At 50.6% G+C, this 112970-nt stretch carries 72 protein-coding genes; 42 read left to right on the plus strand and 30 right to left on the minus strand.

The window, feature by feature from the left end; all coding sequences use genetic code 11:
- From cpeY to AC2215_RS16140, 7 genes are all read right to left on the minus strand, one after another.
- A partial coding sequence (gene cpeY, locus AC2215_RS16110; protein WP_486811011.1) for a C-phycoerythrin alpha-cysteine-82 phycoerythrobilin lyase CpeY occupies positions 1 to 1230 on the minus strand: 1230 nt, incomplete at its 3' end.
- Between the two features lie 568 nt (positions 1231 to 1798).
- A complete protein-coding gene (gene cpeA / locus AC2215_RS16115) occupies positions 1799 to 2293 on the minus strand; it encodes a C-phycoerythrin subunit alpha (protein ID WP_486811012.1) in 495 nt (164 codons plus the stop codon).
- A 165-nt stretch (positions 2294 to 2458) separates the two neighbouring features.
- Positions 2459 to 3007 carry a phycoerythrin subunit beta gene (gene cpeB / locus AC2215_RS16120; RefSeq protein ID WP_486811013.1) on the minus strand — a complete coding sequence of 183 codons (549 nt, stop codon included), beginning with the start codon at positions 3005 to 3007 and terminating at the stop codon, positions 2459 to 2461.
- A 200-nt stretch (positions 3008 to 3207) separates the two neighbouring features.
- A complete protein-coding gene (locus AC2215_RS16125; RefSeq protein WP_486811014.1) occupies positions 3208 to 4269 on the minus strand; it encodes a DUF1822 family protein in 1062 nt (353 codons plus the stop codon).
- A gap of 2 nt (positions 4270 to 4271) precedes the next feature.
- Complete coding sequence (locus AC2215_RS16130) at positions 4272 to 5810, minus strand: hypothetical protein (protein ID WP_486811015.1); 1539 nt, start codon at positions 5808 to 5810, stop codon at positions 4272 to 4274.
- Between the two features lie 383 nt (positions 5811 to 6193).
- Positions 6194 to 6727, minus strand: coding sequence for a DUF4330 domain-containing protein (locus AC2215_RS16135; RefSeq protein WP_486811016.1), 534 nt, complete (start codon positions 6725 to 6727; stop codon positions 6194 to 6196).
- 60 nt (positions 6728 to 6787) lie between these two features.
- Positions 6788 to 8731: a hypothetical protein gene (locus AC2215_RS16140; protein WP_486811017.1), complete on the minus strand. Its 1944-nt coding sequence runs from the start codon at positions 8729 to 8731 to the stop codon at positions 6788 to 6790.
- A 221-nt stretch (positions 8732 to 8952) separates the two neighbouring features.
- On the opposite strand from AC2215_RS16140, the gene AC2215_RS16145 reads away from it, so the two are divergent.
- Positions 8953 to 9576: a class I SAM-dependent methyltransferase gene (locus AC2215_RS16145; RefSeq protein WP_486811018.1), complete on the plus strand. Its 624-nt coding sequence runs from the start codon at positions 8953 to 8955 to the stop codon at positions 9574 to 9576.
- Between the two features lie 141 nt (positions 9577 to 9717).
- Here AC2215_RS16145 and ovoA read toward each other — a convergent pair whose 3' ends face one another.
- From ovoA to AC2215_RS16160, 3 genes are all read right to left on the minus strand, one after another.
- Entirely contained in the window at positions 9718 to 11052 is a 1335-nt protein-coding gene (ovoA, locus tag AC2215_RS16150; protein ID WP_486811019.1) for a 5-histidylcysteine sulfoxide synthase, read from the minus strand.
- Positions 11053 to 11133: 81 nt separating this feature from the next.
- The gene (gene egtD / locus AC2215_RS16155; RefSeq protein WP_486811020.1) at positions 11134 to 12156 is read right to left on the minus strand and encodes an L-histidine N(alpha)-methyltransferase; all 1023 of its coding nucleotides are present in this window, start codon (positions 12154 to 12156) and stop codon (positions 11134 to 11136) included.
- Positions 12157 to 12291: 135 nt separating this feature from the next.
- On the minus strand, positions 12292 to 12981 hold the full coding sequence (locus AC2215_RS16160) for a glycosyltransferase family 2 protein (protein WP_486811021.1): 690 nt from the start codon (positions 12979 to 12981) through the stop codon (positions 12292 to 12294).
- A gap of 499 nt (positions 12982 to 13480) precedes the next feature.
- Between AC2215_RS16160 and AC2215_RS16165 the strand changes: the two genes are divergently transcribed.
- The 4 genes from AC2215_RS16165 (at position 13481) to AC2215_RS16180 (ending at position 20351) form a co-directional block, all read left to right on the plus strand.
- The gene (locus AC2215_RS16165; RefSeq protein ID WP_486811022.1) at positions 13481 to 14710 is read left to right on the plus strand and encodes a glycosyltransferase family 4 protein; all 1230 of its coding nucleotides are present in this window, start codon (positions 13481 to 13483) and stop codon (positions 14708 to 14710) included.
- A 128-nt stretch (positions 14711 to 14838) separates the two neighbouring features.
- Positions 14839 to 16686, plus strand: coding sequence for an asparagine synthase-related protein (locus AC2215_RS16170; protein WP_486811023.1), 1848 nt, complete (start codon positions 14839 to 14841; stop codon positions 16684 to 16686).
- Between the two features lie 60 nt (positions 16687 to 16746).
- The gene (locus AC2215_RS16175) at positions 16747 to 18789 is read left to right on the plus strand and encodes an ABC transporter ATP-binding protein (protein ID WP_486811024.1); all 2043 of its coding nucleotides are present in this window, start codon (positions 16747 to 16749) and stop codon (positions 18787 to 18789) included.
- A 326-nt stretch (positions 18790 to 19115) separates the two neighbouring features.
- Entirely contained in the window at positions 19116 to 20351 is a 1236-nt protein-coding gene (locus tag AC2215_RS16180; protein WP_486811025.1) for a glycosyltransferase family 4 protein, read from the plus strand.
- A gap of 47 nt (positions 20352 to 20398) precedes the next feature.
- Here AC2215_RS16180 and ribBA read toward each other — a convergent pair whose 3' ends face one another.
- A complete protein-coding gene (gene ribBA, locus AC2215_RS16185; RefSeq protein WP_486811026.1) occupies positions 20399 to 22081 on the minus strand; it encodes a bifunctional 3,4-dihydroxy-2-butanone-4-phosphate synthase/GTP cyclohydrolase II in 1683 nt (560 codons plus the stop codon).
- Positions 22082 to 22525: 444 nt separating this feature from the next.
- Here ribBA and AC2215_RS16190 point away from each other — a divergent pair, with 444 nt between their 5' ends.
- Positions 22526 to 23722 carry an HhoA/HhoB/HtrA family serine endopeptidase gene (locus AC2215_RS16190; RefSeq protein ID WP_486811027.1) on the plus strand — a complete coding sequence of 399 codons (1197 nt, stop codon included), beginning with the start codon at positions 22526 to 22528 and terminating at the stop codon, positions 23720 to 23722.
- Between the two features lie 108 nt (positions 23723 to 23830).
- On the opposite strand, the gene crtR is transcribed toward AC2215_RS16190, so the two are convergent.
- Entirely contained in the window at positions 23831 to 24718 is an 888-nt protein-coding gene (crtR, locus tag AC2215_RS16195) for a beta-carotene hydroxylase (RefSeq protein ID WP_486811080.1), read from the minus strand.
- 471 nt (positions 24719 to 25189) lie between these two features.
- Between crtR and AC2215_RS16200 the strand changes: the two genes are divergently transcribed.
- The 6 genes from AC2215_RS16200 (at position 25190) to AC2215_RS16225 (ending at position 32133) form a co-directional block, all read left to right on the plus strand.
- Complete coding sequence (locus tag AC2215_RS16200) at positions 25190 to 26014, plus strand: COP23 domain-containing protein (RefSeq protein WP_486811028.1); 825 nt, start codon at positions 25190 to 25192, stop codon at positions 26012 to 26014.
- A gap of 270 nt (positions 26015 to 26284) precedes the next feature.
- Positions 26285 to 26743, plus strand: coding sequence for a ribosome maturation factor RimP (gene rimP / locus AC2215_RS16205; protein WP_486811029.1), 459 nt, complete (start codon positions 26285 to 26287; stop codon positions 26741 to 26743).
- Positions 26744 to 26852: 109 nt separating this feature from the next.
- Positions 26853 to 28199 carry a transcription termination factor NusA gene (gene nusA / locus AC2215_RS16210; RefSeq protein WP_486811030.1) on the plus strand — a complete coding sequence of 449 codons (1347 nt, stop codon included), beginning with the start codon at positions 26853 to 26855 and terminating at the stop codon, positions 28197 to 28199.
- Positions 28189 to 28470 (plus strand): YlxR family protein, encoded by a 282-nt coding sequence (locus AC2215_RS16215; RefSeq protein WP_486811031.1) that lies wholly within the window; start codon positions 28189 to 28191, stop codon positions 28468 to 28470. Before nusA ends, AC2215_RS16215 begins: the two co-directional genes overlap by 11 nt.
- A gap of 144 nt (positions 28471 to 28614) precedes the next feature.
- The gene (gene infB / locus AC2215_RS16220; protein WP_486811032.1) at positions 28615 to 31608 is read left to right on the plus strand and encodes a translation initiation factor IF-2; all 2994 of its coding nucleotides are present in this window, start codon (positions 28615 to 28617) and stop codon (positions 31606 to 31608) included.
- 252 nt (positions 31609 to 31860) lie between these two features.
- A complete protein-coding gene (locus AC2215_RS16225) occupies positions 31861 to 32133 on the plus strand; it encodes a hypothetical protein (protein ID WP_486811033.1) in 273 nt (90 codons plus the stop codon).
- Positions 32134 to 32335: 202 nt separating this feature from the next.
- Here AC2215_RS16225 and AC2215_RS16230 read toward each other — a convergent pair whose 3' ends face one another.
- Positions 32336 to 34039: an NAD(P)H-quinone oxidoreductase subunit 4 gene (locus AC2215_RS16230; RefSeq protein WP_486811034.1), complete on the minus strand. Its 1704-nt coding sequence runs from the start codon at positions 34037 to 34039 to the stop codon at positions 32336 to 32338.
- A gap of 1211 nt (positions 34040 to 35250) precedes the next feature.
- On the opposite strand from AC2215_RS16230, the gene bicA reads away from it, so the two are divergent.
- From bicA to AC2215_RS16250, 4 genes are all read left to right on the plus strand, one after another.
- The gene (gene bicA, locus AC2215_RS16235) at positions 35251 to 36930 is read left to right on the plus strand and encodes a bicarbonate transporter BicA (RefSeq protein ID WP_486811035.1); all 1680 of its coding nucleotides are present in this window, start codon (positions 35251 to 35253) and stop codon (positions 36928 to 36930) included.
- 1388 nt (positions 36931 to 38318) lie between these two features.
- Complete coding sequence (gene crtA / locus AC2215_RS16240; protein WP_486811036.1) at positions 38319 to 39179, plus strand: cyanoexosortase A; 861 nt, start codon at positions 38319 to 38321, stop codon at positions 39177 to 39179.
- A 338-nt stretch (positions 39180 to 39517) separates the two neighbouring features.
- Complete coding sequence (locus tag AC2215_RS16245; RefSeq protein WP_486811037.1) at positions 39518 to 42196, plus strand: non-ribosomal peptide synthetase; 2679 nt, start codon at positions 39518 to 39520, stop codon at positions 42194 to 42196.
- A gap of 4 nt (positions 42197 to 42200) precedes the next feature.
- On the plus strand, positions 42201 to 42914 hold the full coding sequence (locus AC2215_RS16250; protein ID WP_486811038.1) for a cyanoexosortase A system-associated protein: 714 nt from the start codon (positions 42201 to 42203) through the stop codon (positions 42912 to 42914).
- A 265-nt stretch (positions 42915 to 43179) separates the two neighbouring features.
- On the opposite strand, the gene AC2215_RS16255 is transcribed toward AC2215_RS16250, so the two are convergent.
- A complete protein-coding gene (locus AC2215_RS16255; RefSeq protein ID WP_486811039.1) occupies positions 43180 to 44094 on the minus strand; it encodes a cobalamin-binding protein in 915 nt (304 codons plus the stop codon).
- Between the two features lie 256 nt (positions 44095 to 44350).
- Between AC2215_RS16255 and AC2215_RS16260 the strand changes: the two genes are divergently transcribed.
- Entirely contained in the window at positions 44351 to 44956 is a 606-nt protein-coding gene (locus AC2215_RS16260; protein ID WP_486811040.1) for a phycobiliprotein lyase, read from the plus strand.
- Between the two features lie 175 nt (positions 44957 to 45131).
- On the opposite strand, the gene AC2215_RS16265 is transcribed toward AC2215_RS16260, so the two are convergent.
- Positions 45132 to 47978 carry a HEAT repeat domain-containing protein gene (locus AC2215_RS16265; protein ID WP_486811041.1) on the minus strand — a complete coding sequence of 949 codons (2847 nt, stop codon included), beginning with the start codon at positions 47976 to 47978 and terminating at the stop codon, positions 45132 to 45134.
- 43 nt (positions 47979 to 48021) lie between these two features.
- On the opposite strand from AC2215_RS16265, the gene AC2215_RS16270 reads away from it, so the two are divergent.
- The 3 genes from AC2215_RS16270 to AC2215_RS16280 all read left to right on the plus strand — a co-directional run bounded on the left by AC2215_RS16270 (position 48022) and on the right by AC2215_RS16280 (position 52334).
- Positions 48022 to 48897 (plus strand): DUF92 domain-containing protein, encoded by an 876-nt coding sequence (locus AC2215_RS16270; RefSeq protein ID WP_486811042.1) that lies wholly within the window; start codon positions 48022 to 48024, stop codon positions 48895 to 48897.
- Between the two features lie 204 nt (positions 48898 to 49101).
- The gene (locus AC2215_RS16275) at positions 49102 to 49416 is read left to right on the plus strand and encodes a hypothetical protein (protein WP_486811043.1); all 315 of its coding nucleotides are present in this window, start codon (positions 49102 to 49104) and stop codon (positions 49414 to 49416) included.
- A gap of 419 nt (positions 49417 to 49835) precedes the next feature.
- Positions 49836 to 52334, plus strand: coding sequence for a tetratricopeptide repeat protein (locus tag AC2215_RS16280; RefSeq protein WP_486811044.1), 2499 nt, complete (start codon positions 49836 to 49838; stop codon positions 52332 to 52334).
- 8 nt (positions 52335 to 52342) lie between these two features.
- Here AC2215_RS16280 and AC2215_RS16285 read toward each other — a convergent pair whose 3' ends face one another.
- From AC2215_RS16285 to AC2215_RS16310, 6 genes are all read right to left on the minus strand, one after another.
- Positions 52343 to 53563, minus strand: coding sequence for a sulfotransferase family protein (locus tag AC2215_RS16285; RefSeq protein WP_486811045.1), 1221 nt, complete (start codon positions 53561 to 53563; stop codon positions 52343 to 52345).
- A gap of 43 nt (positions 53564 to 53606) precedes the next feature.
- Positions 53607 to 55991 (minus strand): glycosyltransferase, encoded by a 2385-nt coding sequence (locus AC2215_RS16290; protein ID WP_486811046.1) that lies wholly within the window; start codon positions 55989 to 55991, stop codon positions 53607 to 53609.
- A gap of 61 nt (positions 55992 to 56052) precedes the next feature.
- The gene (locus tag AC2215_RS16295; protein ID WP_486811047.1) at positions 56053 to 58425 is read right to left on the minus strand and encodes a glycosyltransferase; all 2373 of its coding nucleotides are present in this window, start codon (positions 58423 to 58425) and stop codon (positions 56053 to 56055) included.
- A 119-nt stretch (positions 58426 to 58544) separates the two neighbouring features.
- Positions 58545 to 61892, minus strand: coding sequence for a UbiA family prenyltransferase (locus AC2215_RS16300; RefSeq protein ID WP_486811048.1), 3348 nt, complete (start codon positions 61890 to 61892; stop codon positions 58545 to 58547).
- A gap of 34 nt (positions 61893 to 61926) precedes the next feature.
- Positions 61927 to 64854 (minus strand): AMP-binding protein, encoded by a 2928-nt coding sequence (locus tag AC2215_RS16305; RefSeq protein ID WP_486811049.1) that lies wholly within the window; start codon positions 64852 to 64854, stop codon positions 61927 to 61929.
- 133 nt (positions 64855 to 64987) lie between these two features.
- Positions 64988 to 65890: a calcium-binding protein gene (locus AC2215_RS16310; RefSeq protein WP_486811050.1), complete on the minus strand. Its 903-nt coding sequence runs from the start codon at positions 65888 to 65890 to the stop codon at positions 64988 to 64990.
- 144 nt (positions 65891 to 66034) lie between these two features.
- Between AC2215_RS16310 and AC2215_RS16315 the strand changes: the two genes are divergently transcribed.
- The 3 genes from AC2215_RS16315 (at position 66035) to AC2215_RS16325 (ending at position 70693) form a co-directional block, all read left to right on the plus strand.
- The gene (locus AC2215_RS16315; RefSeq protein WP_486811051.1) at positions 66035 to 68533 is read left to right on the plus strand and encodes a tetratricopeptide repeat protein; all 2499 of its coding nucleotides are present in this window, start codon (positions 66035 to 66037) and stop codon (positions 68531 to 68533) included.
- A 74-nt stretch (positions 68534 to 68607) separates the two neighbouring features.
- Complete coding sequence (locus AC2215_RS16320; RefSeq protein ID WP_486811052.1) at positions 68608 to 69168, plus strand: class I SAM-dependent methyltransferase; 561 nt, start codon at positions 68608 to 68610, stop codon at positions 69166 to 69168.
- 304 nt (positions 69169 to 69472) lie between these two features.
- The gene (locus AC2215_RS16325) at positions 69473 to 70693 is read left to right on the plus strand and encodes a pentapeptide repeat-containing protein (protein WP_486811053.1); all 1221 of its coding nucleotides are present in this window, start codon (positions 69473 to 69475) and stop codon (positions 70691 to 70693) included.
- 231 nt (positions 70694 to 70924) lie between these two features.
- Here the strand turns inward: AC2215_RS16325 and AC2215_RS16330 are convergent, their stop codons facing one another.
- Positions 70925 to 71827: a response regulator gene (locus AC2215_RS16330; protein WP_486811054.1), complete on the minus strand. Its 903-nt coding sequence runs from the start codon at positions 71825 to 71827 to the stop codon at positions 70925 to 70927.
- Positions 71828 to 72172: 345 nt separating this feature from the next.
- On the opposite strand from AC2215_RS16330, the gene AC2215_RS16335 reads away from it, so the two are divergent.
- Positions 72173 to 73240 (plus strand): serine hydrolase domain-containing protein, encoded by a 1068-nt coding sequence (locus tag AC2215_RS16335; RefSeq protein WP_486811055.1) that lies wholly within the window; start codon positions 72173 to 72175, stop codon positions 73238 to 73240.
- A 143-nt stretch (positions 73241 to 73383) separates the two neighbouring features.
- Here AC2215_RS16335 and AC2215_RS16340 read toward each other — a convergent pair whose 3' ends face one another.
- The gene (locus AC2215_RS16340) at positions 73384 to 74139 is read right to left on the minus strand and encodes a peptidoglycan-binding domain-containing protein (protein ID WP_486811056.1); all 756 of its coding nucleotides are present in this window, start codon (positions 74137 to 74139) and stop codon (positions 73384 to 73386) included.
- A 289-nt stretch (positions 74140 to 74428) separates the two neighbouring features.
- Here AC2215_RS16340 and AC2215_RS16345 point away from each other — a divergent pair, with 289 nt between their 5' ends.
- A complete protein-coding gene (locus AC2215_RS16345; RefSeq protein WP_486811057.1) occupies positions 74429 to 75148 on the plus strand; it encodes a pentapeptide repeat-containing protein in 720 nt (239 codons plus the stop codon).
- 524 nt (positions 75149 to 75672) lie between these two features.
- Here AC2215_RS16345 and AC2215_RS16350 read toward each other — a convergent pair.
- Entirely contained in the window at positions 75673 to 76290 is a 618-nt protein-coding gene (locus tag AC2215_RS16350) for a hypothetical protein (protein WP_486811058.1), read from the minus strand.
- A 291-nt stretch (positions 76291 to 76581) separates the two neighbouring features.
- On the minus strand, positions 76582 to 77565 hold the full coding sequence (locus AC2215_RS16355) for an RNA polymerase sigma factor, RpoD/SigA family (protein ID WP_486811059.1): 984 nt from the start codon (positions 77563 to 77565) through the stop codon (positions 76582 to 76584).
- A gap of 642 nt (positions 77566 to 78207) precedes the next feature.
- On the opposite strand from AC2215_RS16355, the gene apcA reads away from it, so the two are divergent.
- The 5 genes from apcA (at position 78208) to AC2215_RS16380 (ending at position 83575) form a co-directional block, all read left to right on the plus strand.
- Positions 78208 to 78693, plus strand: coding sequence for an allophycocyanin subunit alpha (gene apcA / locus AC2215_RS16360; protein ID WP_486811060.1), 486 nt, complete (start codon positions 78208 to 78210; stop codon positions 78691 to 78693).
- Between the two features lie 88 nt (positions 78694 to 78781).
- The gene (gene apcB, locus AC2215_RS16365; protein ID WP_486811061.1) at positions 78782 to 79267 is read left to right on the plus strand and encodes an allophycocyanin subunit beta; all 486 of its coding nucleotides are present in this window, start codon (positions 78782 to 78784) and stop codon (positions 79265 to 79267) included.
- 515 nt (positions 79268 to 79782) lie between these two features.
- Positions 79783 to 79986, plus strand: coding sequence for a rod-capping linker protein CpcD domain-containing protein (locus AC2215_RS16370; protein ID WP_486811062.1), 204 nt, complete (start codon positions 79783 to 79785; stop codon positions 79984 to 79986).
- A gap of 302 nt (positions 79987 to 80288) precedes the next feature.
- Positions 80289 to 81488 carry an FtsW/RodA/SpoVE family cell cycle protein gene (locus AC2215_RS16375; protein ID WP_486811063.1) on the plus strand — a complete coding sequence of 400 codons (1200 nt, stop codon included), beginning with the start codon at positions 80289 to 80291 and terminating at the stop codon, positions 81486 to 81488.
- Positions 81489 to 81499: 11 nt separating this feature from the next.
- Complete coding sequence (locus tag AC2215_RS16380) at positions 81500 to 83575, plus strand: glycosyltransferase 61 family protein (RefSeq protein WP_486811064.1); 2076 nt, start codon at positions 81500 to 81502, stop codon at positions 83573 to 83575.
- 57 nt (positions 83576 to 83632) lie between these two features.
- Here AC2215_RS16380 and AC2215_RS16385 read toward each other — a convergent pair whose 3' ends face one another.
- The 3 genes from AC2215_RS16385 to csaB form a co-directional block, all read right to left on the minus strand.
- Entirely contained in the window at positions 83633 to 85024 is a 1392-nt protein-coding gene (locus AC2215_RS16385; RefSeq protein ID WP_486811081.1) for a malic enzyme-like NAD(P)-binding protein, read from the minus strand.
- Positions 85025 to 85131: 107 nt separating this feature from the next.
- The gene (locus AC2215_RS16390; protein ID WP_486811065.1) at positions 85132 to 88920 is read right to left on the minus strand and encodes a two-partner secretion domain-containing protein; all 3789 of its coding nucleotides are present in this window, start codon (positions 88918 to 88920) and stop codon (positions 85132 to 85134) included.
- A gap of 288 nt (positions 88921 to 89208) precedes the next feature.
- A complete protein-coding gene (gene csaB, locus AC2215_RS16395) occupies positions 89209 to 90252 on the minus strand; it encodes a polysaccharide pyruvyl transferase CsaB (protein WP_486811066.1) in 1044 nt (347 codons plus the stop codon).
- Positions 90253 to 90627: 375 nt separating this feature from the next.
- Between csaB and AC2215_RS16400 the strand changes: the two genes are divergently transcribed.
- The 4 genes from AC2215_RS16400 (at position 90628) to AC2215_RS16415 (ending at position 95140) form a co-directional block, all read left to right on the plus strand.
- Positions 90628 to 90933 (plus strand): DUF2499 domain-containing protein, encoded by a 306-nt coding sequence (locus AC2215_RS16400; RefSeq protein ID WP_486811067.1) that lies wholly within the window; start codon positions 90628 to 90630, stop codon positions 90931 to 90933.
- Between the two features lie 145 nt (positions 90934 to 91078).
- The gene (locus AC2215_RS16405; protein WP_486811082.1) at positions 91079 to 91375 is read left to right on the plus strand and encodes a DUF3593 domain-containing protein; all 297 of its coding nucleotides are present in this window, start codon (positions 91079 to 91081) and stop codon (positions 91373 to 91375) included.
- Between the two features lie 700 nt (positions 91376 to 92075).
- The gene (locus AC2215_RS16410; RefSeq protein ID WP_486811068.1) at positions 92076 to 93128 is read left to right on the plus strand and encodes a DnaJ C-terminal domain-containing protein; all 1053 of its coding nucleotides are present in this window, start codon (positions 92076 to 92078) and stop codon (positions 93126 to 93128) included.
- A 1013-nt stretch (positions 93129 to 94141) separates the two neighbouring features.
- Positions 94142 to 95140, plus strand: coding sequence for a calcium-binding protein (locus tag AC2215_RS16415; RefSeq protein WP_486811069.1), 999 nt, complete (start codon positions 94142 to 94144; stop codon positions 95138 to 95140).
- Between the two features lie 116 nt (positions 95141 to 95256).
- On the opposite strand, the gene AC2215_RS16420 is transcribed toward AC2215_RS16415, so the two are convergent.
- Positions 95257 to 96201 carry a hypothetical protein gene (locus AC2215_RS16420; protein ID WP_486811070.1) on the minus strand — a complete coding sequence of 315 codons (945 nt, stop codon included), beginning with the start codon at positions 96199 to 96201 and terminating at the stop codon, positions 95257 to 95259.
- Positions 96202 to 96796: 595 nt separating this feature from the next.
- Entirely contained in the window at positions 96797 to 98215 is a 1419-nt protein-coding gene (gnd, locus tag AC2215_RS16425) for a decarboxylating NADP(+)-dependent phosphogluconate dehydrogenase (protein ID WP_486811071.1), read from the minus strand.
- A 1425-nt stretch (positions 98216 to 99640) separates the two neighbouring features.
- Here gnd and AC2215_RS16430 point away from each other — a divergent pair.
- The 8 genes from AC2215_RS16430 (at position 99641) to AC2215_RS16465 (ending at position 112716) form a co-directional block, all read left to right on the plus strand.
- Positions 99641 to 100828 (plus strand): response regulator, encoded by a 1188-nt coding sequence (locus AC2215_RS16430; RefSeq protein WP_486811072.1) that lies wholly within the window; start codon positions 99641 to 99643, stop codon positions 100826 to 100828.
- 268 nt (positions 100829 to 101096) lie between these two features.
- Positions 101097 to 101462: a response regulator transcription factor gene (locus AC2215_RS16435; protein WP_486811073.1), complete on the plus strand. Its 366-nt coding sequence runs from the start codon at positions 101097 to 101099 to the stop codon at positions 101460 to 101462.
- A gap of 11 nt (positions 101463 to 101473) precedes the next feature.
- Positions 101474 to 102031 (plus strand): chemotaxis protein CheW, encoded by a 558-nt coding sequence (locus AC2215_RS16440; RefSeq protein ID WP_486811074.1) that lies wholly within the window; start codon positions 101474 to 101476, stop codon positions 102029 to 102031.
- A 70-nt stretch (positions 102032 to 102101) separates the two neighbouring features.
- On the plus strand, positions 102102 to 105629 hold the full coding sequence (locus tag AC2215_RS16445) for a GAF domain-containing protein (protein WP_486811075.1): 3528 nt from the start codon (positions 102102 to 102104) through the stop codon (positions 105627 to 105629).
- Entirely contained in the window at positions 105629 to 109219 is a 3591-nt protein-coding gene (locus tag AC2215_RS16450; RefSeq protein WP_486811076.1) for a hybrid sensor histidine kinase/response regulator, read from the plus strand. Before AC2215_RS16445 ends, AC2215_RS16450 begins: the two co-directional genes overlap by 1 nt.
- Before the next feature lie 181 nt (positions 109220 to 109400).
- Positions 109401 to 110168 (plus strand): hypothetical protein, encoded by a 768-nt coding sequence (locus AC2215_RS16455; protein WP_486811077.1) that lies wholly within the window; start codon positions 109401 to 109403, stop codon positions 110166 to 110168.
- An 87-nt stretch (positions 110169 to 110255) separates the two neighbouring features.
- Positions 110256 to 110504 (plus strand): hypothetical protein, encoded by a 249-nt coding sequence (locus AC2215_RS16460; RefSeq protein WP_486811078.1) that lies wholly within the window; start codon positions 110256 to 110258, stop codon positions 110502 to 110504.
- Positions 110505 to 110790: 286 nt separating this feature from the next.
- Complete coding sequence (locus AC2215_RS16465) at positions 110791 to 112716, plus strand: cation:proton antiporter (protein WP_486811079.1); 1926 nt, start codon at positions 110791 to 110793, stop codon at positions 112714 to 112716.
- The last annotated feature ends 254 nt before the right edge of the window (positions 112717 to 112970 follow it).

The raw sequence follows: 112970 nt of genomic DNA on the forward strand, positions 1-112970 counted from the left end.
ATCAGTCGCGGCAATTTCTCGAGCCGAAGTATCTCCCAATTGCTCGAGAGCCATCAAACAGGCATATTGAAGGTGGAAAATTGGGGTCTGCAAACACTCTCGCAGAATCGGAATCGCTCGTTCATCCCCAAGTTCTCCCAACGCAATCGCCGCCGCCCCTCGGGATTTTTGAAATTGCGGTGCCCGGTCGTGGAGGATGCGTTCGACCAAAAAGTCGTAGCTGCGAGCGCACCCAAACCCACCCAATAATTTAACGACGTGGTAATGGGCTCCGTAATCGTTCTGGGCTTTTTCTTCAAAGGTTTTCATCAACGCCGCCACCCCTTGGTCTGGGTAAACATCGAGTAGGGTTTGGCATGCCAAATAACACCGCCCGAAATCCGTTTGGTAAAGTTCGCCGATGACAAACTCTAAAGAGGGAGGGCGATCGTATTCGTGCACCAGAGCCAACTCACTGGGACGGTCTCGCACCACCCGGTCGAGTTCGGGTTCGATGTGAGCAAAATCGAACCGGTCGGCGTCCATTCCCATCTGTGCGAGCAAGCGCAGACCTCGCAAGCGAAAGACCATCGACACCGGACACTTGGCTATGTGGGGGATGGCATCGTAATATCGAGCATCCACCGCGTCTTGAATCGACGCCCGTCGGACGTTGACGTTGCCATGGGCGAACCCCTCGAGCACTCGGTTCATCCGGCTGTAATCCCCACTCAAGCGAGCCACGGCCGCAATCGCCGCACCGGCGACGGTTTCATCCTCCGCATCGGTTAATCTTTCCACCCGCTCGAGGGCATTTTTGTAGTCGAATTGTGAAAGAACTCGGATGATGGTTCGATAGTTTTGACCCGGTCGCGTCAGCAGTCGCGCGATGTCTTCGTAAATGCTCTGGTCCTCGGTACCGATCTCCCCAAGAGACCACACGGCATTCTCAACGGTATAGCAATCCTCATCGTTCAAACAAGCTCGAATCGCCGGCACTGCTGCTTGAGCTTTCAATCGTCCTAAACTTTCCACGGCTTTGCGACGGGCAATGCGATGGTACATCGCCGGGTTGCGATCGTCAACGGTTTCGATCAGGGCGCGAATGGAGCGCTCTGTGGGAAAATTGGCTAAATGAGAGACGGCGACGTAGCGGTCGGAGGAATCCTCGGGTCGGTCGCTCGAGGTTTTGAGCAGGTCGATGGCTTGCTCTTCTGTTAACCCGAAAATGTTGGCAAATCGTCGATCCATTCACATCACCCCCATCCGAATCCAATTTTGAGGTGGGGCAACCGGAGCTAAGGGGATAGGAGACATGCGCTCGAAGTTCATGTTTAGTCTTTCAATTTAATCTTTCAATGGGCTCGTTCGACTGGGCTCGTTCGACAAGGGCGATTGAGTTTCAATTTGAGGGGTCACGAGATCTTCGCTCCTCGTGCTGCTACGCAGAATTAAAAAGGCAGGCATTAAAAATTAAAAATGCTTGCTGTATATAGCTTTCACCCGTTGAGACCTGGGTGGTTATCGCTGTATTGAGTGCGGTTAGGACACTCCGCTCCAACATGAGCGGAGCTCGATCTTTCTTCCCCAGCTCCCCCAGCTCCACCAGCTCGCGGTCTCTTGTGTCTGAATACGACTGCATATAACCATATTTCTGCGGCGCTGCACTAGAGAAATAGAAACCCCGCACCGAGGGACGGTTTTGAGACTCCACCGTCAGATGCGGGATTTTTAGTTCTGTGGAAAATCTTCGCGGGCGCGAATCGATTCGCGCTCGCGAAGCATGAAAGCACTGGAAAATTCCAGCACTTGAACCCTCTTACGACAGGGAGTTGATCACGTAGTCGAGAAGAGCGTTGTACTCCGTGAGGGCTTGAGCCGACATATCGCGAGGAGCGCAACCGCGGGTGCGAATGAAGGAGAGGGCCGCAACGTAAGGAGCCGTGGGCAAATTCAGAGCTTTGTAGACTTCGCGCTGTCCGGCAATGCCCCATTCGTCCAAAGGACCGGTGCCGCCGACGACCAGGCAGTAGCTCACTAGGCGCAGGTAGTGCTTGATGTCGCGCAAGCACTTATCTTTGAAGGTTTGGGTGGAGTTGGCTTCACCTTCGTTGTTGAGGTAAGAATACTTCTTGATGCAAGCGTCGTAGCCTTCTTGAGCGACTTGATCGAGATTGCCGGCGAGCTTTTCGGCGGCTTCCATGCGGGCGGCTGCGCGCTGCAGGCTACCTTGTACGGATTCTAAATCGGAGGTGCTCGGGAAACGACCGGCTGCATCCGCAGCGGTCACAACGGTGGTAACAACAGATTTCATTTTTTTTTATGCTCCAGATTGGATGTGCTCGGGTTTTGATTTCAAGGCGATCGCACCATCAGAGGCGATCGCTTTGGGAGTCGCGTTCGAATCAGATACCCCTCAGAGTGCCAGGATTGAACAACCCCGATGACTCCATGGGTAGACCATCGACCGGTGAGTCCCTTAGCTGAGAGCGGCAATAACGCGATCGAAGTAGCCGGCTGCTTCAGCAATCAGGCTCGAGCAATCTCCATCAGCGGCACCCATCTTGCGATAGCGGCTACCACCAGCGGCTTCGGTGTTCGTTTGGTCGATGTGAGCCGTCGAAGATGCTTTCATGATTTGAACGGCGCGCACGGTTGAGGTGGCGGGCACGCCCAGAGCGGTATAGGTTTCTTTCAAACCGTTTAAGCAGCGATCGTCTAGAACCGATGCATCGCCAGCGAGCAGCGCGTAAGAGATGTAGCGCAGAACGATTTCACCATCGCGCAAGCATGCGGCCATGCGACGGTTGGGGTAGCAGTTGCCGCCGGCTTGAATCAAACCGGTGTTTTCGCAAATCATACCGGCGATGGCGTCGGACACGATGCAGCTGGCGTTGCTGGCAATGGCGTTCACGGCATCGAGGCGCTTGTTACCATCGGCAACAAATGCTTTGAGTGCGCTCAGGTCGCCAATGGGCGAGGTGCTCGCATCTGCTGAGACTACGGCTCTAGAAAAAGCGTCAAGCATTTATATCTCCTTGTCAATCAATTCGATTGTTTTGGGTTAGCGACTCGTGTTGAACTCGAGCCTTTTGCTGTTTAAAAACTAGTCGAGACCTCCCCGCTGCGTCTCATATATGAAAAACTAAGTAACATTTCGTTATCTTTTTTCAAATGAGGGATAGAGTCGGGAAAGACCACCGCAGCTGACCCGTTGTCAATTGTCCATTACACCCAAAATGCTTCGGTGACACTACGATCGCCCAAACCGACGCGCACCCGGAAACCTTTCCCCGGCTTAGTTTTAAAGCGTTTGAGTTGAATACAGCTATCCTGCTGGCGCGATCGCACTTCCTGGACGGTTTCGCCTCCTGGGGACAGCATCGCCAAACATAAATCTGGTGGCAGATATCGCCCCTCTCCAGCGGGGTGGATTTGGATGCGAATCCCCACTTTCTCCTGGGCTTCCGGGGCAACCGCCACCAGCAACGCCAGGGGAAGATTATCGACAGCCATGCCAAAATCGAGCAGTTTTGCCCGTTTGACTCCCGGTTCTCGGTTAGCCCCGGCTGCCACCGCCAGCGTCCAGTTACCATCGCCAACCACGAGAGTTTCCACCGCTTGCCACCCCGCCTCGAAGACGTTTTCCAACCATTGGCGCAGTTGAATCGTTGGTTCTACGGGGGGTTCTACTGCTGATTTTCTGGTGGTTTGAGCGATCGGTAAGGGAATGGCTGCGGGGGTAAGAAAGCGCAAATTTAGCAGCAGGCGATCGAGATTGGATTCAAATTCGGCAAAGGGAATCGGATAAGCGTTACCCTCATCGGGGGAAATGGTTTGAGTTTGACGATATTGAGTCAAGCGATCGAATCGCAAAAATCCCCGGACGATTGCCTGTTGTCTTTCTTCTAATACTTCCATCGCAACGTAAAAATGAGCGGTATTTTCGGGTATCTCGATCGCCCTTTGGGGAATAGACACGACTGACTCGATCGAATCTTCAATCGCCAAAATGGCTAGGGTAAATTCCCCCACTTTCAGGTAGCCGATCCCATCTACATTTTGGTTTAAATCTTCGATGGGTATATCGGGCATTCGGCTTGGCAACCATCGTTGAAACCCCAAACTGGCTAGGGTATTGAGATAGATTTGCCATGCTTGAGTTTCGTCGTCGATATTCTGGGTGAGGCGATCGGTGATTTTCCCAGCGCGATCGAAATCTTCGGGATCGAGTTCGATAATTTCCGTGGCAGGTAAATTGGCATCAAATAGTAAGGGGTTGGCATCCATTTTCAGTTCTCTCCTGTCTGGGGCATTTTCTCTCGGGTTTGACACAGATACCAGCACAGTCGTCGCACGTACAAACTCTCTTGGGTGCGCGTTCTGGAATCTCCGAGTTGGGCTTCGGCTTCCAGAAAAATCTGCGCGGATAAAAAGCTTTCAACCTGTTGGACTAAGTTATCGAAATAGTCGCGCTGTTGGGGATTTTCCACCACTTGCCAACCGCGAACTCCCTCGAGTATGGTTTGAAGCAGTTTTTCTTGGGTTCGATATCGAGTGCGATCGAATAATTTGGGGGCGAGGGGTTTGATGTTGCGGCTGACTTGAGATTGAGTAATTTTTAGTTTTTTGGCGACTTCACTTTGAGATTTTTTCTGGCAGTAAAATAATTGAAATGCCGGTTTAATCGCATCAGCTAAATGAGCGCACCGACGGCTGAGGGAGGCGATAATATCCACAAAAGCGCGCTCGATTCCCCAATCTAAACTATTCAGGGTTTTATCTTGTAAAAAATCTTGCAGTCGATCGCGCAAGTTCTCTTTTTTTTGGGTTTCTTCTAAAATTGAATTTTCTAAGGTCTGAGGGTCGGCAATTTCTTCGGATTTCTCCCGTCCGGTTACCGGATTGACTGCATCTAGAGAAGTGCCAACCGTCATCGGATTTTCGCAATAAATTCGGTACTCCCGCAACCGCTGCGCCATCCCTTGCAATTCTTGTATTAACAGGTTTTCGTCAATTTCTAATCCAAATTTTGCTTGTAAATCCGCCACCATCCGCTGCTGTTGATTTTCTGTGGGGGGTTGGCAGCGTCCGAAGGCACGATTTTTGCGCCGATCGCCTCGATAAATCCTATGATAGCTTTCTAAAATTGCCCCAGCTCGTTGAATTTCTGCATCGGAAACATGCACGATGGCAGTGGCAGAAACGTTATAAAACTCTCGAAATATTTTCTCTAATTCTTTGACGGATGTGGAGTTGAGAATGCTCCAGTAGGTATTGAAGTACAAACCGCAGGAGAGAAAAAATTTCTCAATTAGATCGCTTTGTCTGGTGCGTAAATATGTCCAGCCATTTAAACTTTTTCGTTGGCTGCGATCTCGTTTGAAATAGTCTTGTAAAACCTGAAAGGAATGGTAGAATGTAACCGATTGATTTCTCGGTTCGATCGGCTTTGCTTCATCCACTAAAACTAGCGCCAGTAACTCCTGCAACTGAAACCGAGTCCCCCGATCGCTAAATTTTAAAAACAATTCTTGACAAGCCGACAAAACTGCGTGAGAAAGATAGCAGCGCAGACAGATTGCTGCCTCGGATTTTGCCAAAACGAGATCGAGATTTTCGCCTTTTTCCACGGCTTTTTCTATCTGTGACAGCAGCCGAGTTTGAATTTTGATATCTTCGGTTTTTGAGAGTTCTGTTTCTCCTTTGAATTCTGGATAACCTCGATCGAAATAGCCTTTAGCTACTGGAACTTGCCGATATTTGTATCCCGTTCCCGCATCAGCCGGATCGATATGTACGATGGTCGAGTATCGATGAATTGGAACCATATTGTCGGTTGAGTATGCTCTCTTATTGGGATTATAGGTATCGGTGTTGGCAAATTTATGCACCTGCGAGTACCCGTTGTGACAAAAATTGCCCCAACCATGAATTTGGATGGGGCGATCGCGCTTTTTTCTGATATTCGTGATGTGTTGGATCGGTTAGGGGTTAAGCGCGCAGCCTTGCCGCAGGCTATACGGTCGCATTTGCCCTATGGAATGAGGATTTAATCATTTGTGCAATGCGCATCATACTTAACCCACCCCCAACACCTCTCGAGAGGGGAGAACAGAGGAATCGGTCTACCGATGAAATCGAACACCGGATTAAATTCTCGCTCCTCGGGAATGGCTGCGCCCTTGACCCCTACAGTTAATGCGATCGACGACTAGTCAAGCACGGTTACATCGATCGTACTGGCATTAAAGTTATACATTTCATCTTCCAATTCGATCAGGGTGCCGATTTTGAGTTTGCTATTACCCAGCACCGGTCCGTCGTCGGTAATTGTGGCATTGCCCCCCAAGGTAATCATCAGATTGACGCTGTAGAAGTTATCTCTGGGATCGGGAAGTGCTTTGACGGAACCATCGGGTTGGGGAATGGCGAGGATGCGGGGCACCTTCTCGACGGATTTGACATCCACCGTACCGTAGGGTTGATTGCGGATGACGATATTCGTTTTTCCCGTATCTCTGAGGCGAGCGATGAGAGCTTCTGGGTAGAGAACGCCCAACCCGCGCACGATGACTTTGATTTCCACAGGTTTGGTCGTCGGTGCGAGTTGATTTTGCGCCACCGAACCCGACGTACCGGGAAAGAAGAAGATGCCCACCACGACCATGAGGATGACCAGGGCCGCACCGAGATCGAGGATGCTAATTTTGCCAAATATGCGACCCTTTGAGTCCAATAGTTTCATAATCTCCCCAAACGATAATTTCAGTCGATCGTATCAGCAATAGAGGCCGATCGAAACCCTTCACGGATGCAATTGGGAAGAACTCGGATAGGGGGAAAAAGCAGTTCCGAACGGGTTGGGTTCGATTGCGGTTTGGGTGGCTTCTGGGGAAATCTCTGGGGATGAATCGGCAGGCTCGAGTCGGGTGTTCCCAGCGGTGGAGGCAACCGGCGATCTCAAAATTTGGGCAATTAGAGGGTTCTCGGCGATCGCCCGATGCTGGCGCGCGAAATCCGTAATTTGTGCCCTCTCTAGCTGATGGGTCTCTCGGTGCACCGCGAGCGAATGCAGGGCGAGTAACGGCACGATCGCCTCTGGGGTAACATCGAGCCAGTTTCCTCGATCTCGATCGAGCCATACTTTCAAATCGCGATTTGCCTGCCAATGGGAGGGAATCGGCTTCGAGTAGGCGCGAATCAAACAGGCGCGGGTTAACCCGAGGCGATCGCACTGTATCAGCCGCTTGAGAGCCGCCCCGACCGTTTGAGGGCGATCGCTTCCGATCGCGGCAACGCCAATAGCCGCGGGACGATGGTGCTGGCGACCGAGGATTTTAAAATCGATATAATTGCGATTGAAGCGTCTGGGGGTTACCCGATCGGAAACCGCCTCGATTTCTACCCCGGCAACGGTTTGTCCGACGAGGGCTTGTAAAGTGAACGATAACGCCGCAGCGATGGCAATATCGTCTTCGAAGGCAGCACTCCAATCGTTGGCAACGGCGCGATCGAAGGCTTCCTCCACCCGTTCGAGGGGATCGACTTCCACGGGTTTGAAATTTGCCTCGCACCATTCGATTATCTCGGTGAGGCTGAGGTTTTCCCGCATCAGCGCTTGGAGCTGAATGGTATCGAAGGGATAGACGGGGGTCGGGGGGATGAGGCGGTGGCGATTGTAGAACGGGTGCAGCCATTGGGCGACGATGGCCGAGATCGTCTCCGAGTCGGGAGTATCGAGTTCGATGGGTTCGGCTCCCCCCATGGCGCGACGCTTACCCCACAACGGCTCGATTTTCTCGTACCAAGTCGCCGGTGTCATCACGCTTAACAGAACCACCCCATAGCGCCGCTCTTTTTGACGGAGATTGTCGCAGAGGCGATCCACGCAAGAGGCGATCGCTTGTTCTTTTCGGTTGGGGGTTTCTTGGGCTTCGTCGGTGTCGAGTCGATCGAAACAAATCAGCGCCGTCGAATAATCCCCGATCGCCTGCAGAATTTGCAAGGTCATTTCCCATGCGACCGATTCTCTATTCTCCCCACTCAGATCCGGCAATCCTAACTCGTCGAGCTTCCACTGAGCCAGCCGGCGTCCGGCCAACCAATTGCGGGCAAAGGGAGCGCGATCGTTGCACAACGTCCACACCATCGCCCGAATTAAATCGGGATTTTCGATTTCCGGTTGGGCTTTAAACAGAATTTCCGTGACCTGATTCACCCACAATTGATTCTGAGCTAAGGAGCGATTGGTCAGTTTGCGGACCAACTTTTGAGGGGTTAAATGAGTCGAATCCGGCTGAGCGAAAAATAAGGCTCGATTCACCCAAAAAGCTGCCAGTTCTTGCCACTGCATCACCCCGCCAGACCCGGTATATCTGAGGCTATTGACGATGGCGTACAAGAGTGAGGAGCGGATGGTATTGGGATTGGTGAAATGTTGGGCGTTGACGTAGAGAAACAATCCCTTGCCGCGAGTTCGACATCGATGGCGAAGGCGACCGAGAAAATGGCTTTTTCCCATGCCCGAACTACCCAAAGCCGTCATGGAGCGAATGCGATGACCCCCACCCTCGGCCCGATCGATTTCTGGCCACACCCGATCGGTTGCTCGTTGGTTGAACGTTTCTAAATCCGGGCAATTTATACCCCAAATTTCTGGTTCTCGGACAGTGGCTCTCCCTTCAAATGGGTTGCCGCTTTCGATGGCTGCATTAATCTCTTTAATCGAAGAAGTGGCACGCTTTTCCATTCGAGCGAGAAAATGGGTGAATAAAAGGCACTTTTTTTGGGTTGCTTTTGACTTATAATTTATATTTTTTTTATCGTTTTGTCAACCTCAAAATGCCTGATTTTCAAGCTCGATCGCATTTCGATCTTCCTCGTAAACATTGGCTTTTATTCAAAATCTAAATTCGTGATATATTTAAAATTAATTTTTTAAAACAAGTATATTTACCTATTTTTTAAATTGTGGCGACCCTTTTAAGAGACTGGAGCTATCGTTACGAGTGGATGTATAACGGCATATCCAAGATTGCCGCCCTGGGAGTTGGTGGAGAGCGCCGTTTTCGCCAGTTAGCCCTCCAAAATCTAACCATTGCCCCCGATGCCAAAATTCTCGATTTGTGCTGCGGTTGCGCCCAGGTCACCGGATTTTTGGTGGGGGAGTCTCGCGACGTAGTGGGGTTAGACGCTTCCCCCCGCGCCCTAGAACGCGCGCGGCAAAACGTGCCCGAAGCCCGTTACGTGGAAGGGTTTGCCGAGCAGATGCCCTTCGACGATAATGCCTTCGATATCGTGCATACCAGCGTCGCCCTCCACGAGATGAACCCCACCCAATTGCAACAAATTATCTGGGAAGTTTCTCGGGTTCTCAAACCCAATGGCGTATTTACCTTCATCGATTTTCACGAACCCACAAATCCCTTATTTTGGCCCGGACTGGCGGCATTTTTGTGGTTATTTGAAACGGAAACGGCGTGGCAGCTGATCGAGACAGATTTGGTGGGTTTGCTGTCAGCGGTTGGCTTTCAAAAGAGCGATCGCACGTTATATGCTGGAGGTAGTTTGCAAGTGGTTCGCGCCTGGTTGTAAATTCGGTGGGAATCAATCAAGACCATGACGTATTCTTTTCAAGAATAACCATTCTTTGCACTCATAGCTTTTCCCTACTCTAAGTTTTTTCTAGAAGAATTCATGACATTTCAAAACAGAAATCAAAAAATTTTTTCATATCTATTTTGCCGATCCTAAATTTCGAGCGATCCGAAAACCTGCGTGTTGGTGAAAGTTGCGGCGGAACCAATTTCGACAGGCAGTCGAAGCATAAGCACCCGTACTCGCCCAAGATCCACCCACCATAATTTTGTGCTGAGTATCGAAGAATGGGGCGGAATAATCTTCGTAAAGGTAATGGGTCTTAAACCCCGGTAGCGGTTGAAAATCATCGCTTAACCATTCCCAAACATTCCCTCGAATATCGTAAAGTCCAGCGGGACTTTGAGCTGTTTCTAAACCACCGACAGGACTGGGAGAACCAAATTTGACATTGAGATTGAAGTCCTTATCTTCCTCGCAGTTCGCAGCCGCCACCTTCCACTCGGCTTCACTCATTAAGCGAATTCCCCGACCCCGCCAGCGACAGTAAGCCATCGCTTCGTCATGATTGACTTCGACGGGCCAGTCAAGGGGCAAATCGATTTCATCAAACATCGCTCGATACTTGTAACCTCTATTACTAGGTATCCAAAATTTAGGATGCTTGATGTTGTATTTCGTCTTCCAATGCCAAGACTCTTCGTCCCAAAAATCTCGATTCTCGTAGCCCTTCTCTTCCACAAACTTGAGAAATTCTCCGTTGCTGATGAGATATTGACTGGCTAAGAAGGGTTGAACTTCCACGTTTCGACTGCCGTATTCGATATCCCAGCCGTAGCTGGGGTCATCTTCCGGTTTGCCCAGTTCGGCCACTCCACCGGCAACCCGAATCATTTCATTATGGGAGACATCGCCATGAGTGGCTGCATATTGCCAAGATTCCGGACGTTCCACCCGTTCGACGGGCAACTGTCGGACGAGCATCGAAGAGGTTTCAAAATGAATGCGGTTGTGTTCCATCCCCATCATCAATGCCCACAGGGGACGATCTGGAGCGATCGGAAGATCGAGGGGTGTTTTTTGGAGAACTTCAACAACTTCTGCCTTGGCTTTGTCTCGATATCGCCACACATCTTCTACTTGCGGCCACTGTACATCTTGCATGGCTTCATCAAGTTCTTCGGGGGTCGTCGGATCGACCCCCATCTCAAACAGGATTTCGTACTCGGGGTGAATGCGCCGTTCTAATAATCCCACCCGAATGAGTTTATTGATATAAAAGACAGCGGAGTGACCTAAGTAGAAAATCAGCTGATTTCTGAGAGAGTCGGGATTAATATAAAACGTATCTTCTCCCACCAGACTTTTCATCAGAACTTCTTCGAGTTCCCAAGAATTCTCAAAGTAGTTTAAAAGACCTTCGCGATCGCAGGTTGCGAGGTGAGGGGATGAAATCGATGTGAATTTATTCATCGTAGTTTTTCAAGGAATTTGTCATTGAGACGAGATCGCGATCGCGAATTGATATGCAGCCGCGCCGATCGGATGTTGGAGTTACAACTTTTGAGAAAGTATCAAACCAAACCACTGTTTCGGATCGGTCCAGGTTGCCAGCGGTTTAAAACCTTTAACTTGAAGTTCTTCTTGTATGACCTCCAAATCGAACTTACGGGAAATTTCAGTCAGTATCGTCTCCTGGGTCTCAAACTCAACCTCCAGATTTAGTTTCTTCAGGTAGACGGTATGGGCTTGCAAACACCGCAAATGCATCTCAATTCGGTGAAGCCGTTCGTTATAAAACGCCCAATGCTCGAACAGTTTAGAATCGAAATTACCGGCAAAGCGCTGATTCAAATGCTCCAGCATATTGAGATTAAATTGGGCGGTTACCCCTTGCTCGTCATTGTAAGCCGCTTCGAGTATCTGTTTGGGTTTTTGTAAATCGATTCCGAGCAAGAAATATTCACCCACATCCAAGGCATCAAGGATTTGCGAGAAAAATCGATCGCACTCCTGTGGGGTCAAGTTTCCGAGCGTACTTCCCAAAAAAACGATCGTCCGAGAGAATAAGGATGTTGGTTTGAGTTGGGCAAGGGCTAGCTCGTAGGTGGCAACCAATCCTCGAACGGATAATGAAGGATATTCTTGAAGTAAGTCGCGAGCGCTTTCGATTAAAATACTCCCACTCACATCAATCGGGACGTATTTCAACCCATTTCCTAAACTTTGATAAGCATCTAACAGCAAGCGAGTTTTGGTCGAACTCCCACTCCCCAGTTCAACTAATTCGCAAGTCCCTGTCATTAGAGCGATTTCATGACTAAATCGCTCTAAAATCCAGGCTTCTGTGCGAGTGGGGTAATATTCCGGTAACTCACAAATTTGCTCGAATAACTGCGATCCGCGATCGTCATAGAAATATCGGGGAGGCAGAGACTTCGGGTTAGCAGTTAATCCGCAAATTACATCTTTTCCATCGACAAACTCGATCGCCCCATCATCTTTTCTGAGGTCGTGAATCTGCAGGCGTTCTTCTAAAGAATTAGTCTTTACTGTATTTTTTTTCAGGCTAACCAAGATACCATTCCATCAACAATCTCAGATATCGTACAGCAATACGTATTTCTAAATAGTAAGCTTAACACTTTTTAATTATTAGTTATATTTATATAAATGAGAATATATATTTAAATTATCAAAACATTAATAATTCTACGAAAATAGATTATATTTCAAAATACAAAATATTGCTTTAAATCCATCTCTCCAACCAATTTTTTTTCCTTCTTGATAGGTTCGACCGTAGTAAGAAATACCCACCTCGTAAATCCGGCAATTCATTTTTGCAACTTTTGCCGTCAGCTCTGGTTCGACCCCAAATCTAGATTCTTCTATTTTTATCGATCGAATAATTTCACTTTTAAATGCTTTGTAACAAGTTTCCATATCCGTCAAGTTAATATTCGTGAGCATATTCGATAGCATTGTCAAAAACTTATTGCCGACCATATGCCAGTAGTACACAACTCGATGGGGATTTGCACCCATAAAGCGAGAGCCAAAAACAACATCGGCTTTGCCATCGATAATTGGTTGAATCATTAAAGAATATTCTTGAGGATCGTACTCTAAATCTGCATCTTGAACGATTGTTATATCTCCTGTGACTAAGCTAAATCCCGTATTCAGTGCCGCACCTTTGCCGAGATTTTGAGAATGATATGCTACGCGATCGACTTGAGATTCGATCTCCGACTGTAGAAGCTCTCGAGTTCCATCACTAGAACAGTCATCAACAACAATAATTTCTATATTTTCAATTGAAGAATTTTTAACTGAGAGAACGACTTCTCGAATCGTTTTTACCTCGTTATAGCAAGGAATGATAACGCTGAGCTTCACAGGAGTTTACGAAGATAAAACCTCATGATTATAGCAACGATCCGAAAAATTCCAACGTCAAACGATTCAAAAATCGATCGCAATACGAGAAATCCCATGAGACTGGGTACTTCTACGAGAGCGATCGGTCGATCGAAATACAGCCGATCGAAATACAGCAGCATGCGGGTGAGGCTTAGACGGTGTGCGCCCTGTGCGCCCTGACTGAATGCAGCGATCGAAATCTTGAAATCCCGAGCCAATCTAGCTTTAGAGACGGGGTGTGGCACTCGTTCCCCCATCTGGGACTTTTGGTGAACTATAGTTGAGATGAGCATTCACCGCTCGGGGCATCGAACCAGGGATTCGGGGTCAGAACGGCTGTCATTCGTGGCGCGCGCGATCGGTCACTTCCTTTCTTTTCTTATCTTGACAAACACCGTCGATCGAGATAACCGTCAAGCCATCAGAAATTCCAACGCGATTCGAGTAATATCATCACCGTCCTTGCTAGATTTTCATGAAGTTTCAACAGCATCGATCGACCCCAAAAGTATCTATCCTCGTCAGCGACTTATCGAAAAGCGGTGCCGGACGATGGGGTGGAGCCGTTCGTACTTTTTTACTCGCTCGTGCGATTCAAAATCTGGGATATGACGTCGAAGTTTTAGGGTTTATTTTTGGCGACGAAGCGCCGGATTCCATCCCCCAAAATTTACCCTTTAAAACGGTTATCGGTCAAAACTATCCCCAATTCCTCGCGAGTGCTCGCCAAATTTTATCACAGATTGAAGGGGATATTCTTTACGCCCTGCGACCCAAACCAACAACATTCGGTCTCGCATTACTCAAAAAAATGCACACTCAGCGCCCTGTCATTTTAGACATTGATGACTGGGAATTGAGCTGGCACGGGGGAGACGATTGGAAATATCAACCCAGCCTGAAACAATTCGCCCGAGATCTCTTTAAACCCAATGGCGCTTTGCGATATCCCGACGCTCCTTTTTATCTGAAGTGGATGGAGAGTTTGGTCGGCAGGGCTGATGCAATCACCGTTCATACCGAGTTTTTGCAAAAACGCTTCGGTGGCGTTTACGTCCCCAATGGCAAAGATACCAGCCTCTTTGACCCCAGCCGGTACGATGCCGAAACCAGCAAACAGAAATACGGACTCTCGGAATATCGTATTTTAATGTTTCCCGGTGCGCCTCGACCCTATAAAGGGGTTGAAGATGTGTTGGTGGCACTCGATCGACTCGATTGCTCCGATCTGCGGTTGGCGATCGTCGGCGGCAGCCCTTACGATGACTACGATCGCCAACTGATGTCGCGTTGGGGACGCTGGATAATTAAGTTGCCCACCTGCCCGGTAGAACAGATGCCCGAGGTGGTTGCCGCAGCGGATATCGTCGTCGTTCCCCAGCGAGATGTACCGGCCGCGCGGGCGCAGTTTCCCCTGAAGCTGACGGACGCGATGGCGATGGCGAAACCCATTCTGGCAACTCGCGTTGGGGATATTCCAGCTATCATCGAGGATAGCGGTTTTCTCGTCGAACCGAGTTCCCCAGAACAAATTGCACAAAAAATTCAGTGGATTTTCGAGCATTTAGATCGTGCCCGAAAGCAAGGTTTAAAAGCTCGAGAACGATGCATCGAACGCTACAGCATTGATTCCATGTCTGAAATACTTGCCCCGATACTCAAGTTGTCAACAGCATCATCCAAAGTTGTCGCTAAAAGTATCTGAGCTAAGATAGATATGAATATTGAAAAATTTGTAAAAAAAATTATTAGTGTTGGATATTCTAGCACAACGTAAATTTTTTACTCAACATCAAAAATATATATTAAATAAATAGATTTAAAATAAATCTCATGCCTGGATTAATTGGATTTTCTAACGCAGCATTTTCTAATCGAAACGTCGATGGTATTTTAGCGCAGATGCAAAAGGCGATCGCCCATCGAGATTTTTATCGGCATGACGAGTTATTTAGCGATGATTCCGTCAGTGGAACCCGAACTCATCTCAATATCCTGCAACCGGAACCTCAACCCCACCATAGAGATGGTTACGTGGCTTGGTTGGATGGAGAATTTTACGATCGAGGAAATCAGCCACTCGATCGAGCAGAAATAAGCGATGCCGACTGGTTAATTAGTCAGTATCAAAAAAATCAAAATTTTGATTTTTTAAAAGCGATCGATGGTACGTATACGGCTGTTTTATACGATACCCACCAACAAAAGCTTCATTTAATTTCCGATCGCCACGGAATGCGACGTTTATATTGGACGGTGTATCGCAATTCTTTGGTTTGGACATCGGAACTCAAAGCACTTTTGGCGCTGCCGGGATACCAGCCGAAAATCGATCGGGCGGCGGTGGAGGATTTTTTAGGACTGCGGTATATTATCGGCGATCGCACCTGGTTTGAAGGGGTGGAACTGCTACCAGCAGCGACAGTGTTGACCTGGGATTTACAAGAACAGTCTTTCTTCAAGCAACGGTATTGGTGGTGGGATGAAATTGCCCCGATGACGGGAAGCTTCGATGAAGCCGAAATTATCGAAGAACTGGGACGAATTTTCATCGATGCCGTAGAGAAACGCTGCCGCCAGGGAGAACGAGTGGGGATTACCCTCAGCGGCGGTTTGGACTCCCGCGCGATTTTAGCGGCAATGCCGAATGGCAATTCGAGAGGCGATGGGAGAATTGAAGCCGTTACTTACGGACAAAAAAACTGCGACGATTTACGAATCGCCGAACGAGCAGCGCGTGTTAAAAAAGCGAACTTTTACCCGATCGAAATCGACGAAGAAAACTGGTTGCAATCGAGGATACAAACGGTTTGGGAAAGTGATTGCTCGTGCAGTCTCATCCACATGCAGTTTCTGTCGGCTTTGAGAGCAATTACCGATCGCAATTTGTTTGAGATTAACCTCCACGGTGCCTGGGGAGATGGGGTGAATGGGGGGCATTTTTTTGAGGCAGATCGGTTAGACTATTTCGTGCAACGACGATTGGGACTCGAGCGATTTTCCCGCTCGAGCGTTCACCGCGAATCGGTTCTGGCTCGGTTTGCCGATTATTTCGAGAAAATTGGTTTTTCGGCTCATATCCTCTCGATTGATAATCGAATGCGCTCGTTTACTTTTAAAGATATTCGCATCAGTTTAACAAACGGTTTAGAGTCGAGAACGCCATTTATTGATAATCGACTTCAGGAATTTTTATACGCTCTGCCCGACGCAATCGTGCGCGATTCTAATTTGTACCAAAAGATGCTACTCGATCGATTTCCTCAATTTTATCGATCGATTCCCTGGCAAACCACTGGCGAACCAATTGGTGCTTCCAATCTGACTCGAACACTGGGTAAAATTTCCCAAAAGGCGATCGGGAAAGTCGATGTAGCGTTCAACAAAGCGGGCGTTCCGATACAGTTATCCCATCGAAGTAAAAAAGTAAATCCCAATAAAGAGTTTGCCAATCCAGCCCATTGGATGAGACAAGAGCCCACGCGCGCAGTGTTCGATAAAATACTCAATAATCGGGCAGCTCTGTATCCAGAGTATCTCGATCGAGAACAAGTTAAACAAGACTGGAAGGAACATCTAAACGGTCGAAATTTAGCCGATCGCTTGAGTTTAACTATATCCTTAGAATTATGGTTACAACAGGTCTTTGAAAAACGATATCGGTCGAATTTTATCAGTTAAAAATAGCTTATTGTTCACGTTCGGAAATAGAATGTCATCCCACGCACGATTGATTAATCAATGTCATCAACAAGTCTCATTCTTAAGTTTGCTCTCAAACATCCATCACTCGTTATTCTGACGATTATTTTCGGGTTGTCAGGCGCTATATTTAATGGTATCGGAACGGCTTTAATCGTCCCCCTTTTATTGAGCTTTTTGGGACAATCCTTAGAATTGCCCGGAGGACCCCCCATCTTCCAGAAACTTTTATCTCAACTCGATCGCTTCTCTCCAGAATATCAACTTTTTTTAATGACGGCGGTGGTTCTGGCTGCCATTATTTTAAAAAATGCATCGATGTACGCCAATAACGTTTGTTCGGGGGCACTATCACAGGCATTGGTGCTGTCACTCCGGAAAGAGGCGATCGATTTAATTTTTCAAGTCGATCTGGATTTTTTTGCCAAGAACCGAACCGGTGATATTTTAAATCGAATTAATGCAGAAGTAGCTAGAACCAGCGCGGCAATTCGAGCTGGAGTGAGTCTAGTTTCTAACATATTAACTATTTCCGTACTGGTTATTTTCTTAGTTTTTATTTCTTGGCAGCTGACGATCGTATCGGTTTTTGTGCTGGGTTTTGTTGGCTTGGTCAACCAATATTTTGTGATTCGGGCGAGAAATTACGGGCAGTCGTTGTCGAAAAACTCCAGCAAAGCATCCGTAGCACTCCAGGAAATTTTAAACGGAATTCGTCTAATTAAAGCCACGGGCAACGAACAAACCGAATCCCAACAAATTAAAGATATTCTTAAAAAGCGAGAAGTCGCCGAATTTAAATCCCTGGCAAACTATGCAATTATCGCACCGGTAAATGAAATTACCGGACTTTTAACCTTTCTAGGCATTGTGGTTTTGGGGGGTAAGTTTTTATCGACTCAAATTGAGTCCTTATCTTCCGTTCTGCTCACCTATACAATTATTTTATTTCGCCTTCTTCCCTATATCGGTAAGTTAAATACCGATCGCTCTAAATTTTCCAATACCTCCCCCAGCGTTGAAATTTTGGCGGAGTTTTTGCAACGAGACAACAAACCCTTCATGCTCGATGGTTCGAGTCCCTATTCCCCCATGCAGGAGGGAATTCGCTTTGAAGGGGTATCCTTTCGCTATCCCGGCCACGAGGAATTCGTGCTTAAAGAGATCGATCTGTGGATTCCCAAAGGAACGACCATTGCGCTGGTGGGGGCATCCGGTGCGGGAAAATCCACTGTGGCCGACTTGCTACCGCGCTTCTACGACCCCACAGCCGGTCGCATCACCATCGACGGACGGGATTTACGGGAGTTCGATCTCAAATCCCTGCGCCGGTCGATGGGAATCGTCTCTCAAGATACCTATTTATTCAACACATCCTTGAAAGAAAATATTGCCTATTCTCGCGAGGAGGCCACGGAAGAAGACATTATTTATGCGGTCAAACAGGCGAATGCCTACGAATTTATCGTCCAACTTCCCGATGGGTTCGAGACTCAAGTGGGCGATCGCGGCGTGTTGCTGTCGGGGGGTCAGCGGCAGCGACTGGCTATTGCCCGCGCCCTCCTCTACAACCCGGATATTTTAATCTTAGATGAAGCCACCAGCGCCTTAGATACGGTGTCTGAAAAACTGGTACAGCAGGCGATCGAAATGTTAAGCCGCGATCGAACCACCTTAGTGATCGCCCATCGCCTCTCGACGATTCAAAATGCCGATTGTATTGCCGTCATGGATAAGGGCAAAGTGGTTGAATTGGGAACTCACAACGAGTTACTCGCCCAGGGTGGTTATTATGCCAATTTATATCAGGTGCAGTTTTCCACCGAAAGTCAAGATGCCATCGAAAAGGCGCGTTTGGAAACCCTGATGGATACCTCCTATGAAGTCAGAACTCGCCTCAACCCCACCATTGGCTTTTTAAATTTACTCGCGGACGATTTGCTTGATTCCTATGAAGAACGAAAAGAAATTCTCGCTGAGGCTTACGAGTCAGCCGTTCGCCTGCTCAAAACATTACAGTATCTTGAAGATACGGCAAAAGAGAGAGAAAGAAAAACGAAAGAAAATCGAGAAAAATTATAGGCAGTTGGGATGGGCAATCGGTTTGACTTATGTACCGCTGGCTTGGGGAACCAACCAACAGCGTAAGCTTCCGATGGCTTCCCGCACAAATAAATCAGCACCAGCATCCTCTGACCTCCCGCACAAATAAACAGCGTAAACTTCCGATGACTTTCCCCTTAAGAAGGGGAGGCAGTCCGGTCTTGGGGTCCCCCCAAGTGGAGGAACTGCCGTGGACGGGAGGGGGATCTCTTTAAGCGACTGAATTCTGACATTTTCTCAACCTGATTTTCCATTCCCGAAATTACAAAATCGATCGTCCCAGCGCCGACTGCAAGATCTTAAAAATGCAGAAATACTATACCTTTTTCCTTCGAGATACCCTGCCCAAATCCGAAGCCCACATCGGTCAAGTGGTTCAATCGGCCAATGCTGCTGCGAATTTAGGATTTCGAGTCCTTCTCCTCTATTTAAAAAAAGGATGGGATACAGCCCGACCCCTCGATTGGATCGCCCCCTTTCAACCCGTCAAACCCGATCGCATCTTAGCCAGTTTTTATAACATTCAAGATCGTCTCGAAGTCTTACCCCTATCGATGCCCTGGCCCGTCGATACCATTCCGAGTAAATACACCAGTTCCAGTACTCTTGTTTGTAAATACTATCTCCCGGTTCATTTGCGCCATCGGATGCAAATCGTTCAAAGCCGAGATTGGAACTTCATCAAAGCGGCGGTGCAAAATGGCATTCCAGCCATTTACGAATACCACCACATCGAACGGAAAAAATTTGAACCGGAAATTGTCAATCATCCCCTCTTCCAAGCCGCCGTTACCGTTGCCGATTCCGTGTTAGAAAACCTGATTGAAAATGGGATGCCGCCGAAAAAAGCGATAAAACTCCACAATGGATTCAGTCAGCTTTTCTTGGCAAGACATTCCCAACAAGCGCGGGAATGGCGGCAAACGTTAATCTCGGGCGATCGCACTCACCTGGTGGTTTACGCCGGCAGCTTGTACAAATTTAAAGGCATTGACTTACTCATCGAAGCCGCCAAAGATCTGCCCCACGTTCAATTTGCCCTTGCTGGCGGTCCGGACTCTCAAATTCAAGCCTACCGACAGACAATCGAACAGCAGCAAATCGACAACGTCACCCTGGTGGGATGTTTGCCTCAGTCTCAGCTTGCCGAACTGTTGCAAGCGGCCGATGCCTTAGTCAATCCTCATCTATCTGGAGAAGCGGCGAACTTTACATCCCCCCTCAAGTTATTCGATTATATGGCTGCCGGCAAACCGATCGTTGCCAGCAAAATTCCTCCCCTGAAAGAGTTCGAGTCGTCTCCCCTCATTGCGGGGTGGTGCGAACCCGACGACCCCGTCGCCTTTTCTGCCTGCTTGCAGGGGGTTCTCGATCGCTATCCCAACTGGAACGAAGCCTCAATTCACCCTCCCGACTTAATTGAGGAATTTTCCTGGGAACGCCGGATTGCTAAAATTCTCGATCGAGTGGATGCCTCCCTGCGTCCGATTGGGGATGTACGGAAAAATCATGTACCGACCGTAGGGGTCAAAGCCTCTTGACCCCTACCCGTATTTTTGACGTACGAACTTGCTAAGACCTTTACCCGTCAGTGTTGAGTCATCCAACAGTAAATCTTCTGGGTTTCGAGACTTTCGCAGATCGATGAGGGCAACTGACCTGCTTCTAGAGGAAGTCGATCGAGTTGGACTTTCAAGCTCGTCAGGGGATCCTTACCTTTCGAGACCAAAAACTCGAATTTTTCTAGGCAATCCCAACTTGCCAAATCGTCGAGAATTTGAGCGATCGCCTTCACGTAGGGATGCTGGGTCTCTTCAAACCAACCCGGTTCGGCTAAATCCGGCTGATCGAAGCCCAGGTGAATGGTCAGAGACGGTTCGCCAAACAGAGCTACCCGCACCGGACGGGTTTCTTCCTGAACCAACAAATGCCGATCTTTGGCTAAACGTCGCAGTTTTTCCAAGCGCCCGTAGCGTTCCGTGACGGGGGGTTCGTCTTTCCAGTGGACGGCTAAGGTAACCAGATAGGTTTGCAGCAGCATGTGTCCGAGTTTCTGCGCCTTCGTCGCCAGATAGGTGGAGTTGTAATCGTTGGCTTCAATGAGCAACGGAACCCGATCGACCACTTCAATCCCGTATCCTCGCAATCCCGCAATTTTACGCGGGTTGTTGGTAATCAAACAAATCTTTTTCACGCCCAAATCGTTGAGCATTTGCGCCCCCACGCCGTAGTTGCGCAAGTCGGCCGGGAAACCCAGACGTTCGTTGGCTTCGACGGTATCGAGTCCCATATCCTGGAGGGAATAAGCCTTGAGCTTGTTAATCAAACCGATCCCGCGCCCTTCCTGACGCAGGTAAACGACAATCCCCATACCCCGCTGTTGGATCATCTTCAACGCCGCCTGAAGCTGCATCTGGCAGTCGCAGCGTAGGGAACCGAGGGCATCCCCCGTCAGACATTCCGAGTGTACCCGCACCATCACCGAGCGATCGGCAAATTCGGCCGGATCGCCTTTGACGATCGCCACGTGTTCCTTATTATCGAGCAGGTTCCGGTAGGCGTAAATCTCGAATTCTCCGTACTGGGAGGGCAGTTTGGCGATGGTTTCCCGTTTGATAAATCGCTCGTTTTGCAGGCGATAGCTAATCAAATCGGCAATGCTAATAATTTTCAGCTGGTGCTTATGGGCGTACTCGATTAACTCCGGCAACCGCGCCATCGAACCATCGGGGTTCTGAATTTCGCAAATTACCCCAGCCGGTTGCAGTCCGGCGAGTTTCGCTAAATCCACAGCCGCTTCGGTATGACCGGCCCGTTTGAGAACCCCGCCCCCATGGGCGCGCAGGGGAAAGATATGACCGGGACGAGTCAGGTCTGCGGGTTGGGTGTCCGGAGCGATCGCCACTTGGATGGTGCGGGCGCGATCGTCGGCGGAGATTCCCGTGGTCACCCCCAGATGAGGCGCAGCATCGATACTGACAGTAAATGCGGTTTGGTCGGGGGCGGTATTGTTGGTGACCATCAACGGCAGATCGAGCGCGTCTAAACGTTCGGCATCCATCGCCAGACAAATTAGACCTCTGGCTTCCACGGCCATGAAGTTAATGCTATCGGGGGTGACGAACTGGGCCGCACAAATTAGATCGCCCTCATTTTCCCGATTTTCATCATCGACAACCACGATCGTGCGTCCGGCTTTGATTTCAGAGATCGCAGATTCGACGGAGTCAAATTGGAAAGATCGAACGGAAGGGGATTGAGAGGATTCCACAGAGCGATGGGAGTGAGTCAACACGGGAGCGATCGGTACAACCGAGGAGAAAGAACGAAAGTTCGTTAATTTTTCGGGGGCGTAAACTTTCTTTAAGATTATCTCATAATCGACCGTTCTTTGCTCGAAACCTTCTCGACACCTTCAAGAGTGGGGAAATTTCGATTCCTTTGGGTACGTCTTCCACACCTGGCTAAGACCCGAAAAACTGTCAAAATGGATAAGTATCTCCTTGTAGCTCGAGCTGCTATGTTTGTCAAGTTCGCAGCGCGAAAAAGCCCGACATCGCGATCCTCGTTCCAGCAATGACCACAGAGTGAAACGTCTGATTCTTTCAGGTGTCTTTCCGATCTTGGAAAAGGCAGGTCGCCGGTAAAAATCGATCTCGATCGGGCTTGCTGGGGAGTTTCTCCGATCTTTTTGTTTCTTTTGTTTTTGACCGTTATGGGTTTTTTCAGATTTACTCGTTTCGATCGCCAAGTTGCCACGCACGCGATCGCTCTGATTTTAGGAGCCTTTGTTACTTTTGGCAGCCTACAAATTTGGTCGAATCCAGCGGCGGCTGTTGAAGCGCGGCCACAAATTGCCCAAGCATTACCGGGGGAAATCTCCCCCACCTCTAGTCGCAGTTTCGTCACCGCAGCCGTCAATCGGGTGGGGATGGCGGTGGTGCGCATCGATACCGAACGCACCGTCACCCGCGATCTCGATCCGTTCCTCGACGATCCCTTTTTTCGGCGCTTTTTCGGGGAGGACTTCGAGCCGGAGTTTCCCCGCGAACAGCTTCAGCGCGGTCAAGGCTCGGGTTTTATTATCGACGATAGCGGAACGATCGTCACCAACGCCCACGTTGTCGATCGTGCCGATCGGGTAACGGTCACCCTCAAAGACGGACGCACCTTTGAAGGGGAAGTACGCGGCACCGACACGGTCACGGATTTGGCGGTGGTGAAGATTGAGGGAGATCGATTGCCCGTTGCTCCCTTGGGAGATTCTTCTCAAATTCAGGTGGGAGACTGGGCGATCGCTGTGGGGAACCCGTTGGGACTCGACAATACGGTCACCCTGGGCATCGTCAGTACCCTGGGTCGTTCGAGCGTTCAGGTTGGAGTTCCCGATAAGCGTTTGGATTTCATTCAAACTGATGCGGCCATCAACCCCGGAAACTCTGGGGGACCGCTACTCAACGATCTCGGACAGGTGATTGGGATTAATACCGCCATTCGACCGGATGCCATGGGAATCGGGTTTGCTATCCCGATCGATACTGCTAAGCCGATCGCCGACCAACTGGCGAAAGGTCAATCCGTAGCTCATCCTTTTGTGGGCATCGAGATGCGCAGCATTACCCCCTCGGAAGCCGCCCAACTCAATAACGATCCCAATGCTCTTTTCCAAGTGCCTGAAATCGATGGCGTGCTGGTGGTACGGGTTTTAACCAACACTCCGGCCGCCGAAGCGGGGATTCGTCGCGGCGATGTCATTTTTGAAATCGACGGCGAATCGGTCACTAGCGCCCAACAGCTACAGCGATTGGTGGAACGTAGCGGCGTGGGTAAAGTGCTGAAGTTCAAACTCCAACGGGGCGATCGAACGGAGCAAATCTCCGTGCGCACTGGAGAGATGAGACAAGCTCAGTAAGGTTTGGGAGTGGGGGCAACGATCGCTTCGGGGGAGTCAGAGGCGAGTGAGGCTAAACGTTCTCTGGTTTCTCCCGATGCTCCCAATTCTCCCGATGCTCCCAATTTCCTAAGACGATTCGTGTTTGTGAAAGCGAATGCCTAAGAAAACATCGTAGACAAAGTTAAAGAAGTTTTTGCCTCCTTGAAAGATGCCCAGAGATTGAGGAGAGCCTTTGGCATCGAGTAAGGGTTTGGTGGCGCGATAGGCACTTTGGTAGGCATACCAGGGAATAGAAGGCCACAGGTGATGGATGAGGTGGTAGTTTTGCCCCAAAATCATCACGTTAAGAATCGGGCTGGGGTAAACTCGGGCGTTTTTCCAGCGATCGCGTTCCTGGAAGGGACGGTGGGGGAGATAGTCAAAAAACAGACCCAGTGCCAATCCCACGACTAACGCGGGGGCAAACCAGAAGTTGAGAATGTAATGTAAAAAGCCCAGTTGCACCGACAGATAAATCAGGGTGGCGACGAACAAGCGGCTGAGAAACCATTCGAGGAGTTCGTATTTGCGCCACAACTGCCGCTTGAAAAAGAAAATCTCGTGATAGAAGAACCGAGCGGCAATCAGCCACAGGGGACCGCCCGTCGAGACAAAATGATCGGGGTCGTTTTCGGGATCGTTAACGTGAGCGTGATGCTGCAGGTGAACTCGGGTAAACACCGGAAAAGCAAAGCCAAGAATCAGGGCGCTGCCATGTCCCATCAGAGCGTTGACGACTTTGTTGCGATGGGCGACGTTGTGACAGGCATCGTGAATCACGGTTCCGGCCATGTGCAACGCCAGCACGTTCATGATGAAACAGCTCCAATGCCACCAACCCCAGCACCAATAGCCGATTGTGGAAAATGTCAGTACGGCGATCGCCCCAACAAACAATAGCAGGGTGGGATTGAAATCTCCGGGGGGACCTAGAAATTCTTTGGGAACAGTCAGTGGCTTGCGCGCCTCAGATATCACAGTCTCAGCTCCTTTGTTTTTATCTTGACCTTCGTCAATAAATTGTAAATTTTTGTGAATCTTTATGAAAGGGTTGATTTCGGTCAATGCAACTTACTCGTGCCATTTTGGGGGAAATTGGCCGGGGGAAGCGCGGGCTTTCTTAACCATTTCAGATAAGAATCTTAATAAAATATATCAAAGTGTCGAGCTTTGACTGACAAATTTGAACGATCGAGTCAATTTTGCTCGTTTTGAGGGGAACTTTTTGAAATTCGCAACCGTCTCTTGGAGCTGAGCGTATCTGTCCCAAAAGTAAGGAAACAACCGAACGGACACCCGGAGTGCTTCCCATCCAATTCGGAAAAGCGCTCGAGCGGGTGGTCATCCGGCAAGGCTTGCCCAACTCACGATCTCGACCCAACACTTCGATCTGTCGGTCAGTCCGTCTCGCAGCTCTGATTGCCTAGTAGGGAGTACGTTATCACCATGTCAGCACCCTCTTTCAAACCCCATCAAAGATCGAGTTCGACCTTCCCCCAAAAATCAATTGGGGGGTCTCGAAGCGTCGGTCTTGCCTCGTTTTTAATGGCGGCATTTTTCTTCGGAATCCTGCCGGCTAACGCCAAAATATCTCCAGATGGGGAAGGAACCTCTCAGTACGCTCAAGTTCCAGACCGCCCTGAAGAAACTTCCAGACCAGAGACAGACACCCCAGAGGAGGCGCGCTTTTCCTGCGCCTTCGTCGACGGAGAGTATACGGTCATGTACCACCCCCAAAGTCAACCCGGTCAATCCTATGCCTGGGCCAAACCGACGGCGTTGGGTGGGGGATGGACTCGAGAACGTCGCTGCAACGAAATCGCCCGTCGCTTGGAATTCTACCGTCCCGATGGTTTGGTGGAATTGGGGACGAGTATTGAAAACGAATACGACATCATCTGCGTCACCACCCAAGCCGACAGCAGTTGCCGCATCGTTCTGACGGTTCCACCAGGTCAAGACCCTCAACAGACCCGCGATCTCGTGTTCGAAAATATCGTTACCGCCGATAGCGGTCAGTCTACTGCGGCGGTCAGTGCCTTGACGGCGAGTGGGGAGGAACTAGATTTACTCGAAGAAATCTTGGGCGAGGAGGCGTTGGGCTTCGATTGGTCCGATGTCGACGGCGTCCGGCGCAATCCATCGAGTCGGATTAACCTCCAGCCATTTCTCGATGCGACCGATGGCGGTACGGGAGAAATGCTCGAAGGGGGGATTTCCATGCCGTCCGATTCCATTAATCCTAAATTGAATCCGGAAAATTTCCGCTGATGGCGATCGGGTCGATTTCGCCACCGAACCGGTGAAACGATGGGAGGATTCTATGCCGTGTGCTAAACTGTTTATTTAGTGCCTTGCCTCCTCCCATGGAAATCGCCCGTGGAAGTAGAGCGAGGTCAACCTGCGGGCATAGATAAAAAAGATTGGAAAAATTACCGATCGCTTGCAAAAAGCAGTCGAGTTGGGTAAATTTCCTTCTCAATAATATCTGTCGCCTAGTTGTGTGGGAGTGGGTTATCCCCCCCTTTTTTTATTGCCGATATGACTCATCCTCTAATCCCCAAAATCATTGACTTGGCCACACCTGTTGCCCGGGAGTTGGGCTTGGAATTAGTCGGTGCTGTCTTCCAAACCCACTACTCTCCTCCCGTCCTGCGGGTTGACGTTCGCAATGCACAAGCCGGTACGAGCTTGGAAGATTGCGAAAAGATGAGTCGATCGCTAGAAGCCACGTTAGATGCTGCCGAGCTAATTCCCGATGCCTACGTGTTAGAGGTATCGAGTCCGGGAATCTCGCGGCAGCTGAGTGCCGATCGAGAATTTAGAGCCTTTAAAGGATTTACCGTAACCGTCAAAACCGAGGAACCCATTGACGGTCAGCAACAATGGGAGGGTCAACTCGTCAAGCGCGACGACAATGCCGTGTATATCAATCGTAAAGGTCGTCCGATCGCCATTCCTCGCGCTCTGGTTGCAGAAGTTCAGCTGAGCGATCCGTAGTCCGAGCCAGAAGACCCAGAAAACTAGCCACCCATGCGATCGCCCCTTTGAAACCGCCATCCGTAATGGCGACACTCAACGCCAAAATTCATCCTCAAGAACTAGTCCTATGTCCATGGTGAAACTCCCCGGTTTGGGGTCGTTAATCGACAGTATCAGCCAAGAGAGAAACTTACCCAAACAATCCGTTCAAGCCGCATTACGAGAAGCACTCCTCAAAGGATACGAGCGCTTTCGTCGCACTCAGCGCATGGATAGCACTCAATTTGACGAACACTATTTCGATAACTTCGAGGTAGAACTCGACGTGGAAGAAGAAGGATTTCGCGTCCTGGCCACCAAATCGATCGTGGAAGAGATCTCCACTCCAGACCACGAAATTTCCTTACGGGAAGTGCAAGAAGTCGCCGCCGAAGCCCAACTCGGCGATACTGTGGTGCTAGATGTCACCCCCGATAAAGTCGATTTCGGGCGCATGGCCGCCATCCAAACCAAACAAGTCCTCGCCCAAAAGCTGCGAGACCAGCAGCGCAAGCTGATCCAAGAAGAGTTCCAAGACCTTGAAGGTACGGTCCTCCAAGCTCGCGTGCTGCGGTTCGAGCGCCAATCGGTGGTGATGGCCGTCAGCAGTGGATTCGGTCAACCGGAAGTGGAAGCCGAACTCCCCAAGCGAGAACAACTGCCTAACGATAACTACCGCGCCAACGCCACCTTCAAGGTGTACTTGAAAAAGGTGTGTGCCGGACCGCAGCGGGGGCCGCAACTTTTGGTCTCCCGTGCCGATGCCGGACTCGTCGTGTATTTATTTGACAACGAAGTCCCAGAAATACAAGATGAGGTGGTGCGGATCGTTGCTGTCGCCCGAGAAGCCAATCCCCCTTCGCGCTACGTGGGTCCGAGAACCAAAATTGCTGTCGATACCCTAGAGCGAGAAGTCGATCCCGTCGGTGCGTGTATCGGGGCGCGGGGATCGCGGATTCAGGTGGTGGTGAACGAACTGCGCGGGGAAAAAATCGACGTGATTCGCTGGTCTCCCGATCCGTCGACTTATATCTCCAACGCTTTGAGTCCCGCACGGGTCGATCGGGTGTGCCTCGTCGATCCCGAAGCCCGTCAAGCCCACGTCCTGGTGCCGGAGAACCAACTGAGTTTGGCGATCGGCAAAGAGGGACAAAACGTTCGTCTGGCCGCTCGTTTAACGGGTTGGAAAATCGATATTAAAGATAGCGCCAAGTACGAACCTCCCACCGAGGAACCCCCCATCGAGGAACTTCAATCGGAAGAACCGATTTCTGAGAGCCTACCCCCAGAAATCGAGTCAGACATTGAAGACGATCCATCCCCCGACACCGAGCCGGAATTCGTCGATTCGATCGGCGAAGAAACCGATGCGGACGTGCCCGAAGATGAGTTTGAACCCACCGTCACCCCATTGCCCCAGGAGGATGAAACCTAACTACCGACGATGCGTAAGTTGTCGCAAAGTTGACGATCGCGAGACTTTCTGGCGCGTTGTCCGGCTCCATCCATCCCATCAGCTACAATTAGACAAAGGGATGGGGCGTTCGGCATACATCTGTGCCCGGGCAGAGTGCCTGAAAATCGCTCAGAAAAAAAATCGACTGGGGAATGCCCTGAAAGTCACTATCCCCCCTCAACTGTACCAAACCTTATGGCAGCGTCTAGCGCCGAAAGAAGATGGGGAATCAAGTCTAGGGCATCCGTGAAGAAAAGGTGTTCGGTCTGGAGCGATCGAGCGTTGGCCTAACGTCAGCTTCCGCTCGACCCCAAACTTAAATCGCTTTCATTTCAACCCCAGTGTCCAACACCCAGTTCCCGAGTCCTATTTTTCCCCAAAGAGGTCAGAGTGGATGAGCAACGGCAAAGTCAGAATTTACGATTTATCAAACGAACTCGAGCTAAAAAACAAAGATGTCTTAACAATCTGCGAGAAACTCAGCATCGCAGCGAAAAGTCATAGTAGTACAATTACAGCAGATGAAGCCGATCGCATTCGGTCGGCGGCCGCTCGTATTCCCTCTTCAACCAGCGTGAAGCCAAAAAAAATCCCGAACAAACGCCCGAAAGCTCCAGAAAAACCGCAAATTTTGGAAGTCAAATCTCATTCTCCTCGTTCGGCAAATTCCGCGCCCACTGCGCCTTCGCCCAAACCTCCCGTGGCTCGACCCACTCCACCCTCCCTCGAGCCTCCCGTCCGAGAGACACCTAATTCCTCTCCAATTGCTGACAGCCAGAGAGAAACGGCGAGCGTGCCGACAGTCGACGCGGCACCGCCTAGCTCTCCCCCCCCTGTTGCCCCCAAGCCCGTCCCACAAGCTAAAGAAGCCGATGACGACGAGGTGGCATTGCTCAAGCCGCCGACGCGACCGAAGGCAACGCGACCAGTCGATCGAGGACAAAAAACACAGGAGCAACCCGCTCCAAGTCGTCCGGTTCCTAGACCCCAAAAGACCGTTCGCCCCAGCTCCGATGGGAGCGATCGTCCTCAAGAAAAAGAGGTTGCCCCCGTACAAAGCGCAGCCAAACTCGATAAGCCCAGACCGAAGCTACCCACCAAACCCAAACCGGCAACCGAAACCGCATCACCGGCGGCAAAACTGCCTAAATTGCAGCGACCGCAGCAAATTGTCCGGGTTAATACGACGGAGGCGGCAAGTGAGGATACAACCGCCGACGAAAAATTAAATACTCCAGAGATCGAAGATCCCATTCTGAAAGCGAAACCCACCCGCCCGGCCAAGCGAGTGGAGAAAAAGCGCAAAGAAGAGGAGGACGACGTTCAAGAGTTACTCAACAAGAACGCCAACAAGAACAAGCGCGGGCGGAGGCTCAAGCCTATTGACGACGATGATGACGATCTCGATACGGAACTGTTGGCAAACTCGGTATCCTCAGCCCAGGTCAGCCTCTCCATTGCCCGTCCGCCCAAAGCGGTAACCTCTAAACCTGCAGCGGCAGTGACCAGTGGCGTCAAAGCCAAGAAACCCCCCTCTCGGGATAATAATTCCTCTCGGGGCAATCGCAACAATCGACGCAACAGCGAACCGAAAGTCGAACGTCCGGAGTTGTTGGAAATTGCCGACAATATGACCGTTCAAGAGCTAGCAAACGCTCTAGCGGTCGCCGATACGGAAATTGTCAAACGCCTCTTTATGAAAGGGATCGCCGTCAACGTCACCCAAACTCTGGATGTGGCTACGGCGACCTTGGTGGCCGAAGAGTTGGGCGTGCTCGTCGAAACCCCCAAAGCCAAATCGGAAGCCCGAAAAGGCACGGACATGATCGACGAGAAAGATTTGGAGAACCTCCAAGATCGTCCCCCGGTGGTGACGATTATGGGACACGTCGATCACGGGAAAACCACCTTGCTCGATACCATTCGTCAAACGAAGGTCGCTCAGGGAGAAGCTGGGGGGATTACCCAGCACACCGGTGCCTATCACGTCGACGTTCCCCGAGAAGATGGCAGCACCCAGCAGATCGTCTTCCTGGATACTCCCGGTCACCAAGCCTTTACCAAGATGCGGGCGCGGGGGGCGCGGGTCACGGATATTGCCATTCTCGTGGTGGCTGCCGATGACGGGGTTCAGCCTCAGACCATCGAAGCGATCGACCACGCTAAAGCGGCAGAAGTGCCGATTGTGGTGGCGATTAACAAAATCGATAAAGAGGAAGCTCAACCCGATCGCATCAAGCAGGAATTGATGGAACACGGTCTGGTTCCCGAAGAATGGGGCGGTGAGACCATCATGGTTCCCGTGAGTGCCATTCAGGGTGAGAACCTCGATAACCTGCTCGAGATGATCTTGCTCGTGGCTGATGTGGAAGAACTCTCGGCTAATCCCGATCGACCCGCCAAAGGAACGGTCATCGAAGCCCATTTGGATAAAGCCCGAGGCTCGGTGGCGACCCTATTGGTGCAAAATGGAACCCTGCGCGTCGGCGATGTCCTCGTGGCCGGTTCCGTGTTCGGAAAAGTGAAAGCGATGATGGACGATCGCGGCGAACGGGTCGAGGAAGCCACACCCTCCTTTGCCGTAGAAGTCCTCGGCATGAACGAAGTCCCGGCCGCTGGGGACGTGTTCGACGTGTACTTGAACGAGAAAGAAGCGCGGACGCTCGCCGACCGAGAAGCGGATAAACAACGTCAAGCTCGCCTGATTACCAAGCCCGGACGGACTGTCAGTCTCAACAGCCTCTCGGAAGCCAAACGACAGGGCGAACTCAAAGAACTCAACCTGATTCTCAAAGCCGACGTTCAAGGGTCTCTCGAGGCGATCGTCGGTTCCTTGCAGCAGTTGCCTCAAGATGAAGTTCAGTTGCGAGTCCTGATGGCCGCTCCGGGAGAAGTCACCGAAACCGATGTGGATTTAGCCGCCGCCAGTGCTGCCGTGATTATTGGTTTTAACACCACCTTTGCCAGCGGAGCGCGACAAGCCGCAGAAAATGAAGGAGTGGACGTACGCGAGTACAGCGTGATTTACCGACTGCTCGACGATATCCAAGGGGCCATGGAAGGTCTGCTCGATCCCGAGTTGGTTGAAGAACCTCTGGGTCAGGCGGAAGTTCGAGCTGTATTTTCCATCGGTCGCGGCACGGTTGCTGGCTGCTACGTTCAGTCGGGTCAGCTGGTTCGCAACTGCAAAGTGCGAGTTCTGCGCGGGAGTCAAGTGATTCATGAAAGTATTCTCGACTCTCTCAAACGGGTGAAAGACGATGTCAAGGAAGTCAACTCGGGCTATGAGTGCGGCATCGGTCTTCAAAGCTTTAATGATTGGGTCGAAGGAGATACGATTTCAGCCTATCGCATGGTTACGAAACGGCGTACGTTGGCAGTGCGATAAGGAATTCTCAAATCATGAAGAGTTCCAACGGGGGGAGTTTGCGAACTTCCCCCTTTTTATTTGTAATGTCGGTAATCCCCGATCGATCGCGATAGCATAATTCAAACAGAAGCGCTACGATCGAAATCGTCCAAAAATATCCGTGAAATCACGTAGAAAAGTTTGAGCGATCGCTGAGTTATCGCTCAAAAACAATGAAGATAGAATTATTCGGTTCTTTTTCTTTCTGGCGCGTGTCGAACTGCTCTAATCATGTTGACTCAAGAATTATCCCTCACCACCGCAGATTCTGCTGACTCGATTGCCGATTCTCTCCACGATCCTAGACGGCAAGCGATCGTTAAAGTTGTCAAAAAGCAGAATCGATTCCTCACGGGTAATCGTCCGTTTGCGCGCCTCTCAACCTATTGGAAATCTCGCCTGGGTTGCGAAGATCGAATTACAGATTGTCCCAACTGCCCTTTTGCCAATTTATGCGAGAAACAAGGAGAGTGGCACCAGCCTCCAGTTGCCCTGGCTCGATAATCCCCTACGGTCGAGCGCTATGGCTGTATTCTTTTTGCGCGCGGACTGGGTGCGGACATTTCCACAGATCGGATGGTTGTGAAGGCGGCTGAATGCGATCGTAGAATTCTCCATCGACTCGCGAGCAATTCCGACGGAGTCCACAAAAAATCCTCCGCCCGAAAGCAGAGGATTGTGAAGGAATACAGAAGATTTCGCAGTCTTACCGAAGAACACCGCTCACATCAACCAAATCGGAGTCGGCGATTTGTGGTGCGGGTAATCTCTTGGCATACAATCGAGGATTCTTCTGGGCGATCGCGACATAGGACTGACGCACTTGAGAATTCACCGCGACGGTCTTCACATCGTAGACTTCCGTTGCGATTTTCGGATAGAATCCAATCCCAATAATCGGCAGCAAGAAGCAAGCGGCAATAAAGATCTCGCGGGGTTTCGCATCCATAAACTTGGCATCCGCGGGCAAAACGCAGCTGGTTCCGAAGCAAACGGCTTCCTGAATTCCCTCACTTTTCAAAGCCACATCCCCTAAGTCGCAACTGGGGCTAATGTCGCAGTTGAGAGAGATACCGGGGTCGAAAAAGACCTGACGCAACATCGATAGTAGATAGATGGGGGTGAGAATCAACCCCACGGCTGAGAGGAAAATGGTCAGGGCGCGGAAGGAGGCGCTATAAATATCGCTGGTTGCAAGACCGACAAATACGGCAAGTTCGCTAGCAAAGCCGCTCATACCCGGCAGGGCCAGAGATGCCATCGCCCCAGCGGTAAAGAGAGCGAATACTTTCGGCATCGCTGTCGCAATACCCCCCATCTCATCCATAGACATCGTATGGGTGCGATCGTAGGTGACGCCAGCCAGGAAGAACAAGACCGAGGCAATCAAACCGTGGGATAGCATTTGCAACAACGCACCGTTGATGCCCAAGTCGCTAAAGGAGGCAATCCCCAACAACACGAATCCCATATGAGAGACCGAAGAGTAGGCAAGACGGCGCTTCATATTTGTCTGGGCAAAGGAGTTAAACGCGCCGTAGACGATATTGACAACTCCCAAAATGGCTAAGAACGGAGCGAAGTAGACGTGAGCGTTGGGGAGAAGCTCTAAGTTGAGTCGCATGAGTCCGTACCCTCCCATTTTCAGCAGCACCCCAGCTAAAATCATGGAGACGGGTGAGGAGGCTTCGCCGTGGGCATCGGGTAGCCAGGTGTGGAGGGGGAAAATCGCGAGTTTGACACCGAAGGCAACGAGTAACCCAGCGTAGAGTAGCAATTCTAAGGCGAGGGGATAATGTTTGGTTCCCAATTCCACCATATCGAAGGTGAAGTTGTTGCCAACAAATGCCATGCCCAAAGCCGCGATGAGAATGAAGATGGAAGCGGCTGCGGTATAGATTAAAAATTTAGTTGCGGCGTACTGGCGCTTTTTGCCTCCCCAAATCGAGACGAGAAGATAGACGGGAACCAGTTCGAGTTCCCACATGATAAATAACAAGAGGAGGTCTTGGGCGACAAATACGCCGATTTGAGCTGCATAGAGCAACAGCATCAAAAAGTAGAACAGGCGCGGTTTGATATCCACCTGCCAGGAGGCAAAAATCGATAGGGTGGTGACAAATCCAGCCAGCAATACTAATGGCATCGAAAGTCCGTCAACGGAAACGGCCCAACTTAGACCGAGTTGGGGAATCCAGGTGTACTTTTCAACCATTTGCACTGCCCGATCGGCCGGATCGTAGTGCATCCAAAACGCATAGCACATCAGGGCAAAGTCTGCAACTCCGATTCCGAGGGCGTACCACCGCACTTGCTTCCCATTTGTATCGGGTAAGAAGGGAATCAAGAAGGCGGCTATCAGCGGAAACAGGACGATCGCACTTAGCCAAGGGAAGTCGTCTGCTATCATAACAAGTAGAGATAAATGCTTATTTAGATTAATTTAATCATTATACTAAAGTTTGTTAACTTATTTTATATAATTTTAAGAAATACATCATAAGTATCAAGTATCGATCGAGTCTAAAGTGCGATTCAAACTCTGGAGTTGTTGTTTTGAGCGTTTCTGGTACTCTGTCAAGATTAAAATCAAGGCTCGGTTTCGATGGGGAGAGCGTTCGTCCTTAAAACTCGACGGTCAAAGTGCGGCCCGACAAACACAATTGTTATCGGTCTTCCGTTCAGTGACCTTAAAGCGATCGAATTGATAAGCAAAACTAAACACTGCCAACAATAATTATTGGGGTGACAGAATTTTTGCCAATTCACCTTCTCCTGAAGATAGAGAGTTCGACACGAAAGATAAAAAGCTATTGCTTGTAGAGGAAAAAGTCTATTAACGGCTTGTGCAACTTTTTCTGAGGTCTTGAATTTACGAGGTTCGAGCCACTCTGAATTAAAGCTTTTCAGTCAATCGGCACGAAAAATAAAGGGTTACAGACTTGAAGTTGCACCGAAGGGGTATTCGTTTTAACCTAACGATAATGTCTGAAGGTCTGGACGAAGGATTAGTCGTTTAAGAATTACTTATCCGATAAATTAAAATTTTTTTTGTGATTTGTTCTTTTATATTATATTATATTAATTAATCATAAAATTTGTGCCCATATCGAATATAAAGCTGACTCAGCAAAGCTTTCATCTTCTGACTGGCAGAGTTTGATGATGCTCGTCTCTAATGGCAGATTGTCGCTAGGGTTGTTGTTACTTATGAGTGACTGCATCTGGGAAAGAGATGAGTTTCTTTCCTAAACGAGTAAGTACTTCAAATCGATAGAGTTACCTTGACCCTTGGGTTGAAAGACTTGTCAAGTTGCCGAATTGTTGGTAGTCGAGCGAAATTTATTTCACCGATAAGACTACCGAATTGCCCACTATTTCACACTGTTGAATCGTGCGTCACTTAACTTTGTTTGCGATCGAACCTCGATCGAGCTGGAGCGGTCGACATTTGAGTGCAAGTCCTTTATATGGGGCGAGATGTCGATACTTTTCCCGTTGCGGGCAGCTTCGCGGGTCTGCGACAACCAACGCAGATTCCATTTGATTCGATCGAATTGCACCTGATTCGCAACCCTGGGCTCGATCGAGTTTTGTTCCTTAATCTCTCGGTGCGTTGAGATGAAAATTACCAATCACATTCACTTCAATAACATACGCGGCGATGTATTTGGCGGCATTACTGCTGCCGTTATTGCCCTTCCTATGGCTTTGGCCTTCGGGGTCGCATCCGGTGCGGGCCCTTCCGCAGGTCTTTGGGGCGCGATCCTCGTGGGCTTCTTTGCCGCCCTTTTCGGTGGTACTCCCACCCTCATTTCCGAACCCACCGGTCCGATGACCGTGGTGATGACAGCCGTTATCGCTCACCTGACGTCAACCAACCCCGAGAACGGAATGGCGATGGCATTCACCGTCGTCATGATGGCCGGTGTTTTCCAAATCGCTTTTGGAGCTTTGCGGCTTGGGAAATACGTAACCCTGATGCCCTATACCGTGATTTCCGGATTCATGTCCGGTATCGGCGTCATCCTAATTGTTCTGCAAACTGCTCCGTTTCTCGGACAGGCCAGTCCTAAGGGTGGCGTCCTCGGAACCGTGGGTAGCATTCCAGAATTGCTTGCTAACATCAACCCCATCGAAACGATTCTCGGGGTGATGAGTGTTGCCATCATCATCTTGACCCCCAAGCAGGTCAAGCGCTACGTGCCCCCTCAGCTTGCGGCATTAGTTTTGGGAACAGTTGCCTCTTTAGTCTTCTTCACCAATGTCGATATTCGACGGATTGGCGAAATTGCCGTCGGGTTGCCCAGCCTTCAGGTGCCCACCTTCAGTGCTGGCGAGTTTCAACTGATGTTTGCCGATGCCATCGTTTTGGGGATGCTCGGTTGTATCGATGCATTGCTGACCTCTGTTGTCGCGGATAGTTTGACCCGTACCGAACACGACTCTAACAAAGAACTCATCGGTCAAGGTCTTGGTAACCTAGCATCTGGCTTATTTGGCGGTATTGCTGGGGCTGGAGCGACGATGGGAACAGTCGTCAATATCCAATCTGGCGGTCGCACGGCCCTGTCGGGTTTGACTCGTGCGCTCATCCTCCTGGTCGTCGTTCTGTTTGCCGCACCCCTCACCCAAACGATTCCTCTTGCAGTGTTAGCCGGTATCGCCCTGAAGGTGGGTATCGATATTGTTGACTGGGGTTTCCTCAAGCGCGCTCACAAAATTTCCTGGAAAGCAGCGCTAATTATGTACGGGGTGATTCTGCTAACGGTCTTTGTGGACTTGATTGTGGCAGTTGGTGTTGGGGTATTCGTTGCGAATATTCTCACCATCGAGCGTTTGAGCAACTTGCGAGCCGAAAATATTAAAGCGATCACCTACGACGATCAAGAGATTCAGCTTCACGACGAAGAGAAAGAATTACTCGATCGAGCAAACGGTCGCGTCGTCCTGTTCCATCTGAGCGGACCGATGATTTTCGGTGTATCGAAAGCAATTGCTCGCGAGCACACGGCCGTGGATAACTTCGATGCTCTGGTTTTGGATTTAAGCGATGTTCCCATCCTGGGGGTGACTGCAGCTCTGGCTTTAGAGAATGCGATTCAAGAAGCCATCGAGAAAGGTCGCGAAGTTTTCGTGGTGGGTGCAACGGGCAAAACCCTCAAGCGTTTGAAAAACCTTGGTTTAGAGCGATTCGTTCCCGAGCAGAATATGCGGTTCGATCGCCTCGAAGCACTCCGGCAAGCCGTGGCAGTGGTCGATCGCTCTCGCTCCGTCAATCCTTTTCCCGCTCGGGTTTAGCCCGCTCTACGAGTAGAACCTCACGCTTGTTGCAAGTCAGTAGGTCGGCGCTGAAAAGCTTTGTGATGTTGCAATTTGTAAAAGAACTCCGGTTGTGACCGAGGAGAGGAGTTCGATTAATTTACATTTAGTTACATCGTGAAGGATTTTCACACCCGCCGACTTAATCGAATCAACAGAATAAATCTGAGGAGAGTCTGGTTCCGATCGCGAGCCAGACTCTCATATTTATCCAGGTTTGAACGCGAGTTCGGGTTAAGGATGTTATGGCAGTTACTACATTCAGTGCGGACAACACCAAGCAATTGTGTAATCTTGCTCAAGTCTTCCCCCCCCCTGCGCTCGTTGCCCCCCGAAGCGTACCTTCACGAGTTTCCACACTGGCTATGGCTATGATGACGGCTGTATAACAGTTGCCATATCGTTCTCTCCAATAACCTTTCCTGTAACGATGTGCTATGTGCGGTTGATGGTTATATACAGATTAAAGATTTCGTAAAGGTTGCGATCTCGATAACACTCCTGTGCTTTGGTACTGGATTTGAGGAATTTTGGGGAGGAAACAACAGCCGAAACCACTGTAAAGTCGAGAGTCTTAAGAGGGAATTCCCAGAAGTAAAAGCTCGATCGAACCAGAAAACACGATCTTTTTCCGTTCAATCATATGTAAAGATTTAATAAAGACCTACAAAAAATGCTGCGATCGAATCACAACTGCTCCTATAATTTTTTGTGATTCTACTTACGTGCATCTACTTAGTGTTCTGTCAATCCAAGCCTAATAAGTAGGTCGTTTTTCGGAAATACCCAGCGCTGTTGAAAAGCCGTAAAGTCTAAAAGTACGGTTGTTGCCATAGGGTGCTCAATAAACTATGGTCCGGTTTTTCTAGCGCTGGTTATTTATTTGTGAAGCGGGGTAGAGGCAAAATCTTAAGCATTCTCGTGATTTGAAAAGGGTTTATCCTTCAGAAATGCAAACGTTGTCAGGGTAAAATTCTATTTTTTTCGAACGGTTTATCGTCGAGTATTCGTTGAAGATTCTCATCAATTGTACCGATCCGAACGAGACACTTAATCTCGCCACAATCCGAACTGAGATCTCGATCGTTGCCGATCGCAGTCAGTAGATTCCCGGAGAAGTCTCATCTCATCCCATCAATTCGCTAATATTTAAAGAGAATACAATCGAACCCCACCCATTGGGTAAAAGTAGTTAGAAATAAGACCATGCTGTAGGTATATTAGAACGATCGGTTAACGATCGGTTTCGGCAAAAACAAATTGGGATCGAACCGACCCCAAAACTATTTCCAAATTATTGCCAAATAGCCTTCAGAACAGCAAAACAGACGAAAAATACTTTAAATATTCTCGCAATTTAATTTGATATGAGGAGATCGCTTTCTCTGATTAAAGATGATAAATATTGGTTGCTCGCTCTGGGAGTCGGACTGGTTGTTCTCCACATTTCCCTCACCGACAAAACCCAAAGTATCCGTATTCTCAGCATGGCGGTTATCTTTTGGGGAGCCATTATCTCGATGCTTTGGGATCGAAAAGAGACTCTTCGTTTAGAAAGTAACCTCTTTTCGATGGCTTTCGGTACGGTTCTTCTAACCTTAGCCCTCCTCAAAACCACTCAAATTGCTGGAGATAGTGCATTCGTGCAAGTATTGCCCTTAATTTTTGGAGTGGCAATGGGGGCGATCGCCTCTGGTATTCGAGAACTCAGGCAATATTGGCGAGAATTGATTGCGCTCGTCGTTCTCGCTTTGCCAGGAGAAGCCTTCTCTCAACCCATTGGATGGACGATCGCCCTTCTCTCACCCGAAACCATCGCCACCGTCACCGCTAAATGTTCGACCTTTTTGCTCGAAGTTCTCAACTTTGACGTGAGGCTCGATGGCGTATTAATTCACCTTCCCAATTCCGTAGTGGAAGTCGCCGATGCCTGCGCGCGTTTGAGAGTGTTGGATTTTCTCTTGAGATTATCGATTCTCTTCTTATTCATGTTTCCCACCGATCGATGGGGAAAGTTTCTTGCCCCTTTCTCTGCAGTGATCGTTGGATTTACGATTAACGTCATCCGCATTTCTCTGATGGCTCATTTAGCTGCAACCAGCGAAGAAGCATTTCATTACTGGCACACCGGAGGCGGATCGCAAATTTTCTCAGTCATCTCGATTCTGATTTTTGGCTGGATTTGCTTTTTGCTCATTCGTCCTGAATACATTAGCCAAAGTGAGTAAGAGCGAGTTCGGGTCAATACGTACAAATCACCGTCAGACGATCGGAGGAGACTTCAAAAAGCACGAGGATAGAATAGGGAAAGAGATGGAAAAAGCGTACTGAACGATCGCGAATTATTCTCGATGCTCTGCGATCGAGTTCGATCGCCGTTTTCCCAAGCGCAGATGACGTAAAGATCGCTCACGATCGGGATAGTTGTTCGATAGAGCGTTCAATGTCACCGCTATCATTCCAGAGTCTACCCAAGTCCGCCAGAATTCTCGACGAACGCTGCGATTTCCCGATCGCGGCACTGAGTTCTGTGAAGATCCCAAAATCTAGATTCCCGATTATGAGAATGTATTCTGCATTACCCTTGATTTCCCCCTGCTTGGAAGAGCGAGACTCTTGGGGTGCGTTCCCCCCCGACCCCCGTGCGGCGTTGCCCCAAACCCGTTACGAACCGGTCACCACAGTATTTGCCCGCTGGGTCGATCGCCATCCCGATGCCTCGGCGGTGTCGATGGGCGATCGCACTTGGACCTATCGCCAACTCGATCGGTGCGCTCGCAACATCGCCCGCACCCTAATCGCAGGGGGAGTTATGCCAGGAGAGACGATCGCCGTCTATGGAGGGCGCAGTTTCGGACCGATCGCAGCGATGATGGGAGTCCTGATGAGTCGCGGGGTGCTGCTGACCATCGATCCGAGTTTGCCATCCGGGCGACAGGAACGAATGGTAAGTGCGGCCAAAGCAAAATATCGCATCTTCGTTGGCATTCATTCCCCGGATATCGATCGAACCTCAGAATTCAAAGCCAGTCTTTTCGTCGATGGCAATACCGGAGAAATCAGCAAATCGAAGGGCGATTTTTCTGAGAAAGTCGATCGCATCGACGAACCCGAACCCGATGACGGGGCTTACATTTTCTTCACCTCCGGCAGTACCGGAACCCCCAAAGGTGTCTTGGGTTGTCACAAAGGACTTTCCCATTTTCTCCACTGGCAGCGAAACACTTTTGAAATCGGACCCGGCGATCGTTGCGCCCAACTGAGTGCCCTATCATTTGACGTAATGCTGCGGGATGTATTCCTGCCTCTGACTAGCGGTGCCACTGTGCATCTACCCGCGACAGAAAATCGACTCGACCCCCGGCAAATTCTACCCTGGCTGGAACGGGAGGAAATCACCCTCATCCATACCGTTCCCGCTTTAGTGCGCGGATGGTTGCGGGATGTTCCCCCCAATATGAGGTTGCCGGCGCTGCGGCGGATTTTCTTTGCTGGCGAACCCTTAAGCGATTGCCTGGTGCGTCAGTGGCGCGATCGATTTCCCGAAGCGGGGGAAATTATCAATCTCTACGGCCCCACAGAAACCACCCTGGCAAAATGCTACTATCGGGTTCCTGAGGAGCTACATCCGGGAATACAACCCATCGGCATTCCCCTACCCGAAACCCAGATTTTAATTGTGACCCAGGGAGATCGACTCTGTGAGGTGGGAGAACCGGGGGAAATTGTCATCCGGACGCCCTTTTGCAGTTTGGGATATCTTCCCGGTTCTCAGGAGACGGGACGCTTCGCCCCCAATCCCTTCGGCAAGGACCCCGCAGACCGCGTTTACTATACGGGAGATCGGGGTTGCTACGGGGCGGATGGAACCCTGCAAATTCTCGGTCGTCTCGATCGTCAGGTGAAAATTCGCGGGGTGCGCGTCGAACCGGGGGAAGTGGAGGTCGCCTTGGAAACACACCCGGCAATCTGGCAAACAGCAGTGGTTCCTCAAGAGAACGCGGTGGGAGAAACCTGTTTGGTCGCCTATGTGGTTGCGCGGGGGGCATCTATCCCCACCATGTCCCAATTGCGCGGCTTTCTGAGTCAGGAATTACCCGATGTGATGATTCCTTCAGCGTTTGTATGGCGAGATGCGCTGCCGCTGAATCCAAATGGGAAAATCGATCGTCGCACCCTCGCGCGGCAACCCTGGCAACCGACGCGGGAGACTGCGCCTCAAATGCCCCAAACCGAGGTAGAGTCTCAACTGGTTCGGATTTGGCAGCAGGTGCTGGGGGTGGAGGAAGTCGGCGTTCGCGATGATTTTTTCGAGTTGGGGGGGAATTCTCTGAGTGCGGTGCGGGCGATCGCCCTTATGGAGGAGGCGTTCGATCGGGTTCTGAGTGCTGCGGTGCTGTTTGAGTCTTCTACCATCGAGCAGATGGCTCGTTATCTGAGTGGCGATGGCGACGGTGCTACCGATGCCGGAATCGTGCCGTTGAAAACCAGCGGCCGCAAACTGCCATTTTTCTTCATCAATTCGATGGGGTATGCCAAAAAATTGCGCGGCTACTTCGATATCGATCGACCCCTGTACGGCGTGAACGTGTTTCGCTTGGGTTTACAGGAGGCTCAACTATCCAATCTGCGCCTAGAAGAGGTTGCAACTCGGGCAATCGCCCAAATGCAAACGGTTCGATCGAGCGGTCCTTATTTATTGGGGGCTTACTGTGCTGATGTTAAATTGACCTTCGAGATCGCGCGGCAACTTCAAGAGTTGGGAGAAGAGGTGCAACTGTTAGTTTCCATCGATGGATTTTGGAATTCTCGCCCTTCGAGCTTGAAGCTATATTGGGATAATTTTCGACAGTTTGGGGCGGGATATATCACGGAGAAATTTAAAGATAAGGTGAAAGACTACGTTCATCGTCTCACCCACAAAATGAATCGTTGGCAAAAGACAGTCAATCGAAAAACCGAGCAACAGGTTCGAGACGCCAGCTTGTTTTTTGCCTTTAGTCAAGCGATCGAAAACTATCATCCCCCAGTGTATGCCGGTCAAGTACACTTATTCTTATCGAGTGAATGGCGTTGCAAAGATTTCCAGAATCTGGGCGATCTATCTTCACAAAAGCTAGAAGTTGAGGAAATTTTTGGCTACCACCATTTGATGTTTGAAGAACCACAAGTTCGGGTGCTCGCCGATAAGTTGAATGCCTGCTTAGACCGGGCAACGATGAATTTATCGATCGTCAAGACCTGAAACAATGGATGAATTGAAACCCGACAAGCCTGCTGCGAGTTCTCTTTGGAGAAAACTACGGCTGCCGATTGCCATTTTTGAGTTAGGTCTGGTGGGTATGCTGTTCGTGCGGGTGCTGTTCGATCCCACCCTCGGTCAGCGAAAACCCGTCCAATTTCCTGCTTCGATTCCCCTCACCCACTGGGAACCCGGTGAAAGTCAGCGCCTCAAAGGCATTACCAAAGGGGAGGATGAGTACGGTTCGACGATTCTCGGCGGCATGCGCTATCAATATACCGGCGATCGCCAACCCCTCGATATTGAGGTGCGCTATGTGGTGGATACGGAAGGGGAAGTCGAGCGATTCGTGCGCAAACACTCGTCTTTAGGTTCCTCAACGTCCGAGGTTTCCCTTGCTTTAGAGCAGAAAACCGGAGTTGGAGATTACGCGCTGTTTGCCGATGGCGATCGCATTTATTTAAGTGCTTGCATCAATCCCAGAGGCAACAGTACCTATACCCGAGAGCAATACCGACACAATCAAGATATTCACGACGCACAGTTGGGACGGCTTCCCGCTTGGCTGTTCCGTCGGGAAAAATGGCGGGACGATCGCTGCTTGTGGACGTTTGCATCAATGCCGTTATCGGAATCTCAACCGGAAGTCACGCAACAACAATTAGAGCAAGCTTGGTTTGAATGGTATCAATGGTGGCGTGCCAACTTTCCACCGCTGTAGCAAGAAGGTTGTTAGGGCGATCGATCGGCTTTTTCCCCAGTTTCCATCGAGATTTCCACCGCTCGGTTCGTCATCTTTTTCGATTTACCCGCAGTGGCGATCGTACCGGAGTTTTCCTACTGCGATTTAACACCAAGCCGCGATCGATTATCGGTGACAGTTTAGGCAAATCGCTTGGTGTTACCGCGAAGAAGGGCGAAGCATTCGGCCGAATATCGATCGAGTCAATTTCAAAGTGACTTGCCGAATGCTTTGCCCCTACAAGTTACTCATAGGGCATCCAACCCTGTCCTTGATGCCCGAATCGAGCGAGATCGGGATACAGAATCTCCGCTAAAATCTCCAAAGAATCCACCAATCTCGGTCCCGGACGATTGAAGTATTGGTTGCCATCGCTTAGGTAAATGCGACCGGTTCGGACGGCGCGTAACTCCTGCCACTGGGGATTTTGCGCTAAGGCGTCGGCATCCTGGCGAGTGCGGGATAAGTCGAAGCCACAGGGCATCAAGATGATGATATCGGGATCTGCCGCGTGCAGTTCTTCCCATTTCATCCACGGGGAATGTTTGCCCACTTCGCCAAATAGGGATTGACCCCCCGCCAGTTCGATTAACTCTGGCACCCAGTTTCCCGCCGCCATCAATGGATCGGCCCATTCGATGGTCGCAACGCGAGGGCGATCGGATTCTGGCACGGTTTCTACTTGCTGCTGACAGGCGGCCACCCGAGATTGCAACGAGGCAACTGCCTTTTCCCCATCTACACCTAAGCAATTGGCCACCCGGCGAATATCTTGCCACACTTCCTCCAACACCGTTGGTTGCAACGAGATAATCTCCGGTTCAAATCCCGTCAACTGGGCAACGGCCCGTTCCACATCCGCCAAACTCACCGCGCAGACTTCGCACTGAGCTTGGGTAATGATGTGTGTCGGTTGCAACTGCTGCAACATCTGAGTTTCCACCCGATAGACACTCAATGCCGATTGCAAGACTTCGGTGACGCGATCGTGAATTTCGCCGCTGGTTCCGACCGGATCGAACTTGGGTTGGGTGCAGACGGGAAGCTGCTGCACTTGAGGCGGGTAGTCGCATTCGTGCGATCGCCCCACAAGTCGATCGGTACAACCCAAAATATCGACAATTTCCGTCGCACTGGGTAGAAGAGAAACGATTTTCATTTCGTCATTCCAAATTGGATGGGAGGAGGGGAGACACGGAGACGCGGTGACGCGGTGAGAGGGGGGACAAGGGAGAATGAATTTTGAATTTTGCGGAAAGTGAGCGGTGTCGGTTTGAGTCCCGTTCAACTTTCCAAGACGCATTTTTAATTCTCTTCCCCCACACCCCACACCCCACACCCCATTCCCTGCGCGTTGCGCTTTATCATAGATCGAAGCCAACACCGCCATTTTCCCAAACAAGGAGCCGATTCTCATGAACGCGATGGAATTTTTTGAAAAAAGTGCTGGAAAGTGGGTTTCCCAGCGCACTACCCATCATTTACCCTTTCGCCGCGCGGAAATGGGGAGTTCTGCGATCGCCGTCGATACCCTGCCCCCCGATGACGAGCGCGTTGTCGCCATCTGCCAAATGTACGATATCGATCCGAGTACTTGTGCCGGAGGGGCTTACGTGCGCTGGAACGGTTCTATGCAATGGGATCGGGGAGAAGACGACAACCACGAAGGTTCGACGGTATTCGCGATCGTTCCCGATGCCGACAATCCCCAGAAAGGCAAGATGCTCAGAGAACGGGGTTATGCGGAAATTGCCCCGGTTGCTGGGGAATTTGTGATGGATGAAGATGATGGGTTAGTACTGATTACCGAGTACGAAACCATGAGTTCGATCGAGCGGTTTTGGTTTGCCAGTCCCGGCGTGCGGATGCGCACCAGTACCGTCAAGCGTTTCGGTGGCTTCAATACCGCCACCTTCTGCACGGAATATCGCGTCGAGGGAGAACTGCCCCCGGAAGCGGAGGAAACCCCCAAAGCGGCAAAGGCTGCCACGAAGCCGTTTTATTCTGCGTTGGGTTGGTAGTCGATCGAATAGATGCGCCGGATGCACTGGACGCGGAGAAAGCACGTCGATGCGGTTTCCAATGGCAAAAATACCGATCGAAAATCTCTCAATCGTGGTGTTTTGAGAAGTCGTATTTTGAGAAAGTGCATAGCAAACGATCGATTCGCTCTCTCTCCCTTGTCTCCCCGTCCCCCTATCTCCCAATCTCCACGTCACAAACCGACTTCGATTCTGGTTGAATATCACTGAGGGCATCGCGAACGAGAGCGCGCACTCGAGGATTTTCGCGATCGCACAGACCTTGCAAGGGTTCGATCGCCGCAGATGCCGGTTCTCCAATATTACCCAACGCCTCGATCGCTTTGATGCGAACGTCTCCCTCTCCATCCTCTAACCGTTCGATGAGTGCGGGAACTGCTGGGGCGGCGACTTCTCCCATTCGTCCTAACGCTTCGATCGCGAGTCCGCGAAAATGGGGCTCTTCATCTTCTAATAGCTCGATGAGTGGGGGGACAGCTGCGGCATCCGAAATCGCACCCAATGCAAGAATGGTAATGTGTCGCACATTGGGATCGGCTAAGGTTTCGATAAGCGCCGGAATCGCCGGTTTGAGTTCCTCTGGAGTTTGACTGCCAATTTTGAGCAGAGAAAACACGATATTGTGGCGGCTTCTCGAATCGGTTTCGCGTTGCAGGATTTCAATCAGGTGAGGAATGGCTGGGGTGGCACCCACTCCAATCTCCCCTAAAGCATAGGTTGCACTTTGACGGACGATGAGTTCTTCATCTGCAAGGGCTTCGATGAGATCGGGCACCAGTGGGGCAGCAGCCGCACCAATTCTACCCGCACCCAGAAGCGCCCATCGCCGCACTTCAAGATCGGAATCATCGAAGTGTGCCCGGAGAAGATCGAATGCGGTCGATCTCCACTCGGGATCGAACTGAGCGAGGGTTGTTGCCGCCTCGATTTGGGCGATCGGATCGGCATCTTCGAGGGCGTTGGCAATTTCGGGGATTGCCGTCGGACCGATCTTCCGAAGAATTTCGATCGTCCGACTCCGGAGACGAGGGTTATCGCGATCGAAGAGTGGCAATCGAAAGGGAATCGCCCGAGAGCCAATTTGCTCGATCGCTCTGGAAACTTCCCCGAACTCGCGACTGTCGGGATTGGTTTGCTCCAGGCGCGCGATTAAAACGGGCATCGCTTCGGTGGCGGATGCTGTGGGAACCAGTGCCAATGCCGCCAGCCACCGTACGGATTCATCCTCGTCCTGAAGGGCGGTTAATAATGCCTCGATTGCCTGAGGAGATTCCTGCCTCTGGATTTGTCGTTGCAGGATTCGGACGGCGCTCGATCGCATCTCAACATCTTCGAGTTCCAAAAGGTTCAACACTCCCGGAAGAGCCGCATCTCCAAAACTGGCAAGAGTGGATTCGAGATAAAAGCTGCGGTGGGAAGTTGGATTTTCCAAAGCGGCGAACAAGTGCGGAATCGCCTCCGCAGCCCCTTGGCAATGTTCTTCCCGGATTTGTGGTGGAGAATCGCGAAATCTCGGCTGGCACATCTTCTCGAGAGCGGAAGTCGCTGCACGATGCAGATTGTCGTTACTGGAATTTAAGGCTTCAATCAGAGATGGAACGGCAACCGGAGTGGCGAGAGCGAGGGTTAGTTGCGAAGTGGGTGTACCATCCTCGATCGCCGCCAAAAGAACGGTGACCCCCACCCGATCGAGTCGATCGAGTTCTGCTAGTGCTAGGGCTGCCGCGATCCGAACTCCGCTGTGGCGATCGTTGAGGGCTGCTTGCAACTGCAACACCACCGATTCCGGCAGAGAATCGAGCTGCCCCAACCCATAGGCAGCATGGGTTCGCAGGGTTGGATCGTCCGAGTCGAGCAACTCCACCAGGCGATCGAGACGAATTTTTCCCAGGGCGATCGCCGCTCGGGTTACCAAACTCGACGGATACGGGAGATCTGGAGTGGGATCGTGCTGTTGAAGTTGTTCTAAAAGCTGGGGAATGGCAGCTTCTGCGGCTTCTCCGATTTCGCCCAAGGTATCGAGAATTTGCCGGTGCGCCCAGTCATCTCCATCCTCAAGGGCGTCCAGGAGTAATAGCGTTGCATCTGCGGCAGCAGAACCGATTTGGCTCCAGGTGTCCAACAGTCTGCTGCGAGTATGTCGATCGCCGGTTTCCCACAGAACCAGGAGTTGGGGCATCGCTGGGGCGGCAGCCGTTCCGTGTTTGCCCAGGGATTGGACTACTCGATTTTCAGAAACAGAATCGCCATCGGCAAGCATCTGTATTAACAGGGGCACTGCTTGTTCTGAAACCGTTGAGAGTCCGAGAATTTCAGCAACTCTAAAGGAGATATATTCGTATTCGCGAAGCGCTATAAGATCGTGTTCGACGATCGGAAAAATCTCTCGAGTTGAGGGATCGATCCGCACCAATCCATAGGCGGCTCCCAACCGTACGTTCGGGTAATCGTCCCGTAACAAGGCTTGCAGCACCCGAACAACTGTTACGTCTGCGGGTTCGATCTCCCCTAAAATTCGGGCAATTCGCTCTCGCCGTAGAGGATTCTCTTCGTTCGACTCATTCAATACCGCGAGTAAATCCGGGACTGCGGGCGTGCCGATGTCGATCAGGATTCGATCGGGATCGACGGGAGATTCTCGCCAAATTCCCAGGGTTGCAATCAAAGCGGGGATGGCCGGTTCTCGGTTGATTTCGAGTTGGCTGAGGGTGTAGAGGGCGTTCTCGCTCACTTCTTTATCGCGATCGCCCACTGCCTCAGCAAGAACTCGTACCGCATCTGCACCACAATCTTCGAGGAATTGCAAATGATTGGGAGGACGACGGAGGGAACCTCGCAAACCCCATAATTCCGATTGGGTTAAATTGCGAGCGAATGCGAGGATTTGCCCTCGGGTGCAGGTTTGCGATCGCCCCGGTTGACTCGAAAATAGCATCATTAGCAGGCTCAGGGAGAGCGCCCTCAATATCCGATACCCGTTGCGCAAGCAATTGTACGGCATTTCCCTTGGTAAGATTCTCTCAGACCCAAACACTCGTTGCTTTATGGCATTCTTCCTATCTTCCCTCAATCCCTGGATCGTGGCGATCGCCTTGAATAGCGTTCTTTTGGCGATCGCATTTCTCCTGCCCAAAAAATTGCTAACCCCAGCGGGTTACCTGCATGCCTGGATTCTCGGGGTGTTGGTTTGGGGCTGTTTGGGTTGGCGCGGCTACGTCGTGGTGATGTTCTATTTCCTGGTGGGTTCCGGGGTGACGCGCATTGGTAAAGATCGCAAGGAAGCCGAAGGCATCGCTGAAAAGCGCGGTGGGGCGCGGGGGCCGGAAAATGTCTGGGGTTCGGCACTCACGGCAACGCTGTGTGCGGTGGGAGTCGCGGTATTTTGCAGTATTTCTGGAACTGAGTTTCCCCCCCTGTCTCCCGAGTGGGCGAAGCATTTGGAGATGTCAGATGTCGTTGCACCCACGATGAGTCGCCCAAATGCTTTGCCCCTACAGCCACTGCCACTGCCTCTGACGCTGCTGCTGCTGGGTTACGTCGCCAGTTTCGCCACCAAACTCTCCGATACCACTGCCAGCGAAGTGGGTAAGGCATACGGCAAGCGGACGTTTTTGATTACCACCCTCCAACCGGTACCTCGCGGAACGGAAGGGGCGGTAAGTTTGGAAGGAACCCTGGCGGGAATTGTGGCTTCGATCGCGATCGCCCTGGTGGGTTGGGGCGTCGGATGTATCGATGTGGCGGGAGTTGGGGTGTGCGTGGTGGCGGCATTTGTGGCGACGAATGCCGAAAGCGTCATCGGGGCAACTCTGCAATCCCAATTCGACTGGCTCACGAATGAAGTTGTTAATATTTTGAATACGACAATTGGGGCGATCGCTGCCATCTTGCTGGCATGGGCTTATCTGAGCGTCGTTTGAACCCCAGAGTCAGAATTGCGATTTGGCAAAAGGGGATGAAGTGTCGGATGTTGGAGAAACGGGTAGGATGTTGAAAAAACGGGGGCAAGATACTCTATGGACTCGTCGGAAAGTTATTGTAGGGTGGGTAGACTTCGATATCGTGGCATCCCAACCCAGTAATCTAAAGGGAAGCACGAGCTGACAGATAAAAGCACACTCGCCATGGCCCTCAAAAAAATCCGCATCGTTGGTTATTTACCGCCTCAATATTATCAGAAGCTGCGGGATTACATCGAAGTCCACGATCTGAGCGAAAGTGGGGCACTCGTTGGTATTGTCAAACAGTTTTTCGATGCTCCCGTTTCATCAGATAGCGACTTGAAGGCAAGTTTCGATCGAGAATTGGCATCCCTACGAGCTGAAATGAAAGAAGAGATGGAGGGGATGCGCCAACGCCTGGAGGTTCTCGAAGCAGAACGCCAAATGCGATTGAGAAGTTATCGTTATCCCCCATCCCACAATTCTTGGAACGATTGAAAGAAAACAAGCCACTCGATCGCCTCTGACTCGTATAGCAACCGCGCGCGTTAATTAGCCTGGATTATTCACGAGGAGATGCGATCGCCTCCCAAGATCGACCCACGATTGCACCTTCCCCACCCGCTCATGAATAATCCAGGCTAAGACCGACACACGATCGCACCTTCCTCACCCGCTCATGAATAATCCAGGCTAGACTCTACCACCCTGTCGGGATCGCAGGTACGATCGAATGACTCGCACAACCGAATCATAGGGAGCTTTAGGAACAGTTTAATGGTAGGGTTGTCCCATCATTGAAAAAATAATGTAAATCAAATTTGGCTCTAGTTTAGGATGACTTGTGGCAGCTCCGGTATGCATCCAAATACTCTTCTAAAAAGTACTCGTCAAACTTCTGCCGCATCATACTCATCTTGCTAGATTCTGCACTGCAACAGGTACACGAGCAATTTCAAACCAGACAATGGTTGGAAGCCTTGGCTTCGTGCGATCGCTATCTGAGCCAACGTCCCCGTTGCACCATCGCCCACCAACTGCGCGGCGAAATCCTCGTCGAACTCGATCGCCTCGAAGAAGCTGCCACCGCTTACGAAACCGCCATCACCTGCGATCGCAACCGACCCGAACCCTATGCCTATCTCGGTCAACTTCGCGATCGCCAACAAGACTACGACGGTGCGATTCAACTCTACCAACGTGCCCTATGCTTGCGTCCGGACTGGCAGCCGTTGCGCTACAACCTTGCCCGAGCTTACCTCCAACAGGGAAATTACATCGCTGCTCGCCAACACTACGAAACGGCGATCGCCCAAAATCCTCGAGATGCCAAGTCTCATAACGACCTCGGCACTATCTACCAACGATGGGGACACCTCGAGCGAGCTCGAACCGACTACGAAAGTGCGATCGCCTTAGAACAAAATCGCATTGGACCCCAACGTAACCTCGCCGCTCTCCTCCTCCAACAAAATCGCCCCCACGATGCCCGTCAGGTCTTGGAAAGCGCCCTAGCTCGCGACCCCCGCAACGCTGAACTGTACCACCTTCAAGGGGAGATAGAGCGCGCCCTCGGGCGCAACGACGCGGCTCTGGCGGGCTATCTGCGCGGTCTGCAACTCGACCCCCACAACGCCGGGATTCGCGAAGATTTGGGGAAACTCTTCGCTCGACTGCAACAACCCGCAGCCGCCCTCACCTGTTTTCAAGGGGCGATCGAACTCGATAAGACACGCGAGGATTTGTATGGCTACGGCGCGCAAATGGCACTGAAACTTCAGCAACCCGATCTGGCCATTGCTTATTTTCGCCAAAGCTTAACTCTGATGGAGCCTAATAGTTGCATCTGGCTGCAATCGCTGCGGCAATCGTTCTCCCATCCCGCCACCGACCCCTACAATGCGGCATGGGTCGCCCGCCGAGACTTCCTGCAACATCTGTGCACCGATGCCGATTTAGCAACCTGCAAGCGTTCTCTGGCTCGCCTCTACCGCTGTTGGGGTGACGTTCGCCTCGCCTCTGCTGCATTTCCCCAAGCCGAAGCCTATTACGAAATAGCTCTCAACATCGATGCCGATAATCTCGATGCCGAACGGGGACTCGGGGCAACTCGCATTCGCCAGCAGCGCCTCGATCGAACTGGGCCTCCTTCCTTTCCCATCCCCACCGGCTTAATTCTCAACATTCGATCGGGGCGAGAAACACAAACCATTGAAGGTTACTTTTCGCTACCAAAAGTCCAACGGAGCGAACCCCCACCTCTGACGACGGGTCATCCCTGCGAAGGTATCAACTGCCAACCCTGCTTAACTCGCCTGCGACAAACCTTTGCGCCCATTGGATTTAGTGAGGATGGCTATGGGTTCCCCCTCAGCGACGAATGTCCCGAGTTTGAGGGCGAACGGTTGACCGTCGAAATCCCCAACGGGCGGGTTTGGGCGATGCCCCAGAAAAGTTGGTGGCAAGTGTGCGAAGCGATCGCGGTGATGACGGCTGACAACGCTCTGGTTGCGGAGTTATCCCGCGAATATCCCGGAGAACTCCCCGGTTGTCCCCAGACCACCACTCACCGCAGCCAACATCGCATTTTCCGCCAACAGACCCTGCCCCCCCTGCAAAAAATTTCAGGAACCGTCGCCGTGCTGGGGGGATTATCTGCTAACGTCTACTTTCACTGGATGGTGGATATTTTGCCTCGGCTCGATATTCTGCGGTGCAGCGGTTTTCCCGAAGGCGAAATCGACGGATTTTATATCAACAGCATCGCCCGACCCTTCCAGCAGCAAACCCTAGAACTGTTAGGGATTTCCCTCGATCGAGTTATTGAAAGCGATCGTCATCCCCATATCGAAGCAACTCGTTTGGTGGTTCCCAGTTTTCCAGGTCCTCTCGGTTGGGCAACACCGAAATCCATTGAGTTTGTCCGATCGCACTTTCTGCCGATTACTGCTACTCCGTCTCGGGTTTCCCACCACCAACTCACTTCCGATTTCGATCGCATTTACATCACGCGCCAACAAGCCCGCTACCGCCAAGTCATCAACGAACCCCAGGTCATCGACAGCCTAAAATCGCAAGGCTTTACCCCAGTTGCCCTGGAAACTTACTCTATTCTCGAACAAGTGCAACTCTTCGCCAGTGCCAAAGCCATTATTGCCCCCCATGGCGCTGGATTGACGAATCTCATATTCTGCCAACCCGGAACGACAGTCATCGAACTGTTCTCGCCCCACTACATTCGCTACTACTACCGATCGATTTGCCGCTACCTGCAACTGGACCATTACTACCTCATCGGCAAAGCTTTACCCTGTCAGGCATTTCGCCAGGTACTGTATCCCGACATGCTGACAGAAGATTTCTGGGTGGATGTGGAGAGTTTACAAATTTTGCTCGATAAGGCGGGACTATTTTAGATACGATCCTATTCCCAGTTAAATTTCATCTCTAAATAGTCTTCTAACTGTCGGTTATACGGGCGAAAAAACTCTGCTAACTGACGGCGAAGATGGTCTGAAATTGGAGGATACGAACCCGGATTGTAGTTTCGATACTCCGCCTGGGGAGAGTCGGGAAGTCCGAGAAAGTCATACACTCGTTTCAGGGTCGTCGCCGGATTCAAAAATAAATCCTCACTTTTCAGGATTAAGATTTGCCTTCTGGGAAAAACGGTCAGCCACTCTTTGAGAAAGTGAAGATAGAGGCTAGAAGCGACGCAGCCTATAAATTCCAAATCAATATTAGCAATTGTCTGTTTTAGCCAACTGTCTAGTTGCATTATTTTTAACCCGAAATTAATTTTTTCTTGAAGTCGTTTCGCATCCATTTTTTTAATTTTATTCAAAGACTTATTGAAGTACTGGTAATTGAATCTATTTTGTTGATAAAAAGAAGAAATTGTATGCTCGATCGGGTTTCGCAACAAAACGATTGGCTTGACGTTTGGAAAAGATTTCCAAATTTTTCGCGCGAGATTCGGAGAGAGAATATAACTCGGTGATGCTTCTCCGGTTAAATAACGCCGATCTGAGATTTGCGGGAAGTGCGCTAAATAATAATCGAGATTGTCTACGGGAAAGAAATCGAAGTAACGAATTTCCTTCGTCACCGCCGATAAAATTTGAGGGTGCGCGGTTAAATAGGCATATAGAGAAGTCGTTCCGCATTTTGGAAAACCGAGGATTATAAAATCCGGCTGGCGTTTTTGAGTTTCATCCCAAGAGGACTCAACGAGTTGCGGGTGGGACAAACTCATTTGTTGAAAACTCGCTTGCCTCAAGCACTGCTTTGCTGTTTCTAAATTGCCTTTCCCCGCGTAAAGAGTTGCTAAAACTACCCCGGTGAAGAAAAAGTTCGGTTGAGTTTTTCGAATATTTTGGAGGGTTTCGATTCCTTCTATTAAAAGTTGGCTGTCAATTTCCAAAAGAAATAAGTTGAGGCAGTCTAAAGCATATTTCAAGTAATAATAAACTTGCCTAGGTGTGGGGTCGATCTGAATTGCTTTTAAGAAATTAGATGTTGCGCGCTGGAAATTTCTTAAACCGAGGTAAAGGTTGCCGATTTTTTCGTATAAGATCGCCCGATTGGGAGTCAGGATTAAGGCTTTTTGATAGTGGACGATCGAGGCTTCGATGAGATGAGACATAGGTGAAGTGTGAGGTATCTTCGATCGAATTGCCGAACTAATGCTAGGTTTTAAGACGTTCTAATTGTGCCCGAGCCTCTTTCAATTCAGCTTGCAGCGCGTTGAGTTCCTTCTGGGTCTCAATTGCCGTTCGCATCCAGGCTTGAGCTTGTGCGGTGGGTGCATTGGTCTCACCCGAGGGCGCGGGAGCGATCGTTTCTGCCTGCCACAACTGCTCGATGCAGGTTAACAGCAAGTGTAGCTGCCGCCGCATCCATCGGGCCGGTTCGATGTGCGAGAGACTCCCACGCAGGTAGTAGCGCTCTTTGGGGAACGCTTCGGGGGGAATCGTCAGGGTCGAGTGGCGATCCCAAAAGTAGAGGGGATAAGGATAGTAGGCGATTTCTTCTCCCGTGGCGATCGCCGCTGCCAAGAGATGCCAATTGAGCGCTCGCAAACCTCGTTCTTCACAGTAGGAGAACGACCGCAGCCACTCTAGGGAAAATAAAGCGCACAAATCGCGGGTTCGATCGAATTCCAGCAGTTTGAGGAGGGAACCATCAACGAAGGTCACCACCTCCAAATCGTCCTCATCCAGGGTCATATCCGGACTGGTGACGATCGCCGCATCGGTAGTTGCGGTGGCGCGGACGAAGGTTTCGATCGCTTGGGGCAACAGCAGGCGATCGGGGGTCAGCGGCAAGAAATACTCCCCCGTCGCGCGGCTGATGAGTTGGTTGTAGGCGCTGCCCCAACTCTGGCCGAAGGCAAAACTGACGAACTGGTAATGGGGAAATTGGGCTTGCGTTTGGGCGATCGCCCCTTGGGTGGCTTCGTCAGCGTGGGGGTCGTAGAGGACGATCGCCTCTAGATCGGTATAGGTTTGTCCGGCGAGGCTTTCAAGGCACTCGGCGAGTTTATCCCCGTCGGCGAAAACGGGAATCCCTACGGTGACGCGAGGGTTGGGCATCTCTTTGGGGGCAATTTCGAGAAAAGCGTCAGTCATGAGTTCGAGTCGTTGGTCGAGAAGTTGGCGGTTGATGCGTTCGAGGGTGCTGCGATCGGGAACGGCGGGGGTTTCCGGATGGGCGGCAACGGCTGCGCGGAGGGTTTGGGCGAGAGAATAGCAATCGCCGGGAACGAACCAGCGCGTGCCGTCGGTGCGGGTGACCAGATCGAGGGTTTCGCGGAACCCTCCGGTATCGGACACCACTAAGCTGACGGGTAATTGTCCCATTTCCAACGCTGTATTGGGAAAGTTTTCCTGGGGACTGCAGAGGCAGACGACGGGGGCGTTGAGACGGGTAATCGCATCGATCGCCTCTTGACTTGAAAGGTCGGGGTCGATCCGATAGTCGATCGCGTCGCCCAGGGTTCGATCGATATAGGCTTGGCTGTCAAGTCCGTGGAGGTCGGTGGATTCGAGGGGGACAATTTTGCCAAAAAAGAAAATAGAGACCCGTTCGCGCCAAGTGGGATCGGTTTCGTGCAAAATTTGCAAGGCAGCCAGAAAGGTGGGAAGTCCTTTGCGTTCTTCGAGTCGTCCGAAAAAGACGATCGGGATTTTGCCAGAGTCGCGCGATTGCCCGTCAGTCGCCCGACCTTCGCCCCGGTTATCGATTTCGCCCTGGTAATCTGTCGTGTTGCGGTGCGAGTTCTGCAAGGGTTGCACCAAAGGGATGAAGTAGGGCAAGTGGACGGCGCGCTCTACCCTCCAGCCGTAACCTCCAACTTTAGCTTTGAGGAAGTGGGAGGGAAAGCAAGTGAGGTTGGCATTATCGTAAGAATACTGTTCGACGTGGTAGGCGTGCCAAAACCAACGCGGATGTTCGGTTCGATAGCGGTAGTTGGTTTCCCGCAGCCACTCGAAGCCGCCGTGGTCGGTAACGCCGACGAAACAGTAACTTGGCAGCACCCCCGATCGTTGCGCTTGAATCGTGCGACAGCCAAACCCCCAGATGGCGGGGAATTCTACATAGACGACGGCATCGGTAAAGGTTGCGGCGATCGCGCTGACGAAAAACAGACAGCGCCAGCTTTCTAAGTCGAACCACGGGTTATTCCCCTGTTTGCTGCGATCGAGAATAGCCTGGTGGAGGGGTTGGAGGTTGAGGAGGCGATCGATTTCGTCGGAGGAGAAGATGTAGCTGAGACTGGGGGAGTGGGATTTTCCGCTGTCGCGTTTGCGAAGCGTCTCTGGAGAAGCATCGCTGCGGCACAACAGCAAGATGACGCACCAGCCCTCCTCCGCGAGTTTTCCAGCCAAGGTGGTATAGTACGTGCCGATGCCGCCGTTTTTAGTGATGCCTTCAAATTCGTTGCTGGCGAGAACGGCGATTTTTTGAGTGGTGGGGTCGAAGCGATCGGCGATCGGGGGTAAGAAACCGACGCGATCGAACTCCACAGAGCAAAGATTGGCGATGAGTTTATCGGCGGGAATGGTCTTCATTGTTGTTGTCTATGGGGTTCAATTTCGTTTTGATGTCGGTTCGGTATCCCGACACCCATGTTTAGAGGTACTGTTTCCACTGCTCGATTCGCTCGGCAACCCGAGGAATCTCTAAGACATCGCCGTATCGATCGCGAATTTCGAGATATTCCCGCTCGGCTAATTCTAAATCTTTCAGGTGCAAAAATAGCATCGCTTTGGCCGCCGCCACGTTCGGGCGCATTTCGGCGGCAACGATTTCCATCGAGTCTGCAAACGCGGCATCGATTTCGGGTTTGGAGAAATTGTCAAACGAAAGCTTGAGATGGGCAAGTTCTTCGATGAGGGAAGCGGGTAACGCCTGCTTGCAGTCAAAAACTGCTGCATTGAGTAGGCTACAGCGGTGGGTGAAGTACGATCGCATTCGATAATTCAGTAAATGAATCCAAGCCGACCAAGAATCGGCAAAGTCATTATGATGCACTAAAGAAACACCCGGTATTAAAAACGGATAAAAGTATTTCAAAATGTTCTGAGCCAACTCCCAAGTTTTCATCGCATCGACAAACAGATATTCGATACTGCCTCCATTCCACTTGAGTTGGGTCAAATCTCCGGCACGAACCTCAATCGAGTCGCACCACGGTTGAGTTCGACGTACAAATTCATCTAAAAAGCTGTCACCGTCTTGATATTTTCCAGCTAAATCCGTTCCGGCGACAGAACGCTCCATGTAGGACGATTGCCAACGAAACAGATCGTATGCATGAATTCGTTTGTGCTTGAGGGTCACTTGACAATTGCGGTCGAGTCCCTTAGCCAAACAAATCGTCGCCGAACCCATCCAACAGCCGAGATCGACCATTTCGCCCCGACCGGAATATTCCTCGCTGGCGTAGCGTTGTAAAAAAGACTGTTCTGGCGTACAGGTCATTCCCAGTACCCGCGCTTCGGCATCCCCGGCATCTAAAGACGATGCAGATGCCACTGGCTTTTGAGGGGAAGCTGGCTGCGTCGGTTTCGGTTGGGGGTTTAGGAGGTTGTTGTCGATCGCTTTTCCTTCTTCCGTGTCGGCAGCGGCGAGGTTCGCCATTGAGGGAGAAAATGCCCGTTCCATCAGTGCCAATCGCCGTTCCAGGAGCGATCGATTGACTCCTTCGAGAAACTCCCGACTGGGTACGGTGGGAACTTGGGGATAGACGGAGATTGCCTCGGACAGCGCTTTTGCTAGGGATGCGGCATTTCCCGGCTCGAACCAGTACAAACCCGCCTCTCGCCGAATCAGGTTCAGCGGTTCCCGGAAACCCCCCGTATCGGATACCACCAGAGAAACGGGCAACTGTCCCATTTCCAAGGCGCTGTTGGGGAGGTTTTCCTGGGGACTGGTCAAACAGACGATCGCCGAAGCCAGATCTCGCACCAGGGAGATCGCTTCTTGGCTGAATAAATCGGAAAAGATGTCATAGGTAAAATCTTCCCCCAATTGGCGATCGATATAGTCGCGGCTGGTGAGGGATTGCAGATGCGGCGCGTGCAGGGGGACGGATTTCCCCAGAAAGAGGAAATGGAGGCGTCCTCGCAGTTCTGGCGGTAGCTGGCGGACGGCAGCGAGGAAGGTGAGGAGTCCCTTGCGCTCTTCCAAGCGTCCGAAGAAGACGATGGGGATAGAACCGTGTTTGACTTCGATTTTGGCGGGGTTGGCAGCAGGGGTTATGAGGTTTGGATGCGAGGACACTGGAGTTGGGGAAGCGGCAGTCGGTGGTTCGAGAGTACCGACGATCGGAAAGCAGTAGGGCAAATGGAGGGCGCGTTGGGTTTTCCAGCCGTAGCCTTCGACTTTCGCTTTGAGGAAGTCGGAGAGGAAAAACGGCATGTCGGCGTTTTCAAAGGCGTACTGTTCGTACTCGTAGACCGTTCGGAACCAGTTACTATGCTCGAGGGTGAAGCGTTCGTGAGCTTCGTTGAGCCATTCTTGCCCGCTGTGGAGGGTGACGGCGACGACGCAGTTTTTCCCCAGGAGTCCGGCGCGTTTGGCTTGGATGGTGCGGTATCCCAGACCGCAGAGATCGGGGAATTCGATGTAAAGTTGGGCTTGGGGATAGCGATCGCTCAAAGCTTGGGCGAACAGCAGCGCCCGGTAGCTATCGGATTCTACCCACTGCCAGGGTTGGAATTGGGATAGGATGGCGGTGTGGACGGGGGTCAGATCGAGAGAAGCTTCAGCATCGGCGGTGGAGAAAACATGGTCAATGTGGTTTCTGGAGCGTCCCCCGAAGCGATCGGCAGTTTGGCACAGCAGCAGGACAACCGATCGGCCGCGATGGGCGAGGTTGCGACCTAGGGTGGCGTAGTACGTGCCGATGCCGCCGTTTTTAAAAATGCCTTCGTACTCGGGGGTAACCAGGAGGGCGATATTGGCAGTGCAGTGGAGGTCAGTAGCAAATTTGGGAATCATTCGATTTTGGATTTTGGATTGAGATCGAATCCGGGTAAGCTGTTGTGCGATCTTCACACCGATAAAATCCCCGTGTCACCGCGTCTCCCCATCTCCCCATAATTAAAGCTGACAGACGACTAAGGTTCGCGGCGCGAGCGCTCCCGAATTATCGACATCAATCGATCTCGGTGGTGCTGGGCTTTGAGGCGTTCTAATTCTACGGTTTTTTCGGCGAGTTCGGCTTGGGCTTGGCTGAGTTGGGTTTGGGTGTGTTGTTGGTGCTGGTGCAGTTGCGAGCGCGTTTCGTCGAGTTCGGTTTGGGCTTGGCTAAGTTGGGTTTGGGTGTGTTGTTGGTGCTGGTGTAGTTGCGAGCGCGTTTCGTCGAGTTCAGCTTGGGCTTGGCTGAGTTGGTTTTGAGCTTGGCTGAGTTGGGTTTGTCCTTCGTCTAGGCGATCGCGCGTTTCTTGGGCTTTGGTGCGGGCTTCGGCGAGTTCGGCTTTGAGGCGGGAAATGGCGCGATCTGGATGGAGGGGGTCGAGTTTTTCGGCGATGAGTTCGGGGGTGAGGGGATCGTAGGTGTAGGGTTCGGTTTTGATGAGTTTTACACCATCACCGTGGGGTTTATCTCTAAGGATGTAGCGATCGTAAAAGTCATCGGGAACTTCATAAATTTCGAGTTGCTTAATTTCTGCTGACGGTTGGTAACAGCAATAGAGCGGGGCTTCGTCGGGAATAATACTAAAGCAGGTTGCAGCAACTCGTTCGATATTGCTTGTATTAGGAGGGGAGCCGTGAATGAGTCGTTTGTCAAACAAAATGGCTTGACCCGCTTTGAGTGAAATAGGAGTCAAGTAACGATCGGTGAGATAGGAGATAGTATTCTCGTTATGGGGTAGAGAAGTAATAAAGGGGCGCTTGGCAATATTTAGCTTATGACTACCTTTGGCAAGATAGAGACAGCCACTTTCAAAATCGACATCATTTAATGGACACCAAAGGCCAAGAGATGAATATTGCGATTCGTCTGTCAAGGATGGACCTTGGTGCAATGGCAAAGAATTATTAGTAGAATTTTGTTTCTTCCAAAACCAAGCACAAAATATTGTGCGATAACCTGGAATTATTGTCTTGAGTTTAGGAGCAGCAATGCTTTTAAATTTGTCTCCGAATTTCTGACGACAGGAAAGGTCAGATGTGGTTACCGTTTGCGCTCGATCGCTAGATTTCATATCTTCTGGCAGTGGATGAGCGCGATCGAATTCTCGTAAATCTTGCAGTTCGGCTTCACTCAAAAAGTTATCGAGAATAACATAGCCGTAATCTTCCAGCTCTTTTTGCATTTGTGGGGTTAGAGCATTCAATGTTTTTCGTCGATCGGCACCAACATTCAGCAAACGACAACGAGCTAAGGCTTCTACACAAAATCCTGTCGTTAATGCTGCCGATCCAAAAAGTTGTTTGTCAAGCTGACCGCCATATATAGGAATTCTTTGCCAAGAACCATCAGCTTGCTGAGTCTTAAGCAAGAACTGAAGCGCATGGTTTAAGTTAGGAAGGACATGATTAAAGTTAAGTAACGTACAGATGGCTAAAGCAGTTAATAGTTCGTTGCCAAAAGAACCATCGGCTTTTTGCAGTTTGGCAATTTTGGTGATAATGGAAATTTTTGTGGCATTTAGGGATGTCACTCCATTAAAATATGCCCTTGAAACCATGTAATAAAGACTTAGGGGATGGTCATAAAATGAAAGACTAGATATCTCTCGATCGTTCAGTATAATATCAATTAAATATTTAATAGTTTTCTCAGTAGTTTTGTTTTCGCCTAAGTACAATAAAACATTGGCATTGACAACAGAACAGATATCATCTTGCTCTGTCAGCTGCCAAATTTCATCTGAATATGATAAAGCTTTCCCAAAGGTAATTAGATTTAGAGCTACACTTGGGATTGAACGGGGCAAAACCCAAGTATAGAAAATTCCTTTAGGGTTTCTATTACCAAGAATAATTCCTTTATTGTTCGGTATAGAGATATTGTTTATTTTCAAGAGATGAGAGATACAACAAATATCATCTAAGTCTGGGGGTATAATTTTCTGCTGGTCATTTTTAAAAGACCAATATTTCCAAAGCCCACCCGATGTCATTTCTTGTTTTAAAAACTCTACTCCTCTTAACGTAATAATTTTAACTTTTTTTTCGTTTTTCAAAAAATTCAATGAGTAGAGAATCAAGGAAGTTGCAAAATTACTACTATCTAAGCTCCAATCTTCTTTTTGTTCGTCATTTTCATACTTGAGATCGAACTCTATAACAAACTCACCATCCTCTAGCTGATTGTTCGTTAAGAATTCAATAGTCCGAACTAGACTCCGTTCTAGGTCATTGGAAGGGAATGACAAGAAATTTTCTTGTGGAGTTTGATGGTTTGTTATCTCAGTATTTTTTTTAGATTTAGAAGGATTCATATTTGCTAAATTTAGTTTTACTTGGCGTATAGAGACGAGACTTCTTTGCTTAATAGCAGAGTAAAATAAGACAATATGGACCGCCAGTAGAACTAGAAAAATGGGTTTATATAGCGATAGCAGTATTAATAAACTCAGAGGAAACCACACTTCATAAAAATCGTGCAGAACGATGTAAGACTTTGCAAGGGGAGAAGGATTAAAATTCTCCTGCATCATGAGAAGCCCCATCAAATAGTAAACAGCGCAAGGTACTAGAAATAAAGGCGTATATTGAGCGATAACCAGAACCATTACGCTTGATAAAATTGCCTCTATGGGAAAAATAATGTAATTAATACAAAATCGCAGCGATGATACTCCGAACTTCGTAGCTAAGGTTTTAATTTCTGATTTAAGATCGTTTTCTAGATCCCAAATTTGATGGAGTAAAATTCCTCGGAGGCCAACAGAAAATGCCCAAGTTGTAGCGATAACTCCGAAAAAGTTGTTTCCAGCTGTAGACAAGACATTTAAAGGAGAAAATACCGTAGCAATCAGCAAAGTCGGAACAGCATGGACAGTAGCAGCATCGGCAACTGCACCCAAAACAAATCGTTCTTTAAGTCGCAGAGGTGGGACCGGGTAAATGGTCAATAATAGATAGATCGCAGCCAGCAAAATGCCTGAATTCAGGTTAAAGCCAATCCACCACCAGGGAACTAAACCAAGAATCGCTAAACCCAGACTTAATCCAGTCTGTTGTCCTCTCGACATAGATGCCATTCTATTAGGTTTACCCGCTTTTAGATCGACTTTAATATCAAAAATGTCATTAACCACATGGCCGTAAGCTGCCACAAAGAACATTGAGAGGACAAGAGCGAGTAAGGTGGTAAATGATTGTTGAGGAGAAATATCTTGAATCAGAATTTCAGCATAAGCGATGGCTAGTAATGGTGGGATTTTATAGAACCACCAATCCTGACCTCGAAGCAACGTGAAAAGCGCGCTAAACTTTTTATCATAGACCATTTATAATGTATATCCTTTTTTTTTAATATATTGTTTAACTTTCAGTTAAGTTCCGCTTTTTATTTTTTGTCAGTTCTGCTTCATATAAGCAACTATTTAACTGATGAGCGAAGATACTAACGTTCGGTTCTTTTGTCATAGAAAAATGGTCTCCAAGTACTTCAATGATTGAAATTTTATTTATAAGAAAATTATTCCACTCCAGGGGGTTTAGAAGGCTTGAGAGACAACGATTACTCTCATTATCTTGAGCGATAAAGTAAACGACTTTCCCTTCGTATATCTGTGGTATGTAGCTTGCTGGAATTTGGATACCATACTTGAAAACATCAGGATTTAAATCAAAGTTACCTTGACTGAAATCAGATCCTATTTTGATTAATGTTTCCATCCATTTCTTCCTGGTTTCCTCACAAGCTACCATCCTTAAATACTCAGCCTTCTCTGCTTCTGCCACTAATGGTCTGAGACTATCCACCATCACTACCAATAAAACATCCTGACCGCTCTTCCTTAACTGTTGAGCCATTTCCAGAGCAATATTCCCTCCCGTACAGCGTCCCCCCAAAAGATAAGGTCCTTGAGGCTGAACCGTCTGTATTTCTCGGATATAATAAGCTGCCATCTCTTCCACAGAGCTGTGGGGCTTCTCCTTCCCATCCTGCCCCAAAGCCCGCAGACCATAGAAAGGTCGCTCTGAGTCAATATACTTACTCAGTAGAGAATCTATAGAATGCCCGTCTGCGCCGTGAACATAGAAAAAGGGGCGCTTGCGTCCACTGGGCTTTATCGGTATGAGGCCACTGGACATCTCGGTTTTCTCTCCATGCTGATTTGTTGTGAGAGTCTTGTTCGATATTAAAAGCGACTTCAATACATCCTGGGATTGAATCAGCTCAACCAATTCCTTGGGAGTAGGCGCTTGGGCGATCGCCGACAACGGCAAATTAACCTTACTGCGACTCTCAATCTCAGAAATCAGGATCGCCGCCTTGAGCGAATCCCCGCCCAACTCAAAAAAATTATCCGTCTCTCGAACCACCGCAACCCCCAATATCTCCCGCCAAATCTCCGCAATCCCAACATTCAAAGGATTCTCATCAACCGACACCTCTCCCCCTTGCACCACAGCCACCGCCTCATCCCGCCCCATCTCCCAACTCGCCAACACCGCCAAACTCCCGTCTAAAAATCCCTGACGACACGCCCGACGCTGAATCTTGCCGCTTGAAGTCTTGAAAATACTGCCCCGCTTCAACAACACCACCGCCTGTACCGGCAACTCAAACCCTTCCACCACCGTATTCCGCACCGCCGCTAACACCGCCTCCGTATCGAGCTTCGCAGCAGTTCTCGCCTCGCACTCCCACACGACTACCACTTTCTCCTCACCATCTGTTTCCACCGCAAACGCCGCCCCCGAATCCGGACGCAACAACCGATGACAGCGCTCCACCGATCGTTCGATATCCTGGGGATAGTAATTCTCACCCCGAACGATAATCAAATCCTTCAGCCGCCCCGTCACGAATAACTCGCCCTCGCGCAGAAACCCCAAATCCCCCGTCCGTAAAAACTTCCCCTCTCCCATATCTGCCAAAACCGCCCCGAACATCGCTGCCGTCTCCTCCCGCCGTTGCCAATAGCCCCGCGCCCCCCCCGCACTCGCTACCCAAATTTCTCCCACCTCATTCGCCCCACAGCGTCGCCCCGTCTCCGGGTTAACAATTTCCACCCGCGTCCCCGGCAACACTCGTCCCGAACTCACCCAGCGTCGCCCGTCCGCCGACTCCTCCACTCGATTTTGCGCCAACGCCCCCTCCGATAACCGGCACAACACCGGGTCGTCCCCCTTCCGACTCGTCGTCACCAATAACGTCGCCTCCGCCAACCCATAGGCCGGAGCAAACGCCCGCCGTTGAAAACCATAGCCCGCAAATGCCGCGCAAAACTCGTCAATAACATCCGGATCGATCGGTTCAGCCGCGTTCCCTGCCGCTTGCCAACAACTCAGATCGAGATCGGCACATTCCTCCGGTGCAATTCGCCCCACGCAATATGCATAGGCAAAATTCGGCGCTTGGCTATGGGTCGCCCGATAGTGGGAAATCGTTGCCAGCCAGCGCAATGGTCGCTTAATAAACGCTGTGGGCGACATCAAGTAACAGGGAGTCCCGTTATACAGCGGCAATAGCATCCCCTCCACCAACCCGTAATCGTGGAAATAGGGCATCCACGTCACCGTTACGCTTTGCGCGTCGTAGCCCCCCGCCTGCTGCAATGCCGCCAAATGCCCCATCAGGTTGTCGCGATCGAGCATCACTCCCTTGGGCGTAGCAGTCGAGCCGGACGTATATTGCAAATACGCCAGGGTATCGCCCCGTAGCGTTGGGGTTTGCCACTGGGTTACCAATCCATCGGGGATTTTATCTGTCGCCACCCAAGGCAATGCAGCTAGATGGGAGACTTGCTCGGTCATCTTCCCCGCCGCGAACAAATAATGTAAAAACAAACAGGGTCTGCCATTGAGTTTACGCACTTGGCTTCGTGCCGCAAATTGCCATCCTTCCCTTGGTTGCAACACCCGCGTTGTGGTTAATGCGAGTCTCGCCCCCGCATCGGCAGTAATGGCTTCCAATCTCGGCAACACCCGCTTCAATCGCGTCGTTTCCGGTGCTGGGGCTGGAATCGCCACCACCCCAGCGTAGAGGCAACCCAACAACGCCGCGATCGCCTCAATGCTTTGGGGATAGACCAATAAAACCCGGTCTCCCACCCTACAATGGGCTTGGAGGTAAGCGGCGAGCGCCCTTGCCCTAGCATCCAATTGCCCCAAGGTAATACTTTGCGCCGGAGACCGACCATCTTTGAGAAACGTATAGGCAAGGGTATCGGGAGATTGAGAAGCGCGCTCGCGAAGCATCTCGGAAAGAGAATTACGGAAGTCGGTTACTAGAGTCATCGTCTGTCAGTTTAACGAAGGGCAATCGATAAACTATATAGCACTACGCACATACCTTAGGACACCGTCATCTCCGTCTTCCCCTCTGGGTCATGGGTCATTTTTCTGAACGTCCTAACCTAAGCGCGTAGCGCTATAAAATCTCAAAATCACCGAGATTGAGATCGGGATTTCCTTCGAGTGTGGCAACGACAACTTCATCATTGAGCGCGGAAGTCGGATTGTAAATTAACTCTCCCGTATCGGGGTTGTAAATGAGTTTGACCGTATCTGAAGAGCTGGCATCCGCGACATTATTCGTTGCGAGAAACTCAACGGCTTCGAGGGTGTCGCCAATGGCTGAAAACACCATTTTATCGAGGGCTATTTTATCTTCTCCGGTGGTAAAGTCGGTAATCGTATCGCCACCAATTTCCCCGACTGTATTCTCTGGATCGCCATATCCGTTGAAACTAAACGTGTCGCGTCCGACACCGCCGCTGAGGTAATCCGCGCCGAGATCGCCTGCAATCCAGTCGCTGCCAGCACCACCACTAACGGAATCGCCATCTATACCGCCAAACAGAACATCGCCGCCATCGCCGCCATCGATCTCATCGGCCCCTTGTCCGCCAAAAACAAGATCGTTTCCGGCTTCGCCGAGCAGGACGTCGTCACCGATGTCGCCAGATACCACATCATCTTCTGCGCCTGCCTCGACGCGATCACTTCCTATCCCGGCAAAGAGACTATCCTCTCCGCCATCTCCGAAAAGAGTATCATCATCTCGATTGCCAAAAATAACGTCGTTTCCTTCCCCGCCCAGCAATGAGTCATTGCCGCCAAACCCGACAATAGTATCGTTACCGTTACAACCATCGATAAAGTCGTTTGTGACTGAATTCGCTGCGAGTTCGGGCAACGCCGCAAAAATCAAGTCGTCTCCATCGCTGCCATTAAGGCGATTACTTTCCTCAACTCGACCCGTTAGATTCAATCCACCCCGATCGTTAGTTTCGGTAGATGCAGGCGACGTTGTCTCGGTAACTCTTGACATATAACTTCTCTAGATGAGTGCAAAATTTGTAGTAAATTGTTAGAGCATTTAAATCGATCGAAAAAAATTTGCACCGCACCCCGTTGAAATCCATTTTCGTCGTACTTTTCCCATTCTTTCACAGAAACGACCCAAACATCCTGTATGGCGACAACCCCCATTGAAATCAAAAAACCACCTAAATCGGTTTCCAAAATGCTTTTAGAAGCCGAACATCAGGCGATGGCGTATTTGAAGCAACGTCAGTATCGCCAAGTCATCGAGGTGGGCAAAGCCATTCTCGATCGAGACCCTAACTCTGGTATAGCCTATAAACTGCTCGGAAATGCCTACCAAGGCTCTGGGGATCTCGAAGCGGCCTCTCGGTACTACCGTCGCGCCATCGAGCTGAAACCGGACTATGCCGAAGCTTACGCCAATTTAGGCAACATTGAGGTTGCCCGCCAGAACCCGCAAGCCGCCATCGAATGGTTTCAAAAAGCGATCGCCGTCGATCCGAAGTTAGCAGCGGGGTATCGCAATTTAGCGCGCCTGTGGCAGCAACTGGGAAACGGTCCGGCGGCTTTGGATTGTTTGTCTGAAGCGATTGGCTTAGACCCCACATCCATTTCCCTGGACACCCATCAAACCGTTGCCCGAGAACTCTTCGAGTTGGGTGAGTGGACGAAAGCGATCGTCTGCTTCGAGCAGCTACCGCTTCGAGAGCCAAAACTCGCGCATGACGCTTACTCGAAAATGAGCCAAGCCTTTCAAGCTTTAGGGAAGTTGGAGGAGGCGCAAACCTGCCTGAACGCTGTGCCAAATCCGGATGTGGATGAAACTGTCGAACGCACCAAAAGCAATAATTCGAGGGTCAAGCTGGGGGTAGAAGTCGAGCAGAATTCGATTTCGGTTAGGGGTGCCAAGGGTGAGGGGTTGAAATCTGATGCAACTACTGCTCTAGCGCAGCTAGAAATTTTAGATGACTTACCCCAACTATACTGCGAGCGCCGACAATGGACAAGAGCGATCGCCGCCTGTCGGGCTATCTTGCAAAAACAACCCAGTGCGGGGGTGTATAAGTGTTTGGGAACGGCGCTGTGGGCGCTAGGCGATCGTCCTCGGGCAGTGGAAGCCTATCGGGAAGCGTTGCGCCTTCAGCCTCGGTTTCCGGAAGTCCTGGTGAATTTGGGCAGCATTCATACCCAGCAAGAGCAGTTTCAGGCGGCGATCGGATACTACCAGCAAGCATTGCAAATCGACCCCCAACTGGTAGGGGCATACTGGAATCTGGCGAAGTTGTGGGAAAAAGTCGGCGACGAACTGCGGGCGCTGACCTGCTGGAATCGGGCACTGGCGATCGAACCGGCCCGGATGACAGCGACGGCACAGGTTACCTTGGGCAACCGTTGGAGCCAATTGGGCAAGTGGGCGGAAGCCGAGCAGTGCTATCGGCGGGCAATTAATTTTGAACCAACCCTGGCGGAGGCTTGGTATCGCTTGGGTGAGGTTCTGAGGGTTCGGGAGTTGTGGCACGAGGCGGTGTTGGCATACCAGCAGTCGATTGCCTTGGATACCAATCGTGCGGAGTTTTACGAAGGTCTCGCGAAAGCCTTGGCAGCGCTCGAACGGTGGCAAGACGCGGAATCCGCCTATTTTCGGGCGATCGACCTGGCTCCGGAGTCGGACGAGCTGCACCACGGTCTCGGGGATGTGCGGGGAAAACTAGGGCAGCCGGAGGCGGCAGTGAAAGCTTACTGTCGGGCGCTTTTCCTCAATCACGATCGCTTTTGGTCCTATAACAATCTCGGCGACGCGCTGATGCGGTTGAAACGGTGGCAAGAGGCCGTGGATGCCTACCGTCGGGCGACGGGACTGAAACCGGATTGGGTGTGGGCGTTTTACAATTTGGGGGATGCCCTGGCAAAGTGCGAAGCTTGGGAAGAGGCCGTGGATGCCTACCGTCGGGCGATGGCGCTGAAGTCAGATTTGCCGGGAATCGAGTTGAAGTTGGCGCGGGCGTATCGGGGGCGTTCTCGGGTAGATTTGGATGCGGCAGCGCTTTGGTACGCGCGGGCGCTGGCAGTAGATAATGTAGAGTCTTGCGAGGGGTTGTTGGCAGTGCGCCCGCAGAAGTTGGAGAATTATTTCCAACTTGGCGAGGCGTTGGTCGAGGGAGATCGAACCCCAGAAACGGTGGCGCTGTATCGGGACTTAAGTGCTACCCAACTGGATGCGTCGTCCGCGGCAGTGGTGCAGTTCTATCTGGGGAAGGTGCTGGCGCGGGAGGGCGATCGAGAGGGGGCTAAAGCTGCCTACCAACGGGCGATCGACCTCGATTGCGATTGCGATTGGGTACACCACCACCTGGCAGAGGTGCTGGCTGAGGGGGGACAGCTAGAAGCGGCGATCGACGCTTACGATCGAGCAATCGAAACCCATCGGGAGCCGTCATTTTGGAGTTACTATAATCGGGGGCTGGCGCAGGTCGATCGGGGAGATATCGACGGGGCGATGGCATCGTTCCGGCAGGCGATCGAACTCGATCCAAATTATTCCTGGACGCATAAGCATTTGGGCGATTTGCTGGCAGATCGGGGGGATATTGACGGGGCGAATGCGTGTTATCGGCGGGCGATTCAAGGTCAGCCGGAAATTTATTGATTTTGGATTGAAGACCGCCTCATGGGATGAGACTTAAATCATGAGTATGAACTCTCAAACTCGGCACTATCATCATGCCTTTAGAATTACTCGAAACTCTTCAACAGAACCATCGCGCTGGGGTTGCCGCGATTCTGCTGTTTGCCGTCCTCGAACACATGACGATTTCCGAGCGGATAGAGACCTTAAAAACCGCTTGGGACTTGCTCTTACCCGGCGGTATTTTAATCGTTGCCGAAACGCCCAATCGACTCACCTATCGGGATTTTCATACGTCTTGGCTGCCTTTTTTCCATATGCTGCCCTTAGAGCTAGCCGTACAATATTGCGATCGCTCTCCCAGATATAACTTTAAATCGGCTATGGCAAAGTGTGCCAGCCACCAGATGCCCGATCGCATCGAGGCGCTGACTCGCTGGGGTAATGGTGTGAGCTTTCACGAGTTTGAAATTGCCTTTGAGATGGATTTAGACGATTTAATCGTTGCCGATGGCGATGCTGAAGAAATGCGAAGCTTGTATCCGATAACTCGAGAAGAAGAGCTTTTACAGCAGTATTTTCTGGAGGCAAAGGTTCTTCAAGCGCGATCGTTCTCGAACGCGATTCTCAATCTCATTTTTCAAAAGCCGGGTTAGCATCACGGTGTCGATCGAGTTATGGGTCAAACGGGAAGTACCCTTGGAAGCTGTCGTTGAAAGAATTCGAGCCATTATCCAAAAACCATGTGGTTTTCGCACAGTTAAAAGTAGCAGTTTACGTCCATGGGTGACTAAGGTGTCAAGTTGAGCTGCCATCACCTCCGATTCCACCATCGGACGTTGGGTTTTTCTGGCGTGGTCTCTATTGGTTTTTCGGTTTCGGCTCACGATCGCATCACCCCTCTCAATGACCGTTCGAGTCTAAGTTTTACACGATCGCACCTACCCTAAAAGTACCCCCTTGACATACGATCGAACTCCTTCACTTGTCACCCATGACCCCCCACAGAATTTAACGTTTAATTCTCAACTTTTCATTTTCCATTCCGATACCCTAGAAATATCACTCAAACGGGGAGCGATCGAGATGACGGAACCGAAAGTCATTGAATCGGCGATCGAATTGTTGCAACAATACGGGGCGGGGGAACGCGAATTCGATCGGGCGCGCCTGGGGGAAGCCGACTTACACGGGGCAATTCTCCACGGCATCGATCTGAGCGAGGCAATGCTCAATGATGCCAATCTGAGTCAGGCGGATTTGCGCGGTGCGGATCTGAGTTGGACGGATTTGAGCGGTGCCAACCTGGAAGGGACGGACTTGCGCGGCGCCATCCTCACTCGCGCCGATTTAAGTAACGCCAATTTGAAACGGGCAAACCTGCGCAAGGCAGATTTGAGTTTGGCGAACCTCACCGATGCCGATTTAACCGATGCGATTTTGCCTGATGCTGGGGATGCGGCAACTTCTGCCCCGAAACCCGTCGAATCATCTGTCGCAGCTTCTCAAGGGCGATCGCCCCTCAAACTCTACCACAACCCCGTCTCCGGCAACTCTCGCCGGGTTTGGATCGCCCTCCTGGAAAAGCAGCTACCCTTTGAACTCGTTACCCTCAACCTCGATGGCGACCAATTTGCTGCCGAATTCCTGGAAATTAGCCCCTTCAATCGCATTCCCGTCCTGGTGGATGATGGATTCGTCGTGGTGGAATCCCTCGCCATCCTCGACTACCTCGAAACCCGATACCCCACCCCGGCATTACTCCCCAAAGATGCCAAATCCCTGGCAACGGTGCGGATGGTGGAACTGGCAACGGTAAACGAACTCTTTCCGGCGATGAACCCCCTGATTCAGAAGATGATGGGATTTGGGGGAGAGGACGAAGCCAAACTCGCCGAATCGCGGCAACGGGTGGCAACGGTGCTAACCTTTTTAGAAGAGAAGCTCGGCGATCGACCCTACATCGGCAGCGATCGTCTCACCCTCGCCGATATCGTTGCCGGAACGGTGGTCATCTGGTTGCCGCAAATGGGAGTTTCCCTTGATGGCTATCCCCAACTGCAGGCTTGGTTGCAACGGCTGGCAGCGCGGGAAAGCTGGCAGCAAACCCAACCCACCCCGGAACAACTCGAAGCCTTTCGATTGCAGATGAAGGAGTTGATGGAACGTCAGGCGGGTTAGGGGTTTCGGAGGCTTCGGGAGCAGGGGAGGCTTCGGAGGCAGGGGGAGCAGGGGGAGCAGGGGGAGAGTAAATGCAAGATTAAAAATTAAAAATTCATGCTTCTCATTTCCCATCTTCCGAAGAAAAATAGCAACCGCCAGGTTGGTTAGGACAATTAGAGCGAGCATCTTGCTCGCGTTGTAAATCATCAAAATCCCCCAATGTCCGCGCCTACGGTGGCGACTGCTATACTACTTAATCCCAATTGCCAACAAATTCGCCAAGTGCGAAAAGCGATCGATTTCAACGGCATCCCAGACATGGGATTGCGTGTAATAGTGACAGCACAACACCCCCCAAAGTCGATCGCCGATAATCATCGGAACCATCAACGCCGATTTCGCCGCTCGATCGAGATTCGATCGAGATAGTTCTGCAACATCGTTCAGGGCGATCGCTTCTCCCTGGCGATATTGCGTTTCGTATTGGAAAAATAACCCCAACTCAGCCGCCGACAGCGTCCCGAGTGGGTGAACCTCTGCCAATTCGATCTCGATCGGTTTTAAATCGGTAATTGGGGCGATCGCCACTCGTTCCACGGAAGACAGGTCTTTTAATTCCCCTCGAATCTGGGAAAGTAGTACTTCTAGCCGCTTGCCGATATCTGCGGCACCCTCAACTCTGCGGGCGATCGTTGCTGCCATTCGCCCGAAAAAGGCTTCCCACCGTCGCGATTCGGACTCCTCAAACGGATCTCGATTTCCCACCTTGCTGGCTGCGAGCAAATAGCGCACCCGTTGAGATAATACCGCCCAGTGAATCGGTTTGGTGATGTAGTCTGTGGCCCCCGCCTCAAAAGCCCGATCGACGGATTCGCGATCGTCGAGTACCGTAATCATCAAAATCGGCGTCCGATCGCCCCCCGGCATCTGCCGCAACCGCTGACAGCACTCGAACCCGTCCATCTGTGGCATCACCGCATCGAGCAATACGATATCTGGCTGCTGGCGATCGTACTCGCTCAAGCACTGTTCCCCATCCTTCGCACTCGTCGCCCGATACCCTTGTTCCGTCACCGCCAAATCCAGCAGGGTTCGCATCGAGCGATCGTCATCGGCAATCAAAATCAAAGGAATATCAGATCCAACACTCAAACTCACAGCACTCATACTTCCATGTCAGTCGCTTTCGATCGCCATTCTGTGGCTTCTATCGCAGGTTTTTATAGATATATCAGGCATCCGCGACGGATGACCCGTTAGCGTTCTCAATTTAACAGATTAAAAATATTAGAATTTTTAATCTATTATAGATCGAGGTGGTGCGGCAAGATAGCAAGTGACTTTCCAGATGCTCGTGCTAGCTTGGAAATGACATTTTCTCATAATTTACTCTCGATCTAACTCTCGATAATCCAGCAAAATAAAGTCGATTTTACCCAATCGATTTTCGTGGTTGAGTATCTATCCTGTTTAGATTTTTCACTCCAAAACTTTCTTATGACTCTTTGTGCCCAATTGCTCGATCGACACCTCGCCTCAGAATTACAAGAAATACTCGATAATTACATTGCTGAGTATGAGATTCCCGGTGCAATTCTCTACGTTCTGACTCCCGATGGCGAATGGGATGGCGCATCAGGGTTGGCAAACCTAACAACGGGTCTGCCAATGACGACAAATCATCTAGTTCGCATTGCTACGATTACCCAACTGTTCGTAGCGGTTATCGTCTTGCAACTGATGGAAGAAGAGAAACTCAGTTTAGAAGATACACTGGTCGATTGTTTACCGAACCAAATTTGCGATCGCCTACCTAATTCAGACAAAATTACAATTCGTAACCTACTTCAACATACCAGTGGCTTAGCCGATTATGAAGATAATGAAATTTTTGAAAGTGCTGTCGAAATTACCGAATCAGATTATATTTGGACGGCAAAAGAAGCCATTTCTTATGCTTATGATTTGGACGCGGGCTTTGCGCCGGAAGAATGCCGCGAATATTCTAACACGAATTATATTTTACTAGAACTCATTATTGAAAAAGTCACGGGAAATAATTTTTCGCAAGAATTACAATTGCGGATCTGCAAACATATCGATTTAGAACAGACTTTTGTAGAAGGAAAAGATAAACTTTATGGAGAATTTGCTAAAGGTTATGCCGATTTAGATAGTGACGATCGCCCTGACGATATGACGGCTCGGAATAATGCTTATGGCTTGGCCGATTGTGGCATTATTTCTAATATTTACGATGTGGCAACCTTTCTGGAGGCTTTGTTCGTCAATGAAGAGTTACTCGAACCCAAAAGCCTCAAAGAAATGACGAATTGGTACGAGACGAGAGATGACTCTTATTACGGACTGGGAATTGATAGTTGGTGGGATCGAGATTGGGGAGAAATTTGGTTGCAAGAAGGACATATCGGCGGATTCTATTCCACAGCTTGCTATCTTCCCGATGAAGAGATTTCGATCGTCTTTTTTGCCAATCATTCCGACAATACCGATCCCAACCAAATGTTAGATGATGTTTTGAATATCCTTCTCGAAGAAGACTAAGCTGTGACGCATCTAATTTACTCGTTTTTGCTGACACGGGGACAGGGAAGATGTGGGGACGCGGAGAGGACTTGAGATTTGTATTTTTTTTGAGGATATACCATTTAAATGGGCATTCGCTTAAAGGTTCATCAAGTCGAGAGTTAACGCATCAAGACTTCCCAAGTTTCCGGACCGACCACGCCATCAGCTTGGAGATCGTAACTTTCCTGTGCCGCTTCCACTGCTGCTTGGGTATCGGTGCCGAACACCCCATCGACTTTCCCTTGAAAAAATCCAATCGCTTGCAGGCGCTGTTGCACCCCCAAAACCCCTGTTCCTCGCATCCCCAGGCGCAATAGCGGTAAATCTCCCACCGCCGTCGTTCCGCCAGCAGGAGGATCTGAGTCGCAGGTACAGGATTCGATCGCAGCTTCGGGTAATGTGGCAGGGAAGAGGCGAGTCCAGGTTTTGGCATCGACAATCCCATTCGGAGTCAACCCCGCAGCTTGCTGGAATCCCGATACCGCTTCTGCTGTCGGGCGATCGAACGAGCCACTCACCGCACCGGAATAGTATCCAAGAAGCTTCAAAGCCGCCTGGAGTTCGGAGACTGCTGTTCCCTGACTTCCCAACTCCAGAACGGGGCGATCGAGGGTCGAACTTCCGGGGGTTTGGGCAATGCTCTCCAAGATGGCGGGGTGGGATCGATCGGGCATCGCCTGCGCGCGACTTGGAATCGAACCGATGGCGATCGAACTGAGTGCGAGCAATCCAACCTGCCAGATGGGGGGCAGGCGGTGCGGGAATTGGTGCTTTACCCCAAGACTGCCGGAGAGACTGCGGGTGAAACTCGGATTCGATCGCCTCGCACCGGACCGATGGGTGTCTTCCCAGAGCCATCCGAGCCAACATCTCAATACAAATTTCAATGGACGAGTTTGACTCCAAGCGCGACGATTCACAGCCACTGAAATGATTCGGCTCTGTCTCAAGCTTCCGGACATGAAACTTACCTTTCGAGATCGTGTCATCACCTGTCAATTTTTGCACATAGATCGTTGCCTTCATGTACTATATATTTTTCATCAGTGAAATATTAAAGTGGTTCTAGATTCCTCGAAAGTAGCCCTAGCAGTGTCTGAGAGTCCGTCAATTCCGATTTGAACTAAACTGTAACTAATGTGCAAGCTGAGGAGCCAGCGCTAGATGGCAAATGAGAAACATCTCTCTTTGCTCCGTCAGGATATCTCCGTATGGAATCGGTGGCGAAAAAGTCATCGCGAGATTCAGGTAGATTTGATCGGAGCAGACCTGGCTGGGGCAAATCTCAGAGATGCAGATTTATTGGGTGCAGATTTGGTCGGTGCCAACCTGCGCGAAGCAAACTTGGGTGGCGCTTATTTAATTGGAGCCGACCTGAGTTCGGCCTATTTGAGAGGAACGACTCTCAAGGATGCGGACTTAGGGGGGGCTTACCTCAAAGATGTAAAGTTTATTGGAGCGGACCTGCGGGGAGCCGAACTTAGCGGAACCTATCTCGTGGGAGCTTACCTGATTGGCTCGAACCTGAGAGAAGCATATCTCACGGGAGCCGATTTGAGAGACGCGAATTTAGGGCAGGTGAATCTGGCAGGTGCGAGTCTGCGAGGGGCCGACCTGTGCGGTGCGAACCTCAGAGAAGCAAACTGTACTGCCGCAGACTTGAGCGAAGCAAACTTAACCCGATCGCAAGCGATCGGCACTCAATTTAGACAAGCAATCTTTACAGGGGCTTGTATTGAACGTTGGCAAATTAACAAGACGACAAAGTTCGGGCAGGTCACGTGTGACTATATTTATCTTCGCTCCGATCGAAAGCAAAGATACCCAAGTTCTGGGGTATTTAAACACGGAGATTTTGTCAAATTTTTAGCTCGTGCGTCTTAATTTATAAATTCTATGTCTTAAGTTTGAAACTCGTCGATTGCTAAATACTTTAATTTTTGATGTTACTCAAACGAGGAGAGTCGCTGAGGTTCTTGAAGTCATTGACTGTTTAGCGCTCCCCTTTTCTTCCATGTTATTACAGTGTTCGATCGTCTATAGAATCTCGCTCCAAATGTAAGAATCTAAAGAAGTCGCGAGAGGTTTACACCACAAAATGAAGTGGCGATCGCATTCGATCGAATCGGATTGAATAAATTCAGAAATAATTGAACCCACAACAATACGGTGCGCGCCAAATTTTCGATCGCGAAACGAGTTCCCACTTCACCTTAAATTTTGAGACACAATAAGATTAATCGATCTCCTTGAAGTAAAAATGCTCTCTACAGACAAGCGATCGATTTTTCCCTTGAATCATTGCAGCGAGCTCGCAATTTTGGATTTCGAGACTTTGCTTTTCCCAAACAGGAATTCAAAACGATCGACCTCACATCGGATTCTCATCGGGTTTTGATGGCTGATGCTTATTCCCAAACTTCATCTTGGTAACTTTCTTTACACATCTCTAAGATGCGCGTATCGTTCTGACTAACTTCCTCAATTCGTTGCAATCCTTGCACTCCAAAATCACCCACTAAATTACCCGTTGAAGCGATCGTCGATTCGACGGATGTTAAAGCAACAGCATAGGTATGGAGCGTATTGTGATAGCTATGAACGATATTGAGACTTAAGGCTTGAGAATCGCGGCGACCGTAAAAGCAATCGAACGACGATTGTGGTAGATACAGCGCGCCGACAACGCGGTCTTGACGGCTCTCGAATACCATATACTCAGAACCGACTCGATTGGGTTCGGAGGACTGACCGTAGAGATATACGCCATCGGGAATCACCTGAGATTCAGCTACGGGAGGTGCGGGGGTGCGTGCGGGAACGAGAGTCTCCGTAGAGGGGGAGGGTGAAGGTTGAGACAACATCCGTTTTTTCATCGCAGCATTCGAGGGTTGCAAAGTCCCCACGATCGCCGCGGAACTCAGAATCACGCTACCAGCAGCCAGCAGTATAGTCGGTCGTTGAAGTGCAGATTGGTAGCGAACCGGACGATCGGATGCAATGATGTTATCGGTGCGATCGAACACTGGACTATCCTCCTGAGATAAAAAATTTGAGTTTAGTTATAAAAGGGTTTATTTTTTAAATTCCGCAGCTTCTCTCAGAGATATTTCTCCGTGGATGCAACGTTCTTAATTGAAAGCATCACATCCGGCTCCGCAAATTACTGAATGAATTTACAAAAATAAATAAATATAGCCACAAGAGAGCCGCTCCGACAGTGGAACGGCTCTCTTTTGCGTGTTGACTCGACTGTGATGGAATGCGAGTCTAACACTCGCGATCGATGTTTAGCTGGCGATGTTCAGCTGGGGATGTTAACTGGCTAAGTATCCCTGCACGTTCGCGCGATGGCGGCGCAGGTGATTGAGAGCTTGATGCTCCAGTTGCCGGACTCGCTCCCGACTGATATCGAGCTGAGCGCCCACTTTCGCCAGGGACAGTTCGCGACCGTCTTTGAAACCGAAGCGCAGTATAATCACTTCTCGCTGCTGGGGGGTCAGTTCTGCCAAGAGATTTTCCAGGTCTTGACGTAGCAACTTCTGGGTCGCGTAACGCTCGGGAGAAGCGGTTTCATCTTCGAGCAAGTCTTGCAACTCGGTATCTTGGTTATCCCCAACCCGCAAATCCAGGGAGATGGGCTGCCGAGACAGGGTGAGAAACTCCCGAATTTGAGCGGTTTCGAGATCGAGAGCTTCGCCAATTTCTTTGGGCCCCGGAGCGCGACCCAATTTCTGAGTCAGCTCCCGTTGAACTTTTTTGATTTGGTTGAGCTTCTCAGTGATGTGAATGGGCAAGCGAATCGTACGCGCTTGTTGGGCGATAGCGCGGGTGATGGCTTGGCGAATCCACCAGTAGGCGTAGGTGGAGAACTTGTAACCGCGCATGGGGTCGAATTTCTCCACCCCTCGTTCTAAGCCCAGGGTGCCTTCCTGAATCAGATCCAGAAATTCCAGGTTGCGCTTCTGATACTTTTTGGCGATCGCGACCACCAAACGCAGGTTGGCTTCGATCATTTTGCGCTTGGCATGCTGACCCCGCACGATCTCGCCCCGCAGCTCGGATTCGTCTAGGTTAACTTGGGTCGCCCACTCGGACATCGTCGGTTCGCGATCGAGTTGAACGCGCAGAGCTTCTTTCGCATCGAGCAACTTGACCATCGTTTGCACCTGCTTGCCCAAAACGATTTCTTGCTCGTGGGTGAGTAATGGCACTCGCCCGATTTCGTGCAGGTACGTCCGAACGGTATCGGCTTTGAATGTAGAGTAGGTTTTGTTGAGATTAGCGTTGGCGATTGGCATGGGGGTTGCTCTGAAGATAAACGACACCAAAGTTTGTTTGGGTTGACCGTAACTATCCGAATTCCTATGGGTGGAGGCTTACCTCCACTCAGAAACGGTGATGGGGTACACATCAAGAGTGCTGGGAAAGTTTCCATCGAGTGCGGCAGGAACTCGCAAAAGCCAAACTAAAATCCTGCCACTGGCAGATCCACGCAACGATGACCGAACGAACTTGAAATCAGTATGAGTTTGTATAACTATCGTATCCTTCTCCTTTCGGGGCGTAAAGGTCGGGAAACCTACCCTTCAACCGCCCATACTGAAGTATTCCCCTATTGGGTACTACAACGATCTCTTTAGAGGTTACGGAAATTACGTAGAGATCTTTGAGGTCGATTCTTATCGACCTGAATTTCACCGATTCGATGAGAGAATTCGATCGCCTCAAGTGTATGCAGACGAATTGTTTCAGAGTTTTGTTCCAGGAAAAATCGAGATCGGGAATCTGGGGGTCGATCCTGAGAGTAATGTTACAAAATATTAAGTTAAGACTTGAAATTTAAACGCCATGCAGGAGAATATCACTTGACTGCAAAATAAGGGAAAATCCCTAAAGTTACATACACGCGGTAAATTTTCCTTTCTGGAGAAAGTAAAATCATGAGTATTGTCACGAAATCGATCGTGAATGCCGATGCCGAGGCTCGTTACCTCAGCCCTGGTGAATTGGATCGGATTAAGGGTTTTGTTTCCACCGGCGAACAGCGCCTGCGGATCGCTCAAGTTTTAACCGATAGCCGCGAGCGGATCGTTAAAACGGCTGCCGACCAGCTCTTCCAGAAGCGCCCCGATGTTGTTTCTCCCGGTGGAAATGCCTACGGTGAAGAAATGACCGCCACCTGCTTGCGGGACATGGATTACTACCTACGTCTGATTACCTACGGTATCGTCGCAGGTGACGTCACCCCCATTGAAGAAATCGGAATCGTCGGCGTGCGCGAAATGTATCGCTCTTTGGGAACCTCCATCGATGCGGTTGCCGAAAGCGTTCGCTGCATGAAGTCCGTTGCCACCGGTTCGATGTCCGGTGAAGACGCTGCCGAAGCCGGTTCCTACTTCGACTACGTCATCGGTGCGATGCAATAAAGCATCCCATTTTTGAGAGTTTAGATTTTTAAAGAGATCTCAAATCTAAAGTCAAACTAGATTTAGCTAATTCTAAGGAAGCAAAATCATGCAAGACGCAATTACTGCCGTTATTAATGCCTCTGACGTTCAGGGTAAGTACCTGGATGGCAGCGCGATGGATAAGCTCAAAGGCTACTTCCAGAGCGGTCAACTGCGGGTTCGTGCCGCAACCACCATCAGCGCCAACGCTCCTACCATCGTTAAGGAAGCCGTTGCCAAGTCCTTGTTGTACTCCGATGTCACCCGTCCCGGTGGCAACATGTACACCACCCGTCGCTATGCTGCTTGCATCCGCGATATGGACTACTTCTTGCGCTACGCTACCTATGCGATGCTCGCAGGCGATCCTTCCATCCTCGACGAGCGCGTGCTCAACGGTTTGAAAGAAACCTATAACTCCCTGGGCGTGCCCATCGGAACCCTCGTCCAAGCCATCCAAGCGATGAAAGAAGTCACCGCTAGTTTGGTGGGTTCTGACGCCGGAAAAGAAATGGGTGTTTACTTCGACTACATCTGCTCGGGTCTGAGCTAACTCACCTGGGGCTAGTCAAAACAAAAAACCTGCAACTTCATTTGCGCGTGTTTTTTGCCTAAATTCAGGTCTGGGAAGTCCAGAGTGAGTGCTAGACCTTAAAGGCTTATCCATTCCAAAAGGTAAAGGGTAAGTTTGAACCGTCTAGTATTGACTCTTGACTCCCAGACTTTGATATAGATAAAAATTTACCCAACCTCTAGATAAGAGCGACCCTCGTCATTCGTAATCATTACCAAAGAATTACAAAAAGCGAGGCATCAAGCTCGATCGCAGCTTTTCCGATACACAATCGCCTTCGAGCTAAGGTGTGAAAAAGCTGAAAAAATTATTTTTAGGTGGTTCGCCACCGGTAGCCAAACAAAAATTAGAAAACAGCGGTAGACGAAATCCCATCCGCACTTTGTTGACCCTCGTTTTCGCTCGAGCTACCTCAAAAATATCCGCCGATCGCGACGGCGTATCGAATCACCCATAAAAACCAACGTTTTCCCACAGAACTAGGAGACAAACCCATGCGAATGTTCGAGATTACCGCCTGCGTTCCCAGTCAAACGCGCATCCGGACTCAGCGCGAGCTGCAAAACACTTACTTTACCAAGCTCGTCCCCTACGACAACTGGTTCCGCGAGCAACAACGCATCCAAAAAATGGGCGGCAAGATTGTCAACGTCAAGCTCGCAACGGGCAGACCGGGTGCTAACACCGGACTGGCTTAAAATACACTTCACAAAAAGTCATCCATTGTTTTGGGAGGTCGTCGCGACCTCTTTTTTTTGGCTGGCATTTGAAGATTGTCTTTGAAGGGTGGTTGATTAGACGTTTTGTCGGGTGGGCAGTTTTCAGTATGAGGGTGGCATTTTTACATTCGCCATCGAACTGCCCACCCATGCCGAGAACGGTTCGATTTTTGGCCAACAGTGCGATCGCCGAACTCAATATTACGACGAGCTGAGTGCCGATCTCGCGACCCCTGACTGGTATAGTCTAAATGACCTCGCTCGACCCAATTACAACGTTCATGTTCGCGAATCTACGTCGTATGGTTCCGTTTTTCGATGCTTCGATCTCAGATTGGGCATGGGAAGCGCGCGTACTGAGCTGGCTAACCGGTGTGTGGCTAGTGATGGGCTTAATTGTCTTATTTTCTGCATCCTACCCCACCGCAAGCCTAGAACATGGAGATGGATTGTATTACTTCAAACGCCAAGTGATTTGGGCGGCGGTCGGCTCGATCGGATTTTGGATTGCCGTGCGCACTCCCCTGCAATATTTACTGGGAGTGGCGCGTTGGTTTCTGTTTTTTATTTTTATTCTTCTGGGATTAATTTTAATTCCCGGTGTCGGCACCACCGTGAACGGGGCAACGCGCTGGATTTCGATCGGTCCGATTCCCATCCAACCCTCGGAACTGCTCAAACCCTTTCTGATTCTCCAAGGGGCGAAAATTTTCGGTCGCTGGAACCACCTGAGTCTTCAACGTCGTTTGGCGTGGTTGGGGATTTGGGGGGTCCTCTTGGTCAGCATTTTGTTGCAGCCGAACTTGAGTACGACGGGATTGTGCGGCATGATGCTGTGGTTGATGGCGATGGCTGCCGGACTGCCTTACAAGCAGCTGGGAGGAACGGCTTTGGGAGGCGTCCTCTTAGCGGGGATTAGCATCACCTTTAAGGAATACCAACGACGGCGAGTACTTTCCTTCCTCAATCCCTGGGCCGATCCCGATCGCGATGGATATCAGCTCGTTCAAAGTTTGCTGGCGGTCGGTTCGGGGGGCCCTTGGGGGACGGGATTCGGACTTTCCCAGCAAAAACTCTACTATCTCCCCATTCAACACAGCGATTTTATCTTTGCAGTTTTTGCCGAAGAGTTTGGCTTCATCGGCAGCTTGATGTTGTTTCTCTTACTCGCGGTTTATGGCACCCTGGCGTTGCGCGTTGCCCTCAAAGCCAAGTATCTCACCCATCAATTGGTGGCGATTGGGGTGATGGTGATTATGGTGGGGCAGTCGTTAGTCCATATTGGGGTGGTGACGGGTGCACTGCCGACAACGGGTTTGCCGTTGCCGCTGTTTAGTTCTGGGGGAAGTTCGACGATCGCTAGTTTGACGATCGCCGGTTTGTTGATTCGAGTGGCCCGCGAAAGCGGACAAGCGGAAGTGATTTCCTTTGAGGGATTTCGATCGAGCAAACGCAAACGCCGGCAAAAAAGCTCGTCTTAAGGGACGGATTTATGGAATTCAGGCAGCTTCAAGCCCAAGCCGATCGATGCTTCTTTGAAGAGGAATACGATCGGGCGATCGAACTTTACGAACGATGCATCGCCCAGCAACCCGATCGACTTGACGCTTATTGGTATCTGGGACTCATTTTCCTGATACGAGGGGAGGAAGAACGATGTCAGGAGGTTTGGTTTTCGGCGATGTGGTCTTCTGATGGGGTAGAGGGTGATGTTGGAGAATTATTAGAGATACTCAAGGTTGAAGGCGATCGCTTTTTGCAGTTGCATCAATTTGAGGTAGCCGAACGAATTTATCTCAAAATCCTCGAAATTGATGCTGAGTCCCCCCAAGCGTATTATGCTCTCGGACGGGCGATTGCCCAGCAAGGACGGTTCGATGAAGCGATCGAGTATTGGCAAACCACCACTCAACTCGACGCCGACTTTATTGAAGCCTACCGCCGTCAGGGGATTGTCTGGCAAAAGTTAGAGCAGTTTGAGGAGGCGATTTCTTGTTACCGTTATTTTTTAGAACGGGAAGCTGACCCTCAAGTTTGCTATAACTTAGGACTATGCTTGTTGAAAAGCCAGCGATTGGAGGATGCGATCGCGTATTTTGAAAAGGCGATCGAACTGGATGCCAACTTTGCCGATGCTTACAGCGATTTGGGCTATGTATGGCTTAAAAAGAGCGATCGCTATGCAGCTATTTCCGATTTTAGGCAGGCGATTTTATTGAACGCCGAGTTCGTTCTAGATTTATTGCGAGGACTTGAAACTCAAAGCAACCGCCATCGTTTTTTAGCTAGTCTGATTGAAGAAACTGATTTTGAGATCGTTAATCGCAACTTAGAACGCTTAATTTTAGAGTTTTCTCACACTCAGGACGATCGAATCGATGAGGTTGAACGAGTTGATTTAATTCCAACAGGATTTTATGAATCGAGTTTAGAATGGTCTAAATTCATTGAGTTAGATAGTTTAGAACCGACCTATCTCTCGAATTTACCCGAAAGTATTGTCAATCTAAAACCTCCAAAAGCCAACGAAGAATCGGTTCATTTTAGCTTTCGATTTCCAACTAAAATTTTTCTTCCTAGCTCATTTGTAGTAATGATTCCGGAAGGGCGGTATTGGATAAATGAAGCGCAAACACAAAGTGCAACAATTGCAGCCGATAATCGCTTTATCGCCGATATTTCTCCCGATTTTCCCATTCTCAGTCCCAATCACCCCGATAAGCATCCTAGCCAACACTCGATTTTATCAAACGAGGGATTAGAACCCGTTCGAGAAATTCAGGGAACGGTTGCGGTTTTATCCGGGCTTTTAAATAACGTTTATTTTCATTGGATGTTTGACGTTCTGCCGCGCATTGAGTTATTGCGCCGCAGCCCCATCAATTTAAACGATATCGATTTTTATTTAACGAGTTTTCAGCTTCCTTTTCAAAAAGAAACGCTGAAAATTATTGATATACCGGAAGATAAACGATTACCCATCGAGGAATGTTCTCATATTCGATCGCCCAAACTCATCGTGCCCTCATTTCCCGGTAGTATTTCCTGGATGCCGCAATGGACCTGCGATTTTTTAAAGAAACACTTTCTCGATGAAAGTGCGATCGATTCTTCCAATTTACCGAACAGAATTTATATTAGTCGAAAAAAATCAAAAATTAGACGAGTTCTTAACGAAGAAAAAATTATAGAACTCTTGAGAAAATTTGGATTTGTAAGCGTAACTCTCGAAGGGATGTCCGTGAGAGAACAGGCGGCAATGTTTGCCAATGCCGATGCGATCGTTGCCCCCCACGGTAGCGGATTGACGAATCTTGCTTTTTGTCGATCGACCACCAAAGTTATCGAGCTATTTTCGCCCAACTACGTGTATCACTGCTATTGGTTTATTAGCAATTTAGTCGGTGTGGAATATTATTATTTGCTAGGAGAAACGATTCCCGGATTTTACTTAAATAAGCTCATCTATCCGGGAGAGCAATCAGAAGATATTTGGATAAATTTGAATCGATTACGAGAGACGATCGCTTTTGCCGGAATTGATTCGATCGATTATATAGTTGGGTGAGTTGTTGTTTCTGGGGGAATCTTGAGACCGATTCCCCACTGGTTTAACCCCATTGATTTAACAACGAGCGATGCCTTCTTGACGGGCAGCCCGCTGAACCGCTGCCGACACCGCCGTTACCACCCGTTCGTCAAAGACCGATGGGATAACATGTTCGCGATCGAGTTTGGAGGGGGTAATCAACGAGGCGATCGCCCCAGCGGCTTCAAGGAACATACTGGTGGTGAGTTCTTTCGATCGGCAGTCGAGGGCCCCGCGAAAAATGCCCGGAAAGGCCAGCACGTTATTAATTTGATTGGCGTAGTCGCTGCGTCCGGTGGCCATCACCGCCACTTCGTCGTCTACCAGTTCCGGCTGGATTTCCGGAATCGGGTTCGCCATCGCCATCACGATCGGTTGGGCCGCCATCGATCGCACCATTTCCGGCGTCAGAACTCCTGGGGCACTCACCCCGATAAATACATCCGCATCCTGCATCGCGTCAGCTAAGGTTCCCGTTTCTGGGCAGGCAAATTCAAGTTTCTCGGGGGTGAGATTTTCTCGTTCTTTCGAGACGATGCCTTTGGAGTCGCACAGCAGCAAACTAGAAGCCCCGGCTTGGCGCAACAACCGGGCGATCGCGACCCCCGCAGCCCCCGCCCCGTTAATGACGATACGGATATCTTGCAGAGCCTTTTTCACCAGTTTCAGGGCATTAATCAAAGCGGCGAGCGTCACGATCGCCGTGCCGTGTTGGTCGTCGTGAAACACGGGAATATCAATTTCTTCCTTCAGGCGACGCTCGATTTCAAAGCAGCGGGGGGCGGCAATATCCTCTAAATTGACACCACCAAAAACTGGGGCGAGGCGTTTGACCGTTTCGACGATTTCATCCACATCCTGAGTATTCAAGCAGATGGGAAACGCATCGATGCCCGCAAACTCCTTAAACAGCATCGCCTTCCCTTCCATCACCGGCATCGCTGCCTCCGGACCGAGATTGCCCAACCCCAGCACCGCACTACCATCAGTAACGATCGCCACGGTATTGCCCTTCATCGTGAGGGTATGAACCAGTTCCGGATCGTTGGCGATCGCTTTGCTGATGCGACCCACACCGGGAGTGTAGGCCATCGCCAAATCCGATTGGTTCTTAATGTGGAGGGTACTTTCGACGCTGATTTTGCCGCCGCGATGGAGATTGAAGGTGCGATCGTAGACATCCAGGATTTTGATCTCCTCCAAGGCTTTCACCGCCGTAACGATCGTATCGGCGTGTTCCGTACTCGATGCATCAATGGTGATATCCCGCGTCGACACCTTCCGAGAGCGATCGATCAGATCGATTTGCCCCAAACTTCCCCCGACATCGGCGATCGCTTGAGTGACTTGGGCAAGCATTCCCGCCCGGTTGGGAAGTTGAAAGCGAATCGTGAGGCTGAAGCTAGGGTTGGGGGTCAAATCGGCCATGTCGGGTTCTGAGGTGGAGAATTGAATCAAAGAGTATGATAGCCGATGGTGCGGGGAGATGGGGAGACGGGGAGATGGGGAGATCGGGGGACGGGAGTTCGGAACCGTCAATTCGATCGTTCTCGATGCGATCGCACGTCCTCTACAGTCTGGCAATCCACTGCTGCGATTTCCGAGGAGTGGGGAGTGGCGGAGATCGGATTGGCTGTTAGAACCACTTGCCCTATTTCGTTGGTATACCAGCCTTGGGCTTCGATAAGGGGTTGGTGTTCCGTGGAAGTTGGAATTAAAGGGCGATCGCGCCTTTGTGACGATTCGATCGCCGATTCTGGCTCGTCCTCCACCCAATCAAGTTCCACTAGAGAACTACCCGGTAGGATATCGCGGGGATTGGGGGGCAAACCTCCCCGTCCGGTGATGTAGAATTCGCTCCCTTCGTAATCCTGACAACCTTGGGAAATCAGACTGGTGACATCGGTGGTTTCGAGATCCGGAACCTCTGCTGGATCGAACTCGATATCCCCTTCAATCGTCAAATCCCCCTCGGCGTTAATCAGGCTATCGTCGGACTGGAAGATGGCAATGCCCGAATTCGATCGATTCCGAGGACGGATGGTGATATTGCTACCCCCTTGGGGGTCGAAGGCATTGGTGAGAATTTGGCTTCTGTCAAGCAGTGCCAGGGTATCAGCACTGATGTCGATATTTCCCTCGAAGGTGGTTCCTGTTTCGCTTCCTGCCGCCGAGATGAGACTCTCGCCGAGGAGTTGGACGCTGCCCGAGTTCAAGTTGATACTGCCCCCTTGCCCGATTGCCGATGAGGCATTGAGGGCACCGCGATCGTCGAGACGGAGGACGGAGGATGTGATATTGATGTTACCGGGGATTCCGGCTTGACTGCTTAATTCTTCGAGATCTAATCCCAACAAGATTAAAGTAATTTGTAATGCTTGAAGATTTGGATTTTGTGAGTTTTGGGACGCAAAACGATTGAATTCTGAGATAATGTCTTCCGAAGTACTGCTCACATCAATTTCCCCCCCATCTCGGACTGTTAAGCGATCGGTTTCAACGTTCACATCTCCAGCATTACCAGCCGATCTAGTGATGGCGGTTAAAGTGCTCGGCTGTCCCTCGATAGATCTGCCATTCAGTTCCGCCGAACCAGCGCGGATCGTAATGTTTCCAGCATTACCTTCACCAAAACCCGATACCACGCCGACAATCGCGCCATCTCGCATTGTTAAGCGCTCTGTATCGAGAATAATATTTCCAGCATCGCCAGTTGAAAACGAGGTTCCTGCAAGAATGCTACTTGTTCCTCCAGTTTCAGGCGATGCTCCATTCAGCTCGATCGACTCCCTCGCAAGGATTGCAATGCTTCCTGCATTCCCCTGACTCACAACCGCTGCTACACCAATAGAGGCTCCATCTCGCATCATTAATCGCTCGGTTTCAATAGTCACATTTCCCGCATTACGACCAAAGAAAGCACTCGCTGCGGAGATGCTGCTAGCCAGCTCTCCATTTGATGAAACACCGATGAGTTGGATATCGTGCGCCCGTACCACGATGTTGCCGCCATCTCCCTGACTCAATACCGTTCCCACAGAGATTTGTGCCCCATCCCGCACTGTTAATCGATCTGTTTCGACGATCGCATCTCCCGCATTTCCCACGGCAAAAACATCAGTCGTACCTTGAGTGGTTGCGAAAAAAGCGCTGGGTTGAAATTGCAAATCCCCGTTGACTTCAACGGGTTCTGAGGAGGTACCGCTCAGTTCGATGTCCCGCGCTCGCACCTCAAGGATACCGCCGAAACCTTCACTGGATGAACCGACCGCGACCTGTGCCCCATCTCGAACCACGAAGCGATCGGTTTCAATGGTTACGCGACCGGCATCTCCAAACCCATTGGTGGCAGAGCCAATGAGGCTAGGCAAGCCATTTTCAGCCGTGCCGCTCAGTTCGATGTCCCGCGCTCGAATGGCAATACTACCCCCTTGACCTTCATTGAGGAAGCTATTCGTAAATCCAGGTATCGTAGTAAATAGCGATGTTGTAGCCGCCAAAATAGCGGCTCCATCTCGAACCGCTAATCGATCGGTCTCGATCTCAATATTCCCCGCATTGCCGTCACCCGTCGTTCCTGCCGCTAAACTGCTCCGTCTTTCATCCCCCTCTTCATCGATACGAACGCCTCTCAACTCAATATCATTAGCCCATATCTGCAAATTTCCACCCGCCCCATTTTCCTGAGTTTCCACGCTAATACTGCCGCCATCGAGAACCACGAGGCGATCGACTTCTAGGAGAATATTGCCGCTACTGCCATCACCTTGAGCTACCGCAGCGACAACGGCTCCATCTCGAACGACCAACTCTCGCGCCTGGATATCGATATTCCCCGCATCTCCTTCAATGCTCTCTCCAGTGGGATCGCCGATGTCGAAGCTGCTGCCGATGATTCCCCCTGGAATCCCCAAGACGGCATCGGGTTCGCCACCGGTGAGGTCGATAGTATCTGCGAGCACCGTCAAGGTTCCCCCATCTCCTTGAGCGCCCGTCCCCACCAAAATCGCCGAGCCATCACTCACGGTCAGTCGTCCCGTTTCAATTCGAGTATTGCCCGCATCTCCCGAAGCAAACGCCCCGGCCACTAACCCCGTGGGAAACAAGCGACCGGGAAAACTGCCGGTGAGGGAGATCGATTCGTCCGCGCGGATGGTTAAATTGCCCCCCGGTCCCGAACCGAGCGTTGCCACCCCCAAAACTGCCCCATCGCGCACAGAAAATCGATCGGTTTCAACGGTCATATTGCCGGCACTGCCGTCGCTCAATGTCGAGGTGACGATGAAACTGGGAAAGCTCAACTCCGTAGTGCTGCCCAATACATCCACTGACTCGGAGGCGCGAATGGTAACGCTTCCTCCCGGTTGGGAACCGAGATTATCGGCGCGAATTTGAGATCGATCGCTCTGGCTAAACTGCCGTCCTTGTATTTGAATATTGCCGCCGCCATCACCGCTAGTCGCGATCGCCGTTTGCTGGGACAGGGTAATATCCCCGAAGTTCTCCACATCCTCGTATCCCAGGGTAATTCCCGCCGCAGTTGGGGTGAGGCGAACCATGCCGTTGCTGCCCACGCTGCCGAGTTCCACCCGTCCGGCGGGGGCTTTAAGCAATCCCCCCGTCAGGGTGACATTTCCTCCCACGAACCCCAAAGTTCGACCCGGTCGGACTTGCAATCCCGCAGGATTCGCGAAAAATTCTGTGAGGAAAGTAATCTCGTTATTCACGACGGTGGGAATATCCGTCAAACCATCCACATTTGCCAGCGGTCGATTCAAACCCGTGCCCCGTACTTCAATTCCCCCCGGATTCGCCCCAAACTGCAAACCGATGGGAACGTTAACGGTTAACAATGGTGGCGTATCGGGATGAGTCGCACTAAACTCGTAGCCATCGGGGAACAGAAGCCCCTCAGCAGTACTGGCAAAAAACGAACCCCCCACATCCAACCGCACATCGGGACCGAAAACAATGCCGCTGGGATTGACTAAAAATAAGTTGGCATCCCCCAAAACCCCCAAAGTGCCGAAAATATTTGAGGGATTACCTCCGGTGACGCGGGTGAGAATATTTTCAATAGCGGCGGGATTGCTGAAAAACGCTCCTCGTCCGGCATCGATATTGAACTCTTGGAAACTGTGGAAGAGGTTGCTCCCGCGAACTGCACCGCCATCGATGCGATCGCTCAACCCATCCAAGGGCACAACGATCGAACTTTCAGTTCCCAACGAACCATCGGGAATAATCTGAGCGATCGCCTTTTGAGAAATCGAGAGAAGGACGAGCGGGGTAACCGCAATGATAGAGAATTTGAAGACGCACATTTTCAGCAAGCCACAATAAAAACCGAACGGCTCGAACAATAGCTCAAACCCAAAATCTGAGTCGATTTAATACATTCAAAACATCATATAGTTTGTTCTTGCGCCGATTCAAGAAAACATCTCCCGCTCGACTCTACTGTCGAAGGTTGAACTTGTAAAACATCGAATAGATCCCATGACTGACCCATTCCAACGTCGGGCGATCGGATTGAGAATTGGCGATCGGGTCAGCGATAATTTGGGGAAATGCCATTTCTCGACTCAACGACGTTCGCTTAACTTAATCGCTTACCCTAACGTTTGATGTAACAATTCCCGATGCATTAAAGCCCGATCGACTAAGGAATGAATGCGATCGCCCGATAGCGGCATCCCATTGGCATAATGTTCGATCCAAGCCTTGGAAATCATATTGGCATCTTCGGGCAGTTCGTCAATTTCCCATCCCGGCATTTCCAACTCCGCCATCAGTTGTGTCACTTTGGGATCGTAGCTAATGGCATGACAGCGACATTCCGCAGAAGCGGCCATAATCAGGCTGTGGTAGCGCATGCCGATCGCCATTTCCACCCCCTGAAAAATTCCTTTTAACTCCCGAGGATCGTCCAAGGTATAAATATGACTCGGACCCGGTAGATCGGACTGGATTTTCCGGGCGATTTCCAGGTCTTGGCTGGCTTGAAACGGAACCAGTAAGATGCAGGTCGAGGTCGCTTTTTGAAAGTGGATTAAGGCGCGCTTCAGGGTCGCTAAGCGATCGGGGGTCAGTTGCGGATGCGATCGCAGCGTTACGGCAACTCGGGGGGCGGGCAAATCCCACAACCCCTTCACTGGAGAGGAATCTAGCGCCCAAACCGGATCGGGGGCGATGATGAAGGGCAAGTTCCACTGGTGGACGAGGGCTGCTGAGTTGCGATCGCGCACGCTAATGGCATCGCAGCCGGCAAAGGCGCGTCGGGCAACCTGGCGAGTCAGGGAACGCTTCAGGGGTCCGATTCCTTGCGCCCAGGCGATGGTGCGCAAACCCAGTTGCTGGGCAATTCCGATTAACCCCGTATAGTACACCGGACTCAGGGCGCTGGTGGCATCTTGCACCAAACTCCCCCCACCCCAAATAAAGACATCCGATTCCCGCAGCAGTTGAAATGCAGCGATCGATTTGCGAGGATAAGTACTCACTTGGTAGCGAGCGCGGGTTTGGGCGGGATTTCCCGATAAAACTACTGGCTGCACGCGATCGGGTAACATTTGCAGCAGCGAGGCGAGTAAGGCTTCGTCTCCTCCATTCCCCATGCCGTAGTACCCGCATAACACTGCTCGAATTTGCGCCATGACCTTACCCGCTCGAATTTTGAGCTATTTTGTGAGCTAATTTGCGTACAATACGTTTATTCGATATCTGGCACGCTGTCAACTCAATCTCCTTCTTACAAAGGGCGATCGAATCTTTGAAAAAATCTATCTCCACTTCGTTCCATTATCATCTGTCAGCAAAATATCCCTCGAATGCTTGTATCTTTACCCGGTTTTTATCGATCGATGGGTTTATTTTTTATTGCCTTTGGTTAAGGTTTAACGGATATCGGTGCCAATATTTTACTCTTCTGACACGCTCTTCAAGCTTTACATTTTTGATTCATCTAAACAATTGAGCTCGGACGACCCGTCACCTTCACACTTTTATTGAAATCACGCAATTCAAATTTCATGCACGCCCTTTCTATTCCCACCTGGATTATTCACGTTTCTAGCGTTATTGAGTGGATTGCCGCCATGTGGCTAATTTGGATCTATAGCGAAGTTACCCAAAATCGAGCCTGGCAGGGATTATCTTTTGCCATGATACCGGCATTGGTCAGTGCGATGTGTGCCTGTACCTGGCACTTTTTTGATAATCCCGAATCTCTCGAATGGCTGGTGACGCTGCAAGCCACAATGACCGTTGTGGGCAACTGTACCCTTTGTGCGGCAGCGTGGTGGATTTGGCGGCAGGCAACCCCGCGCAAATCGTAAAGTTTTCGTTCAAAATGGGACTGGAAACCTTTTCTCGAACATTCTCGTTCGATCGATAAAGCCCTAACCCAAGAAATTGCGATCGAACACGAGGCTAAACCCCATTTGTTTTAGTGCGATCGACCCCACGGATTCCCAATTCATGATGATTTCAAAAGAAACCTTATTTGCCGCTTCCCTATTTCCCTATCTCGGCTTTTTGTATTTCCTGACCAAATCCGGGAAAACACCTCGCTTGGCACTCATTGGATTTTATTTACTCCTATTATTTGTTGCCATCACCATTCCCGCCGGAATTTACGCCCAAGTTGCCTATGGAGAATCCTTAGCGAATATCGATTGGCTTCACGGAAGTGCCGAATTTTTCTTAACCCTGTCCAATATCTTCGTCGTCTTAGGCTTTCGGGAAGCGATTCTTCAGGGGAAACCTTCTCAAGAGTAGTGCTTTGGGGGATTTTGGAGGCATCGGAGGCTTCGGGGGAAACGGAGGCTTCGGAGGCAGGGGGAGAAAGATCGAAGATACGCTCATGTTGGATCGGAGTGTCTGTGCCCATCGTGGTGACAGCAATAACAGTACACAGTGGGAGCATCTTGCTCCCGTTTTCCCCAATTCCGCCGTTTTCCCCAGTTTCCCCAATTCCACCGTTTTCCCCAGTTTCCCCAATTCCACCGTTTTCCCCAGTTTCCCCAATTCCGCCGTTTCCCCCAGTTTCCCCAATTCCGCCGTTTTCCCCGTTTCCCCCAATTCCGCGTCACCGCGTCTTCCCCATCTCTCGTTTCCCCCATTTCCGAACTCCGCACTCCGAACTCCGAATTCTCAACTCCGAATTCCACCCCAGGTACGGCTATTGCCATTACAGCCAGAGGCAAGAACCGAACCCACGTTTGCTCTCCTCTGGGCTACTCTATAACTAAGTTAGCGTCATAGCGCTGCGCGAGCCGTTTATTGACACGATCGATGAAGCAGGCTTTTTCTATTCCCTCCGATCCCTTGCCCTGTTTCCGAATCAGTAGGAGTCAACGGCCGTTGACCCTGAGTTATAACGACAAAGCTCGCGAACTGCTATAACTTTTATAACTTTGAAGAAATCCGAAGAAAAATCCTAAACTAACTTGTAGTAACCCGCAGGACAAAAACGTTCATGGCTGCAACTGACTTTAAAGACTATTACACGATTCTGGGAGTGAGTAAGAGTGCTAGCGAGGCGGACATCAAAAAAGCCTTTCGCAAACTCGCGCGCAAGTATCACCCCGATATGAATCCTGGCAACCAGCAAGCCGAGTCGAAGTTTAAAGAAGTTAGCGAAGCCTACGAAGTTCTTTCCGATGCGGACAAGCGCAACAAATACGATCGTTTCGGTCAATATTGGAAGCAAGCCAGCAGCGCGGGTAGAAGTCCCGGAGGTCGCGCAGGTACGGATGTCGGCAACTTCGACTTCAGCCAGTACGACAACTTTGAAGAATTTATCAACGAGTTGCTGGGGAATTTCGGAACGCGGCAAACCAATAACAGTACGCGAAATCGCTGGTCTTATTCGACGAACGGTCAAAGTGGTAGTGGGTTTGGCGGGTTTGGCGGCTACGATGATTTCGCCAGCTACGCTAACGGTACGGCGAGAAACACCAAAAAGAAGAGTACCTCTGCAGCATCGGGGACATCACTCGATCGCGAAGCGACCCTCTCCCTTACCTTTTCGGAAGCCTTTCACGGCGTTCGCAAGCGTCTGAATTTGGGTAGCGAAACCATTGACGTGCGCATTCCTGCCGGTGCGAAGTCCGGCAGCCGAGTGCGAGTTAAAGGGAAAGGTAAGCGGGATGGCTACGGACGGCAAGGGGATTTGTACCTGAACGTGGAACTGCAATCCCACGCTTTTTTCCAATTTGAAGGGGATAACCTGGTCTGTGACGTTCCCATTGCTCCCGATGAAGCGGTGTTGGGGGCAAAAATCGACGTTCCGACCCCCGATGGCACGGTCACGGTGAACGTTCCGGCTGGGGTGAAATCCGGTCAGTCCCTGCGATTGCGCGGGAAAGGTTGGCCTCAACCGAAAAATGGCGGACGCAGCGATCAATTAGTTCGGCTGACCATCGTTCCCCCTAAATCTCCCAGTGCTGCGGAACGAGAATACTATCAGAAAATTCGCGACAGCCGCACCGTCGACCCTCGCAAAGACTTGCAACACATCAAGTTATAACCCACCTGGATGAGAACGATCGCGCGATTTCTCATCCCTCTTCGATCGGTGCGATTCTCAGTGAGAGCGCGCCCCATATTTTCACTGAGTTTCGATCGATAACTCTCCGACTGCGTTAACCTTCGTTGCATGGATTGACAACGAAAATTAACGGAGATAGAATACTTTATATATTTGACAAAAAAAGCGCTTTAATACAATCCCCTAATATCTTCTGTCAGACTCTAAAAAGTCCGATGTAGCCTTCTATAAGGGTTAACAGATCAGTGCATCTTCATCAAGAAATTGATTGCAGTTTAGGGGTTAACAGAAAGCTCGAGTTTCATCTCCCAGGCAAAAGATAGAGGAGTCTCGAGTAGCAGGGTGTAACCCGATCGTCCAATTTCCGATCGAACTCTCATTCTAAGTTAAAGCGCAAATTGATATTCTCTCGAGTTGGTGTTTTCCCAAGTAAAAAATCCAGGCAAAATGGGGATATTGCTCCATCTCGAAAAAAGATGCTTTTTATCTAAAAAACATCAATTCTTAAATTTGGTTGTTTTGGCTCCATCGATGTACTTTACAGATGTACTTTACAAGGGTGCAAAGTTGGATTGGCTGAATTGAAGATCGATCGTAAAGTTGCTGATGGAAATCCTTTGTATTTTGCGATCGAGTTGGTAAAAATTCCTGGCAATCTTTTCTAGCTTCTCAACATCTAGCTTCTCAAACATTCAAACTCAATTAGAACTCAATATTTGAATTTGAATCTGAATAAATCCGTGCAACTCACGTCATTGGAGTTTAGAAAAATTTAATCGCTCAAACGCTCAAACCCTTATCCCGAGACGATTTGAGAGTTGAACGAGTGAGGGAACGATCGAAAAAATAAAACGCTTACCCCGTAAGGCTTGTAGCCGGTTAGATCGAGATTTTGTCTAAACTCCAGTCACGTCATAGTTGTGAGGAAATACAGCGCGTGTGGAATGGGAAAAATGCGAGCGATCGCATCATGTTTGGGTCCCGAACGTCCAATGGAGTATCTTCATTTTTTGACAAATGTTCAGTTCGATCGGAACGAAAACCCATTCTATTATCTGACATTAAGACAGACGATCGAACATTCGATCGAAGAGCAAACCTTAGATTCTGGAGTAGTGACGACTGTGGCAGTTCTGACTGGAGATTCAAATAATAACGTTCTCGAAGGAACCATAGACGATGATGTCATTCGAGGCAAACAGGGAAACGACTTTATCGCCGGTTTGGGGGGTGACGACACTCTTCGAGGCGGACTGGGTTTTCTCGATCGCCTCTTCGGCAGTGGCGGCAACGACTTCATTCGCGATCGAGATGGCGTTAACGGCGCACATGGCGGCGATGGAGACGATCGCATTCACGTCATTTTTGCCGCCGATTGGGATAACGACGAGAACCCCGAAACCTCACCCCGTTCCGATGGCAAAATTACCGGGGGTTTGGGGGACGATCGCATCTCGGTGAGGATGAACGATCCCAGCTTCTTTATCAACATCAAAGGAGACGAACCCGGCGCCGAAGATTCTGAAGATGGAGACGATCGCATTCACCTGCGGGGACTCTATGCCAACTCTGTCGTCGACATGGGAGGGGGAGACGATTTATTTACTGGAGGGGTTGGCAGCGACAATGTTTCCGGCGGTAGCGGCAACGATCGACTTCGAGGTAATGACGGCAACGATTTGCTACTTGGCGAGGCTGGAGACGACACCTTAGTGGGGGGTCTGGGAAACGACGTCCTCATCGGTGGAGACGGCGCTGACATTTTTGGCTTCGTCGAAGGAGACGGAACCGACACGATCGTCGATTTCACCACAACAGAGGATCTCATTCGCATTTCTGGGGGTTTAACCTTTGGCGATTTAACCATTTCCCCCACCAACGGCAATCTCGATACCCTCATCGAAGTCACCCTCACCGGAGAAGATCTAGCGATTTTAAGTGGCGTAGATTCAGCCACCCTCAACGCCACTCACTTCTTCTCCCCCACTTGATAACGGAGGTTCTCCTAAGAGACTTAAAAAATAAGACACCAGCTTGCCAACGACTTGCTGTAGGGGTTAACGGCCGCATTCCCCCTACGATTGGTATATTATTTTCCCGCAGATCCCTAAGTTTGCAAAATCGTCCGGGCGATCGTCCGGGCGACTTGTTCGCTTTCCCAGTAACTGCCGTGAGCGTTACCACCGTTAATCAGTGCCAGGAAGGTGGATTTAACCGGTTTTGCCAACCATTCCAACAGACCCGAACCCGATGTTAGGACATCCTCGATGTCGATATATTGCTCGCCGCGATCGACGAGTTGAGGAATCACTTCTTCGAGGGGAAGACCGATGGGATCGCCGGGATGGATGAAGTTGCGCCAAGGCAATTTGAACCCATCTTGGCAAACATTTTTCAACAGTTGTTCCAGGCGGGGACTGATATCGTGAGAACTACCCGCATTGGTTTTGCCGACGATCGTAATCAAGCTAAAGAGGGCAATGGGAGACCCCATAGTATGAATGCTCGCCAAGCGAATGCCTTCGGGTGAATTGGGGGGAACGCCGAAGATATTGCGGCGAATTTTAGCGATGCTTTTATAGCCAGAAATTTCTGTCTCATCCCAGCGACTGGCAAATAGCATATCGAACAACACCACCGTTCCCCAACTGTGGGTGACTAGATGTAATCGATCGTTGGGTTGATATCCCTGCAAGCATTCAAACGCTTGTTCTTGGAGTTGGATAACCGCCTCCGAACCGACGTGCCGGCTGATATACAGTGCCGCATCACCGATAAACTGCATCAGTTGTCGCGAGCGAAAGTCTTTAAACCAAAACTTTTTCCACGCCGGGGCCCGGTTAATCCAAGGTTTAAAATCCTGCAATACCTCATCACTCACATTCGCCCAATAGAGCGGGACTTTGCGTAAATTGTGAGTGGGAAGTTCTTTTTGGATTAACCCGAATAATCGATCGGCATAACGATAACTTTTTTGTCGCTCGTTGATGGGGGACTCTCGGACGTTAACCCCGTGAACGAAGAGAATATAATCAGTCGGTTGAGTTGCCATTGCGATCGACAATTTTCAATCTTATCTTGACTCAATATTGACTCGCTCGCTTGCTCTCGATTCCCTACTGTCAAACGAAAAAACGTTTGTCTCGATCGAGATAGACCGGATAAAGCCTGCCCTCCAAGATGCGGTGCATCCACGGGGAAATTACCGGGAAAATTGCCAGAAGTCAGGATTTATCGAACGATTGGGTCGAATTTTGACGATCTCATTTTACTCTTGAGGCGGACGAAAACTATCGCCACTTAACGTTTCGATATAGCGGTCGCGACTTGTATTTCTCGCAGTTCGCGCCCTTTTCGTGACGAGTCGGGGGAATTGGGAATTGGGAATTGGGAATGGGAAAAGCCGATTTCAACATCGGTTTGGGGCAACGAGCGCTTCGGGGGCGACCGGGGAAGACCTCGGCCAAATGACACAATTGTCCGGTGTTGTCCTAACCGCACTAGCAGTTGCGATCGAAGAATCGCAGCCAGCTTCAGAATGCCGGCTGCGATGTTTGAAAATCGGTCTAACCCCTCACCGAGGAATTACACCATTGAAGATAGAGACCTAAACGCGGCATCCGATTCGAGATATCCGCTCTAGCATCCTAAAACCACTCAGCGTGGAAGAATTCACCCCGGGTTTTATCCAGCCGTTCGTACGTGTGCGCGCCGAAGTAGTCGCGCTGGGCTTGGGTGAGGTTTTGGGGGAGAATCGCCCGCCGATAGCTGTCGAAGTAGTCGAGAGATGCACTGAAAGCCGGGACGGGAACGCCCAAGGTATTCGCCATGGAGAGGACTTCGCGCCATGCCCCTTGGCGATCGAGAATCGTTTGTTTGAATTCGGGGGCCAGTAACAGATTGGCGAGGTTGGGATTCTCGTCGTAGGCGTGTTTGATTTTACCGAGGAATCCCGCTTTGATAATGCAGCCGCCTTTCCAAATCCGGGCAATTTCCCCAAGGTTGAGATTGTAGCCAAACTCGTCAGAAGCTTTGCCCATCAATGCCATGCCTTGGGCGTAGGAACACATTTTCGAGCAGTAGAGGGCATCGCGCACTTTGTTGATGAAGGCATCCACATCGCCGCCATCGAATTTGCCACTCGGTCCGGAAAGCTGTTGCGATGCAGCGATGCGTTCCGCTTTATAGGAAGACATGATGCGCGCCGTCACCGCAGCACCGATGGTGGGAATGGGAACCCCCAGTTCCAGGGAACTGACCACCGTCCAGCGTCCGGTTCCTTTTTGACCGGCTGCATCGAGGATTTTATCCACGAGGAAGCCATCCCCCATGTCGTCCTTTTTCTTGAAGATATTGGCGGTAATGTCAATTAAGAAGGAGTTGAGTTCGTCGGTGGCGTTCCACTCGGCAAAGACTTCCTGGAGGCGATCGTTACTTAATCCAGCGACGTTTTTAAGCAAGTCGTAGGCTTCGGCAATCAACTGCATATCGCCGTATTCGATGCCGTTGTGCACCATTTTGACGTAATGTCCCGCACCTTTGGGTCCGATGTAGGTGACGCAGGGGCCATCATCCACTTGGGCGGCAATTTTGGTAACGATCGGCTCGATTTCTTGGTAAGCTTCTTGCGTGCCCCCCGGCATCATGCTCGGGCCGTTAAGCGCTCCCTCTTCGCCACCGCTAACTCCCATGCCAATGAAGCGCAGTCCCATACCTTCTAAATCGGCTACTCGTCGATCGGTATCTTCGTAGAGGGAGTTCCCCCCATCGATAATCATATCGCCGGGTTCGAGTAAGGGTTTAAGCTGGTCGATCGTTGCATCGACGGGGTTCCCAGCTTTCACCATCACTAACAGTTTCCGGGGACGTTCTAGGGAACCGACAAACTCTTCCAAACTAAAGGTCGGTTTGACGTTTTTTCCCTTGGCCCGATCGGCCATAAATGCCTCAGTTTTGGTCGGCGTGCGGTTGTAGACTGAGATCGAAAAGCCGTTGCGCTCGACATTAAGGGCTAGATTTTCGCCCATAACGGCTAAACCGATCAGACCGAAGTTTTGTAAGGCCATAAAATCTCCACAAACTCTGCTGTGTAGGACGATTGATTATCTTCACTCTAAAAGAGTTTTTGGGTTGGGGCGATTTCCATAACGAATTCTTCAAATCCGCAGGTACGCCACATTTTGCAGAACCGATATCCTTCGCTTTACAGATAGTTCGGGTCGTTGATTTTTACGGTCGACGTTCGTATATTTACGGAGACTAACTTCGCTAATGGTTCTGACTCAGTGGAGTGCGCCGATCGGATCCCGAACAGACCCGATTTTGTGGGAGAGTTCGCATCCTCATCGAGCATTTTCCCCTCCCCGATCGCCTCTATTGGCAAAATTAAGTGATTGTCGATTGAGGGGGATAATATCGTCGCTACCCCAGGCATAATTTTCCAAACCTCGAACTAAATTCTCGGGCAAATTCGACTCACTTTCGCTGCAAGATGAACTCACACCGAGGACAATTGCGATCGTGGGTTGACTCCCATGGGTTTTGCGGCAACAGCGATCGCTGTTGCTAGGGGGATTACATCTCTCGTGGAACAAGTTCGAGATTCAGGTTTTCGGGGTAAATAACTCGGAAATATATGACTGATATCTAGAGGTTGATTTTATTTTTTATTTATGGAAATCTCTCTTGGAGATATACACGCTCGATTCATAACGATGGGTTATCTCTTGCAAGTAGCGGATAAAATGGAAAAATTATTTCCGATGTCGATCGATATAGAAGCGAGTCGGGTTGAGTGAGTGATTGACTGAGAAGCAGATCGAGAATAGCAACCGCTAGATTTACGATCGAAATTCGTGGAAATGCAGGTCCTTGTCATCCAATGATCCAAAGCTCGAAATTCCATGACGAAAAACTGCCACGATCGGATAACTGACCTCACTCTAAGCAGACGGATGAATCGATATCTAAAAAACTATCTCCCCGATAATGTTTGTCTTGAGAGTTTCGAGGATTGATGATGAGCGATCGTATATTTCTCGATTCAGTCATCGATTTCTAAGAGTGATGACACAAGTACGAGCTGCCTCAATTTATCTGTGTCTTTGATGTCAGAATATTTGCCGGTTCAACCACGGCGCTAGGGGACTCATGTGCGAGTATTCTCAGTTTACAGAGGGTAGATGGACCAAAAGTGACACGAACTGGACCTTGAGATCGAACGCTAGTGTTGTCACTCACCGATAGGACAAAATATAATGACGGTAGTTTGGCGAAAATTCAGCCAGTCAAAATGTGAAATCTTGCTAAAAAATTTTCCTAAAATTGACAAAAATAATATTTTTATTGGACTCAACTGGGTATTTATAAATTTTTGTAGAAGAGAATAAAAAGTTTCGATCTAGTTTGATGAATGTTATCGGACCTTAATTACTCCATATAGATGCATTTTTTCTGGGTTGCTCTCTCGTAAAATCTCCAATCGAATCCCTATGACAACACAAACAAAAGAGACGCCGAAACTGAACTCCCTGGTGCAAAAACTGATTTACCAGAACCAAAATAAATTTACCGGTCGTTTAGAAATAAAAACTCAAAGCGGTCGAAGATGGGACTTATACTTTTGTGTCGGTCGTTTGGTTTGGGCGATCGATACAGTTCACTCTGTCCGGCAACTGCGAAGACATTTAGAAAAATATTGTCCGAATATCGTATTTGAGACCCTCAGCATTCGCGACTCCGATCGCATTCAATGTTGGTGTTATCAGGTGCTGTGGGTACTCGAAAAACGCGGTCGCCTCGAAAAGGAAATCTCGGTCAAAATTACCCACGATATCGCCCGCGAGGTGCTTGGAGATCTCTTACTCGAGGAAAATCGAGGGGGGCTGACGTATACCGAACGCGAGCAAAATACGTTGAAAATGTTGAGAATGCCGCCAACGGTCATCAACCTCAAGTCGATCTACAAGTTGGCTCAGCAAGCTTGGTTGACCTGGAAGCAGGACGGGTTGGCACACCTATCTCCCAACTTAGCGCCTGTATTAGTCGATCGACAAGCCCTTCAACAGCGCGTATCTCCCAAGTTATATCAAAACCTATCTCAGAGACTCAACGGTACTTACACCCTTCGAGAACTGGCGACGATAACCGGGCAATCCCCCAACCGCTTGCTACAGTCTTTGATGCCCTACGTGCAAAAAAAATGGATCGAACTAGCCGAGGTTCCAGATATCCCCCGTCCGGCAAAACCCCAATCCCAAGACGCATCGACCGTTCCCATCCAAGAAATAGCAGATCCTCGCCCTTTAATTGCCTGTGTTGACGATAGCGCCCAAAATTGTCAACTCGTGGAGAAAATCGTCACTCAGGGTGGATATCGAGCCTTAACGATTACCGACCCCCTACAAGCAATACCGTCCCTGCTAGAGAAAAAACCCGATCTACTGTTTCTCGATTTAGTTATGCCTGTCGCCAACGGCTACGAAGTTTGCACGCAACTTCGTCGGATCTCGGCTTTCGATAAAATGCCCATTATTATCCTCACGAGTAATGATGGGATGCTCGATCGAATGCGAGCGAAAGTGGTAAAAGCTTCCGCGTTTCTATCTAAACCCATCGAATCGAAGAAAATTTTACGCGCGGTGAAGAAATACGTTGCGGTTCGAGATCGAAAAAGTTAAGGGAACCCCCACTTAATTGAGGTGAAGCCTTCGATACGATTGCAACAACTCCGACGTGAAAAGATAGAAACGAGGGCGACACAAATGAGCACTCGAGTTCCCGACATCGAGCCGATCTCCTCGATCGAACATATTGGTACTTCAACTCATGGTTTGCTAGACTAGAAAAAGATAAATCGTTAAATTCGATCGAATTCCATAACATTTCTTCACAGCGATCGAACTCTCGTTTTTTGAGAGCGTCCATTCCTATCTGCGGGTTGTTACGATGAATACTGTATTAGTCGTTGAAGATGGCATTACCGATCGCGAAAGAATCAATCAATATCTCAAGCAAGCGGGTTTGTCAGCAATTAACGTTGGCAGCAGTGAAGAAGCATTAGTCAAGCTGCTCCACCACCGACCCGATTTAATTGTGTTAGATGTGATTTTACCCGGACAGAGCGGATTTGAGCTGTGTCGCGAACTCAAAACCAATCCGCAAACCAGCCAAATTCCCGTGGTGATTTGCTCGACCAAAAACACAGACGTCGATAAAATGTGGGGAGATATGCTCGGAGCGAATGCCTACATTCCCAAGCCCGTCGATCGCTCCGAATTTCTACAGACCGTCCAGCGACTAATGAAGGTCTAGTCAAAAAACTGATGTCTGGTTTATCAATTCAAGGAACGAGCGATGGATTCGTTCGTTCTACCCCTGCTGCTGCCGAAAGTTCTCTCGGTTCCACCGTTCGCGTTGCCAAGTTTCTGCAACTGCAACTGGGAACTCAGGATACGACCCTGATCGGAGTCGATCGAATCGTCGAAATTACCACGATTAACCTGCGCGGTATCTTGCCCGTGCCCCAAATGCCCGGTTACGTCTTGGGCGTTCACAACTGGCGCGGAGAAATGCTGTGGCTGGTTGACTTGGGTGATTTGCTCGGATTTCCCCCCCTAGGCTACGGACGCGGGTCTGGGGAAAGTGCGATGGTGGTCGTTCTTCAATTTGAAGAAAAGACAATGGGCATGGTAATGTCCCAAGTAATGGATATCCAACAGTACGATCTCTCACAAATCCACCCCCGAGATCGTCAGTTATTCTCCCCTCAGATTTTGCCCTTCATGGAAGGGTTTTTCATCGAAGAGGGGAATGAAATTTCGATGGTCGTGGATGTCCCGGCTATTTTCCAGGTCCCTCAATGGCGCAGTCTCGTCTCCTAACCCCACATCGTCAAGACGCGCGAGTCCATCCCCAACTTCGGCATTCTAGGTTTTAAGAGGTCAACGGTATATGACAAGCTTGTATCGATCGTCCAACTCAAGCTTCGATCGCGCCAGGATGGAGGAAAGTCCCCCACCCCGTCCGGACATCGATCGAATATCGTTGCCCGAGAAACCCAATATCTCCGAATTTCTCGATGCGTTTACCGAACTCAAAGAGGAACTCGCACGCCACACCCTCACCGACAAAGGCAAAATCCCCGAACAACTCCTGCGCATCCAAAAATTTGGCTTAGTCGTAGAAAAGTATGCCCTGAGCGTGCAACAGGCATTTAATACCCGTGGGAGCCAACCCGAAGATCCATCGGTCTCCGCTCAACTGCGCGCCCTGCGACAAAATTGGCTGGAAATGGCCGGCGACTTAAATCGAGTCACCACCCCCGAAGACTTACTCAACCTGGCCGCCACTCAAGTGCGAGTCACCCTGGAAGCCGACCGGGTCTCGATCTATCGCTTCCAAGCTAAATCCCCTCTAGAATTGGGGCGGTGGGGCGAGCGCGCCTCGCAAAATGCCGAATCCATCGCCGAAGCCTTGGGTCGCGGTTGGACCCCCACCTTCGGTGAAACCCTCCCGGCGATCTTCTTCGGTATCGAGCGACCTGAAGAATATCTCGATCGCCCCGTGGCAGCCATCGACGATACCAATCGAACGAATCCCACCCCTTACCAACGACAACTCTTCGATCGATTCCAAGTCCAAGCCAGTCTCAGCGTTCCGATTCAAATGACCGATCGCCTCTGGGGGGCGATCGTCGTCCACCAGTGCCGCCGGCCCCGCCAGTGGCAAGAAATCGAGATGGTGTTGTTGGAGCGTTTGAGTGCGTATCTGGGCGCCAAACTGCAAAGCGACGACTTCAACGAACGACTGCAACAAAAAGCCTTATCCGATCGTACCGTCGATAAAACCATCGAGCGCATCCGCCAATCCCTCGACCTCGATACCCTATTTCGATCCACCGTGCGCGAAGTCCGGCGCGCCCTCAACGCCGATCGGGTGGGGGTCTACCGCTTCGATGTCGCCTCGGGATACCAAGACGGAGAATACATCGCCGACGATAGCAGCACCGCCTACCCGTCTGTGGTGGGGATGAAAATGCACGATACCTGCTTTGCCGACGATTACGTTTCCCAGTACACCCAAGGTCGGATTCAAGCGATCGCCGATATTCGGGAGGCAGAACTGACCAACTGCCATCTCGAACTGCTCGAACGGTTCGACATCCGCGCTAACCTCATCGTCCCCTTGATGAAACGGGGAACCTTGTGGGGAATGATCGCCGTCCACCAGTGCAGCGGTCCCAGACTGTGGCAAGAGGAAGAAATCGAATTTACCAAGCGGATTGCCGAACAGTTTTCCGTCGCCCTCCAGCAAGCCGAAGCCCTCGAACAGGTGCGGCAACAATCGGAAAAAGTGGTGGAAGTCGCCGAACGAGATCGGGCGATTAGTGCCATCGTCGAGCGCATTCTCAAAACCTCCGACATCCAAATTGCCTTTGATGTGGTCACCCGAGATTTGCGACGGCTGCTAGAAGCCGATCGGGTTGGTGTTTTCCAGTTTTATCCCAACTCCGGGTACGACGATGGGGAATTCGTCGCCGAAGACGTGCAAGCTGGTTTCCCCTCTGCCGTGGCGGCTAAAATCCACGACCATTGCTTTGGGGAACAGTACGCCGATAAATATGTCGAAGGTCGCGTTCAAGCCGTCGCCGATATCTATGACGCCGAGCTGAGCGACTGCCACATCAAAGTCCTCTCGGACTTTAGCGTGCGAGCCAATTTAATCGTGCCCATGCTCCAAGGCAAACAGTTGTGGGGATTGCTCTGCGTTCACCAGTGCAGCGGACCCAGACCGTGGCAAGACGAAGAAATCGACATCGTCAAGCGCATTGCCGCCCAGCTCACCTCTGCCCTCCAACAGGTGCAGTACGTCGATCGATTGCAAGCCCAATCCGAGGAAATTGCCCGCAAGGCCGAGCGCGATCGAGCCATCTTCACCATTATCGATCGCATTCGCCAATCCCTCGATCTCGATAACCTCTTCAGCGTCACCGTGCGAGAAGTGCGACGTTTGGTGGAAGCCGATCGGGTGGGGGTGTTCCGGTTTTATCCCGACTCCGGCTACGACGACGGAGAATTCGTTGCCGAAGACGTGCAAAGCGGCTTCCCGTCTGCGGTGGCGGCTAAGATCCACGACCACTGCTTCGGGGAACAGTACGCCGACAAATATGTCGAAGGTCGCATCCAAGCCGTCGCCGACATCTACAACGCCGAGCTGAGCGAGTGTCACATCAAAGTCCTCTCGGATTTCGACGTGCGCGCCAATCTCATCGTCCCCCTGCTCAAAGGCACCGAACTCTGGGGACTGCTGTGCGTTCACCAATGTAGCGGTCCGAGAGAGTGGGAAGAATCGGAAATTGAATTCATCCAACAAATTGCCGCCCAGTTCACCGTCGCCCTCCAACAAGCCGAGTACCTCGAACAACTCAAAACCCAGTCCGAGCAGCTCACATCCGCTGCCGATAGCGCCAAAGCCGCCCAAGCGATGCTCCAACAGCGGGCGGTACAGCTGTTGATGGCGGTGCGACCCGCCCTCGATGGGGACTTGACCGTCCGCGCGCCGATTACCGAAGACGAAATCGGCACCCTGGCGGATATGTACAACAACACCATCCAAAGTTTGCGCAAGATCGTCATCCAAGTGCAAGCCTCGGCGGGGAAAGTGATGGAGACCTCCGGCAGTAGCGATGCCTCCCTGATGGAACTGGCCCAGGCTTCGCAAACCCAAGCAGAAGAAATCGATCGCGCCCTGAACCAGATTCAGGCAATGCTCAGCTTCAACCAGTCTACGGCCGCCAACGCCCACCAAGTGGAATCGGCTATCTCTCAAGCCAACCAAACCCTCGATGCCGGGGATAAAGCCATGAATCGCACTGTCGAGGGAATCATGGCGATTCGCAAAACCGTCGGCGAAGCGGCCAAACGCATCAAGCGATTGAATAAATCTTCCGAGAGCATTGCCAAGGTGGTGAGTTTGATTAATAACTTCGCCACCCAAACCCGCCTGTTGGCGATGAACGCCTCCATCGAAGCCACCCGAGCCGGGGAATACGGTCGGGGATTTGCGGTGGTGGCCGACGAAGTTCGATCGCTCGCCCAACAATCCTCCGACGCCACCACGGAAATTGAGAAACTGGTGCAGGAAATTCAACTCGAAACCCGTGCGGTGAAAGGGGCGATGGAAGTGGCGAACCAGCGAGTCGTTGCCGGTACCAATTTAGTGGGGGAAACCTGGCAAACCCTCAACGACATGGTCGAAGCTACCGGCAAAATTAGCGAGCTGGTCGGTGGCATTACTCAAGCCACCCAACAGCAAACGCAACAAGCCCAAGCGGTGACCGAGTTGATGCGCGAAATCGCTGCCATTTCCCGCACCACCTCCGACAGTTCCATGGAGATTTCCGCCTCCTTCAAAGAAGCCCTCAGCGCGGCCCGAGAACTGCAAACGAGTGCGGAGCGATTCAAGGTGGATCGGGAATAATGGTACGAGAGGAGCGCGATCGCAGCTACGACTATTTTTCGAGCGAAGCCCAAGAACTCTTGCAGACCATCGAGCAAGGGTTATTGGGTCTGCATCAAGGCAACCGGCTGCAAAACATCCACGAGTTGATGCGGGCGACCCATACCCTGAAGGGGGCAGCGGCGAACGTGGGGTACGACACGATGAAAAAGGTCGCTCATACCCTCGAAGATGCCTTTAAAGCCCTTTACAACGATCGCATTAAGATCGATCCCGAACTCGAAGAGTTGCTCTTTGGGGGCTACGAATGCCTGCGTCTCCTGTTTATGGGGCATCGATCGGATACCGACATCGACGAAACGGAAATTTTAGAGCGGGCAACGGCAATTTTTACCGGTCTCAAAGAGAAACTCGGGGAAGACTTCGGTCAGCAAGAGTATATTCCCTCCTCCGCGGAGTTGGGGTTCGATATCGCCCAGTCGATTTTTGAAATGGGGGTGCAGCAACGACTCGACGAACTGCGCGGGGTTCTTCAGACCGAGAATCCCCAGAAGATTGCCGCCCAATTGCAAACCCAAGGGGAAGTCTTCGTCGGGTTGGCGGAATCGTTAAATTTACCCGGATGGGGGGAAATCGCTCAAACCACCCTCGCGGCCCTGGCGGCAAATCCCGATCGAGCGGTGGAAATCGGGCAAGTGGCGCTCAAAGATATGAGTCGCGGTCAACAGCAAGTCCTGGGGGGAGATCGCCAGTCTGGGGGCGAACCGTCAGCAACCTTAGTTCAATTGGCGGGGGGACCCTCGGTATCCTCCACAAAATCCCCAACACCGCAAGAGACTCCCTTCGCGCGAGAACTGGGTCAATTCGATCGATTTCTCCAGAGCGATCGCTACAACAACGGACCGGCCAAACGGTCCGTTCGAGACTTTTTCATGCGAGCGGTTCCGGAGATCGCCCGTTGGTTCGAGTACGATCGCGGCATCGAACCCGAACAATTTAGCCTGGAGATGGCCGTTCCCAAACTCGAACCCGCAGACCTGAAACATCGAGAGATTACCGCCCAAATTCTCGGGTACGTCAAAAATTGGGTCTATCGTTTTTCCGAGTTTATCGCTTCGGAGAGCGATAGCCCTAGCCTGTGTCTGTACCGGCAGTGGAGCCTGTTTTCGACAGCCTTGGCGATTGCCAAATTCCACTACACTCCCCTGGTGCGCCACGCTGCCCAATACCAAAATATTCCCCCCATTACCGTGGTTCGCAAGCACATGAAGCGAATTGCCGCCGCCTACAAAAAACATCCCCCCGTCACTCCCCGCGAAAAAAACTGGCTCGATTTGCCCCACTTGCAGAAGCTTTCCCAGGAACCCGACACGGAAGACGCCACGGAATTTCTCCTCGAAGAGGTGTGGGGAAACTCGGGACTCGAAGCGGAAACCCCGACCCAAGAGACTTGGGAGACCACCTTCGAAGAATCCGAATCGGCGATCGCGATCCATCCCGATCGGGTTGCCATCTTAGAACGAGAACCCCAATCTCGTCCTCGAGAACCGGATGCATTAGAAGCCACTCGAACCGTGATTCAAGCCGATACGATCGCCGAGACTCCCGAAGAAATCAAACCCCATCCCAAAAGCGATCGCGGCCGTCATTTCGTCAGTGTCGACCTGCGAGGCATCGAGCGCCTCAACCACGGACTGGGGGAACTGCTCATCGGGCAAAATCGCCACACCCTCGACCAGAAAAAGCTCAAGCGCGCCACGCGATCGATGAGTTCCCAACTCAAGCGCCACCAAGAAACCATCGAACAACTCCTCAACTGGTCCGAACAAGTTCAAGGGGCGATCGAGCGTCAATCGATCGGCAAACGTTCCGCCTTCGATCGCGCTTTCCCCCTGGGCATCAGCCTGGGAGATTTCGAGTTCCTCGATATTGAAGATTACACCGAGCTCAGGGCGATCTTACACGCCATTTCCTCCGAAGCCGCCCAACTCGAAACGACCACCGAAACCCTCGACTTTCTCCTCAAAGAATCGGGGCGGGTCACCCAGAAGCAACAACAGCTACTCTCGGTGATGCAAGACGATCTGGTGAGCGTGCGGATGTTGCCCATCGGCGAGATCCTAGAGCGCTTTCCCATGATGGTGCAGCAACTCTCCCGGGTGCAAAAAAAATCCGTACGCTTGAAGTTCTCCGGGGCCGAACTCCTGCTCGATCGCGAAATTGCCAACAAGCTTTACGATCCCTTGCTCCACCTGATTCGCAATGCCTTCGATCACGGCATCGAACTCCCTGAAGAACGTCGCCAACAGGGCAAGCCGGAAACGGGAACCATCGAAATTCGCGCTTACGAACGGGGAACGTACACGATTATCGAAGTTCGCGACGACGGTCGGGGATTGAATATCGAATGGATTCGCCGCCGTGCCATTGAAGGGAAATTTCTCACCCCAGACGAAGCCAATCGTCTCAAAATCGAAGATCTTCTCGAAGTGATTTTCGAGCCTGGATTCTCCACCGCGCAAACTGTCAGCGAAATTTCCGGCCGGGGCATCGGTTTGGATGTGGTGCGTTCCCAACTCCACAGCCTTGACGGCGAAATCGTCGTCCAGTCCAAACCCCAGCAAGGAACCACCTTTGCCATGCAAATTCCCTTGACTTTAACCATCTCCAAATTAATGGTCGTCCAAGCTGGCGGGTCAATTTACGCCCTCCTCCTCGATGCCATTGAAAAGATTCTCCTACCCCAGAGCGATCGGATTACCGTCTTGAAAAATCAACGGGTTCTGCACCTCGAAAGCGGCGATCGCAAGCTAATGGTTCCCGTGCGCCAACTCGCCGATTTGATGCACTACACCTCCTCCGTGGCCGAACCGATCGTCGATCCCGATAAGTCGGACTTGTTCCTGACTCGGGAAACCACCGCGCCGGTTTTGCTATTGCGTCGAGATCGGCAGCGCATGGGATTGGAAGTCGACCAGATTTTAGGGGAACAGGAATTGGTGATTCGCCCTCTAGGCAGTGCGATCGCTCCTCCGAGTTACGTCTACGGTTGCAGTATCCTCAGCGACGGCAGTTTGACCTTAGCCATCGACGGCGCGGCGATCCTTCAGGAATCTCTCGATTCCCAAGTCAAACCGCTGCCCCGTCCGACGGTTCCCGATTCTCGCACGTTACCCGATCGCCCGCCTATCTCTCCACCGCCGGCTCTAGCCGCACCGACGAGCTTTATTCTGGTGGTGGACGACTCGCAAACCTTACGAGACTCCCTGCGAGGCACCTTAGAAAAACAAGGTTATCGGGTTCTCGAAGCCATCGACGGTCGAGATGCCCTCGATCGACTCCAACGCCATCCCGAAGTCGAACTGGTGCTGTGCGATGTGGAAATGCCCCGCATGAACGGTCTGGAATTCTTGAACCACTGCCGCCACGATCCGCAACTCTCCCATCGCCCGATCGTCGTTTTAACCTCTCATACGAGCGATAAATACCGGCAAATTGCTACCGAACTGGGGGCGAGTGCTTACCTGACCAAACCCTACACCGAATCGGAATTGATCTCGACGGTTGATGGGGTTCGTGGGGGTTCTGTGGGTGTCGTCCTCGACGCTTAGCCTCGAGCGATCGTGGAGTCGGGTAAAAAAACAAGCAATTGACAACGGATAATTGACAACGGACAATTGTGAGTCCGATTTAACTCATCCAAAGAGTCTCTCCAAAGCGGAGGGGACTTGTCTTTAATCATTCCCATTTTCTCTCACCTCCCGACCGGCGCGCGCCGCGCCCGATGTTACTATGTCCATCATCTCCCTGAAAGCTTGGCATCTCGAGCATTACGAACCCTTACGAGAACTCGAAAAGCGCCCCCACGATTTGCGATTGAGTAAAAACAGCCTGCTCAAATCCGGTTTGAGAGCAGACTTTTTAGAAGAAAGCGAAACCATCAAAAATTCTGAATGGTTCCGGCGATACCTCGATGGCGAAATCGTGGAATTTTATATTGAGGGGAGTGGTGGATACGCCATTTCTAATATCGATCTGAGTTCTCACGAGATTTACTTTACCAAGCAAGAAGTGATGGCTCACCTCGAACCGACGATCTTCTGGTGCTACCAAACCGAGTACGATCCCTCGCGAGAAGCCCTGAAAACCCAGCTAACGGAATATCTCAAAACCCTGAACGCTCGATCGCGCCTTCCCCTGACCCTCGAAGAATCCCAGCGTCCCTCAGAGGCTCCCCTGCGCCTCAACAACCGCATCTTGCGTAAAATCCGCAAAAGTCTGATCTTTATCGCCGATGCTACTCCTGTTGCCCAAATTCCGGGGGAAACACCGCAACTTATCCCCAGTCCGAACGTTTGTGTTGAAATCGGCTATGCTCTGCAAAGCAAACGAACGGAGCAAATTTTGTTGACCCAAATGAAGCGGGACGATCTCTCGGGGAATTTTCCGTTCGATTTGCCGAGTTATCAACAGTTAGACTTTCAAAATGCCGAGGAACTGAGTCAAACCTTACCGGCAACCCTCGAAACCATGTTACAGCGATTCAGTCTGTTATCCTAGGTTGAGGAAGTATTTTGGTGCGAGGCCAACCCAACTTTTTGACCTCGCCCAACGAATTGCAATACCTGAGGAGTGGAAGAGTACCCTATGCCAAAGCCGAGTGAATATGCCGTACACCTGATGCTGAGCGGAGGACATCGAGAAGAGGTCAAGTTCCCCACCATCCAAGACTTTCAAAACTGGTACGCCAAAGAAATTAAGCCCAAGGCCGCATCGACAGAATTTGTGAACGTTCCCATCAAAAATATTCAAGGCGAGTATATGGTCGTCCGACCTTCAAGCGTTCTGGCCATTCGCGTCGAACCGGTTTATACTTCCAGCGTCGATCGCTTTTAAATTCGAGCCAGGTTTCCCCATCTGCACTCAGCCGGAGCAACAATCTAGCAGGGAAAATGCTTGCGGTCGCCTGGAGCGATCGAAGCTCAAAGCCCAACTCAAAAAACCTTCGAACGCTGAAATATTTTTTCAATTTATCTTTAACATTAGAGACGAATAAGATCGGTTGTGAGAGTTGCAGTTTGGAAAAGCTGGGTTTGTTTTTATCCCTCGACCTGGGAAAGTCATCCTACCGTGCAAATGATGGGTTGGGGCGCTTGCAAGTTGCCCGTCACTCCTCGAGCTTATGAATTCCACCTTTGATATTACTCTTCTCATATCCCTGACGATCGTGGCGGGGATCGGCGCTCAAGTTCTTGCGGATTACTTTAAAGTTCCGGGAATTGTTTTTCTCTTACTATTTGGCATCGGTCTTGGGGCGGACGGTTTGGATTTACTGCACCCGAGTCTTCTGGGAGAAGGTTTGGAGGTGATTGTTTCCCTCTCCGTTGCCTTGATTCTATTTGAGGGAGGACTGACCCTCGAACTGCGGGATCTCGATCGCGTGTCTGGCAGTTTGCGGAACTTGGTGACCGTTGGGACTTTAATTACTTTGCTCGGCGGTGGAATGGCCGCCCACTGGCTGGGGGAATTTCCCTGGTCGATCGCCTTTCTCTATGCCTCGCTGGTCGTCGTGACCGGTCCGACGGTGATTACCCCCCTCCTCAAGCACGTTCAGGTCGATCGTCAAGTCGCCACTCTCCTTGAAGGTGAGGGGGTGATTATCGATCCGGTGGGGGCAATTCTGGCGGTTTTAGTCCTCGACGTGATCCTCAATGGCGATGCCGACCCCTGGCGGGTGATGCTGGGCTTGACCCTGCGATTGGGAGTAGGTGCGGTCATCGGGGCAGCGGGAGGCTGGTTGCTGGGCACGTTTCTGCGACGATCCAATTTTCTGTCGGAAGACCTGAAGAACCTGGTGGTGTTGGCCGGACTGTTGGGATTGTACGTTCTCGCCCAAGGAATTCGCAGCGAATCGGGATTGATGGCTGCGGTGGTGTCGGGGATCGTCCTGGGAAGTTTTGCCCTACCGGAACAGCGGCTGTTGCGCCGATTTAAAAGTCAACTGACGATTTTGGCCGTATCGGTGCTGTTTATTTTGCTGGCCGCAGACCTTTCGATCGCCAGTTTGGTCGCCTTGGGTTGGGGCAGCATGTTGGCTGTGTTGGTGTTAATGACCGTCGTCCGACCGATTAATGTGGGGATTTGCACTTGGAATAGCAATCTCGACTGGCGACAAAAACTGTTTATGGGTTGGATTTCCCCTCGGGGAATCGTGTCGGCTTCCGTGGCCTCCTTGTTTTCGATCTTACTCACCGAACGCGGAATCAACGGGGGAGACTCCATCAAAGCGTTGGTATTTTTAACGATTATCGTCACGGTGTTTTTGCAGGGGTTGACGGCAAAATCTCTCGTCCGTTGGTTGGGGATTAATGCAACCACGGCAACGGGAGCCTTAATTGTCGGTTCGAATCCCCTCAGCCGCCTGATTGCTCGTTTGTTTAAAGAGCGTGGAGAACTCGTGGCGATCGTCGATACCGATCCCGATGCCTGCGAAAAAGCCGAAGCCGAAGGGCTGAAAGTGTATCGCAGTAGCGCTCTCGATACGAGCGTTCTCGAAGAAGCCGGACTCGCCTCTATGGGAACCTTCGTCACGATGACGAGTAATGGCGAGGTGAATTTGGTGCTCGCACAACGGGCGATGGAAGAATTTAAACCGCCTCGAACTCTAGCGATCTTTCCCCGCGATCCCCAAAAAACCGCTCCGAATAATAAGGCTCAGGTGCAGCAAGCGTTGATTCCAGAAGTGCCCCTGAAAATTTGGAACAAGCACCTCGAAGAAGGAGAGGTGAAGCTCGGGGAAACGGTGTTGCGAAATGCGGGGTTTGCCTTTCAACAGGCTCATCTTCAGGCGTTGATTCGATCGGGGGATTTGATACCCTTATTGCTCGAGCGCGATCGGCAGCTACAAATCGTGCCGGCATCGGAGGTGTGGCAATCGGGCGATCGCTTGATTTATTTGCTCCACGCACCCAAACCCAAACTTCTCAAGCGCTTATCTGGGGCGAATACATCGAATTTAACCCTCGAAAAACTACCAGAAGTGGAAGAAGTCGCCGTTCCGGCTTCGGTATTAAATACTTCTTTGGAAGGGCTGCAAGCCGAGAGCTAATCTCAAATCCGGTTGAATAACCGCGCATTCCGGTGGATGTGAGCAGCGGTCGGACCCCTAGGGGGCCGCCTACGCAAGGGAACGCCGACCGTTGGGGAGCAGGGGGAACGGGGGGAGAAAGTGACTCGTGGGATTTGTATAGCAACCGTCAGGGCGGTTTAGGCATCGTGAAGGTGAGCTTTCTTGAGCAGGCAATCGCGGTGAGTAGGGGGAGAGAAGAAAATGCGAGCCTTGAGCTTGATTTCTCGAGTGTC

It is taken from the genome of Zarconia sp., assembly GCF_057467645.1.

Bases quoted from the DNA above. Each gene is read 5' to 3' on its own strand.
- AC2215_RS16245 (WP_486811037.1), top strand. From the start codon at position 39,518: ATGTATTCTGCATTACCCTTGATTTCCCCCTGCTTGGAAGAGCGAGAC.
- AC2215_RS16435 (WP_486811073.1), top strand. From the start codon at position 101,097: ATGAATACTGTATTAGTCGTTGAAGATGGCATTACCGATCGCGAAAGA.
- AC2215_RS16305 (WP_486811049.1), bottom strand. From the start codon at position 64,854: ATGACTCTAGTAACCGACTTCCGTAATTCTCTTTCCGAGATGCTTCGC.
- AC2215_RS16445 (WP_486811075.1), top strand. From the start codon at position 102,102: ATGACAAGCTTGTATCGATCGTCCAACTCAAGCTTCGATCGCGCCAGG.
- AC2215_RS16430 (WP_486811072.1), top strand. From the start codon at position 99,641: ATGACAACACAAACAAAAGAGACGCCGAAACTGAACTCCCTGGTGCAA.
- AC2215_RS16295 (WP_486811047.1), bottom strand. From the start codon at position 58,425: ATGATTCCCAAATTTGCTACTGACCTCCACTGCACTGCCAATATCGCC.
- AC2215_RS16175 (WP_486811024.1), top strand. From the start codon at position 16,747: ATGTCATCAACAAGTCTCATTCTTAAGTTTGCTCTCAAACATCCATCA.
- AC2215_RS16275 (WP_486811043.1), top strand. From the start codon at position 49,102: ATGGCCCTCAAAAAAATCCGCATCGTTGGTTATTTACCGCCTCAATAT.
- AC2215_RS16285 (WP_486811045.1), bottom strand. From the start codon at position 53,563: ATGTCTCATCTCATCGAAGCCTCGATCGTCCACTATCAAAAAGCCTTA.
- AC2215_RS16460 (WP_486811078.1), top strand. From the start codon at position 110,256: ATGCCAAAGCCGAGTGAATATGCCGTACACCTGATGCTGAGCGGAGGA.
- AC2215_RS16355 (WP_486811059.1), bottom strand. From the start codon at position 77,565: ATGCCAATCGCCAACGCTAATCTCAACAAAACCTACTCTACATTCAAA.
- apcA (WP_486811060.1), top strand. From the start codon at position 78,208: ATGAGTATTGTCACGAAATCGATCGTGAATGCCGATGCCGAGGCTCGT.
- AC2215_RS16225 (WP_486811033.1), top strand. From the start codon at position 31,861: ATGTTGACTCAAGAATTATCCCTCACCACCGCAGATTCTGCTGACTCG.
- AC2215_RS16180 (WP_486811025.1), top strand. From the start codon at position 19,116: ATGCAGAAATACTATACCTTTTTCCTTCGAGATACCCTGCCCAAATCC.
- AC2215_RS16300 (WP_486811048.1), bottom strand. From the start codon at position 61,892: ATGGTCTATGATAAAAAGTTTAGCGCGCTTTTCACGTTGCTTCGAGGT.
- AC2215_RS16335 (WP_486811055.1), top strand. From the start codon at position 72,173: ATGACTCTTTGTGCCCAATTGCTCGATCGACACCTCGCCTCAGAATTA.
- nusA (WP_486811030.1), top strand. From the start codon at position 26,853: ATGTCCATGGTGAAACTCCCCGGTTTGGGGTCGTTAATCGACAGTATC.
- AC2215_RS16125 (WP_486811014.1), bottom strand. From the start codon at position 4,269: ATGGATGCCAACCCCTTACTATTTGATGCCAATTTACCTGCCACGGAA.
- AC2215_RS16455 (WP_486811077.1), top strand. From the start codon at position 109,401: ATGTCCATCATCTCCCTGAAAGCTTGGCATCTCGAGCATTACGAACCC.
- AC2215_RS16415 (WP_486811069.1), top strand. From the start codon at position 94,142: ATGGAGTATCTTCATTTTTTGACAAATGTTCAGTTCGATCGGAACGAA.
- AC2215_RS16420 (WP_486811070.1), bottom strand. From the start codon at position 96,201: ATGGCAACTCAACCGACTGATTATATTCTCTTCGTTCACGGGGTTAAC.
- AC2215_RS16450 (WP_486811076.1), top strand. From the start codon at position 105,629: ATGGTACGAGAGGAGCGCGATCGCAGCTACGACTATTTTTCGAGCGAA.
- AC2215_RS16215 (WP_486811031.1), top strand. From the start codon at position 28,189: ATGAAACCTAACTACCGACGATGCGTAAGTTGTCGCAAAGTTGACGAT.
- AC2215_RS16190 (WP_486811027.1), top strand. From the start codon at position 22,526: ATGGGTTTTTTCAGATTTACTCGTTTCGATCGCCAAGTTGCCACGCAC.
- AC2215_RS16290 (WP_486811046.1), bottom strand. From the start codon at position 55,991: ATGAAGACCATTCCCGCCGATAAACTCATCGCCAATCTTTGCTCTGTG.
- AC2215_RS16310 (WP_486811050.1), bottom strand. From the start codon at position 65,890: ATGTCAAGAGTTACCGAGACAACGTCGCCTGCATCTACCGAAACTAAC.
- AC2215_RS16405 (WP_486811082.1), top strand. From the start codon at position 91,079: ATGATTTCAAAAGAAACCTTATTTGCCGCTTCCCTATTTCCCTATCTC.
- AC2215_RS16200 (WP_486811028.1), top strand. From the start codon at position 25,190: ATGTCAGCACCCTCTTTCAAACCCCATCAAAGATCGAGTTCGACCTTC.
- apcB (WP_486811061.1), top strand. From the start codon at position 78,782: ATGCAAGACGCAATTACTGCCGTTATTAATGCCTCTGACGTTCAGGGT.
- AC2215_RS16170 (WP_486811023.1), top strand. From the start codon at position 14,839: ATGCCTGGATTAATTGGATTTTCTAACGCAGCATTTTCTAATCGAAAC.
- gnd (WP_486811071.1), bottom strand. From the start codon at position 98,215: ATGGCCTTACAAAACTTCGGTCTGATCGGTTTAGCCGTTATGGGCGAA.
- AC2215_RS16315 (WP_486811051.1), top strand. From the start codon at position 66,035: ATGGCGACAACCCCCATTGAAATCAAAAAACCACCTAAATCGGTTTCC.
- AC2215_RS16230 (WP_486811034.1), bottom strand. From the start codon at position 34,039: ATGATAGCAGACGACTTCCCTTGGCTAAGTGCGATCGTCCTGTTTCCG.
- AC2215_RS16250 (WP_486811038.1), top strand. From the start codon at position 42,201: ATGGATGAATTGAAACCCGACAAGCCTGCTGCGAGTTCTCTTTGGAGA.
- AC2215_RS16130 (WP_486811015.1), bottom strand. From the start codon at position 5,810: ATGGTTCCAATTCATCGATACTCGACCATCGTACATATCGATCCGGCT.
- AC2215_RS16410 (WP_486811068.1), top strand. From the start codon at position 92,076: ATGGCTGCAACTGACTTTAAAGACTATTACACGATTCTGGGAGTGAGT.
- AC2215_RS16380 (WP_486811064.1), top strand. From the start codon at position 81,500: ATGGAATTCAGGCAGCTTCAAGCCCAAGCCGATCGATGCTTCTTTGAA.
- cpeB (WP_486811013.1), bottom strand. From the start codon at position 3,007: ATGCTTGACGCTTTTTCTAGAGCCGTAGTCTCAGCAGATGCGAGCACC.
- AC2215_RS16140 (WP_486811017.1), bottom strand. From the start codon at position 8,731: ATGGAAAAGCGTGCCACTTCTTCGATTAAAGAGATTAATGCAGCCATC.
- AC2215_RS16260 (WP_486811040.1), top strand. From the start codon at position 44,351: ATGAACGCGATGGAATTTTTTGAAAAAAGTGCTGGAAAGTGGGTTTCC.
- csaB (WP_486811066.1), bottom strand. From the start codon at position 90,252: ATGGCGCAAATTCGAGCAGTGTTATGCGGGTACTACGGCATGGGGAAT.
- AC2215_RS16345 (WP_486811057.1), top strand. From the start codon at position 74,429: ATGGCAAATGAGAAACATCTCTCTTTGCTCCGTCAGGATATCTCCGTA.
- AC2215_RS16370 (WP_486811062.1), top strand. From the start codon at position 79,783: ATGCGAATGTTCGAGATTACCGCCTGCGTTCCCAGTCAAACGCGCATC.
- AC2215_RS16320 (WP_486811052.1), top strand. From the start codon at position 68,608: ATGCCTTTAGAATTACTCGAAACTCTTCAACAGAACCATCGCGCTGGG.
- bicA (WP_486811035.1), top strand. From the start codon at position 35,251: ATGAAAATTACCAATCACATTCACTTCAATAACATACGCGGCGATGTA.
- AC2215_RS16400 (WP_486811067.1), top strand. From the start codon at position 90,628: ATGCACGCCCTTTCTATTCCCACCTGGATTATTCACGTTTCTAGCGTT.
- crtA (WP_486811036.1), top strand. From the start codon at position 38,319: ATGAGGAGATCGCTTTCTCTGATTAAAGATGATAAATATTGGTTGCTC.
- AC2215_RS16390 (WP_486811065.1), bottom strand. From the start codon at position 88,920: ATGTGCGTCTTCAAATTCTCTATCATTGCGGTTACCCCGCTCGTCCTT.
- AC2215_RS16385 (WP_486811081.1), bottom strand. From the start codon at position 85,024: ATGGCCGATTTGACCCCCAACCCTAGCTTCAGCCTCACGATTCGCTTT.
- AC2215_RS16270 (WP_486811042.1), top strand. From the start codon at position 48,022: ATGGCATTCTTCCTATCTTCCCTCAATCCCTGGATCGTGGCGATCGCC.
- AC2215_RS16265 (WP_486811041.1), bottom strand. From the start codon at position 47,978: ATGCCGTACAATTGCTTGCGCAACGGGTATCGGATATTGAGGGCGCTC.
- AC2215_RS16375 (WP_486811063.1), top strand. From the start codon at position 80,289: ATGTTCGCGAATCTACGTCGTATGGTTCCGTTTTTCGATGCTTCGATC.
- AC2215_RS16465 (WP_486811079.1), top strand. From the start codon at position 110,791: ATGAATTCCACCTTTGATATTACTCTTCTCATATCCCTGACGATCGTG.
- rimP (WP_486811029.1), top strand. From the start codon at position 26,285: ATGACTCATCCTCTAATCCCCAAAATCATTGACTTGGCCACACCTGTT.
- AC2215_RS16135 (WP_486811016.1), bottom strand. From the start codon at position 6,727: ATGAAACTATTGGACTCAAAGGGTCGCATATTTGGCAAAATTAGCATC.
- infB (WP_486811032.1), top strand. From the start codon at position 28,615: ATGAGCAACGGCAAAGTCAGAATTTACGATTTATCAAACGAACTCGAG.
- cpeA (WP_486811012.1), bottom strand. From the start codon at position 2,293: ATGAAATCTGTTGTTACCACCGTTGTGACCGCTGCGGATGCAGCCGGT.
- AC2215_RS16255 (WP_486811039.1), bottom strand. From the start codon at position 44,094: ATGAAAATCGTTTCTCTTCTACCCAGTGCGACGGAAATTGTCGATATT.
- AC2215_RS16440 (WP_486811074.1), top strand. From the start codon at position 101,474: ATGTCTGGTTTATCAATTCAAGGAACGAGCGATGGATTCGTTCGTTCT.
- AC2215_RS16165 (WP_486811022.1), top strand. From the start codon at position 13,481: ATGAAGTTTCAACAGCATCGATCGACCCCAAAAGTATCTATCCTCGTC.
- ovoA (WP_486811019.1), bottom strand. From the start codon at position 11,052: ATGAATAAATTCACATCGATTTCATCCCCTCACCTCGCAACCTGCGAT.